Origin of the sequence: Streptomyces sp. NPDC058685 (genome assembly GCF_042714725.1) — a bacterium.
Lineage (GTDB): Bacteria > Actinomycetota > Actinomycetes > Streptomycetales > Streptomycetaceae > Streptomyces.
Map to the genome: position 1 here is coordinate 1 of NZ_JBHXSL010000006.1, position 103,694 is coordinate 103,694.

General features: G+C 72.0%; 85 protein-coding genes. 36 read left to right on the forward strand and 49 right to left on the reverse strand.

What is annotated here, in order from left to right; translation table 11 throughout:
• Positions 1 to 110: 110 nt before the first annotated feature.
• The 5 genes from ACFWU3_RS07150 to ACFWU3_RS07170 form a co-directional block, all read right to left on the reverse strand.
• Positions 111 to 1,235: an LLM class flavin-dependent oxidoreductase gene (locus tag ACFWU3_RS07150; protein ID WP_384432440.1), complete on the reverse strand. Its 1,125-nt coding sequence runs from the start codon at positions 1,233 to 1,235 to the stop codon at positions 111 to 113.
• A gap of 94 nt (positions 1,236 to 1,329) precedes the next feature.
• On the reverse strand, positions 1,330 to 2,091 hold the full coding sequence (locus ACFWU3_RS07155; protein ID WP_384432443.1) for an SDR family NAD(P)-dependent oxidoreductase: 762 nt from the start codon (positions 2,089 to 2,091) through the stop codon (positions 1,330 to 1,332).
• A 31-nt stretch (positions 2,092 to 2,122) separates the two neighbouring features.
• Positions 2,123 to 3,076, reverse strand: coding sequence for an LLM class F420-dependent oxidoreductase (locus ACFWU3_RS07160; protein WP_384432446.1), 954 nt, complete (start codon positions 3,074 to 3,076; stop codon positions 2,123 to 2,125).
• A gap of 115 nt (positions 3,077 to 3,191) precedes the next feature.
• Complete coding sequence (locus ACFWU3_RS07165; RefSeq protein ID WP_384432449.1) at positions 3,192 to 3,833, reverse strand: pentapeptide repeat-containing protein; 642 nt, start codon at positions 3,831 to 3,833, stop codon at positions 3,192 to 3,194.
• A gap of 218 nt (positions 3,834 to 4,051) precedes the next feature.
• Positions 4,052 to 5,272, reverse strand: a complete 1,221-nt coding sequence (locus ACFWU3_RS07170) for an amidohydrolase family protein (RefSeq protein ID WP_384432452.1) — start codon at positions 5,270 to 5,272, stop codon at positions 4,052 to 4,054.
• Between the two features lie 227 nt (positions 5,273 to 5,499).
• Between ACFWU3_RS07170 and ACFWU3_RS07175 the strand changes: the two genes are divergently transcribed.
• The 3 genes from ACFWU3_RS07175 (at position 5,500) to ACFWU3_RS07185 (ending at position 9,944) form a co-directional block, all read left to right on the forward strand.
• Positions 5,500 to 6,324 (forward strand): polysaccharide deacetylase family protein, encoded by an 825-nt coding sequence (locus ACFWU3_RS07175; protein WP_384432455.1) that lies wholly within the window; start codon positions 5,500 to 5,502, stop codon positions 6,322 to 6,324.
• 192 nt (positions 6,325 to 6,516) lie between these two features.
• A complete protein-coding gene (locus ACFWU3_RS07180; protein ID WP_384432458.1) occupies positions 6,517 to 9,459 on the forward strand; it encodes a BTAD domain-containing putative transcriptional regulator in 2,943 nt (980 codons plus the stop codon).
• A gap of 218 nt (positions 9,460 to 9,677) precedes the next feature.
• A complete protein-coding gene (locus ACFWU3_RS07185) occupies positions 9,678 to 9,944 on the forward strand; it encodes a hypothetical protein (RefSeq protein ID WP_384432461.1) in 267 nt (88 codons plus the stop codon).
• A 159-nt stretch (positions 9,945 to 10,103) separates the two neighbouring features.
• Here ACFWU3_RS07185 and ACFWU3_RS07190 read toward each other — a convergent pair whose 3' ends face one another.
• Positions 10,104 to 11,660, reverse strand: coding sequence for a FadD3 family acyl-CoA ligase (locus ACFWU3_RS07190; protein WP_384432464.1), 1,557 nt, complete (start codon positions 11,658 to 11,660; stop codon positions 10,104 to 10,106).
• Positions 11,661 to 11,751: 91 nt separating this feature from the next.
• Here ACFWU3_RS07190 and ACFWU3_RS07195 point away from each other — a divergent pair, with 91 nt between their 5' ends.
• The 3 genes from ACFWU3_RS07195 to ACFWU3_RS07205 are packed head-to-tail and all read left to right on the forward strand — an operon-like array spanning position 11,752 to position 14,127.
• Positions 11,752 to 12,915, forward strand: a complete 1,164-nt coding sequence (locus ACFWU3_RS07195) for a lipid-transfer protein (protein WP_384432467.1) — start codon at positions 11,752 to 11,754, stop codon at positions 12,913 to 12,915.
• 1 nt (position 12,916) lies between these two features.
• Positions 12,917 to 13,360 (forward strand): Zn-ribbon domain-containing OB-fold protein, encoded by a 444-nt coding sequence (locus ACFWU3_RS07200; RefSeq protein ID WP_384432471.1) that lies wholly within the window; start codon positions 12,917 to 12,919, stop codon positions 13,358 to 13,360.
• The gene (locus tag ACFWU3_RS07205; protein ID WP_384432474.1) at positions 13,357 to 14,127 is read left to right on the forward strand and encodes an enoyl-CoA hydratase/isomerase family protein; all 771 of its coding nucleotides are present in this window, start codon (positions 13,357 to 13,359) and stop codon (positions 14,125 to 14,127) included. The genes ACFWU3_RS07200 and ACFWU3_RS07205 overlap by 4 nt, the downstream gene beginning before the upstream one ends.
• 70 nt (positions 14,128 to 14,197) lie before the next feature.
• On the opposite strand, the gene ACFWU3_RS07210 is transcribed toward ACFWU3_RS07205, so the two are convergent.
• The 3 genes from ACFWU3_RS07210 to ACFWU3_RS07220 form a co-directional block, all read right to left on the reverse strand.
• Entirely contained in the window at positions 14,198 to 14,713 is a 516-nt protein-coding gene (locus tag ACFWU3_RS07210; protein WP_384432477.1) for a hypothetical protein, read from the reverse strand.
• 195 nt (positions 14,714 to 14,908) lie between these two features.
• Positions 14,909 to 17,293 (reverse strand): PQQ-binding-like beta-propeller repeat protein, encoded by a 2,385-nt coding sequence (locus ACFWU3_RS07215; protein ID WP_384432480.1) that lies wholly within the window; start codon positions 17,291 to 17,293, stop codon positions 14,909 to 14,911.
• A gap of 155 nt (positions 17,294 to 17,448) precedes the next feature.
• Positions 17,449 to 18,285, reverse strand: a complete 837-nt coding sequence (locus ACFWU3_RS07220) for a VOC family protein (protein ID WP_384432483.1) — start codon at positions 18,283 to 18,285, stop codon at positions 17,449 to 17,451.
• A 244-nt stretch (positions 18,286 to 18,529) separates the two neighbouring features.
• Here ACFWU3_RS07220 and ACFWU3_RS07225 point away from each other — a divergent pair, with 244 nt between their 5' ends.
• Complete coding sequence (locus ACFWU3_RS07225) at positions 18,530 to 19,177, forward strand: TetR family transcriptional regulator (RefSeq protein WP_313945733.1); 648 nt, start codon at positions 18,530 to 18,532, stop codon at positions 19,175 to 19,177.
• A 147-nt stretch (positions 19,178 to 19,324) separates the two neighbouring features.
• Here the strand turns inward: ACFWU3_RS07225 and ACFWU3_RS07230 are convergent, their stop codons facing one another.
• Together ACFWU3_RS07230 and ACFWU3_RS07235 are read right to left on the reverse strand one after the other, a co-directional pair.
• Positions 19,325 to 19,804 (reverse strand): nitroreductase family deazaflavin-dependent oxidoreductase, encoded by a 480-nt coding sequence (locus ACFWU3_RS07230; RefSeq protein WP_384432486.1) that lies wholly within the window; start codon positions 19,802 to 19,804, stop codon positions 19,325 to 19,327.
• Positions 19,804 to 20,997 (reverse strand): acyl-CoA dehydrogenase family protein, encoded by a 1,194-nt coding sequence (locus ACFWU3_RS07235; protein ID WP_384432489.1) that lies wholly within the window; start codon positions 20,995 to 20,997, stop codon positions 19,804 to 19,806. The genes ACFWU3_RS07230 and ACFWU3_RS07235 overlap by 1 nt, the downstream gene beginning before the upstream one ends.
• Before the next feature lie 115 nt (positions 20,998 to 21,112).
• On the opposite strand from ACFWU3_RS07235, the gene ACFWU3_RS07240 reads away from it, so the two are divergent.
• Complete coding sequence (locus ACFWU3_RS07240) at positions 21,113 to 22,291, forward strand: acetyl-CoA acetyltransferase (RefSeq protein ID WP_384432492.1); 1,179 nt, start codon at positions 21,113 to 21,115, stop codon at positions 22,289 to 22,291.
• 37 nt (positions 22,292 to 22,328) lie between these two features.
• On the opposite strand, the gene ACFWU3_RS07245 is transcribed toward ACFWU3_RS07240, so the two are convergent.
• Entirely contained in the window at positions 22,329 to 22,910 is a 582-nt protein-coding gene (locus ACFWU3_RS07245; protein ID WP_384432494.1) for a TetR/AcrR family transcriptional regulator, read from the reverse strand.
• Positions 22,911 to 22,973: 63 nt separating this feature from the next.
• Between ACFWU3_RS07245 and ACFWU3_RS07250 the strand changes: the two genes are divergently transcribed.
• Positions 22,974 to 23,642, forward strand: a complete 669-nt coding sequence (locus ACFWU3_RS07250) for a pyridoxal 5'-phosphate synthase (protein WP_384432497.1) — start codon at positions 22,974 to 22,976, stop codon at positions 23,640 to 23,642.
• Between the two features lie 39 nt (positions 23,643 to 23,681).
• On the opposite strand, the gene ACFWU3_RS07255 is transcribed toward ACFWU3_RS07250, so the two are convergent.
• Together ACFWU3_RS07255 and ACFWU3_RS07260 are read right to left on the reverse strand one after the other, a co-directional pair.
• On the reverse strand, positions 23,682 to 24,086 hold the full coding sequence (locus ACFWU3_RS07255) for a Zn-ribbon domain-containing OB-fold protein (RefSeq protein WP_384432500.1): 405 nt from the start codon (positions 24,084 to 24,086) through the stop codon (positions 23,682 to 23,684).
• The gene (locus ACFWU3_RS07260) at positions 24,086 to 24,535 is read right to left on the reverse strand and encodes a DoxX family protein (protein WP_384432503.1); all 450 of its coding nucleotides are present in this window, start codon (positions 24,533 to 24,535) and stop codon (positions 24,086 to 24,088) included. The genes ACFWU3_RS07255 and ACFWU3_RS07260 overlap by 1 nt, the downstream gene beginning before the upstream one ends.
• 177 nt (positions 24,536 to 24,712) lie before the next feature.
• Between ACFWU3_RS07260 and ACFWU3_RS07265 the strand changes: the two genes are divergently transcribed.
• The 3 genes from ACFWU3_RS07265 to ACFWU3_RS07275 all read left to right on the forward strand — a co-directional run bounded on the left by ACFWU3_RS07265 (position 24,713) and on the right by ACFWU3_RS07275 (position 29,257).
• Positions 24,713 to 25,864: a flavin-containing monooxygenase gene (locus tag ACFWU3_RS07265; protein ID WP_384432506.1), complete on the forward strand. Its 1,152-nt coding sequence runs from the start codon at positions 24,713 to 24,715 to the stop codon at positions 25,862 to 25,864.
• A 373-nt stretch (positions 25,865 to 26,237) separates the two neighbouring features.
• A complete protein-coding gene (locus ACFWU3_RS07270) occupies positions 26,238 to 28,469 on the forward strand; it encodes an acetate--CoA ligase family protein (protein ID WP_384432509.1) in 2,232 nt (743 codons plus the stop codon).
• A 65-nt stretch (positions 28,470 to 28,534) separates the two neighbouring features.
• Entirely contained in the window at positions 28,535 to 29,257 is a 723-nt protein-coding gene (locus ACFWU3_RS07275; protein WP_384433045.1) for an enoyl-CoA hydratase/isomerase family protein, read from the forward strand.
• 103 nt (positions 29,258 to 29,360) lie between these two features.
• Here the strand turns inward: ACFWU3_RS07275 and ACFWU3_RS07280 are convergent, their stop codons facing one another.
• Positions 29,361 to 31,082 (reverse strand): acyl-CoA dehydrogenase family protein, encoded by a 1,722-nt coding sequence (locus ACFWU3_RS07280; protein ID WP_384432511.1) that lies wholly within the window; start codon positions 31,080 to 31,082, stop codon positions 29,361 to 29,363.
• A 498-nt stretch (positions 31,083 to 31,580) separates the two neighbouring features.
• On the opposite strand from ACFWU3_RS07280, the gene ACFWU3_RS07285 reads away from it, so the two are divergent.
• Positions 31,581 to 32,171, forward strand: a complete 591-nt coding sequence (locus ACFWU3_RS07285; RefSeq protein WP_384433048.1) for a flavin reductase family protein — start codon at positions 31,581 to 31,583, stop codon at positions 32,169 to 32,171.
• On the opposite strand, the gene ACFWU3_RS07290 is transcribed toward ACFWU3_RS07285, so the two are convergent.
• Positions 32,161 to 33,507 (reverse strand): MFS transporter, encoded by a 1,347-nt coding sequence (locus ACFWU3_RS07290; protein WP_384432514.1) that lies wholly within the window; start codon positions 33,505 to 33,507, stop codon positions 32,161 to 32,163. The two genes, ACFWU3_RS07285 and ACFWU3_RS07290, sit on opposite strands and share 11 nt — an antisense overlap.
• A gap of 59 nt (positions 33,508 to 33,566) precedes the next feature.
• On the opposite strand from ACFWU3_RS07290, the gene ACFWU3_RS07295 reads away from it, so the two are divergent.
• Positions 33,567 to 34,562: a GlxA family transcriptional regulator gene (locus ACFWU3_RS07295; protein WP_384432517.1), complete on the forward strand. Its 996-nt coding sequence runs from the start codon at positions 33,567 to 33,569 to the stop codon at positions 34,560 to 34,562.
• A gap of 77 nt (positions 34,563 to 34,639) precedes the next feature.
• On the opposite strand, the gene ACFWU3_RS07300 is transcribed toward ACFWU3_RS07295, so the two are convergent.
• The 3 genes from ACFWU3_RS07300 to ACFWU3_RS07310 are packed head-to-tail and all read right to left on the reverse strand — an operon-like array spanning position 34,640 to position 37,808.
• A complete protein-coding gene (locus ACFWU3_RS07300) occupies positions 34,640 to 35,689 on the reverse strand; it encodes an alcohol dehydrogenase catalytic domain-containing protein (protein WP_384432520.1) in 1,050 nt (349 codons plus the stop codon).
• Positions 35,686 to 36,840, reverse strand: a complete 1,155-nt coding sequence (locus tag ACFWU3_RS07305) for an acyl-CoA dehydrogenase family protein (RefSeq protein WP_384432523.1) — start codon at positions 36,838 to 36,840, stop codon at positions 35,686 to 35,688. The genes ACFWU3_RS07300 and ACFWU3_RS07305 overlap by 4 nt, the downstream gene beginning before the upstream one ends.
• Before the next feature lie 56 nt (positions 36,841 to 36,896).
• Positions 36,897 to 37,808 (reverse strand): SDR family oxidoreductase, encoded by a 912-nt coding sequence (locus tag ACFWU3_RS07310; RefSeq protein WP_384432526.1) that lies wholly within the window; start codon positions 37,806 to 37,808, stop codon positions 36,897 to 36,899.
• A gap of 82 nt (positions 37,809 to 37,890) precedes the next feature.
• Here ACFWU3_RS07310 and ACFWU3_RS07315 point away from each other — a divergent pair, with 82 nt between their 5' ends.
• Positions 37,891 to 38,817: a cyclase family protein gene (locus ACFWU3_RS07315; RefSeq protein WP_384432529.1), complete on the forward strand. Its 927-nt coding sequence runs from the start codon at positions 37,891 to 37,893 to the stop codon at positions 38,815 to 38,817.
• Between the two features lie 186 nt (positions 38,818 to 39,003).
• On the opposite strand, the gene ACFWU3_RS07320 is transcribed toward ACFWU3_RS07315, so the two are convergent.
• The 4 genes from ACFWU3_RS07320 to ACFWU3_RS07335 all read right to left on the reverse strand — a co-directional run bounded on the left by ACFWU3_RS07320 (position 39,004) and on the right by ACFWU3_RS07335 (position 43,059).
• Positions 39,004 to 39,471 carry an ATP-binding protein gene (locus ACFWU3_RS07320; RefSeq protein WP_384432532.1) on the reverse strand — a complete coding sequence of 156 codons (468 nt, stop codon included), beginning with the start codon at positions 39,469 to 39,471 and terminating at the stop codon, positions 39,004 to 39,006.
• A 389-nt stretch (positions 39,472 to 39,860) separates the two neighbouring features.
• Entirely contained in the window at positions 39,861 to 40,733 is an 873-nt protein-coding gene (locus tag ACFWU3_RS07325; RefSeq protein WP_384432535.1) for an acyl-CoA dehydrogenase family protein, read from the reverse strand.
• A gap of 2 nt (positions 40,734 to 40,735) precedes the next feature.
• Positions 40,736 to 41,869 carry an acyl-CoA dehydrogenase family protein gene (locus tag ACFWU3_RS07330; protein ID WP_384432538.1) on the reverse strand — a complete coding sequence of 378 codons (1,134 nt, stop codon included), beginning with the start codon at positions 41,867 to 41,869 and terminating at the stop codon, positions 40,736 to 40,738.
• Positions 41,869 to 43,059, reverse strand: coding sequence for an amidohydrolase family protein (locus tag ACFWU3_RS07335; protein ID WP_313945713.1), 1,191 nt, complete (start codon positions 43,057 to 43,059; stop codon positions 41,869 to 41,871). The genes ACFWU3_RS07330 and ACFWU3_RS07335 overlap by 1 nt, the downstream gene beginning before the upstream one ends.
• Before the next feature lie 195 nt (positions 43,060 to 43,254).
• Here ACFWU3_RS07335 and ACFWU3_RS07340 point away from each other — a divergent pair, with 195 nt between their 5' ends.
• Positions 43,255 to 44,751 carry a class I adenylate-forming enzyme family protein gene (locus tag ACFWU3_RS07340; protein ID WP_384432542.1) on the forward strand — a complete coding sequence of 499 codons (1,497 nt, stop codon included), beginning with the start codon at positions 43,255 to 43,257 and terminating at the stop codon, positions 44,749 to 44,751.
• Positions 44,752 to 44,821: 70 nt separating this feature from the next.
• On the opposite strand, the gene ACFWU3_RS07345 is transcribed toward ACFWU3_RS07340, so the two are convergent.
• Positions 44,822 to 45,337, reverse strand: a complete 516-nt coding sequence (locus tag ACFWU3_RS07345) for an EF-hand domain-containing protein (RefSeq protein ID WP_313945711.1) — start codon at positions 45,335 to 45,337, stop codon at positions 44,822 to 44,824.
• A gap of 101 nt (positions 45,338 to 45,438) precedes the next feature.
• A complete protein-coding gene (locus tag ACFWU3_RS07350) occupies positions 45,439 to 45,813 on the reverse strand; it encodes an STAS domain-containing protein (protein ID WP_384433051.1) in 375 nt (124 codons plus the stop codon).
• Positions 45,814 to 46,068: 255 nt separating this feature from the next.
• Between ACFWU3_RS07350 and ACFWU3_RS07355 the strand changes: the two genes are divergently transcribed.
• Both ACFWU3_RS07355 and ACFWU3_RS07360 read left to right on the forward strand, forming a co-directional pair.
• Entirely contained in the window at positions 46,069 to 46,650 is a 582-nt protein-coding gene (locus ACFWU3_RS07355) for a sigma-70 family RNA polymerase sigma factor (RefSeq protein ID WP_384432546.1), read from the forward strand.
• Positions 46,647 to 47,957, forward strand: coding sequence for a zf-HC2 domain-containing protein (locus ACFWU3_RS07360; protein ID WP_384432549.1), 1,311 nt, complete (start codon positions 46,647 to 46,649; stop codon positions 47,955 to 47,957). Before ACFWU3_RS07355 ends, ACFWU3_RS07360 begins: the two co-directional genes overlap by 4 nt.
• A 32-nt stretch (positions 47,958 to 47,989) precedes the next feature.
• Here ACFWU3_RS07360 and ACFWU3_RS07365 read toward each other — a convergent pair whose 3' ends face one another.
• Positions 47,990 to 48,295 carry a trypco2 family protein gene (locus tag ACFWU3_RS07365; RefSeq protein WP_327683073.1) on the reverse strand — a complete coding sequence of 102 codons (306 nt, stop codon included), beginning with the start codon at positions 48,293 to 48,295 and terminating at the stop codon, positions 47,990 to 47,992.
• A gap of 36 nt (positions 48,296 to 48,331) precedes the next feature.
• Between ACFWU3_RS07365 and ACFWU3_RS07370 the strand changes: the two genes are divergently transcribed.
• The 3 genes from ACFWU3_RS07370 to ACFWU3_RS07380 are packed head-to-tail and all read left to right on the forward strand — an operon-like array spanning position 48,332 to position 54,521.
• Positions 48,332 to 52,042, forward strand: a complete 3,711-nt coding sequence (locus ACFWU3_RS07370) for a tetratricopeptide repeat protein (RefSeq protein WP_384432552.1) — start codon at positions 48,332 to 48,334, stop codon at positions 52,040 to 52,042.
• Complete coding sequence (locus ACFWU3_RS07375) at positions 52,039 to 53,238, forward strand: hypothetical protein (protein ID WP_384432555.1); 1,200 nt, start codon at positions 52,039 to 52,041, stop codon at positions 53,236 to 53,238. The genes ACFWU3_RS07370 and ACFWU3_RS07375 overlap by 4 nt, the downstream gene beginning before the upstream one ends.
• The gene (locus ACFWU3_RS07380; RefSeq protein ID WP_384432558.1) at positions 53,235 to 54,521 is read left to right on the forward strand and encodes an extracellular solute-binding protein; all 1,287 of its coding nucleotides are present in this window, start codon (positions 53,235 to 53,237) and stop codon (positions 54,519 to 54,521) included. Before ACFWU3_RS07375 ends, ACFWU3_RS07380 begins: the two co-directional genes overlap by 4 nt.
• 76 nt (positions 54,522 to 54,597) lie before the next feature.
• Here the strand turns inward: ACFWU3_RS07380 and purU are convergent, their stop codons facing one another.
• Both purU and ACFWU3_RS07390 read right to left on the reverse strand, forming a co-directional pair.
• On the reverse strand, positions 54,598 to 55,449 hold the full coding sequence (gene purU / locus ACFWU3_RS07385) for a formyltetrahydrofolate deformylase (RefSeq protein ID WP_384432561.1): 852 nt from the start codon (positions 55,447 to 55,449) through the stop codon (positions 54,598 to 54,600).
• A 77-nt stretch (positions 55,450 to 55,526) separates the two neighbouring features.
• Positions 55,527 to 55,973: a hypothetical protein gene (locus ACFWU3_RS07390; protein ID WP_327686835.1), complete on the reverse strand. Its 447-nt coding sequence runs from the start codon at positions 55,971 to 55,973 to the stop codon at positions 55,527 to 55,529.
• Positions 55,974 to 56,146: 173 nt separating this feature from the next.
• Here ACFWU3_RS07390 and ACFWU3_RS07395 point away from each other — a divergent pair, with 173 nt between their 5' ends.
• Complete coding sequence (locus tag ACFWU3_RS07395) at positions 56,147 to 57,469, forward strand: ABC transporter substrate-binding protein (RefSeq protein WP_384432564.1); 1,323 nt, start codon at positions 56,147 to 56,149, stop codon at positions 57,467 to 57,469.
• A 205-nt stretch (positions 57,470 to 57,674) separates the two neighbouring features.
• On the opposite strand, the gene ACFWU3_RS07400 is transcribed toward ACFWU3_RS07395, so the two are convergent.
• Positions 57,675 to 59,321, reverse strand: a complete 1,647-nt coding sequence (locus ACFWU3_RS07400; RefSeq protein WP_384432567.1) for a hypothetical protein — start codon at positions 59,319 to 59,321, stop codon at positions 57,675 to 57,677.
• Between the two features lie 131 nt (positions 59,322 to 59,452).
• Positions 59,453 to 60,835, reverse strand: coding sequence for a transcriptional regulator (locus ACFWU3_RS07405; protein ID WP_384432570.1), 1,383 nt, complete (start codon positions 60,833 to 60,835; stop codon positions 59,453 to 59,455).
• 312 nt (positions 60,836 to 61,147) lie between these two features.
• Between ACFWU3_RS07405 and ACFWU3_RS07410 the strand changes: the two genes are divergently transcribed.
• The 4 genes from ACFWU3_RS07410 (at position 61,148) to ACFWU3_RS07425 (ending at position 65,316) form a co-directional block, all read left to right on the forward strand.
• Positions 61,148 to 61,813, forward strand: coding sequence for a bifunctional DNA primase/polymerase (locus ACFWU3_RS07410; protein ID WP_384432573.1), 666 nt, complete (start codon positions 61,148 to 61,150; stop codon positions 61,811 to 61,813).
• Positions 61,814 to 61,990: 177 nt separating this feature from the next.
• Positions 61,991 to 62,797, forward strand: coding sequence for an ABC transporter ATP-binding protein (locus ACFWU3_RS07415; RefSeq protein WP_384432576.1), 807 nt, complete (start codon positions 61,991 to 61,993; stop codon positions 62,795 to 62,797).
• Positions 62,794 to 64,389, forward strand: coding sequence for a transporter (locus ACFWU3_RS07420; RefSeq protein ID WP_384432579.1), 1,596 nt, complete (start codon positions 62,794 to 62,796; stop codon positions 64,387 to 64,389). The genes ACFWU3_RS07415 and ACFWU3_RS07420 overlap by 4 nt, the downstream gene beginning before the upstream one ends.
• A gap of 48 nt (positions 64,390 to 64,437) precedes the next feature.
• Complete coding sequence (locus tag ACFWU3_RS07425) at positions 64,438 to 65,316, forward strand: hypothetical protein (protein WP_384432582.1); 879 nt, start codon at positions 64,438 to 64,440, stop codon at positions 65,314 to 65,316.
• Between the two features lie 25 nt (positions 65,317 to 65,341).
• Here the strand turns inward: ACFWU3_RS07425 and ACFWU3_RS07430 are convergent, their stop codons facing one another.
• Positions 65,342 to 67,351, reverse strand: a complete 2,010-nt coding sequence (locus ACFWU3_RS07430) for a hypothetical protein (protein WP_384432585.1) — start codon at positions 67,349 to 67,351, stop codon at positions 65,342 to 65,344.
• 533 nt (positions 67,352 to 67,884) lie between these two features.
• On the opposite strand from ACFWU3_RS07430, the gene ACFWU3_RS07435 reads away from it, so the two are divergent.
• The gene (locus ACFWU3_RS07435; RefSeq protein ID WP_384432588.1) at positions 67,885 to 68,340 is read left to right on the forward strand and encodes a subtilase-type protease inhibitor; all 456 of its coding nucleotides are present in this window, start codon (positions 67,885 to 67,887) and stop codon (positions 68,338 to 68,340) included.
• 185 nt (positions 68,341 to 68,525) lie between these two features.
• Here ACFWU3_RS07435 and ACFWU3_RS07440 read toward each other — a convergent pair whose 3' ends face one another.
• Together ACFWU3_RS07440 and ACFWU3_RS07445 are read right to left on the reverse strand one after the other, a co-directional pair.
• Positions 68,526 to 69,389 carry an alpha/beta hydrolase gene (locus tag ACFWU3_RS07440; RefSeq protein ID WP_313945693.1) on the reverse strand — a complete coding sequence of 288 codons (864 nt, stop codon included), beginning with the start codon at positions 69,387 to 69,389 and terminating at the stop codon, positions 68,526 to 68,528.
• 1,002 nt (positions 69,390 to 70,391) lie between these two features.
• Entirely contained in the window at positions 70,392 to 71,084 is a 693-nt protein-coding gene (locus ACFWU3_RS07445; protein ID WP_327683043.1) for a metal-dependent transcriptional regulator, read from the reverse strand.
• A 251-nt stretch (positions 71,085 to 71,335) separates the two neighbouring features.
• Here ACFWU3_RS07445 and ACFWU3_RS07450 point away from each other — a divergent pair, with 251 nt between their 5' ends.
• Complete coding sequence (locus ACFWU3_RS07450) at positions 71,336 to 72,091, forward strand: SIS domain-containing protein (RefSeq protein ID WP_383246239.1); 756 nt, start codon at positions 71,336 to 71,338, stop codon at positions 72,089 to 72,091.
• A gap of 58 nt (positions 72,092 to 72,149) precedes the next feature.
• Here ACFWU3_RS07450 and ACFWU3_RS07455 read toward each other — a convergent pair whose 3' ends face one another.
• Positions 72,150 to 73,541: a PAS domain-containing protein gene (locus tag ACFWU3_RS07455; RefSeq protein WP_384432593.1), complete on the reverse strand. Its 1,392-nt coding sequence runs from the start codon at positions 73,539 to 73,541 to the stop codon at positions 72,150 to 72,152.
• A gap of 233 nt (positions 73,542 to 73,774) precedes the next feature.
• Entirely contained in the window at positions 73,775 to 75,994 is a 2,220-nt protein-coding gene (locus tag ACFWU3_RS07460; protein WP_384432596.1) for an NADP-dependent isocitrate dehydrogenase, read from the reverse strand.
• 480 nt (positions 75,995 to 76,474) lie between these two features.
• Here ACFWU3_RS07460 and ACFWU3_RS07465 point away from each other — a divergent pair, with 480 nt between their 5' ends.
• On the forward strand, positions 76,475 to 77,353 hold the full coding sequence (locus tag ACFWU3_RS07465) for a winged helix-turn-helix transcriptional regulator (protein WP_384432599.1): 879 nt from the start codon (positions 76,475 to 76,477) through the stop codon (positions 77,351 to 77,353).
• Here the strand turns inward: ACFWU3_RS07465 and pdxH are convergent.
• On the reverse strand, positions 77,345 to 77,968 hold the full coding sequence (pdxH, locus tag ACFWU3_RS07470) for a pyridoxamine 5'-phosphate oxidase (RefSeq protein WP_384433054.1): 624 nt from the start codon (positions 77,966 to 77,968) through the stop codon (positions 77,345 to 77,347). The two genes, ACFWU3_RS07465 and pdxH, sit on opposite strands and share 9 nt — an antisense overlap.
• A 340-nt stretch (positions 77,969 to 78,308) precedes the next feature.
• On the opposite strand from pdxH, the gene ACFWU3_RS07475 reads away from it, so the two are divergent.
• Positions 78,309 to 79,409 (forward strand): citrate synthase 2, encoded by a 1,101-nt coding sequence (locus ACFWU3_RS07475; protein ID WP_384432602.1) that lies wholly within the window; start codon positions 78,309 to 78,311, stop codon positions 79,407 to 79,409.
• 39 nt (positions 79,410 to 79,448) lie between these two features.
• On the opposite strand, the gene ACFWU3_RS07480 is transcribed toward ACFWU3_RS07475, so the two are convergent.
• The 10 genes from ACFWU3_RS07480 to ACFWU3_RS07525 form a co-directional block, all read right to left on the reverse strand.
• On the reverse strand, positions 79,449 to 80,459 hold the full coding sequence (locus tag ACFWU3_RS07480; protein WP_384432604.1) for an isopenicillin N synthase family dioxygenase: 1,011 nt from the start codon (positions 80,457 to 80,459) through the stop codon (positions 79,449 to 79,451).
• Between the two features lie 262 nt (positions 80,460 to 80,721).
• Complete coding sequence (locus ACFWU3_RS07485) at positions 80,722 to 81,309, reverse strand: TetR/AcrR family transcriptional regulator (RefSeq protein WP_384432607.1); 588 nt, start codon at positions 81,307 to 81,309, stop codon at positions 80,722 to 80,724.
• On the reverse strand, positions 81,297 to 82,031 hold the full coding sequence (locus tag ACFWU3_RS07490; protein WP_384432610.1) for an enoyl-CoA hydratase family protein: 735 nt from the start codon (positions 82,029 to 82,031) through the stop codon (positions 81,297 to 81,299). Before ACFWU3_RS07490 ends, ACFWU3_RS07485 begins: the two co-directional genes overlap by 13 nt.
• On the reverse strand, positions 82,028 to 83,617 hold the full coding sequence (locus tag ACFWU3_RS07495; RefSeq protein WP_384432614.1) for a 4-coumarate--CoA ligase family protein: 1,590 nt from the start codon (positions 83,615 to 83,617) through the stop codon (positions 82,028 to 82,030). Before ACFWU3_RS07495 ends, ACFWU3_RS07490 begins: the two co-directional genes overlap by 4 nt.
• A 41-nt stretch (positions 83,618 to 83,658) precedes the next feature.
• Positions 83,659 to 84,786 carry an acyl-CoA dehydrogenase family protein gene (locus ACFWU3_RS07500; protein WP_384432617.1) on the reverse strand — a complete coding sequence of 376 codons (1,128 nt, stop codon included), beginning with the start codon at positions 84,784 to 84,786 and terminating at the stop codon, positions 83,659 to 83,661.
• Positions 84,783 to 86,696: an acetyl/propionyl/methylcrotonyl-CoA carboxylase subunit alpha gene (locus tag ACFWU3_RS07505; RefSeq protein WP_384432620.1), complete on the reverse strand. Its 1,914-nt coding sequence runs from the start codon at positions 86,694 to 86,696 to the stop codon at positions 84,783 to 84,785. The genes ACFWU3_RS07500 and ACFWU3_RS07505 overlap by 4 nt, the downstream gene beginning before the upstream one ends.
• A gap of 10 nt (positions 86,697 to 86,706) precedes the next feature.
• Positions 86,707 to 88,305 carry an acyl-CoA carboxylase subunit beta gene (locus ACFWU3_RS07510; RefSeq protein WP_384432623.1) on the reverse strand — a complete coding sequence of 533 codons (1,599 nt, stop codon included), beginning with the start codon at positions 88,303 to 88,305 and terminating at the stop codon, positions 86,707 to 86,709.
• On the reverse strand, positions 88,302 to 90,050 hold the full coding sequence (locus ACFWU3_RS07515; RefSeq protein ID WP_384432626.1) for an acyclic terpene utilization AtuA family protein: 1,749 nt from the start codon (positions 90,048 to 90,050) through the stop codon (positions 88,302 to 88,304). The genes ACFWU3_RS07510 and ACFWU3_RS07515 overlap by 4 nt, the downstream gene beginning before the upstream one ends.
• Entirely contained in the window at positions 90,047 to 90,838 is a 792-nt protein-coding gene (locus ACFWU3_RS07520; RefSeq protein WP_384432629.1) for a TIGR03084 family metal-binding protein, read from the reverse strand. Before ACFWU3_RS07520 ends, ACFWU3_RS07515 begins: the two co-directional genes overlap by 4 nt.
• Before the next feature lie 305 nt (positions 90,839 to 91,143).
• Positions 91,144 to 92,088, reverse strand: a complete 945-nt coding sequence (locus ACFWU3_RS07525; protein ID WP_384432632.1) for a DMT family transporter — start codon at positions 92,086 to 92,088, stop codon at positions 91,144 to 91,146.
• Positions 92,089 to 92,211: 123 nt separating this feature from the next.
• Here ACFWU3_RS07525 and ACFWU3_RS07530 point away from each other — a divergent pair, with 123 nt between their 5' ends.
• Positions 92,212 to 93,060, forward strand: a complete 849-nt coding sequence (locus ACFWU3_RS07530) for a LysR family transcriptional regulator (protein WP_384432635.1) — start codon at positions 92,212 to 92,214, stop codon at positions 93,058 to 93,060.
• A 590-nt stretch (positions 93,061 to 93,650) separates the two neighbouring features.
• Positions 93,651 to 94,070: a pyridoxamine 5'-phosphate oxidase family protein gene (locus ACFWU3_RS07535; RefSeq protein WP_313945674.1), complete on the forward strand. Its 420-nt coding sequence runs from the start codon at positions 93,651 to 93,653 to the stop codon at positions 94,068 to 94,070.
• Here ACFWU3_RS07535 and ACFWU3_RS07540 read toward each other — a convergent pair.
• The gene (locus ACFWU3_RS07540) at positions 94,057 to 96,987 is read right to left on the reverse strand and encodes an FAD-binding and (Fe-S)-binding domain-containing protein (RefSeq protein WP_384432638.1); all 2,931 of its coding nucleotides are present in this window, start codon (positions 96,985 to 96,987) and stop codon (positions 94,057 to 94,059) included. The genes ACFWU3_RS07535 and ACFWU3_RS07540 overlap by 14 nt on opposite strands.
• Before the next feature lie 220 nt (positions 96,988 to 97,207).
• Between ACFWU3_RS07540 and ACFWU3_RS07545 the strand changes: the two genes are divergently transcribed.
• The 3 genes from ACFWU3_RS07545 to ACFWU3_RS07555 all read left to right on the forward strand — a co-directional run bounded on the left by ACFWU3_RS07545 (position 97,208) and on the right by ACFWU3_RS07555 (position 100,410).
• On the forward strand, positions 97,208 to 97,819 hold the full coding sequence (locus ACFWU3_RS07545) for an ATP/GTP-binding protein (protein ID WP_384432642.1): 612 nt from the start codon (positions 97,208 to 97,210) through the stop codon (positions 97,817 to 97,819).
• Positions 97,820 to 97,922: 103 nt separating this feature from the next.
• Entirely contained in the window at positions 97,923 to 99,041 is a 1,119-nt protein-coding gene (gene serC / locus ACFWU3_RS07550) for a phosphoserine transaminase (RefSeq protein WP_384432645.1), read from the forward strand.
• Between the two features lie 196 nt (positions 99,042 to 99,237).
• Complete coding sequence (locus ACFWU3_RS07555; protein WP_384432648.1) at positions 99,238 to 100,410, forward strand: serine hydrolase domain-containing protein; 1,173 nt, start codon at positions 99,238 to 99,240, stop codon at positions 100,408 to 100,410.
• A gap of 83 nt (positions 100,411 to 100,493) precedes the next feature.
• On the opposite strand, the gene ACFWU3_RS07560 is transcribed toward ACFWU3_RS07555, so the two are convergent.
• Positions 100,494 to 101,363, reverse strand: a complete 870-nt coding sequence (locus tag ACFWU3_RS07560) for an ABC transporter permease (protein ID WP_384432651.1) — start codon at positions 101,361 to 101,363, stop codon at positions 100,494 to 100,496.
• On the reverse strand, positions 101,360 to 102,370 hold the full coding sequence (locus ACFWU3_RS07565) for an ATP-binding cassette domain-containing protein (protein ID WP_384432654.1): 1,011 nt from the start codon (positions 102,368 to 102,370) through the stop codon (positions 101,360 to 101,362). Before ACFWU3_RS07565 ends, ACFWU3_RS07560 begins: the two co-directional genes overlap by 4 nt.
• A gap of 99 nt (positions 102,371 to 102,469) precedes the next feature.
• Here ACFWU3_RS07565 and ACFWU3_RS07570 point away from each other — a divergent pair, with 99 nt between their 5' ends.
• Positions 102,470 to 103,231 (forward strand): TetR/AcrR family transcriptional regulator, encoded by a 762-nt coding sequence (locus ACFWU3_RS07570; protein WP_384432657.1) that lies wholly within the window; start codon positions 102,470 to 102,472, stop codon positions 103,229 to 103,231.
• The last annotated feature ends 463 nt before the right edge of the window (positions 103,232 to 103,694 follow it).

Sequence of the window (103,694 nt, forward strand, 5' to 3'; positions counted from 1 at the left end):
GTTTAAATGAGCCAGCGGCCGCACCCCCGGGGCGGGGCCCTGACCCGCGGCGGCGGGCGGGCACGCCGCCCCCCCCCCCGGCGGGGGCGACGGCCCCGCGCCGAAACCGGTCATGCTCCCGCGTTCCCGCGGAAGCGCGTGGTCCGGTGGACCGGATCCGTGTCGATCTGCGGGATCACGTGCTCACCGATCAGCTTGATCGTGTTCATCGTGTCCTCGTAGGAGATCCCGATGGGCAGTCCGAACGACAGCTGATCCGCCCCGGCCTGCTCCCAGCGCTTGCACTGCTGGAGCACCTCGCCCGGGTCGCCGCAGATCATCAGTTCCTCGGCGATGAGCAGCTCGATGATCTCCGCGCTGTACTCGGGCAGCAGCTCGGGCCATTCCGGGATGCCCTCGGGACGGGGGAAGGTGTCGTGGTAGCGGAACAGCAGCGACTGGAGGTAGTTGAGCCCGCCGCCGACAGCGATCTCGACCGCCTTCTCGTGCGTCTCGGCACAGATGGCGGTGGACGTCACCATGACGTTGTCGTTGACGAAGTCGCCGATCGCGACGGCCTCCTTGACGGCCGTCTTGTACGACTCGACGACCCACTCCATGTCGGAGACCTTCTGCACGCTGAAGCCGAGGACGCCGAGCCCCTTCTTGCCGGCCATCGCGTACGAGGACGGGGAGCCGGCGGCGTACCACATGGCCGGGTGGGACGCGCCGTACGGCTTCGGCAGTATCTTCCGCGGGGGCAGGGACCAGTGCTTGCCCTGGAAGCCGACGTACTCCTCCTGGAGCCACATCTTGGGGAACTCCGCGATGGTCTCTTCCCAGATCTCCTTGGTGTGGTTCATGTCGGTGATGCCCGGCATGAACCCGAGGATCTCGTGGCTGCCCGCGCCGCGGCCGGTGCCGAACTCGAAGCGGCCCTCGGAGAGATGGTCGAGCATGGCGACCTTCTCGGCGACCTTCACGGGGTGGTTGACGGGCGCCAGCGGGTTGAAGATGCCCGAGCCCAGATGGATGCGGTCCGTCGCGTGCGCGAGGTAGCCGAGGTAGACGTCGTTGGCCGAGAGGTGCGAGTACTCCTCCAGGAAGTGGTGCTCGGAGGCCCAGGCGTACTTGAACCCGCTCCGGTCCGCCTGGATGACGTACTCGGTCTCCTCCATCAGCGCCTTGTGCTCGGCGAGCGGGTCGGTCTCGGCGCGCTTGCCGACATATCCCTGTACAAAGAGCCCGAATTCCAAGGGGGTTCACCGTCCCTATGTTTCTGACGGACCGTCAGATCGAATGCGTCGACTGTTCCACCGCGTGCTCGAAGCGTCAATAGCTGACGGAGCCTCAGAGAACGCTGACTCCGGCCAGCCAGCCGCCGTCGATCACGAACGGCTGCCCGGTGATGTACGAGGAGTCCTCGCAGGACAGGAACAGGGCGAGCCGCGCCACCTCGTCCGCCCGCCCCACCCGCCCCAGCGGCACCAGCTTCCGGTAGAGCCGGTCCAGCGCCCCCGGGTCCGTGCCCTCCGGATTGCTCATCGGGGTGTCCACCGCACCCGGGCACACGGCATTGACCCGGATGCCCTTCGCCGCGAGTTCCAGGGCGGCGACCCGGGTGAGCCCGACGATCGCGTGCTTGCTCGCCGCGTACGCGCCGATGTACGTCATCCCGGTCAGGCCCGCGTACGAGGCGGTGTTGACGATCGTGCCGCCGCCCGCTGCCTCGATCTCGGGCGCGACCGTCTTGATCCCGAGGAACACACCCACCTGGTTGACCCGGAGGACCTGCTGGAACTCCTCCAGGGGAGTGCTCACCAGCTCGTTGAAGCGCAGGATCCCCGCGTTGTTGACCAGCCCGTCGATCCTGCCGAACGCGTCCTTGGCCGCGGCGACCGCCGTGGTCCAGCCGTCCTCCTGGCCGACATCGAGATGTACGTACGCGGCTGTGCCCTCGCCCAGTTCCTTGGCGAGCGCCTCACCCTGGTCGTCGAGCACATCGGCGAGGACCACCTTGGCGCCCTCGGCCGCGAACAGCCGCGCTTCCTGTTCACCCTGTCCGCGCGCCGCGCCCGTGATGAGGACGACGCGTCCGTCGAGCTTTCCCATGGATTACTCCCTCGAGCCGTCACAAGCGGTCTCAGCTGTTGAGGTGCGGGGCGACGTCGGCGGCGAACGCCGCCATCTGGTCCGTGAGTTCGGCGCGGCTGCGGCTGCGGAAGCGCACCTGGATCTGCCGCACCCCCATGGCCGCGTACGCACGCAGCGATTCGGCGATGGCGTCGGGCTTGCCGGTCAGGGTCCGCCGGCCGGTCTCCCAGTCCGGCTCCCCCACGTACAGGGGCTCGGTGATGGCGCCGATCTCGATGGGGTCGCCGATCCCGGCCTCCTCCCGCAGCTGCCGCAGCCGGGCTATCTGACCGGGGAGCTTTCCGCGCGGATCGCCCTGCGGCAACCAGCCGTCGCCGCGCAGGGCCGCCCGGCGCACGGCCGCCGGCGAGGAACCGCCCACCCAGACGGGGATCCGCGGCTGGACGGGCCGGGGCCGCTGGCCGAGCTCGGAGAAGGAGAACCGCTCCCCTGTGAACTCGGGGTACTCCTCCGGCCCGAGCGCGGCCCGCAGCGCGTCGATCGTCTCGTCGAGGACCGGGCCGCGCCCGGCGAAGTCGGCACCGAGTGCGTCGAACTCCTCCCGCACGTGCCCGGCCCCGACCCCGAGGACGAGCCGCCCGCCGGAGAGATGGTCCAGGGTCGCGTACTGCTTGGCGCTCACCAGCGGGTGCCGCAGACCGACCACGGCGACGTGACTGAGCAGCAGCACCCGTTCGGTGATGCCGGCGAGGAAGGCGAGCGTGGCCACCGGGTCGTACCAGACGGTGGACATGGCGTCGGCGAGCCGGCGCGGGATCGCGACATGGTCGCAGCTCGCGATGTACGCGAAGCCGGCCCTGTCCGCGGTCCTCGCTATCTCGGCGAGATCCTCCGCGCCCGCCACGGCCTCCCAGGACTCGGCGTAGATGGTGCTCTGCGACTGGACCGGGAGCTGCATCCCGTACGACAGCCGCCCTTCGGGCAGTACCTGCACATGCGCCATGCCGCTTCCTCCGCCTCGACGCCGACCCGACCCGGCAGAACTGACGATCCGTCACTTACGAGTGCCGGACCCATCGTGGTATCTGATGGCGCGTCAGACAAGGGGAGAGGGCGGGTCAGGTCACATCGAACCCCAGCGCGGCGGCGACGACCGCGGCCTGCTCCAGGTCGATCTTCGCCCCGGCGACCTCCACGGTGAGGGGGTCCAGCGCGGACAGGTCACTGCCGCGCAGATCGGCACCGGACAGCTTCGCGCCGTGCAGCAGGGAGCCGGAGAGATCGACACCGGTCACGGTCGCGCCCTCCAGCCGGGCCCCCGCGAGGTCGGCCTCCCGCATCCGGACGCCCTCGAAGAGGGCGCTGCGCAGATCGGCGCCGGGCAGCGCGACGAAGGACCAGTCCCCGCCGCGGACCTGAAGGATGTTGAACGTGCACTGCTGGAAAACACTGCCGACGGCCTTGCACTGCTCGAAGCGGGTGTCGAAGAAGGAGCACCGCTTGAAGGTGCAGTTGGTGAAGGCCGCGTTGGTGTGCCGCGAGGCGTTGAACTTCACGCCGGAGAAGGTGCACTCGTCGAAGATCCCGCCGTCGTTCTCCACCTCGGTCCAGTCGGTGTCGTAGAACGTGTGGCCGGTGCGGCGCTCGCCGGACAGATCTCTTCCGTACCAGTCCTCGTCCCGGACGACGGCACTCCCGTCCGGGACCGGAGGACGGCCGGACAGGGGATCGATCGGGTCACGCTCACGCCTGGGGGACATGCCTCCGATTGAACACCCCGCCACCGACAGCGGCCCGCTCGCGGCAGGGCGGACCGGCCGGCGCGGGCCCGGGCCGGCGGGCGCCGCGCCCGTGGGCCCCGGCGACGGGACCCCGCCACGGCATCACGGCTCCCGCGAGGCCACGGCCCCGCCCGTAGCAGCCACGCCCGTCCGCCCCGGCGACGGGACCCCGTCGCCGCGTCACGGCTCCCGCGGGGTCACGGCCCCGCCCACAGCCCGTCCGCCGTCAGGCCCAGCAGCTCGATCGCGTTGCCCCGCACGATGCGGTCCACGACGTCCGGCGCCAGGTGGCCCATCTGGGACTCGCCGACCTCCCGGGACTTCGGCCAGGTCGAGTCCGAGTGCGGGTAGTCCGTCTCGTAGAGGACGTTCCCGACACCGATCGCGTCCAGGTTCTTCAGGCCGAAGGCGTCGTCGAAGAAGCAGCCGTAGACATGCTCGGCGAACAGCTCCGACGGCGGGCGCAGCACCTTGTCGGCGACGCCGCCCCAGCCGCGGTTCTCCTCCCAGACCACGTCCGCACGCTCCAGGATGTACGGCATCCAGCCGATCTGGCCCTCCGCGTACATGATCCTGAGGTTCGGGAAGCGCTCGAACTTGCCGCTCATCAGCCAGTCGACCATCGAGAAGCAGCAGTTGGCGAAGGTGATCGTCGAGCCGACGGCCGGCGGGGCGTCCGCCGAGGTCGAGGGCATCTTCGAGGACGAGCCGATGTGCATGGCGATCACCGTCCCCGTCTCGTCGCACGCCCTCAGCAGCGGGTCCCAGTCGTCCGAGTGGACGGACGGCAGACCGAGGTAGGGGGGTATCTCGGAGAACGCGACCGCGCGCACCCCGCGGGCGGCGTTGCGGCGGACCTCCTCGGCGGCGAGCTCCGCGTCCCAGAGCGGGATGAGGGTGAGCGGGATGAGCCGGCCCTGCGCATCGGGGCCGCACCACTCCTCCACCATCCAGTCGTTGTAGGCCCGCACGCCGAGCAGGCCCAGCTCACGGTCCTTCGCCTCGGTGAAGGTCTGGCCGCAGAAGCGGGGGAAGGTCGGGAAGCAGAGCGCCGACTGGACGTGGTTGACGTCCATGTCCGCGAGCCGTTCCGGGACGCTGAAGGAGCCCGGGCGCATCTGCTCGAAGGTGATGACCTCCAGCTTGATCTCGTCGCGGTCGTAGCCGACGGCGGTGTCGAGGCGGGTCAGCGGGCGGTGCAGGTCCTCGTAGACCCACCAGTCGCCGATGGGGCCGTCGTCGCCCTTCTCACCCATGACCGGGGCGAACTTGCCCCCCATGAAGGTCATTTCCTTCAGGGGTGCCCGGACGACGCGGGGGCCGATGTCCTGGTACTTCGACGGGAGCCGGTCCCGCCAGACGTTGGGGGGCTCCACCGTGTGGTCGTCCACCGAGATGATCTTCGGGAAGGTCTCCATGCGTCTTACCGTAGCGCCGATCTGACGGTTCGTCAGCTATCCGTGCGGCGCGGAACCGCCCGGCGGTACGCCGTGCCCCGCGCCCTCCCCCGCCCCTGCGGGGACCTCGTGAGACCACTATACACACGACGTATACACGCTATGTATAGTGCGATGACGCTCGCCGCCGACCTGCGGCGCAGCGCTCGTCCCGTGTACCCGCCTCCCGTCGATGGGGTTGTTCCGCCATGCCCGAGAACATGAAGAAGTCCAAGCTCACCGCCGTCGCCGCGGCGGTCGTGGCAGCGCTCGCGCTGAGCCTCGGGGGGTGCACCGTGGATGCGCAGTCACCGGCCGACGCCCGCGCCCGTGCGGTCTCCGACACAGAGCCCGACGCCACCGGACAGACGGCCGGAGCGCCGGCCACAGGAGCGGGCAAGGGGCGCGGGGCACCCGCCCGTACGGACTGCGCCACCGCGAAGTGCATCGCCCTGACCTTCGACGCCGGACCCGGCAAGCACACGGCCCAACTGCTCGACATCCTGCGGAAGAAGAATGTTCACGCGACGTTCTTCCTGCTCGGCAAGAACCACGTCATCCCCCATCCCGACCTGGTGCGCCGACTGGCCCAAGAGGGTCACGAGGTGGCCAACCACACCTGGTCGCACCGGCGGCTCGACCAACTCGGCCGGGAGGAGATACGCGAGGAGCTCTCCCGTACGCAGGACGCCATAGCAAAGATCACCGGCCGCAAGCCCACCCTGATGCGCCCGCCCCAGGGACGGACGAACGACGACGTCACCGAGGTCAGCAAGGAGCTCGGGCTCGCCCAGATCCTGTGGAGCGCCACCGCCAAGGACTACTCGACGACGGACTCCGAGCTGATCAAGACCCGGATACTCGACCAGGCGGGACGCGACGGCATCATCCTGCTGCACGACATCTACGACGGGACGGTGCCCGCGGTCCCCGGGATCATCGACGAACTGAAGAAGCGCGGCTACACCTTCGTCACCGTGCCCGAACTCCTTGCACCGGCAAAGGCCGAGCCGGGAGCTGTGTACCGGCCGTGAAGAGGATCTGGAGAGACACGGGAGAGACCTCGGGGAGGCAGTGAGGAGGCCGTGAGGAAGATCGCCGGGAGAGGTTAGCGTGAAGCCGGGCATGGGGAGGGGCGAGGAGTAGACGCCCCGCTGCTGACGCGGCCGCCGTGCACAAGGCAGACTGTCGAGGGCGATCCGGCAGTTCGGGGGCAGGGGGCAGCTATGGACCGTGACCGCGGGGCACGCGTACCGGAGCAACGTCTACCGGCGCCCAGCGACGTCGTCGACCTGCGCTTCAGTGTGCTCGGACCGGTGCGGGCCTGGCGCGGCGGCGACGCTCTGCCCTCCGGCTCACCCCAGCAACGCGCCCTGCTGGCCGCCCTGTTGCTGCGAGACGGACGCACCGCGACCGCCGCCGAACTCATCGACGGCATGTGGGGCGAGGACCCGCCCTCGCAGGCGCTCGCCGCCGTCCGCACGTACGCCTCACGACTGCGCAAGATCCTCAGCGCCAACGCGCTCGTCAGCGAGTCAGGCGGCTATGCCATACGGATCAGGCCCGAGGCCCTCGATCTCTCCGTGGCCCAGGAACTGTCCGCCGAGGCGGAGAAGGCGCGTGCCGCCGGCGACCGCGGCCACGCCCGGGTGCTGATCAACAAGTCCCTCGGACTGTGGGACGGCGAGCCTCTGGCCAATGTGCCGGGTCCGTACGCCGAGAACCAGCGCGCCCGCCTGGAGGAATGGCGCCTCCAACTGCTGGAGACCCGGCTCGACCTGGACCTGGAGGTCGGCAGCCACGCCGAGGCGGTCTCGGAGCTGACGGCGCTCACCGCGGCCCACCCGCTCCGCGAGCGGCTGCGCGAGCTGCTGATGCTGGCGCTGTACCGCAGCGGACGGCAGGCCGAGGCGCTGGCCGTGTACGCGGACACCCGCCGGCTGCTCGCCGAGGAACTGGGCGTCGACCCGCGGCCCGAACTCTCCCAGCTCCAGCAGCGCATCCTCCAGGCCGATGCCGAACTGGCCCGGCCCAGCGAGGCGCAGGAAGCGGCCCCCCAGGTCACGCTTCCGGCCCAACTCCCCGCGACCGTGCCCGACTTCACCGGTCGGGCCGCCTTCGTCAGGGAACTCGGCGACCGGCTCGCCAGCGCCGAGGGCTCGGTCATGGCGGTCTCGGCGCTCGCGGGCATCGGCGGCGTCGGCAAGACGACGCTCGCGGTCCATGTCGCCCACGAGTCCCGCCCGCACTTCCCGGACGGCCAGCTCTACGTCGACCTCCAGGGCGCCGGCAATCGCGCGGCCGAACCGGACGCCGTGCTGGGCGCGTTCCTGCGGGCCCTCGGCACCCCGGACTCGGCGATCCCGGACTCGCTGGACGAGCGCGCGGCGCTGTACCGCTCCACCCTGGCCGGCCGCCGCATCCTCGTCCTCCTGGACAACGCCCGCGACGCCGCCCAGATCCGTCCGCTGCTGCCCGGCACCGCGGGCTGTGCGGCCCTGGTCACCAGCCGGGTCCGGATGGTCGACCTCGCGGGCGCACATCTCGTCGACCTCGATGTGATGTCGCCCGAGGAGGCGCTCCAGCTGTTCACCCGGATCGTCGGCGACGAACGGGTCACATCCGAGCGAGAAGCCGCGCTCGACGTGGTCGCGGCCTGCGGCTTCCTGCCGCTCGCGATCCGTATCGCGGCCTCACGGCTGGCGGCCCGGCGCACCTGGACGGTGTCCGTCCTCGCGGCGAAGCTGGCCGACGAGCGGCGCCGCCTCGACGAACTCCAGGCCGGTGACCTGGCGGTGAAGGCCACCTTCGAGCTGGGCTACGGCCAGCTGGAGCCGGCCCAGGCCCGCGCGTTCCGGCTGCTGGGGCTCGCCGACGGCCCGGACATCTCGCTCACCGCGGCGGCCGCGGTGCTCTCGCTGCCGCTCCACGAGACCGAGGACCTGCTGGAAGCGCTGGTGGACACCTCGCTGCTGGAGTCGGCGGCGCCGGGACGGTACCGCTACCACGACCTCGTCCGGCTCTACGCGCGTGCGTGCTCCGAGCGGGACGAGCAGCCGGCGGACGCCGAGGCGGCGCTGACGAAGCTGCTCGACTTCTATCTGGCCACGGCGGCCCGGGTGTTCGGGATCGAGCGTCCGGGCGACCGGCTGGTGCACCATGTCGGCCCCACCGCCCACGGCGGCCTCGACTTCGCCGACCGGCACGACGCCCAGGACTGGCTGTACGCGGAGGCCAACAGCCTGCTCGCGAGCGCGCGTCAGGCCTCCGGGGGCGTACGGCTGCGCCTGGCCGCCGATCTGCTGTGGGCGGCGCAGAACCTCGCGGAGTCCGGCGCCAACTCCAAGCTGTACGAGGCCGCGGCCGTGGCCGTGCGCGACGCGGCCCGCGCGGCGGGGGACGTACGGGCCGAGGCCCGTGCCCGGACGTCGATGACGAACGTGCATCTGGTGGCCGGGCGGTACGAGGCCGCGGACGAGGAGTCCGAACAGGCCGCCGCGCTGGCCCGGGCCGCCGACGACCCCGCGCCCGTGTACTGGTCCGACAACGACCGGGGCATCATCGCCTTCAACCAGGGCCGGTACGCCGAGGCCGAGGAGCATCTGCGCCGGGCGCGGGAGGGCTCCCGCGCCGACGGCAACCTCCCCGGCGAGGCAAGCGCCCTGTGCAACCTCTCCCGTATCCAGCTCTCCATGGGCCGGGTCTCGCAGGCCATCTCCCTGGCGGAGCAGGGCGTGGAGATCTACGACCACATAGGACATGCGCTGCGCCTGGCCAATGCCCGCTACGCGCTGGGGGTCGCGCTCACCGAGGCCGGCCGGCACGCGGACGCGCTGGAGCAGCTCCTGGAGGCGCTGGAGCGCTTCGAGGCGAACCGGCAGCGGCTGTGGGAGGGGACGACGTACTTCCGGATCGCCCAGGCCCATCTGTCGGCCCGGCGACCGGCGCGGGCCGCGCAGCACGCCGAGCAGGCGCTCGCGTTCGGCTGCATCGGCGGCGACCGCACCCGGGCGAACGTCCTCATCACGCTGGGGCGGGCGCTGTCCGCGCTCGGCCAGGCCGATCGTGCCCGGGCCTGCTGGCGCGAGGCACTGACGCTGCACGAGCAGACGGGTGCGGCGGAGGCCGAGGAGGTACGGGGGCTCCTGTCCCCGCTCAGTGCGGCGTGACAGCACGCTGCCAGGACGTTCATCGAATGTTTATGCTCGTCCGACATGCTTCAAGCAGTCGATCCGTCGCGTCGGGGGGCAGGCGGATCACCTGGGACCGTACCTCTCCGGGGGGCGAGTGCGAGTCCTTCGGCCTTCTGTCCGGCGACCCTCGGGGGAGTTGCCGGGCGGAAGGCCACCTGTAGTTCGTGCCGCGCAATCCCATGGGGGACAGAGACATGACTGAGAAGAACGCGGAAGAGATCGTCACGATGGGCGACCACCACACGCCCGCACCGCCCAAGGACGGCATCACGACGATGGGTGACCACCACACGCCGGCTCCGCCCAAGGACGGCGGCGCCACGCTCCAGGGCGACCACCACACGCCTGCCCCGCCCAAGGACGCCATCACGACGATGGGTGACCACCACACCCCGGCTCCGCCCAAGGACGGCATCACGACCATGGGCGACCACCACACGCCGGCTCCGCCGAAGATCTGAGGACCCGGGGCCCGGGGCCACGACCCGGAGCCCGGAACGCACGACAGGACCTGATCGACGGGGTGCGGCCGCGGCGGCGCGGAGGGGGAGCCGCCGCGGCCGCGGCATGCCCGGGGTCCTCCCGGGGCGCCACGCTGTGGCCCCCGCTGTCAGCGCCTTTCAGTGACGGGCCCGCAGCTCCCTCTTCAGGACTTTCCCGCTCGCGTTCCGCGGCAGCTCTCCCACGAACTCCACCTCCCGCGGCACCTTGTAGTTCGCCATCTCCCGGCGTGACCAGGCGATGAGATCGTCCGCCGTCAGCGTCGAGCCCGCCCGCCGCACCGCGTACGCCTTGCCCACTTCGCCGAGACGGGCGTCCGGGACCCCGATGACCGCGATGTCCGCGACATCGGGGTGCAGGCCGAGCAGTTGCTCGATCTCCGCGGGGTAGGCGTTGAAGCCTCCGACGATGAACATGTCCTTGATCCGGTCGGTGATACGGAGGTTGCCCTCCTCGTCCAGGACGCCGACGTCGCCCGTGTGCAGCCAGCCGTCCTCGTCGATGACCCTCGCCGTCTCCTCCGGGTCCTCGAAGTAGCCCTGCATCACATGGTGTCCGCGCACGAGCACCTCGCCCGGCCGGCCCCGTTCCGCCAGCACCTTCAGCTCCGTGCCGGGTATCGCGCGCCCCGAGGTGGAGGAGATCGTCTCGGGTGCGTCGCCGCGGCGGCACATGGTGACGATGCCGCTCGCCTCGGAGAGCCCGTACGCGGTGAGCACGGTGTCGATGTGCAGCTCGTTGCGCAGCCGTTCGACCAGTTGCAGCGGCACGACCGCCGCGCCGGTGACGACGAGCCGCAGCGGGGACAGATCGTGCTGGTCGCGGGTGGGGTGGTCCAGCAGCGACTGGTGGAGGGTGGGAGGTCCGGGCAGGACGGAGATGCGCTCGGAGGCGATGTTGGCGAGGACCGTGTTCACGTTGAAGACCGGCTGCGGCACCATCGTCGCGCCGCGGGTGAGGCAGGCGATGATGCCGGCCTTGTAGCCGAAGGTGTGGAAGAACGGGTTCACGATCAGATAGCGGTCGCCTTCGCGCAGTCCGGCGAGTTCGCTCCACACGTCGTAGCAGCGCAGGGTCTGGGCGTGGGTGATCACCGCGCCCTTCGGGCTGCCGGTGGTGCCCGAGGTGAAGATGATGTCCGAGGGGGCCGACGGTTCCACCGATTCGGCGCGGGTGCGGACCTGTTCGGCCGTGACGCTGTCGCCGCCCGCCAGGAAGTCCTTCCAGGTGCGGTAGTCCTGGGGTGCGCTGTCCGCGAGGACGACCACCTGCTCCAGCTGCGGGAGTTCGACCTCCGCGCGGCGCAGGGAGGCGACGTAGGAGGTGCCGAGGAAAGTGCCGGTCACGAAGAGCAGCCGGGCCCGGCTGCGGCGGAGCACCCAGGCCGCCTCGGTGCCCTTGAAGCGGGTGTTGAGCGGGACGAGGACCGCGCCGGCCGTGACCGCGCCCAGGGCGGAGACGATCCAGTCGAGGGTGTTGGGAGCCCAGACGGCGACGCGGTCGCCCTTCTCGACGCCGGCGGCGATGCACGCGGCGGCGGCCCGTTCGACGCGCACGCCCAGTTCGCGGTAGCTGACGCGGGTGCGGCCCTCGACGACCGCCTCGCGCTCCGCGTACCTCTCGGCCGCGTCCCGCACCAGCTTCGGGACGGTGCCCCATTCCAGGTCGCCGCGCATGGAAAGCCTCCCGTCGCAGTAGCTGACTAGCCGTCAGATTAGCTGTAGCCTGACGCGCTGTCAGCAGTGGGGACGAACGGTGGAGGTGCCCGTGGCCGGTCTCGGAACTGTCTCCCTCAAGGACGCGACGGCGATAGCCGGCATAGGCCAAACGGCCTTTGCCCGGCAACTGCCCGAGTCCGAGAAGACCTTGGCGTGCCGCGCGATCCTCGCGGCGCTCGACGACGCGGGCATCGACGCCTCGGAAGTCGATGCCTTCGCCTCGTACACGATGGAGGAGACGGACGAGGTCGAGGTCGCCAAGTCGATCGGCGCAGGCGACGTCACCTTCTTCTCCAAGGTCGGTTACGGCGGCGGCGGTTCCTGCGCCACGCTCGCCCATCTCGCCGCGGCCGTGGCGACCGGCCAGGCGAGTGTGGGCGTCGCCTGGCGCTCCCGCAAACGCGGATCGGGGCCGAGACCGTGGAAGAACACGGCCGTGCAGCTCCCCACGCCCGCCCAGTGGACCAGGCCCTTCGGACTGCTGCGGCCCGCCGACGAGATCGGCCTGCTGGCCCGCCGCTACATGCACGAGTACGGCGCCACCCGCGACCATCTCTTCAATGTGGCCCTGGCCTGCCGCAACCGCGCCAACCAGAACCCGGCCGCGATCATGTACGAACGGCCGCTGACCCGCGAGATGTACATGACCTCCCGCTGGATCAGCGAACCGCTCTGCCTGTTCGACAACTGCCTGGAGACCGACGGAGCACTGGCCTGCGTCATCGTCTCCGCCGAGCGGGCCCGCGACTGCCGCCACCGCCCGGTGTACATCCACTCCGCGGCCCAGGGCCTGCCCGCACAGCACCACGGCATGGTCAACTACTGGAACGACGACCCCCTCACCGGCCCCGCCTGGACGGCCGCCCGGCAGCTGTGGAAGACCGCGGACTTCGGACCGCAGGACGTCGACGTGGCCCAGATCTACGACGCGTTCACCCCGCTCGTCCCGCTCTCCCTGGAGGGCTACGGCTTCTGCGGACGCGGCGAGGGCGGGGCCTTCACCGAGGGCGGCGCCCTGGAGATCGGCGGGCGGCTGCCGCTGAACACCGGGGGCGGCGGACTCAGCGAGGCGTACGTCCACGGCTTCAACCTCATCAACGAAGGCGTGAAGCAACTGCGCGGCACCTCCACCGCCCAGGTCCCGGACGCCGCCACCTGCCTGGTCACCGCGGGCGAGGGAGTGCCCACATCCGCCGTACTGCTGAGGAGTTGAGATGCCCGACGCCCTGCTGCCGCCCGTCGTCGACGACGACGGCGCGCCGTTCTGGGAGTACGCCGCGAGGGGCGAACTCCGCGTGCAGGCCTGCGCCGACTGCGGCGAACCGCGCTTCCCGCCGCGGCCCTGCTGCCCGCACTGCCGGTCCTTCGACAGCGAGTGGCGGCTGATGAGCGGGCGCGGCCGGATCTGGTCGTATGTGATCCCGCATCCGCCACTGCTGCCCGCCTATGCCGAACAGGCCCCGTACAACGCGGTCGTCGTCGAGCTCCTGGACGCTCCCCGCATCCGGCTGGTCGGCAATGTGGTCTCGGCGCCGGACGCTCCGCTGAACTCGGTGGACCCCGGGCGGCTGCGGATCGGGGCGGGTGTGCGGGTCGCGTTCGCTCCCGCGGTGGGTGCGGGTGTACGGATGCCGCGCTGGCTGCTGGAGCGGTCGTGAGCGTCCGCGTCGAGCCGGACAAGAGCACCGGCGTCGCGCTCGTCACCCTGGACCGGCCGGGGAAACACAATGCGATCGACCTCGCGACGGCTGATCGACTGGCCGATGTCTGGCAGGAGTTCCGGTTCGACGACTCGGTACGGGCGGCGGTGGTGACGGGCGCGGGCACCAAGGCGTTCTGCACCGGCATCGACCGGTCGGTCGAGGTGCCGCAGCCGTCGTCGCCGTACTCGGTCGACGATCCGCTGATCAGGATCGGGCCCAAGGCGAACGACCTGTGGAAACCGGTCGTCGCCGCGGTGGAGGGCATGGCGTGCGGCGGCGCGTTCTATCTGCTGGGCGAGAGCGAGTTCGTGGTGGCATCGCGGGAGGCGACCTTCTTCGACCCGCACACCACCTACGGCATGGTCAGCGCCTACGAGACGATCCTGCTGGCGCAGCGGATGCCGGTCGGCGAAGTGGCCCGGATGGCGCTGATGGGTACGGCGGAGCGGGTCTCGGCCGTCCGGGCGTACGAAACCGGGCTGGTCTCCGAGCTCACCGCACCGGGCGAGGCGGTGGCAGCGGCGCTGCGGGCGGCGGAGGTGGTGGCCTCGTACCCGCCGGCCGCGGTCCAGGGCACGGTCCGCGCGGTGTGGGCCGCCCGCGAGGCGGCGCGGACCCAGGCGCTGGCGCTCGCCCCGCACCTGGTGTCCCTCGGGAATCTCGCGCCGGGAGAACAGGCGGAGCTGTTCCGGGCCCGGGGCGGACCGCATCGGCTGCGGTAGGCCCTGTCCGGGCCCAGGACGCGGAAAGCCCCCGGACCTCGCTCGGCGGTCCGGGGGCTTTTCGCGTGGGTCAGCTCGCCGTACGGCTCGCGCTCACCACTTCGCACTTCTTGTATTCGGAGCCGTTCCCGCTGCCGGGGTAGGCGGTCGTCGCCTCGCCCTTCGCCGAAGCGCCGGCCGCGACCTGGAGGTCGTCGATCCGCGCGGTGGCCTTGGTGACGGTGGTGTCCCCGAGGTCGCCCTTGAACTCCAGGCTCACGTCGTAGGCGTAGGCGAGCGAGTCACTGTTGTTGACGGTGATCTTCGCGGTGAGCTTCTTGCCGCTCGCGTCCAGGCCGCACGAGTCGATGGTCACGTCACGCAGGGCCTTGTTCGCGCTGGAGCCGCCCGTCACCGAACCGGTCGAACCGCCGGACGTCGTGGTGTCGCTGTCGTTGTCGTGGCTTCCGCCGGAGCTGCTGCTGCTTCCGCTGCTTCCGCTGCTGCTGCTGCCACCACAGCTGCCACCGCCGGAACCCCGGGCTCCGGTGAGCGCGACCAGGACGATGCCGAACACGGCGACGGCTCGGACATGACGAATCTTCACTTCTCAACCCCCGTTGAAAGCGTGGTACTTGCGGCTCGCTTTGACGAGCGCACGTCACCATAGCAGTCGGAATCGTCACGACATGCGTGACGGCCGTCGTACGCAACACGGAAGGGGCGTCATACGGCGGCCGTCCTGATCCGACGCTACGCCCGCGTTGTGCACTGCGCCATGCGGGGCCCGCGGGCCGGGGGGTCAGCGGCCCCCGCGGCCCGTCGCGGTGCCCTTGATCGCGTCCAGGGCGTAGACGCAGCGGTCCTTGCTACAGGCGTAGACGACTCCGCCGCGCGCCACCGGTGAACCCGTGATCTCGCCGCCCGTGGCCAGCTTCCAGCGCAACTGGCCGCCGCTCGCGTCCAGGGTGTAGAGCACATGGTCGGCCGAGCCGAAGTGGACACGGCCGTCGGCGACGACGGGGGCGCCGATGACCTCGCCGCCCGCCGCGAAGCGCCACATCGGTGTGCCGGTCACCGCGTCCAGGGTGTAGAGCGCGCTGCCGCTGCCGACGTGCACGTTGCCGCCCGCCACCAGCACCGGCTCGATGGACTGGCGCGACTCGGTGGCGATGCGCCAGCGGTCCTTGCCGGTGATCGCGTCCAGGGCGTACACCGTGCCGAGATAGTCGGCGAGATACACACCGCCGCCCGTCACCGCGGGCCCCGGCGCGAAGGCCGGCGCCGACAGGAAGACCGCCGGCGACTCGAAGTGCCAGCGCACCAGACCGCTCGCGATGTCGATGGCCAGGACGCGGGTGCCGGCGGCGACATAGACGTGCCCGTCCGGCGCGGGCTGCACCCGGACGGGCACATTGCCGCACGAGGCCGCGTCCCCGACGGGGTAGGACCAGCGCTCCACGCCGGTACGGGTCTCCAGCGCCCGCAGTCGGGCGTCCTTCCACACGTACACGGTGTCGTCGAAGATCGCGGGCCCGGCCTCGGGCGTCTCGAAGTCCGTCTGGGCGCCGGTCAGCTCCCACAGCTTCTCGCCGTTGGACGCCTCCCATGCCTGGACCCCGCCGCCGCGCGTCCCGGTGAGGACGGTGCCGCGGTCGACCTTGAGGGAGTACACCCAGGCATCGGTCTGAAGACGCCAGCGCTCCTGCCCGGTCGTCGAGTCGAGCGCGTACAGCGTGGGGCCGTCGGAGGCGTGGATACGGCCGCCCGCGACGGCCATCGCCCAGGCCACGTCACGGGTCTTGAACTGACGGCGGCCACTGGCCACGTCCAGCGCGTGCACCTCGAAGGAGGTCACGTAGAGCAGATCGCCGTCGACCACCGGGGTGCCCCAGACGTCGTTCGACATCCGAAAACGCCACGGGCGCCAGTGCGCGGGGCCGTCCGGGGGCGAGGAGGGCGGGGGCACGGGCGGCGCGGTCGGGACGGCACTGGTCGCGGCCTCCGAACCGTTCAGGCCCGCCGGCGGGCGCACCCAGCCGGTGGCGGGACCAGCGTCGGCGACGGGACCGCGGCCCGCCTCGGCGACCCGGGGCCCGGGGCCGATCGGCACCTTGGCGCCCGGCAGTCTGATCGCCCCGGCCGATGCGGCGGCGCCGACCGGGGCATGGTCGGTCCGCGGGTCCCCGCCGCCGTGGCGCGGCGGGTCCCAGTCGGCGTTCTGCCTCCTGGGCGGTGCCTGTGGCTGCGGCGGGGGCGGGGTGGGCTCCTGGCGCTGGGCGGGAGCGGTCCTGCCGCCGCCGCGGCGCAGCTCGATCATCGCGGTGGCGCGCGTCGGCAGCCAGGCCGACGCGGTGCCGCTGTCGTCGCTGCCGGAGGAGAACAGATGCGGGGCGAGCTGGGCCTGGAGATCCTCGGGCGTCGGCCGCCGCGTGGCCTCCATCTGCATGCAGGACTCGATGAGCGGCCGCAGCTCGTCCGGCAGCCCCTCCAGATCGGGGCCCTCGCGCAGCAGCATGAAGACGGTCTCGACCGGGTTGGCGCCGTGGAAGGGCGCATGACCGGTCGCCGCGAAGACGAGTGTGGAGCCGAGCGAGAAGACATCGCTGGCCCCGGTCACGCTGCGTGAGTCACGGGCCTGCTCGGGCGACATGTACGCGGGCGTGCCCACGGCGACGTTGGTCATCGTCAGCCGGGTGTTGGAGACGCCGGAGGCGATACCGAAGTCGATCACCCTCGGGCCGTCCTCGACGACGAGGACGTTCGAGGGCTTGAGGTCGCGGTGGACGAGCCCCGCGCCGTGGATCGACTGGAGCGCCTCGGCGATGCCCGCCGCGAGCCAGCGGACGGCCTGGGCCGGCATCGGCCCGCACTCATTCACTATTTCCTCGAGCGAGGGGGCCGGCACATAGGCGGTGGCCAGCCACGGCACAGCGGCGCGCGGGTCGGCGTCCACCACGGCGGCGGTGTAGAACCCGCTCACCGCACGGGCGGCCTCCACCTCGCGGGTGAAGCGGACACGGAACAGCTGGTCCTCGGCGAGCTCGGTGCGCACGGTCTTGATCGCCACCCGGCGGCCGGACGCCGACCGTGCGAGATAGACCAGTCCCATGCCGCCGGCTCCGAGCCGCCCCAGCACCTCGAACGGACCGATCCGTCTCGGGTCATGCTGCGTCAGCTGCTCCATACCTGCCTGCCACCTCCCCGTACGGGCCCCAGTCGAAATGGGCCCGTTCCATACAGCCCCGTGCAGCGTCTCACCACCGAGACCCTCAGCGGTGCGCACCCTGATTCTTCCTGTCGGAGGCGGCGGTTGCGAACCCGGGGGCGGATCGGGGTGTCTCACCCGGATTCGGGCACCGGAGCCGGGGTCGGATCGGTACCTTCTGCCCCCTCTTCGGGGGTGTTCTCGTCCGCGGGTTCGGCCAGTACGGCGAAAGTGGCGCCCTGATTGTCGGTGAGTACGGCGATTCGCCCATAGGGAATGTCGAACGGAGGCGCCTGGACGCGGCCGCCGAGAGCGGTGACCGTCGCGGCGGCGGCATCGCAGTCCTCGACGCAGAAATAGATGAGGAAATGGTCCGGCATCTCGGCGGGAAATGCGCCGGTGATCACACTGCGGCCGCCGATGGCGGTGTCCGGACCCGCTTCCGCGCCCCGCGGCGACCACAGACGGAAGTCGACGGAGCCGTCCTCGAGGTCCGTCCCGGAGAAGCCGAAGACGGTCTCGTAGAAGGCGTCGGCACGCTCCTTGTCCCGGGCGTAGACCTCGGTCCAGCAGTACGAGCCGGGCGTGCCCTGTTCTTCGAATCCCGCCCGTTCGGCCGCCTGCCAGAGGCCGAAGACGGCGCCGCCCGGGTCCGCGGCGACCGCCACGATGCCGGTGGTCCCCATCTGCTGCGGGGGCACGATGACGTGGCCGCCTGCGTCGGTGATGCGTCCGGCGAGCAGATAGGCGTCGGGGGTGGCGAAGTAGACGCCCCAGACGGTGGGCATCCGGCCGTCGCCCTTGGGCGTGAGGGCGGCGACGAGCTTGCCGTCGCGGAAAGCGTCGGTCTGTGTGCCCTCCCCGGGCGCGAAGGTCCAGCCGAACAGTTCGCCGTAGAAGCGCTTGCCTGCCTCGACGTCGGGAAGCGCTGCGTCCGCCCAGCACGGCGTGCCCTCGGGGAATGCGGCCATGGACGTCGTTCCTTCCGTGTGATGCCCGTCACCTTCAAGCTAACGTCGCGGCACAGCGGGCGACAGCGGGCAGACAGGGACTCAACCGAACATATGACCTAATACGGTCATCAGGCTTCGTAAAGGACCCGGAATTGTTGAGTTGTCCACGAAAGTTGTCCACAGGCTGTTGATAAGACTATTGCCGCACCCCATTTGCAGTCGGCCGAATCGCGCGCCGATCACCCCTCGGTAAGCTGACGGCATGACAGGACAAGTACGCACCGTCGACGGCCGAGTGGCCGGACGACGCGGACAGGCGACGCGGCAGAAGCTGCTCGACTGCCTCAGCGAGATGCTCAGCTCCTCGCCGTACCGGGACGTCAAAGTCATCGACGTGGCCCGGAAGGCGGGCACTTCTCCCGCGACCTTCTACCAGTACTTCCCCGACGTCGAGGGCGCCGTCCTCGAACTCGCCGAGGAAATGGCCAAGGAGGGCACCGGGTTGACCGAACTGGTCTCCGGCCGCACCTGGGTCGGAAAGGCCGCCTGGCAGGCGTCGGAGGAACTCGTCGAGGGATTCCTCGACTTCTGGCGACGCCATGACGCGATCCTCCGAGTGGTCGACCTCGGCGCCGCGGAGGGCGACAAGCGTTTCTACAAGATCCGCATGAAGATCCTCAACTCGGTCACCAACTCCCTTACGGACGCGGTGAAGGACCTGCAGTCCAAGGGCAAGGTCGACAAGGACGTGAGCCCCGCCGCCGTGGCGGGCTCCCTGGTGGCGATGCTGGCCGCGGTCGCCTCGCACCAGAAGGGGTTCACCACCTGGGGTGTGAAGCAGTCCGAACTGAAGCCGAATCTGTCGCTGTTGGTGCATCTGGGCATCACGGGCAAGAAGCCGACGCGGTAGGCGTTCACGTCCCGCCCCACACGTCCTGTCACGCCGACGGCGGTCCCTTCCGGGTGACCGCCGTCGGCGCTCTTGTCCCTCGAGGCAACAACTCCCGTGCTCTCAGGGCCATATGACCGCCGAGCCGGTGCCGCCCGACGAGCGTTCTCAGCGTCTCGTGAGGCGGAACAGCCGGATCTGACGCGTGATCCTCGACTGGTAGGTGGCATACGGCGGCCAGAACCGCAGCGCCTCCTTCCACACCCGCTCCCGCTCCTCACCCTCCAGCAGGCTCGCGCGCACCGCGATGTCCTCGCCCTTCCAGCTCACCTCGGCGTCGGGATGCTTCAGGAGGTTCGCCGTCCAGGCCGGGTGGCCCTCACGGCCGAAGTTGGAGCCGATCAGAATCCAGTCGCCCGACTCCTCCGGCATGCACGCCAGCGGTGTCACCCGCGGCCGGCCCGTCCGCGCGCCCCGGGCCGTGAGGATCACTCCGGGCAGCATCTGTGCGCTGAGCAGCACTTTTCCCCGCGTCAACCGGTGCACCGCACGGTCCATCGCCGGGATGACATGCGGCGCGACCCTGGCGAAGAGCCGGGTCGACGACACCTTTCGGACCAGCCGCACACCAACCGGGGTCTTCGCCATCAGACCGCCACCGCCGTCCGTGCCGTGCGGCCCGCGAACAGGCCCGCGGTCTCGGCGGCGTGGGCCCGCAGCCGGTGCACCGGGCCGAAAAGCAGTTCGTCGGACGCGGCCCGCTTGAAGTAGAGATGCGCCTCGTGTTCCCAGGTGAACCCGATGCCGCCGTGCAGCTGGACGGCCTCGGCGGTGACCTCGCGCAGGGTTTCCAGGCACTGGGCGAGCGCCAGCCCGCCCTCGGCCGGATGCCTGGCCGCGTAGTACGCCGCAGAGCGGGCCGCCTGCACCCGTACGTACTGATCGGCCAGCCGGTGCTTCACCGCCTGGAAGGAGCCGATCGGCCGGCCGAACTGCTCCCGTCCACGCACGTACTCCACGGTCCGGTCGAGTGCGCTCGCCGCCGCGCCCACCGCCTCCGCCGCGAGCAGGGCGGCCGCCCCCGCGCCGACGGCGGCGAGGGCTCCGGTCACGTCCGCCGTGTCGTCGTCCCCCAGCAGCTCGGCCGGGCAGTCCCGCAGCTCGACGCGGGCCTGCGGCCGGGTCTCGTCGAGCGCGGTCTGCCGTGCCCGCGTCAGCCCCTCGGCGTCCGCGCGGACCAGGAAGAGCAGAGTCCGGCTGCGTGGGAACCCTCCCGTGTGGGCGGCCACGAGCAGCAGGGGGGCGCTGTGTCCGTCGAGCACCTGGCGGGCCTCCCCGTAGAGCAGCGGGCCGCCGTCCGCCGTGGACCTCGCCTGCACCCCGCCGGCCCGGCCGCCGCCCGCCCACTCCCCCGTCGCGTTGTCCCCGACGAGTCCGAGCGCGACGGCGAGGCTCCCGCCGGCCACGGCGAGGGCGCAGGTCAGCGAACCGTCGGCGATCCGCGCAAGGAGCTCGTCGCGCTGCGCGGGCGTGCCGAGCGCGGCGATCAGAGGTGCGGCGAGACCCGAGGTGGCCAGCAGCGGCGAGGGCAGCAGGGCCCGTCCGGCCTCCTCGAAGGCGACGGCGAGTTCGGCGAGGCCGCAGCCCACACCTCCGTACGACGGCGGCAGCGCGAGACCCGGCAGTCCGAGCTGCTGGGAGAGCCGCGCCCACAGCGCCGGGTCGTGCCCGTCGGCGGTCCGGACCGCGGCCCTGACCTCGTCGGGGCCGGCGCGTTCGGCGAGCAGCTCGCGCAGGGTGCGGCGGATGTCGTCCTGCTCCGCGGTGGCGGCGGTGTCCATGGCAGCCCTCCCTGTCTGACGGGTCGTCATGTTAGGGGTGAGCCCCTCAGATGCACAGTCCCGTGCGCGACGAGCACATCCCTTCGCGAGAGAGACCTGATGTACCGTCAGATTCATGCCTTCCTCATCGCGCGCCGCACGCAAGGTCGCCATTGTCGGCATATCCCTCTCGGACTGCGGCCGTGTCGACGGCCCCACGCCCTACGCCCTCCACGCCCAGGCGGCCCGTCGGGCACTCGCCGACTCGGGCCTCGCACGCGAGAACATCGACGGCTTCGCCTCGGCCGGCCTCGGCACACTCGCCCCCATCGAGGTCGCCGAGTATCTGGGCCTGCGGCCGCGCTGGGTGGACTCGACCTCCGTGGGCGGCGCCACGTGGGAGGTCATGGCGGCCCATGCCACCGACGCGATCGCCGCCGGGCACGCCGACGCCGTTCTGCTGGTCTACGGTTCGACCGCCCGGGCCGACATCAGAGCGCGCCGGCGCACCGCCGGTCTGTCCTTCGGCGGCCGGGGTCCGCTTCAGTTCGAAGTCCCGTACGGACACACGCTCATCGCCAAGTACGCGATGGCCGCCCGCCGTCACATGCACGAGTACGGCACGACCCTGGAGCAGCTGGCCTCGGTGGCGGTCCAGGCGCGGGCGAACGCCGCCGCCAATCCGGAGGCCATGTTCCGCGACCCGATCACCGTGGACGACGTGCTCGACGGTCCGCTGATCGCCGACCCGTTCACCAAACTGCACTGCTGCATTCGCAGTGACGGCGGTTGCGCGGTGCTGCTGGCGGCCGAGGAGTACGTGGCGGACACCGCGACGACTCCGGTGTGGATCCTCGGCACCGGCGAACACGTCTCGCACGCCACGATGTCGGAGTGGGACGACTTCACCGTCTCCCCCGCCGCCGTCTCGGGCCGGCTCGCCTTCGAGCGGGCGGGACTCGCCCCGGCCGAGATGGACATCGCCGAGATCTACGACGCCTTCACGTACATGACCCTCGTGACCCTGGAGGACCTCGGCTTCTGCGCCAAGGGCGAGGGCGGCCCGTTCGTCGAGAAGGGCCGCATCAGCCGCACCGGCGAACTCCCGGTGAACACCGACGGCGGCGGCCTCTCGGCCTGCCATCCGGGGATGCGCGGGCTGTTCCTGCTGGTGGAGGCCGTACGGCAACTGCGCGGCGAGGCGGGCGGACACCAGGTGCACCTGCCGGACGGCGGGCCGCCGCGGCTGGCCGTGGCCTCCGGGACCGGCGGCTGGTTCTGCTCGTCGGGAACGGTGGTGCTCGGCCGGGACTGACCCGGCGCACGGCCGCGGAACGATCAGGCCGTGCGGGTCAGGCCGCGTCCGCCGGGAGCAGCCGCTCGACGAGCTGCGTGATCAGATCGCCCGCCTGCTTCTCGGGAAACACGTCGGGCAGCGTGAGGCGCTCCACCACCAGCCAGTTGGTGGCGAGGTAGATCATCCTGACGGCGTCGGCGTCGCCGGGCAGGCCCGAGGAGAGGTGGTGCCGGACATTGGCCTCGACGTCCTCGCTGACCCGTGCGGTGAGCACCGCGCGCAACTCCGGCCTGCGGGTGGCCTCCAGGCGCAGTTCCAGCAGGGCGAGGTAGCCGGTGCGGAAAGCGGCGACCCGCTCCACGACCTCGCGCACCAGCTCCGCCGTACGGGCACGGGTGGTCGGGCCGGTGAGCATGGCCTCCATCGTGGCGTCGTCGGGGCGCATGCGCTCGTAGATGCGGCCGCCGGCCTGGTTGAGGAGGTCGTCGCGATTGCCGAAGTAGTTGGACGCGGTGCCCTTGGGCACGTCCGCCTCGGCGTCCACGGCCCGGAAGGTCAGTCCCCGTGCGCCGTCCCGGGCCAGCACCTCGATGGCGGCGTCCACCAGCGCCGCGCGCCGGGCCAGGTTCTGCCTCATCCGCGATCCTTCCGCTCACCCCGTCCGCCAGCGATACCACTGCGAGTGTAGTACTTTGCCGCCATGGGCAACGACCAGCAGGCGACCTTCCGCGCTCTCCTCCACGCGCAGCGGGTCTGGGACATCACGCTTCCGGCCTTCGACGCCGCGGACGCGCCCCCGGCGCCCCTCCCGCTCTTCCACCGGTGGTTCGGCGAGGCGGTGGCGGCCGGCCAGACCGAGCCGCACACCATGTCGCTGGCCACGGTGGACGACGAGGGCCGCCCGGACGTACGCACGCTGATGCTGCACGACGCGGACGAACGGGGCTGGCACTTCGCCTCGCACGCCACCAGCGCGAAGGGGAGGCAGCTGGCCGCGCACCCCGACGCGGCGCTCGGCTTCTACTGGACCGCGCAGGGCCGGCAGGTCCGGGTCCGCGGCCGGGTCACCGCGGCCGGTTCGGCGGAGAGCCAGGCCTCTCTGCACGCACGCTCGACGGGTGCGCTGGCGGCGGCGCTCACCGGACGCCAGAGCGAAGTCCTCGGCTCGCGCGAGGAGTTGGCGGACGCCTCACGGGCCGCGTGGGAACGAGCGCAGGCGGAGCCGGAAACACCCGTGCCGACCTGGACGCGCTACGTACTCGCCCCCGAGGAGGTCGAGTTCTTCCAGGGTGATGGAGAGCGACAGCACGTACGGCTGCACTACCGCCGGACCCAGGAGGGCTGGCGGACCGAACTGCTCTGGCCCTGACCGGGACAGAACGTGCCGGCGTCGATCCGGGGGAATCGGTCAGGGGGAAGGCGGCTCCGGACGGAAGACGGGTACGGCGATCTCGCCGTCGGCCCGGAAGGCGGCCCGCAGCGGCATGCCGATGCGCAGCGACTCCTGCGGGCAGCCGACGACTTCGGTCATCATGCGCGGCCCCTCGGCCAGGTCGACGACGGCCGCGGTGTACGGCACCCGGTCGCCGAAGGGCGGCAGATCGTTGCGGTGCACGACCGACCAGGTGTAGAGCGTGGCGCGGCCGGACGCCTGCTCCCAGTCGACGTCCTCGCTCCAGCAGAACGGGCAGAACTCCCGCGGGTAGTGATGCGCCCGGCCGCAGGCACCGCACCGGCGGATCAGCAGCCGGCCCTCGGCGGCCGCCTCCCAGAACGGACGGGTGAAGTCGTCGGCCTCCGGGGTCGCCGTCATCAGAAGAGCCCGATCGCGCTGTCGAGGGACCAGGTCTGCCAGGACATGGCGAACAGGGCGACCAGGGAGATGAGCGCCATCATGGCGTTCTGCCCCTGCTCGGCCCAGTCGTGGATCATCAGCACCAGGTAGAGCAGGTTGAGCAGCAGTCCGCCGACGAGGGCGATGGGCGTCAGGAAGCCGACGACCAGTCCGAGGCCGAGGGCGAGTTCGGCGTAGACGACGAGGTAGGCCATCACCCGCGGGCGGGGCTCGACCACCGCGCGGAAGCCTGTTCTCACGAAGGGCCAGCGGTGCCGGCCGGCCACGTCCGCCGCCCACGCGATGCCGGTGCCGCGCTCGAACCAGCCCTTCTTGTCCTTGTGACGCCAGCTCTCCAGCCACCACAGGCCGAGGCCGATGCGCAGAACGGCGAGCCATTCGGCGCCGGTGAGCCAGACGGTCTCCATCCGGACCTCCTTCTCCCCGGGCGGTCCCCAGGCCTTCCGCACAGAACTTCTGACGGCCCGTCAGTTCAGCGGATGTCACTGCCCGTGCGCAAGAGGTCTGCGGGCGTGATCAATTCGCAACCGATTCCCGTCTTGACTGAGACCCATCAAGTGAACGCGCGATTACGCTCACGCGATATGGCCGACGATAAGGACATCGACCGCACGGACGACAGACCCGCCTACATCATCGGCGGCGGTCCGGGCGGCCTCGCCGCTGCCGCCGCGCTGCGCGAGCGGGGCGTACGGGCCGTGGTGCTGGAGAAGTCCGACGCGGTCGGCGCCTCGTGGCGCCGCCACTACGACCGGCTCCATCTGCACACCACTCGCAAGCTGTCGGGACTGCCCGGGCTCGCCATGCCGCGCTCGTTCGGCCGCTGGGTCTCCCGCGACAACGTGGTCCGCTACCTGGAGAAGTACGCCGAGATCCACGAGCTGGAGATCGTGACCGGGGTCGAGGTCTCCCGGATCGAGGCGTCGGGCTCCGACTGGCTGTTGCACGCCACGGGCGGCCGGCAGCTCACCGGACGCGCGGTGGTCGTGGCCACCGGCTTCAACCACACCCCGCGGCAGCCGGAATGGCCGGGCCACGAGGAGTACACCGGCGAGCTGCTGCACGCGAGCGAGTACCGCAACGCCGAGCCCTACCGCGGCAAGGACGTCCTCGTCGTCGGCGTGGGCAACACGGGTGCGGAGATCGCCGTGGACCTGGTGGAGGGCGGCGCGGCCCGGGTGCGCCTCGCCGTCCGTACGGTCCCGCACATCGTCCGCCGCTCCACCGCCGGCTGGCCGGCCCAGCGCACCGGCATCCTCGTGCGCAGGCTGCCCGTGGGCCTGGTGGACAGGGCGGGCAGGGTCATGTCCCGTATCGCCGTCCCCGACCTCGCGGCCCAGGGCCTGCCCCGCCCGGACACCGGCCTGTACTCACGGGTCAAGGAGGGCGCGATCCCGGTCCAGGACGTGGGCCTGATCGACGCGGTACGCAAGGGAACGGTCGAACCGGTCGCCGCCGTCGACTCGTTCGAGGCGGAGAAGGTGGTCCTCGCGGACGGCACTCGTATCTCCCCGGACACGGTGATCGCGGCCACCGGCTACCGCCGGGCGCTGGAGGACCTCGTCGGCCATCTCGGCGTCCTGGACGAGCGCGGCAGGCCGCTCACCCACGGCGGCCGGACGCTGCCGCAGGCGCCGGGGCTCTACTTCACCGGGTTCACGAACCCGATCAGCGGGATGTTCCGGGAGATGGCGATCGACGCGCAGAAGATCGCGCGGTCGCTGGCGAAGAGCTAGGCCCTGTCCGCCAGGTCGCCGCCCTTCGGGTCGGGCAGGGCGCGGGGCACGCCGGACCGGGTGACGGCGGCTGCGTCCCGCCCGGGCCGATCGCCCGGGAACATCGCCCTGAGCGCGATCACCTCCGCTGCTCCCACTCACCTGCCCGGTCCGACCCGGGCCGGGACGACGCGGCGGTCCTGCTCCGCAAGGGCGCGGCAGCCGCCGAGGAGGGACGCGCCTTGCGGCCGGCAGGGGGCAGCGGGGTGCGGCCGACCCGTTCCGTGGGGCGCGTCCTCACCCTTTGCCTGCACGACTGTTCCTGACAGGTAGTCAGTTCTGTAATCTGACTATGCGTCAGTTAACGTGGCAACGAGCAGAGCGGGGCTCAGCGATGCTTGGATCAACTCACGGCACCCTCACCTCCGACCTCCGCGCACGAGTGGTGGCCTGCGGCGAACAGCCCCGGCAGGCCGTCCATGACACCGCCTCGATCACCGCGACCGACGGCGCCATGGATGTGAGCGGACGGCCGTTGTACGCACCCGTGCCGGATCTCGACCGGTTCTTCCGGCCGTCGTCCGTCGCCGTCGTCGGCGCGTCCGACAGCGAGGGACGCCCCAACACCGGCATCACCCGACAGCTCGTCGACTGGGCCGAGCGGGTCGGCGCACGGCTCCATCCCGTGCATCCGACCCGGGAACACGTCTTCGGCCTGCGCTGCTTCCCCTCCGTCGCCGACCTGCCCGAGGAGGTCGACCTCGCGGTGCTGCTCGTCGGCGACCCGCTGCCGGTGATCGAGGAACTGGCCGAGGCCAAGGTCAAGTTCGCCGTCGCCTTCGCCTCCGGATACGCGGAGACCGGTGACGCCGGCGCGGTGGCGCAGACGAGGCTGGCGGCGGCCGTGGAACGGGCGGGGCTGCGCCTGCTCGGGCCCAACACCAACCTCAACGCCTTCGAACGGTTCCGCGACGACCTGACGGGCCCCGCGATCGCCCTGATCACCCAGTCGGGACATCAGGGACGGCCCGTGTTCACCCTCCAGGAGCTGGGCGTACGGCTCTCCCACTGGGCACCCACCGGCAACGAGGCGGACCTGGAGACCGCGGACTTCATCTCCTACTTCGCCGAGCGCCCCGAGGTCGGGGCCATCGCCTGTTACGTCGAGGGGCTGAAGGACGGACGGTCCTTTCTGCTCGCCGCCGACCGGGCGGCCCGGCGCGGCGTGCCCGTCGTCGCGGTCAAGGTCGGCCGCACCGAGACCGGCGCACGGACCGCCGCCTCGCACACCGGCAAACTGACCGGCGCGGACCAGGTGGTGGACGCGGCGATGCGGCAGTTCGGGGTGATCCGTGTCGACGGCCTCGATGAACTCCAGGACACCGCGGCCCTGTTGGCGCGCGCCCGCCGCCCGGCCGCCGACGGCGTGGTCGTCTACTCGATCTCCGGCGGCACGGGCGCGCACTTCTCCGACCTCGCCTGTGCGGCGGGGCTGACGCTGCCGCGGCTGTCCGAGACCAAGCAGGCCGAGCTGCACACCTGGATACCGGAGTACCTGAACGTCGCCAACCCGGTCGACAACGGCGGTCATCCGGTGGGCGACTGGCGCGGACGGAAGATCATCGACGCGATTCTGGCCGACCCCTCCGTGGGGGTGCTGATCTGTCCGATCACCGGCCCCTTCCCGCCGATGAGCGACCGGCTCGCCCAGGACCTGGTGGACGCGGCCGAGGCCACCGACAAGCTGGTGTGTGTGGTGTGGGGATCGCCCGTGGGCACGGAGGCGGCGTACCGCGAGACGCTGCTCGGGTCCTCGCGGGTGGCCACCTTCCGTACGTTCGGGAACTGCATCACCGCCGTCCGCGCCTTCCTGGACCACCACCACTTCACCACCGGGTACCGCTCCCCCTTCGACGAGGCACCGCGCACACCCTCCCCGTCGTTCCGCAAGGCCCAGGCGCTCATGCGGCCGGGCAAGCAGCTGAGCGAGCACGCGGCGAAGCAGCTGCTGCGGGCGTACGGCATCCGCGTGCCGCGCGAGCAGCTGGTGACGAGCGCGGCCGCGGCGGTCCGGGCGGCCGGGCTGGTGGGCTATCCCGTCGTCATGAAGGCCTCCGGCACCCAGCTGGCCCACAAGACCGAACTGGGCCTGGTCAAGGTCGGACTGACCTCCGCGAGCCAGGTCCGTGACGCGTATCGCGACCTGACCGACATCGCCCGCTACGAGGGCGTCGACCTCGACGGCATCCTGGTGTGCCAGATGGTCGAGCGTGGTGTGGAGATGGTCGTCGGCGTCACCCAGGACGCGCTGTTCGGGCCGACGGTGACGGTGGGGCTCGGCGGCGTCCTGGTGGAGGTCCTCCAGGACGTCGCGGTCCGCGTACCGCCGTTCGGCGAGGACCAGGCGCGCGCGATGCTCGGCGAACTGCGCGGCCGTGCCCTGCTGGAGGGCATCCGCGGCGGACCGCCGGTCGACGTGGACGCGCTCGTGGAGGTCGTCCTGCGGGTCCAGCGGATGGCGCTGGAACTCGGCGACGAACTCTCCGAGCTCGACATCAACCCCCTGATGGTGCTGCCCCGTGGCCAGGGCGCGGTGGCGCTGGACGCGCTGGCGGTGTGCCGGTGAGCGCTTCCGTGCTGCACTCCGTCGACAACGGCGTCTCGTGGGTCACGCTGAACCGTCCCGAGGCCATGAACGCCGTCACCTGGGACCAGCGGGAGCGGATCATCGAACTGCTCGGCGCCGCGTCCGAGGACCCCGCGATCCGCGCGGTCGTCCTCACCGGCACCGGCAAGGGCTTCTGCGCGGGCGCGGACCTGCGCGGCACCCCGTCGACGGGCCGGGACCGCATCCCCGGGGACGTGGCCCGGACCATACGGCTGGGGGCGCAGCGTCTGATCGCGGCCGTGCTGGACTGCGAGAAGCCGGTGATCGCCGCGGTCAACGGCACGGCTGCGGGCCTCGGCGCGCACCTCGCGCTCGCCTGCGATCTGGTGCTGATGGCCGAAGGAGCCACGTTCATCGAGGTGTTCGTCCGCAGGGGCCTGGTCCCGGACGGCGGCGGGGCCTATCTGCTGCCGAGGCTGGTCGGCCCGCAGCGGGCGAAGGAGCTGATGTTCTTCGGCGACGCGCTGCCGGCGCAGGAGGCCGAACGCCTGGGCCTGGTCAACCGGGTGGTCGCCGCCGACGACCTCACGAAGACGGCCCGCGCCTGGTCCGAGCGCCTGGCCCAGGGCCCGACGCGGGCCCTCGCGCTCACCAAGCAGCTGGTGAACACCTCGCTGGACGCGGACCGGGCGACGGCGTTCGCGGCGGAGGCGGCGGCGCAGGAGATCAACATGACGACGCGGGACGCGAACGAAGGGGTGGCGAGCTTTGTGGAACGGCGGGGGGCGGAGTACCGGGGGTACTAGACCGCCGGGCCGGGGGTGCGCTCCCGGCCCGGCGTCCCCGCCCCCGCGCCGCTGTGGCTCGTCGGCTCGGCTCGTCGTTACGGCTCGTCGTTAAGGCTCGTCGTTAAGGCGCCATCTCGTACGCCCCCGCCAGGCCCTCCACGCGCTCCCAGACACGCGCCGAGCGGGCCTCGTCCACCACCGGGCGGCGGACCGCGCCGATCGCCCACTGCTGCTGCTCCTGCGTCGCGGAGTCCTTGCCGTGCAGCTCGACGGCGTGCGCGGAGAAGTCCCGTACGAGCACGGAGAACAGCTCGTCCAGCACGTCCTCGTCCACGTCCGTCAGACGCGCCTGCTCCAGGATCAGTTGCCCGTGCACGACCAGCGCGAACAACTGGCCGACGGCGAGCAGGAAGTCGAGGTCGCGGCTCTGCTCCTCGCCGGGGCCGGCGGTCGCCACGAACTCGCACAGCGCGTCGGCCTGTTCGCGGAAGCGGGCGACGTTCGGCACCGCGGCGTAGGTGTCGTAGGCGGCGCGCCAGTCGTGGAAGCGGACGGAGCCCAGTCCCCGGGCCGGTCCCTGCCGGAAGAGGAAGGCGTCGTCGGCCGCGTCGAGGCGGGTCGGCACGGGCTCGTACGCGGCCGGGTCCAGCAGGTGATTGCGCATGAACTTGAGGATCAGCGCGAGGTTGACGTGGACCGTGCCCTCCAGCTTGGGCAGCCCGCGGATCTCGACGGCCGCCTGGGCGAAGTACGTGTCCTTCTCGAAGCCCTTGGCGGCGATGACGTCCCACATCAGGTCGATGACCTTCTCGCCCTCCGTGGTCACCTTCATCTTCGTCATCGGGTTGAACAGCAGATAGCGGCGGTCGTCGGGGCCCGCGGAGCGGAAGTAGTCGACGGCGCGGTCGCTGAACAGCTTCATGCCCACGAGCCGGACGTACGCGTCGGCCAGCTCGCGCCGCACGTGCGGGAAGGCGGTGACGGGACGGCCGTAGAGGATGCGGTTCTGCGCGTGGGTGACGGCCTCGTACATCGCGTGCTCGCAGATGCCGATGGAGGCGGTGCACAGGTTGAACTTGCCGACGTTGACGGTGTTGAGCGCGGCGTCGAACGCGGCGCGTCCGGTGTGCAGGACGTCGTCCGGGCCGACCGGGTAGTCCTCCAGGCGGAACTCGCTCACGTACTTGGAGGAGTCGACGACGTTCTGGACGAGCCGGTACGCCGGGTGGCGGCTGTCGGCGGCGAAGAAGACGTACCCGTCGGGGCCCTCGACGTCGGTGCGGCGGCCGAAGACGGAGACGAGTCCGGCGGCGTTGCCGTTGCCGATGTAGTACTTGGAGCCGCTGGCCCGGAAGCCGTCGCCGTCAGGCGTGAGCAGCATGTCGGTGGAGTAGATGTCGGCGCCGTGGGACCGCTCGGACAGCCCGAAGGCGAACACCTCGCCCTGGGAGAGCAGCTCGGCGGCGCGGGTGCGGGCGGCGTCGTTGTCGCTCTGCCAGACCGGGCCGAGACCGAGGATGGTCACCTGCCACGCGTACCAGTAGTCGAGCCCGTAGAACCCGAAGATCTCGTTGAGCGCGGCGATCCGGGCGGTGTCCCAGCGCTGGTCCTGCTGCCCGGGCCCGGCGGCGGAGGCGGGCGTGAGGAAGGTGGCGAACAGCCCTTCCTTGGCGGAGAACGCGAGGAAGTCGGCGAGCCAGGCGCGGGACCGGTAGTCCTCGATCAACCGCCGCTTCCCACGGTCCTCGAACCAGTCGACGGTGGCCCGCAGGAGCCTGCGGGTCTCGGGGTCGAAGTGCGCGGGGTCGTACGTGCGCGGGTTGAACAGCAGGGCGTCGGCCATGGGGTTCGCCTTCCGGGACCGGGACTGAGGGTGTCCCGATCCTTCTATGCAACTCGTTGCACAGACAAGCGGGGGCGCGGGGGTGAGAGGCGGCTCACCTTGGGGCGGGGCGGGGGGCCGGGTCCGGGGCGGGTGCTTGGGCCTCGGGTTCTTGTCGGGCGTCGGGTCCGGGGGCGGGGCCGGGGTGCTTGAGCCTCGGGTCCTTGTCCGGCGTCGGGTCCGGGGGCCCTCCGGGCTCGACTCCTCGGGGTCGGCGGCGTACAGCTGCATTGTCTTGAGCACCCGGGTGTTGCCGCCGATCCCCTGCGGGGACGACCCTGCACGCCCCCTGCCAGAGGTCGAGGACCCGGCCGGTGGCGGTGCGGGCACATGTGAGCCCGAGCCGGTTCGGGCAGTCAGGGGGTGTGGGGCGCAGCCCCACGGAACTTCCTCACCGGCGACAGGGTTCACATCTGACGAAGCGTCAGGTTCAATGAAGGCGTGATGGGACACGCAGCCATGGCCGCCACCGCCGTTCGCTATCTCCGGTCCGTCGGCGCGCCCACAGCCACCGAGCCGTACGAGGCCCTCCCGCGGCCCGATCTGCGCGCCGTGCGGGACGACGAGCGGCTCGCCGTCGAGCCCGGGGAGTTCCGGCGGGTGCTCGGGCACTTCGCGACCGGGGTCACCGTCGTCACCGCGCGGGACGAGGACGGGCCCGCCGGGTTCGCGTGTCAGTCGTTCGCCTCGCTGTCGCTCGATCCGCCGCTCGTCGTCTTCATGGTCGCGCGGACCTCGACCACCTGGCCGCGTATCGCCCGGGCCGGGGCCTTCTGCGTCAACATCCTCGGCGAGGAGCAGGGGCTTCTGTGCCGCGGGTTCGCCGTGAGCGGTGCGGACAAGTTCGCCGGGGTCGCGCACCGGCCCGCTCCGGTGACCGGGTCGCCGCTGCTGGACGGGGTGGCGGCCTGGGTCGACTGCACCGTGCAGAGCGTGCACACCGGCGGCGACCACCTGATCGTGGTGGGACGGATCGCCGCGCTCGGCGCGGCCGAGGACGCCGCGCCCCTGTTGTTCCACCGCGGCAGGTTCGGCCGGTTCAGCCCGTGACCTGGTCCGTCACCGGCTTCTCCACCGGTACGGACACCGCGGTGAGCACCGGCAGCGGCCTGCGCCGGATCACCAGCGCCATCAGCGCGGCCGCCGCGCACAGCGCTCCGGAGGCGTACCAGACCACGTCGTAGGAGCCGAAGACGTCCCGCGCCACGCCACCGGCGAAGGCGACGACCGCCGCGCCCACCTGGTGCGAGGCGAGCACCCAGCCGAACACGATGGCGCTGTCCTCGCCGTAGTGCTCCCGGCACAGCGCGATCGTCGGCGGGACCGTCGCCACCCAGTCCAGGCCGTAGAAGATGATGAAGAACAGCATCGGCGGCTGGACCGAGGGCGCGAGCAGCATCGGGAGGAAGAGCAGGCTCACGCCCCGCAGCGCGTAGTAGACCGCGAGCAGTCGGCGTGCCTCGAAGCGGTCGGTGAACCAGCCCGAGGCGATCGTGCCGACCACGTCGAAGACCCCGATCACCGCGAGCAGGGACGCGGCGGCCGTGATCGGCATGCCGTGGTCGTGTGCCGCGGGCACGAAGTGGGTTTTCACCAGGCCGTTCGTGGACGCGCCGCAGATCGCGAAGGTCCCCGCCAGCAGCCAGAACGGCCCCGTGCAGGCCGCCTTGAACAGCACCGTCACCGCCCGGCGGGCCGCCCCCGGCACCGGCTCCGGCTTGGGCGTGAAGCCCTCCGCGCCGTACGCCGACGTCCCCACGTCCGCCGGGTGGTCCCGCAGGAGCAGCCAGACGAACGGCACCACGGCGAGCGCCGAGAGCGCGACCGTGATCGACGCCGGGCGCCAGCCGTGGTGCTCCACCAGCCAGGACAGCAGCGGAAGGAAGACGAGCTGGCCGGAGGCGCCGGCCGCGGTGAGGATGCCCGTGACCAGGCCCCGGCGCTTCACGAACCAGCGGTTGGTGACCGTCGCGGCGAACGCCAGCGCCATCGAGCCGCTGCCGAGGCCGACGAGGACGCCCCAGAAGAGAACGAGCTGCCAGGACGTCGTCATGAAGACCGTGAGTCCGGATCCGACCGCGATCACCGTGAGGGCGACCGCGACCACCCGGCGGATGCCGAACCGGTCCATCAGCGCGGCGGCGAACGGCGCGGTCAGACCGTAGAGGGCGAGGTTGACGGAGACCGCGAAGCCGATCGTGCCGCGCGACCAGTCGAACTCCTCGTGCAGCGGGTCGATCAGCAGACCCGGCAGGGAGGCGAAGGCCGCGGCGCCGATGATCGTCACAAACGTGACGGCCGCCACGAACCATGCGCGGTGGATGCGGGGCCGGAGCAGCTGGGGGCCGGCGGGCGGAGCGGAGGTCTCGGTCACGCGGTCCAGCATCCGACGGCCACCTCCCGCCAACGAGTGGCCCGAAGGACAGGCTTCGATAGGATCGGGCCATGGACATGGCACCAGAGCAGCCCCGGCACCGTGTGGTCGTCCTGGCCCTCACCGGGCTGCTCCCCTTCGAGCTGGGCATTCCGCACCGGATCTTCGGCCGTGCCAAGGACCCGCAGGGCCGCCATCTCTACGAGATCGTCACCTGCTCGGTCCGGCCGGGCCCCGTCCGTACCGACGCCGACTTCGACATCCACGTCGAGAACGGCCCCGAGGCGCTGGCCACCGCCGACACCGTGGTGATCCCCGCCTCGTACGAGCTGGGCCCGGTGTACGAGGAGGGCCGGCTCACCGGGGAACTCGCCGCCGCCCTCGCGCACATCCGGCCCGGCACCCGCCTCGTGTCCATCTGCACCGGCGGCTACGTCCTCGCCGCCGCGGGCTTCCTCGACAACCGGCCGGCCACCACCCACTGGTCCTCCGCCCGGCACTTCCAGCGGCTCTTCCCGTCCGTCCGCGTCGACGCGGACGTCCTGTTCATCGACGACGGCGACGTCCTCACCTCGGCAGGTGTGGCCGCCGGCATCGACCTGTGTCTGCACATCGTGCGGCGGGACCACGGCACCGCCGTCGCCAATGACGTCGCCCGCCGGACCGTCGTGCCCCCGCACCGGGACGGCGGACAGGCCCAGTACATCGAACGCCCCCTCCCCGAGGCCCGGTCGGCGACGACGACGACCGCTCGCGGCTGGGCGCTCGGCCGGCTGCACGAGCCCATCCAGCTGCGGGACATGGCCGAGCGGGAGTCGATGAGCGTGCGGACCTTCACGCGCCGGTTCCGCGAGGAGGTCGGTGTCAGCCCGGGCCAGTGGCTCACGCAGCAACGCGTGGAGCGGGCCCGGCATCTGCTGGAGTCCACCGATCTCTCGGTCGACCAGGTGGCCCGGGACGCCGGGTTCCGTACGGCACAGTCGATGCGCCAGCATCTGCAGGCGGTGCTCGGCGTCGCGCCGACCGTCTACCGGCGGACGTTCCGTGCCGGGGCCGCCGCGGGCTGAGGGACGGCGGACGTATCCCGGCGGCGGGCGTGGGCCGAGGGACGGCGGACGGCCGGGAGGAGACCGCCCGCCGCGGCTCAGAAGGTGAGCACCCCGCGTGCCACCCGACCGTGGTGCGCGTCGTCCGCGGCCTTCGCGAAGTCCTCCACCGGATAGGTCTCGGTGACCAGTTCGTCCAGCAGCAGCCGGCCCCGCCGGTACAGATCGGCGTACAGGGCGATGTCGTGCTGTGGGCGGGACGAGCCGTAGCGGCAGCCCAGGATGGACTTGTCCAGGAACATCGCCGCCGGGACGAACGACGCCTCCGCCGTCGCCGCCGGCATACCGAGCAGGATCGCCTGCCCGTGCCGGTCCAGCAGGTCGATCGCCTGCCGGATCAGCGCGGTGCTGCCGACGCACTCGAAGACATGGTCGGCGCCGGCCGGCAGGATCTCGCGTACGCCCTCGGCCGAGGCGAGGAAGTGCGTCGCCCCGAACTGCCGCGCCACCTCCTCCTTCGCCGGGTTGGAGTCCACCGCGACGACCGTGGACGCTCCCGCGATCCGCGCGCCCTGGAGGACGTTGAGCCCGATGCCGCCGGTGCCGATGACGACGACGCTCTCGCCGCGGTCGACCCTCGCCCGGTTCAGTACGGCTCCTACGCCCGTCAGGACGCCGCAGCCGATCAGCGCGGCGGAGGTCAGGGGGATGTCGGACGGGATCTTCACCGCCTGGACGGCCTTGACGACGGTGCGTTCCGCGAAGGCGGAGTTGGAGGCGAACTGGAACAGCGGGGCGCCGCCGCGGCTGAAGGGCCGGCCGGGCCGGCCGATCGCCGTGCGGCACATCGTGGGGCGGCCGCGGTCGCAGTCCGTGCAGGCACCGCAGTTGGCGAGCGTGGACAGCGCGACAGGGTCCCCCGGCCCGACGTGGACGACACCCGCGCCGACCGCCTCGACGACGCCCGCGCCCTCGTGGCCGAGCACCACCGGCGTGGGGAAGGGGATGGTGCCGTCGATCACCGACAGATCGCTGTGGCACAGCCCGGCGGCGGCGATCGCCACCAGAACCTCTCCGGGACCCGGGTCCCGTACCTCCAGATCGTCGACCACCTGGGGCTGTGTGCCGTCGAAGACGACGCCTCTCATCTCGGCTCCCTGGGTTCCCTCGGCAGGCCGAGCACACGCTCGGCGATGATGTTGCGCTGGATCTCGTCCGAGCCGCCGTAGATGGTGTCGGCCCGGCTGAAGAGGAACATCCGTTGGTATGCGTCGAGTTCGTAGGGGTTCTCGGCACTCCAGTCCCCCGGGCCGACGGCAGCGCCCGCACCCCGTACCGCCATCGCCAGCTCTCCGAGGCGCTGGTGCCAGCCGCCCCACAGCAGCTTGGCGACGCTCGGGGCGCCGACGGCCGCGGCGGCTCCGGGGCGGTCCCGCGGTGCTCCGAGCGTGCGCAGGGCGTTCCACCGCATGGTGCGCAGCTCGGCCCACTGGCGTACGAGACGGTCCCTGACGACGGGGTCGTCGACGGCGCCGTTCGCCACAGCGGCCCGGATCACCTGCCCCAACTCCTCCTCGAACCCGATCTGCTGGACCAGCGTCGACACCCCGCGCTCCACGGCGAGCAGCCCCATGGCGACGCGCCAGCCGTTGCCCTCGCCGCCGACGAGATGCTCGGCGCGGGCGCTCGCGCCGTCGAAGAAGACCTCGTTGAACTCGCTCGTGCCGGTCATCTGGCGGATGGGCCGTACCTCGATGCGGCCGGGCTGGTCCATCGGGACGAGGAGGAAGGACAGGCCGTGGTGCCGGGCGGAGCCGGGTTCGGTCCGCGCGAGGACGAAGCACCAGTCGGCGTCCCGGGCGAGGGAGGTCCAGATCTTCTGGCCGCTGATCCGGTACGTGCCGCCTTCACGGACCGCGCGTGTCCGGACCCCGGCGAGGTCGGACCCGGCGCCGGGCTCGCTGTATCCCTGGCACCACAGCTCCTCGCCCCGGGCGACCGCGGGCAGGAAGCGGTCCTTCTGCTCCTGGGTGCCGAAGGCGATGAGGGTGGGGCCGAGAAGGTTCTCGCCGATGTGGCCGACGCGCGAGGGGGCGCGGGAACGGGCGTACTCCTCGGCCCAGACGACCTGTTGGGTGAGATCCGCGCGGTGGTTGCCGTATCCGTCCTCGGTCCAGCCGAGACCGACCCAGCCGTCCCGTCCGAGCTCTCGCTCCCACGCCCGCCCTTCGGGGTGGCCCGCGCCGAGGTGCTTCTCCAGCCAGGTGCGGGCCTTCTCCCGGAACGCCTGGTCGTCCATGCGGACCTCCCGTTGTGGCGACGACGTGCCGGGCGCCGGCGGTGCGCCCGGCTCTCTCACGCGTTGGGCCGCTTCCCCTCGGCCGCGGCCCGCGCCTGCTCCTCCAGCAGCGCCAGCATCGGCATCGGGTCCACGCCCACCGTCCCCGGCAGGAAGTCCGCGATCCGCTCCGGCGTCCACGGCCCGTCCGCGTAGGCGGCGCGCAGCTCCCTCGGCTGCGCCCACACCGCGATCTTGGGGCCGGCGACCGTGTAGACCTGGCCGGTGATCCGCTCCTCGCGGGCACGCTCCGAGAGCAGATAGACCACGAGCGCCGCGACGTCCTCGGGCTCGCCGATCTCCTTGAGTTCCATGGGCACGTTCGCGGACATCCGGGTGCGGGCGACCGGTGCCACCGCGTTGGCCGTGACCCCGTACTTGTGCATCCCGAGGGCCGCGCTGCGGACGAGCGAGATGATCCCGCCCTTGGCCGCCGAGTAGTTCGCCTGCGCCACCGATCCCTGGTGGTTCCCGCTGGTGAAGCCGATCAGCGTGCCCGATCCCTGCTTGCGCATCACGGCCGATGCCGCGCGGAAGACGGTGAACGTGCCTTTCAGATGCGTCGCGACGACCGGGTCCCACTCCTCCTCGGACATGTTGAAGAGCATCCGCTCGCGCAGAATGCCCGCCACGCACACGACCCCGTCGATCCGTCCGTACTCGGCGAGCGCGACGTCCACGAGCCGCTGTCCGCCGGCCATCGTGGCGATGTCGTCGGCCACGGCGACGGCCGAACCGCCCGCCGCCTCGATCTCCTTGACCACCGACGCGGCGACCTCGGACTCAGGCTCGCCGCCCCCGACCGGGACTCCGTGGTCGTTGACGACGACCCGCGCGCCCTCCGCGGCCGCGGCCAGCGCGACGGCGCGCCCGATGCCCCGCCCGGCGCCTGTCACGGCGACGACCATGCCTGCCAAGAAGTTCCCCACGCCGGCCCCTTCCCGCGGTTTCTGACGGACCGTTAGATTCTACGGTCAGCCGGACGGTCGAGCACAAGCCCCAGGAGGCGCGATGTCCCTGCCAGCGGAATTCCACGAGATCGCCAAACGCGTCAACAACTGGGGCCGTTGGGGTGAGGACGACGAGATCGGCACACTGAACCTGATCACCGACGAGACCGTCAGGGCCGCGGCCGCGACCGTCCGCACCGGCCGACGCGTCCCGCTGGCCCTGCCCCTCCACCAGGACGGCATCCAGACCGGCCTCATCCCGGGCCGGGTGAACCCGCTGCACGCGATGGTCCAGATCAACCAGGAGCTGTTCGGCCCGGGCACGGTCGCGACCAGCGACGACGTCGTGACGATGGGCCTCCAGGCGGCGACCCACTGGGACGCTCTGACCCACGCCTCCCACTCGGGGCGGATCTACAACGGCCGGCCCGCCGACACCGTGACGGCGCACACCCGCGCCCGGTTCAGCGGCATCGACAAGGTCCCGTACGTCGTCTCCCGGGGCGTGCTGCTCGACGTCGCCCGCGCCAAGGGGCTGGACCGGCTGCCCGGCGACCACGCCGTGACACCGGAGGACCTGGAGGAGGCCGCGGACTTCGGCGGCGTCGCCGTCGGGGCGGGCGACATCGTGCTCGTACGGACGGGGCAGATCCAGCTGGCCCTCGGCGGCGACAAGCACGGCTACGGGTATCCGTCACCGGGGCTGTCCGTGCGGACGCCCGAGTGGTTCCACGCCCACGATGTCGCGGCCGTCGCCAACGACACCCTCACCTTCGAGATCTTCCCGCCGGAGATCGAGGATCTGTGGCTGGCGGTGCACGCCCTCGATCTGGTCGAGATGGGCATGCTGCAGGGCCAGAACTGGAATCTGGAAAGTTTGTCCACAGCCTGTGCACAAGAAAGGCGCTACGCGTTCCTGCTCTCCGCGATGCCCGAGCCGTTCGTCGGTGGTACGGGAACGCCCGTCGCACCGGTCGCCGTCCTGTGACCGGGCCCGTGGTCGTGGTCGCGTCCGTGGCTGCGCGGAGAGCCACGGGCCCTACGGACAGCGCCCGTGCCGGAACCACACGCGTGCCGGTGTCGTGGTCGTGCCGCAGCGGGCATCGGAGAAGGGAGCTCTGTGAACCGGGCCCCGTGAGCGGAGCCCGTGAATCGATCCGCGGCCGAGGGGCCGCTACTGCTGCGCGGTCGCGAAGCCTCGCGTCTCCCGCTCGAACCGGACGGCCGGCGGCGCCGGTGCCGCGCACCGGTCGACCTCGCACCAGATGGACTTGCCGGTGCCCTCGCGCTGCCAGCCCCACCGGTCGGCGAGACCGTCGACGAGTTCGAGCCCGCGGCCGCCCGTGTCCTCGCCCTCGGCGTGCCGCGGCTGCGGCGGGCGGGCGCTGATGTCGGCGACCTCCACCCGCACCGTGCCGGCCTCGGCGGCACCCGAGCCGAAGAGCATGCGCAGGACGGCCGGACAGCCGGTGTGCACGACGGCGTTGGTGACCAGCTCGGAGATCAGCAGGATCAAGGTGTCGGCGAGCGGTTCGTCGTCCCCTATGCCCGATCCGACGAGTCGTGAGCGAGCCCATCTACGGGCCCGGCTCACCTCCGCGGGATCGGGCCCGACCTCCAACTGAACCTGAAGCACCTGCACCGCTCACACCATCCGAACCGGCGGACACATCGCCTCGCGCCTCGACAGGGTCCTCGTCCAGGTCACCGAAAGTGACTCTCTTACGAGACAGCATGGTTGACGTACAGTCACCGCAACAAGCGCTTCGGGCATATTCCAGCGCGAAGGAGTACCCGTGGTGCATACTGTGCGACGCACGCTGCGGGGAGTCGAACAGAGGCTCGCGACCCGTCCCCCAGGGGGACGAGCGGCACACATTCCCGGGCTCGGAGCCACCGCACCGGCAACACCGTGACCGCCCCGCCTCGGAACCACTCGCATCTGACGGAGCGTACCGGAGGCCGGGCCTCGCAACCGCCCGTGACGAGACCCCCGAAGGACACAACCCGGTATCGACGCTGGGTGACGCCTCACGACGGCGCGGCGAGCGCCTCCGCCTGGATGTCCGCCGCCTCCTCGGCGGTCGGCCACAACTGCGCCCGGACCCACGCCCGCTTGAGATGCAGATGGACGCCGGCCTCCCAGGTGAACCCCATGCCGCCGTGCACCTGGACGCAGTCACGGGCATTGCGCACGGCGGCGTCGTCCGCGAGGAGTTTGGCCCCGGCGATCTCCGTCCGGTCCCCGGTGACGGCGGCCGCGTAGACGGCGCTGCGCGCGAGTTCCGTGCGTACGAGCATCTGGGCACACAGATGCTTGACTGCCTGGAAGCCGCCGACCGGACGGCCGAACTGCTCGCGCTGCATGGCGTGTCGCACGGCACGATCGGTGGTGCACGCGGCGCTGCCGAGTTGTTCGGCGGCGGTCAGAAGGGCGGCCACGCCGTCGTCCGCGCCCTCGGCGGCGAATGCCGGCCGGGGCACGCGGTGCAGCGGCGTGAGCGGATCGACCGAGCGCAGCGGTACGGCTCCGGTGGCGTCCCCGAGCACCTGGTCGGCCGCGTCCAGCCACGGGACCAGAACCCCGTCGACCCGGGTCACGACCGTCTCGCCGGCCGCGGCGCCCTCCACGGTTCCGGCGGCGAGATGGGTGGCGACGAGCGGGCCGGGCAGCAGCGCCCGGCCGGCCTCCTCGAAGGCGAGGACCGCCTCGGGCAGTCCGCCGCCGGCGCCGCCCTCCTTCTCGGCCAGGCGCAGCGAGAAGAACCCGGCCCGCCCGAGCTCCCGCCACAGCGCACGGTCCAGCCCGGGTGCGGGCACCGGGTCCTCGGGCAGCAGGCGGGACAGCACCTCCCGTACGCCCGATCGCAGTGCCCGCTGCTCGGAGGTGAGTCGGAAGTCCACCGTCACAGGCCCTTCGGCAGGCCGAGGATGCGCTCGGCGATGATGTTCTGCTGGATCTGGGAGGTGCCGGCGGCGATCGTGTACGACAGCGACGAGAGCCGCTCCGGCGTCCACGTCCGGGACAGGTCCAGGCTGTCCGGGCCGAGCACGTCGGCGGCCGCCTCGTAGAGCTCCTGACGCGCGTGGGAGTAGCACAGCTTGAAGACGGACCCGCCGACGCCCGGCACTCCGCCCGTCGCCTGGGACTCACTCACGTTCCACTGGATCAGCCGCCACAGCGCTCCGAACTCGGCGTGCAGGCGGCCCAGTCGGCGGCGCAGGGCCGGGTCGCCCCAGCGGCCGTTCCCGCGGGCGGCCGCGGCCAGTTCGCCGAGTGTGCGCCGGCAGGCCACGACCTCGCCGACGAAGGCGGTGCCGCGTTCGAAGGACAGCGTGACCATGGTGACGCGCCAGCCGTCGTTCTCCTCGCCGATCCGGTTCGCGACGGGCACCCTGACCTCGTCGAGGAACACCTCGGCGAACTCGGCCGACCCGGCGAGGGTGCGCAGCGGCCGTACGGTGATCCCGGGCGCGTCCATGGGCATGGCGAGCCAGGAGATCCCCCGGTGCTTGGGGGTGCCGGGGCCGGTGCGGACGAGCAGTTCGCACCAGTCGGCGACCTCGGCGTGCGAGGTCCAGATCTTGGAGCCGGTGACGACGTAACTGTCGCCGTCGCGGACGGCCTTCGTGCGCAGGGACGCGAGGTCGGACCCGGCGTCCGGCTCGCTGAAGCCCTGGCACCAGATCTCGTCGCCGCGCAGGATCGGCGGCAGCCAGCGCTGCCGCTGCTCGGCCGTGCCCTCCGCCGCGATCGTCGGTCCGGCGTGCAGGAGACCCACGAAGTTCGCGCCGACGTAGGGCGCACCGGCGCGTTCCGTCTCCTCCAGGAAGATCAGCCGTCGCGTCGGGGCCGCGTCCCAGTGCACCTCGCCGTAGCCCGCGTCGTACAGCATCCGCTGCCAGGCGGTGTCGTACGCCCGCCGTCCCGGCCAGTCGTCCGGGGACGGTGCGGGCGGCAGGGTGGGCAGCGAGGTGGCGAGCCAGTCGCGCAGCCGGGTCCGGAACGCCTCCTCCTCCGCCGTGTACGTGAGGTCCATCAGTCGAGGTCCAGGCCCAGCATCCGGATCGCGTTGCCCCGCATCAGCTTGTGGATCGTCTCGTCGTCGAGGCCCTTGACGTGGTCGAGCGCGACCTCCTTGGTGTGCGGGAAGGTCGAGTCGACGTGCGGATAGTCGGTCTCGAAGGTGGCGTTGTCCCGGCCGACGACGTCGAGCGAGGCGATGCCGTGCTTGTCGCGGAAGAAGCAGCAGAACATCTGCCGGTAGTAGTACGTCGAAGGCGGCTCGGGGATCAGATCGCGCACCCCGCCCCACGCCCGGTGCTCCTCCCACACGTCGTCCGCGCGCTCCAGCGCGTAGGGGATCCAGCCCATCTGTCCCTCGCTGTACGCCAGTTTCAGCCGGGGGAACTTCACCAGCACGCCGCTGAAGAGGAAGTCCATCATCGAGGCCATGGCGTTGTTGAAGCTGAGCGATGCCTGCACGGCGGGCGGTGCGTCGGGGGACGCGGCCGGCATCTGCGAGGACGAGCCGATGTGCATGTTCACGACCGTCCCGGTCTCCTGGCAGACCGCGAAGAACGGGTCCCAGTACCCGGAGTGGATCGAGGGCAGCCCGAGGTAGGTCGGGATCTCGGAGAACGTCACGGCCCGTACGCCTCGCGCGGCGTTGCGCCTGATCTCGGCGACGGCGAGCTCGATATCCCACAGCGGGATGATGCACAGCGGGATCAGCCGGCCGCCGCTGTCGCCGCACCACTCCTCCACCATCCAGTCGTTGTAGGCGCGCACGCAGGCGAGGGCCACCTCCTTGTCGTGCGCCTCGGCGAACGTCTGCCCGCAGAACCGGGGGAAGGTGGGGAAGCAGAGCGAGGCCTCGACATGGTTGAGGTCCATGTCCTTCAGGCGTTCCTTGGGGTCCCAGCAGCCGGGGCGCATCTCGGCGCGGGTGATGCCTTCGAGGGTCATCTCGTCGCGGTCGAAGCCGACCGCCGCGATGTTGCGCTTGTACGGGAACTTCAGGTCCTCGTAGATCCACCAGTCGGTCGGCGGGCCGTCCGGGTCCATGGTGATCCGGTACTTGCCGGCGACGTAGGCCAGTTCGCCGATGCCCGCGGTGAGCGGCTTGGGACCTCTGTCGCGGTACTTCGCGGGGAGCCAGGTCTCGAAGAGGTGTGCCGGTTCGATCACATGGTCGTCGACGCTGACGATCCGAGGAAGTTCAGCCATGGTGTCCCCTCCGCCGTGCCCGGGAGAAAGCCGTATCCGATGCCGTGTCCGATGCCGGGTCCGATTCCGTGTCCCAGCCGTATCTGATGACCCGTCAGAAAGCAGGCTAGCCCCGCACCCCTGGACCGACAAGGCGGAGAGCTCTACGCTCTCGCCACTGTCTGACTACCCGTCAGGTCTGGAGGCTGTACGGCCATGAACGAGACCGCGCACGCTCTCGCCGCATCCCGCACGCTGTGGGAGCTCCTGCGGCGAAGGGCCGCACTCACCCCCGACCGGCCGGTGCTGATCCAGGGCGACCGCACCCTGACCTTCGGCGAACTGCGCGACCGGGCCGAGCGGGTCGCGGCCGGACTCCTCGGGCGCGGGGTGCGGCCCGGCACCGTGGTCGCCTGGCAGCTCCCCACCCGGATCGAGACGGTGCTGCTCTCCATGGCGCTGGCCCGGCTCGGCGCCGTGCAGTCGCCGGTGATCCCGTTCTACCGGGACCGCGAGGTCGCCTTCGCGCTGCACGCTGCCGAGGCGGAGCACTTCGCCGTACCGGGCTCGTGGCGGGGATTCGACCACACCGCGATGGCGGAACGGATCGGCGCCCGGGGGGTCTTCGAGGCGTACGGCACCCTGCCGGACGGCGACCCCTCCGTGCTGCCGCCGCCCCCGGCCGATGGCGGTGACGTGCGCTGGATCTACTGGACCTCAGGGACCACATCCGACCCCAAGGGCGTACTGCACACGGACCGTTCACTGATCGCCGGCGGCTCCTGCCTCGCCCACGCACTGCGTCTGAGCGAGGACGACGTCGGCTCGATCGCCTTCCCCTTCGCGCACATCGGCGGCGCGGACTACCTGGTGATGCTGCTGCTGTACGGCTTCCCCGCCGTGCTCTTCGAGACGTTCGCCCTGCCCGGCGCCCTGGACGACTACCGCAGGCACGGCGTGACGACGGCGGGCGGCTCGACGGCGTTCTACTCGATGTTCCTCGCCGAGCAGCGCAAACAGCCCGGCGAGAAGCTGATCCCCACCCTGCGGCTGCTGGCCGGCGGCGGTGCGCCCAAGCCGCCGGAGCTGTACCACGCGGTCGTCCGCGAGATGGGCTGCCGGCTCACCCACGGCTACGGCATGACAGAGGTGCCCATGATCACCATGGGCTCACCCGACGACACCGACGAGAATCTCGCGACCACCGAGGGCCGGCCGCCGGAGGGCATGGAGATCCGCATCGTCGACGGCGAGGTGAGGCTGCGCGGGGAGGCGGTCTGCCAGGGGTATCTGGACCCGGCGCAGACCGCGCAGGTCTTCGACGACGACGGCTTCCTGATCACCGGGGACCTCGGCCGGCTCACCGGAAGTGGCCATCTGGTGCTCACCGGACGGCTGAAGGACGTCATCATCCGCAAGGGCGAGAACATCTCGGCCCAGGAGATCGAGGACCTCCTGCACGGGCATCCGGGGGTGGCCGACGCGGCGGTGATCGGGCTGCCGGACGCGGACCGCGGCGAGCGGGTCTGCGCGGTCGTCGAACAGACGGAAGGCGCACCCGGGCTGACGCTGGAAGCGGTGACGTCGTATCTGCGGGGGGAGGGCCTGTCCACGTACAAACTGCCGGAGCAGTTGGAGGTGGTGAGCGCCCTCCCCCGGAACGAGACCCTGCGCAAGGTGCTCAAGTACAAGCTCAGGGAACGGTACGCGTGAGGGGAACGGTACGCGTGAGGGGAACGGTGCGGGTGAGGAAACCTTGGGTGCGAAGGCTTCCGGACACGATCTAGGGGTGCTCCGGCGTGACGTAGTACGCCGCGAACGCCGTGAGGATCTCCTCCTCGCTGATCCGTCCGTCCGTGTCCGCGTCCAGCGCGGCCGCCGCCTGCGAGGCGCGCGACTCGTCCACACCGAGCACCCGCATCACCCGCTCCGCCGCGGACGGGGTGACGCCCTGGCCGTCCTCGTCGGCGATGGCGATCACGGCGTGCAGGAACGGGCGGGCGATCTCCGCGAACCGCTGTGGATTGTCACGCAGTCTCTTCACCGCTCCGGTGATGAACTCCTGGCGGGTGACCCGCTGGTCCCCGTCCACATCGGCAATTCCCGCCATTCCCTGCCAGAACGCCTCGGCGCCACTGTACAAGGCCTGACCCTTGTCCGAGCGTGCCTTGGTGGAGAACTCGGCGAGCAGCCGTGCGGCCGCCCCGCTGAAGTCCTCACGGTCGATATAGCCGTTGCCGTCCTGGTCGAAGGCGGCGAAGCGAGACGCGATCTTGCGCTCGTACTCTGCGCTGTCCATGCGGGGAGAGTACGGCCCCGACGGCGGGCGCGTGCACGTACTGAGCCAATTACGTGGAAGCGACCTGCGGGAGGACCCCGGGTGAAGCCGTCGGCGGAGGGTCAGGCGGACAGGGGTGCGGCCTTGTCGTCGGTGGCCGCTTCGGTGTCCTCGTACACGTCGAAGAGCCGGCGCACGCCGAGAGCGGCCAGCACGCGGTTGACGTGCGAACCCTCCTCGGCGCCGCGGGCGGGCAGTATCAGCCGAAGCCTGCCGCGGCAGGAGTGCAGCAGCCGGCGGGAGGCGATCAGCACACCCACGCCGCTGGAGTCGCAGAACTGCACGCCCGAGAGATCCAGCACCACGTCCCGGTGGCCCTCGGCCACCGCCTCGTGCACATGCTGACGGACCACCGGTGAGGACACGAGATCGAGCTCCCCGCTGACGTGCAGCACGGTCCACGCGCCCTGCCGGTCCTCGTCCACCTTCAGCATCACCATCGGAGCCTCTCCTGGTGTCCTAGCGTCTGTACCGCGGGTACCGGAATCTGAGCTTCCTGGCCGCCTTCCCAACGGTCATGGCCCGAAACACCGAGGTTGCGGCAGTTCCACGATGGTGTCAGTCCCTACCATCCGAGGACCCCCTCGGGGGCGCACTTGACGCAAAGGGGCGTGCGGCCTCGTGCAGGCGCATTACATTCGAAGAGGCAACGGGCACAGGGGCAGTGCGCAGGGGCGAGGCTTGGGGGCCGCATGGCAAAGGACACACCGCCGCGCTGGGACCGCAGGATGCAGCAGCGGCTGGCGCGGGGCGAGGCCGCCGCGCTCGGTGAGCTCTACGACAGGTTCGCCTCGCTCGTGCACATGCTCGCCCACCGGGTGCTGGACGACGACACCGCCGCCGACCAGGTGACCCGCGAGGTCTTCGGCTACATCTGGGAGAACCCGGAGGCCTACGACCCCAAGCAGGGCTCCCTGCGGTCGTGGGTGGCGAAGCTCACCAACAGCCAGGCCGTCCACCGGCTGCGCCAGACCGAGGCGGCCGCGCTGGCGAACGCCGGCGAGGGCTCCACGGAGGAACTGGAGCAGAAGGTGCGCCGCGCGGCCGTGGCGGCCCGCGCGGACTACATCGTCACCTCCATGCCCGCCCCGCTGCGCGCGGCGCTGGAACTGGCGTACTTCCAGCGCAGGGACTACCGGCAGACGGCCGCCGACCTCGGGGTCACCGAGGACGAGGCCCGGCGCCGGCTGCGGCTCGGCCTGCAACTGCTCTCCACCGCCCACACCCGCCCTCTGGAGGGCTCTTCCCCGCCCGGATACGGACGCTCCCTGTGAACGGGCCCCTGGACGGCGGCCGCGGCGATGACGACGACGCACGCGACGAGGTGCGGGGCGCTCCCCGTATACCCGGGCCCCGGGCGGCCGCGGACGACCTCGCCGCGCGGGATCTGACCGTGCCGCCACCCCAGGAGGACGCGCGGTCCGCGCCGCCCGCGGAGACCGGGCAGAGAGGGGAGAGCGGGCCGAGCGGGGAGAGGACGGAGGAGCGGCTGTCCCACAGCGTGCTCAAGTCCCTGCTCGGCGCCTGGGCGCTGTCCGCCTGCTCCCCGGAGGAGACCGCGGCCCTCGAGGAGCACCTCGGCGAATGCGCCCCCTGCGCGGATGAGGCACTGCGGCTGCGGGACGCCGTCGGGCTGCTGCACACCGACCGCGACCTCGATCTCGACCCGCTGCTGCGGTTCCGGGTGCTGGAGAACTGCCTGGGCCGCAGGCCCGCCCGTATTCCGGTGCCGGCGTGGGCCAATCCGTACGACGCCGAGACCGCCCGGCTGGACGCGCTGCTGCGGGACATCGGCGAGACCGAATGGCATGCGCCGGTCCGGCTCAAGTGGTTCGACGGCGAGAGCGCGGCGAGCCGGCGGACGACCGTCGCCGGGGTCATCGGGCATCTGATGACGGTCGACGGCCTGGTCGCGGGCGCCCTCGGTCTGGACGACCCGCTCGGGCGCACACCGGCCGGCGGGCCGACCGAGCGCACGGAGGCGTTCTGGGGCGCGGACGAACCGGCCACCCGCGCCGTCCACGAGCCGTGGCGCGACCAGAGCCACACCCTGATCCGCACGGTGTCCTTCGCGGGCCGCGGCGTCGCCGAACTGTCCGTGTCCTACGGGGACTTCGCCCTGCCACTGCGGGACTCCCTCCTCGACCGCGCCTTCGAGTGCTGGATACACGCGGACGACATCGCGGATGCGGTGGACTATCCGTACGACCCACCGAGCGGCTCCCATCTGAACCGGATGATCGACCTCGCGGCCCGGATGCTGCCCGCGGCACTCGCCGGCCGCAGACGCGCCGGTCTCGCCGGACCGGCCAGGCATCTGGTCGCGGCCGGAGCCCCGGGCCGCTCGCTGCATCTGGAGGTCGAGGGCGCCGGCGGCGGCAACTGGTACATCGCCCTGGACTCCCCCGCCGCCGTCGGCTCACCCGACCACGCGGTGGCGCAAGTGGCGCTCGACGGCGTGGAGTTCTGCCGGCTGGTGGCCGGTCATGTGCCACCGGAGGAGGCCGCCGCGGGCCAGGACGGCGACCGCGAGGCGATCAGGGACGTCCTGTTCGCCGCCGCCTCGCTGAGCAGACTCTGAGCCCCGGGGGACCCGAAGCGCGGGCGGGGGTCCTACTCCCCGCCCACCATCAGGTTCGGGTCCCCGCCCCGGCCCTGCGGCTTGAGCTCGATCTGGATCGTGTGCGTGGTGTCGCGGGCCGCCGATCCGCCGCCGCCCGCGGTGAGCACCCCGATCCGCAGCTCCGCGCGGCCGCTGCCCTCGCGCCGCACCTGCACCGCGAACTCCAGGTTCACCTTCTCCACGCTGAACTTGAGATCGCGGCCCTCGCCCGCGAGCTGCGCCTGCTCCAGCTCGTCCCGGACCTGGCCGATGACCTCGGCGAGCCCCACCACCGCGCCTTCGTCACGCTCAGCCATCGCGCCCCCCGTTTCCTGTAGTTATCGTTGAGCAGTATGAGGGAGCCGTTGCGTACGTCCAACTCATTGCCGCAAGAGGAAAGTTGGCGGGTCTGCCTGTTCCGTACGCAGAACCGTTCCGGACGTCCGCTGGGTGCGGGGGTGCTGCTCCCCGGGGGACTGGTGCTCACCTGCGCCCACACCGTGCTGTCCCGGCCCGGCCTCGACGGCGGGCGCGTGCCCTTCGACACGGTGTACGTCGACGTGCCGGGCGCCCCGGGGCCGGAGCCCGAGCCGCTGCGGGCCCGGGTGCTCCAGGAGTATCTGGTCGAGCCCACCACCGAGTTCGCCGGGGATCTCGCGCTGCTCAAGCTCGACCACGAGCCGGCCGTGCCGCATGCCGTGCTCCACCGCCAGGTGCCGGGGCCCGGCAACCCCGTCCATCTGACCGGCTATCCGGAGGACCTGCCGGGCGGCGAGCATCTGACCGCGCGGCTGATGGGGCGCGGCGGCCCCGGCCACCGGGCGGAGTGGGTGCAGCTCGACCCCGAAGGCGCGCCCTACACCGTCCGCCACGGCTACAGCGGCAGCGGTGTCGTCCACAGCGGCTCGCGGCGGCTCCTCGGCATCCTGGCCCATCAGTTCGGCACACCGAAGGCCCCGGTCCGCCGCGAGCACGCGTACATGATCCCGACGGAGACGGTGCTCAAGCATCTGCCGCTGGAGCGGCTCGGAATCACCGTCACCGGGCCCAAGGCCGTCTCGGCCGGTGTCGCCGTGGCACCCGAACGGACCGCGTCCGGCCGGGTGCCGGGGCTCCACCGCCGTATGACGCACTGGCTGGACGGCGCTCCGGACACGGACCCGGTCGAGGTGCTGTTCGCGGGCGAGGGCGAACAGGCGCTGCTGTTCACGATCCGCAGCGCCCTCACCCTCGCCGACCGGGAGCAGAGCCCGCCGTCCGCCTCCGGGAGCACGGCGGGAGAACCGCAGATCGGTGGCATCGACATCGCGGTGGACGCCACCAACCGCACGGCCGACGAGCTCGCCGGGCTGACGGCCGAACGCATCGGCCTCGACAGGGCGCCGTCCTCGGGCGGCCCCCGTACCGCGCTGCTGGACCGCATCGCCGCGGAGAGTCCGCCGCTGAGCACCGCCTTCCTGGCCGTCGACCGCTCGGCGTCGCCCGACGAGGAGATCGTGGCGCTGCTGCGCGCCGTGCTCGCCCGGGACGACAGCCGGCTGCTCCTCGTCTTCAGCGATCCGCAGTCCCCGCTGCTGGAGCGGGTGCGCGACGAGCTGCTGGAGGCGGGCTGGCCCGGCACCCGCGTCGAGCGGCTGGCGGTCCGCCTGACCGGACTGGCCGAGACCGAGAGGCGCTTACGGCACCTGCCGCCGTCCGCCCAACTCCCCCGCCCGCGGCCTCCCGAGGAACAGTCAGGCCGACTGCGCGACGAACTGCGGCGGCTGCGCGAAGGCGGCCCGCTGCACGGCACGAAAGCCCTCCCGCAGGCGCTGTTCCAGCTCACCGTCGCCGTCGAGACCGCGCTGCTGGAGGCGGAGAACGCCGAGGCGGCACTGGCCGGGCCGCAGGGGCCGCGGGACTTCGCCGTGGAGCTCCCCGGCGACGGGCTGACCGATCTGCCGTCCGTGGCCGTGCGCGACCCGGACGCGCTCGTCATCGCGTCCACCGGACACCATCTGACGGGCGGCGACCGGCTGCATCAGCAGTACGAGGTGGTGGGCCCGCTCGGGCAGGGCAGCCACGGCCAGGTCTATCTGGCCCGCGATCTGCTGCTGGACAACCGCCCGGTGGCGCTGAAGGGCATCCTCGACCCGGGCAACCCCGTCGCGGTGCTCCAGGCGCACCGCGAGCGGCTGCGCCTGGTCAGCCTCAACCATCCGTCGGTGATCCGGGTGGTCAACTACGCCCGGCATCCGACGACCTCGGCGGAGTTCATCGTGATGGAGTTCGCCGACGGCGCGCCGCTGGAGTGGGTCGCGGCGCGGATCGCCCAGCACGATCCGCCGTTCTCCGGGCCGCGGCTGCGGGAGTTCATCGTCGTCTACGGGCTCCAGATCCTCGACGCGCTCAGCTATCTCCACGATCAGGAGGGCCTCGTCTACGGGGACCTCTCGCTCACGAACGTGCTCCATTGCGGCAACGGCATCAAGCTCATCGACGTCGCGGGCGTCCGCAAGCCCGGCGATCCGGGTCCCGTCAGCCACCGGCCGCCGGAGACCGGCCCCGGCGGGGAGATGACCACCGCGGGCGATCTGTACGGCGTCGGCGCCGTGCTCGGCGACCTGCTCGCCAAGGCCCCGGCGCCCCCGGCCGACCTCGGCACGGAGTCCCTGGAGCGGGCCCTGCGCCGCGCGGTGGCGCCCGACCCCAAGCGCCGCTACGCGTCCGCCGACGAGATGTCCCTCCAATTGCGCGGAGTGCTGCGCGAGTTGCGCTCGCTGCGGCTCGGCGAGGAGACGTTCGAGCCGTCGCCGCTGTTCGACCCGGCGGCCTCGGCGCTGGACGGCCAGCTCGGCAAGGCCCCGCCGCTGGTGCGCTGGCGGTCCGGCAGCGGCCTCGCCCTTCCGCTCGGCGCCGGGGTACCGGGCCCGGCCGAGGTCGCGGTCGCGCTCCCGGTGCCGAAGGCGGACCGCGAGGACCCCAACTGGAAGGAGCTCCAGCGCACCTCCTACGCCGACCCGGCCGGACTGCTCCAGCTCAGCGACGAATGGCTGGGCTCGCCCGAACTGCATCTGCTGCGCTGCCGGCTGCATCTGGAGCTCGCCCGCGACCAGGTGCGGCAGCCCGACAAGCATCTGGTCGCCGCCGGGATGGAACTGGAACGGGCGCGGCGGCTGCTCGGCGACCGCGCCCGGTTCGACTGGCGCCTGGACTGGCACCAGGGCCTGAACGAACTCGCGCACGGCAGGCTGCGCCAGGCCCTCAACTGCTTCGACGAGGTCTACAGCGCGATCCCCGGCGAGTACGCGCCCAAACTCGCGCTCGGCTACTGCCACGAGAAGCTCGCCGACCTGTGGCGGTCCGGCGAACCGCGCACCTCCGAGCAGGAGGAACAGCGCGACCATCACGAGGAGCAGGCCATGCGGTTCTACGACGCGGTCTGGCGGCGCAACCACGCGCTCGGCAGCGCCGCGTTCGGTCTCGCCCGTATCCATCTGGCGCGCCGCAGCCCCGACCGCGCCCTGGCCTCGCTGGACGGCGTGCCCCCGGACTCCCGGCACCGCACCGCGGCCCGCACCGCGATGGTCCGCATCCACGCGAGCCTGCCCGCGGACGGCTCCGCGCCGAGCACGGCGTCCGCGGTGCGGGCGTACGCCGCCCTGCGCCGGCTGGTCAGTCACGAGGGACTCACCGACAGGCAGTCCTACGAACGGCTCACCGCGGAACTGCTGGAGCTGCTGCTCGAACTCGTCCGTGGCGCACGGGAGAAGGGCATGGCCGCGGACCCGCTGGCGGAGCTGCGGTCCGCGCTGCCCGCCGCGGCGTCGGTCCCGGCGGGCGAACGGGAACTGCGCGAGCAGCTGTCCGCCTGCTACCGCCGGCTCGCCAAACAGGTGCCCCGCACCGACGACCCGGAGGACGCGGCGCTCGCCGAGGCGCTGCTGGACAACGCGTACCGCACCCGGCCGCTGGGCGTGCGCCACCAGCGGGACCGGCGCACCCGTGAACGCGCCCGCCGGTCCGCCGGTGACTGGCTCCCCCAGGTCGTGCGGCGGCCCCGGACGTCCGGGGAGGAGGCATGACCGCGCTGCGCCCGCCCGAAGCCGCCGAGGAGGCCCCCGCCCGGTCGCGGCCGGGCAGTTGGGCGGTGGTGCGGCTGAGCGCGGCACGGACCCGGCTGCGGCCGGCCGCCGTGCGTGGTCTGCACGCGCTGCGGCAGCTGTTCCCCGAGTTGTGGCTGCGGGCGTCGGGACAGGCCGGTGGCGGCACCCCCACCGCCGGGTTCCTGCGCCGGCGGATGGTGGTGCTGCCCGCGCTCGCCGTGATCGCCCTCGCGCTCTCGGGAGCCGCGTACACCGACATCCACGACCGCACGGAACGGCTGCGTGACCGGTGCGCACCGGCGCTGGTGGACCTGGCCCGCGCCCGTACCTCGCTCGAACTGGCCCAGGCGCAGGCCGGTACCCGGCTGAACACCGGTGACCGGCCCGGCATGGTCGCACTCGGCGAGACCTATCGCTCCCGGCTCACGGAAGCCACCCAGAGCCTCGGCCGGGTCGCGCAGTCCGGCGCCCTGCGCAAGGCGCAGGAGCAGGAGCTGCGCGTGGTGTCGGGTCTGGTCGTCGGGTACGGCGACAAGATCGCCTGGGCCGAGCGGCACCGCGCGACGCCCGTGCTGCGCAAGGCCGGTGTCGCCTACGCCGACGACATGCTCCGCGGACGCGTGGGCACGGTGTCCGACAGTGACGAGATGCCGCCGACCTCCATCCTCGACCGCATCGCCGGACTGGAGAGGGAACTGCACCGCGAGAACGACGACCTCGCGGCCTGGAGCCCGCTGACCCTCACGGCCGCGGCCGCGGCGGCCCTGGCCACGGCCCTCTTCGCCTTCGTCCTGGTCGGCACCTCGGCCTTCCTGCGCGACCGGTTGCGGCTGGTGAGTGTGCAGCTCGCGGCGGCCGCGGTGCCCGTGCTGGTCACACCCGTCCTGCTCGCCGTGGCCGGGGCGGAGGAGCACGGCGCGCAGGACCAGGTGCGCAGGGACCTCGGCGTACTGGAGCGGGTCACGGCCGGCCGTGAGGCGCCGCGCCTGATCGAGGCCACCGCACGCCGGACGGACACGGTGATGCGCGGTGCCACCCCCGACACCTGGTCGCTGACGGCGGGCATCGCGTCCGCCGCCGCCGCGACCGGAGCGCTGGCCTGCGGTGTGACGCTCTACCTCTACGTCCGCCCCTATCCGCCCGCCCGCCCCCGACGGAAGTACCCGGACGCATGAAGCGCTTGAGGGCCCTGTTCGCCTGCATCCTTCTGACCGCGGCGGCACTGACCGCGGGCGGCTGCTCCGACCCGGCCGAGAAACGCACCCTCGTCATCCTCGGCTCGTGGACCGACGGCGAGGAGAAGCCGTTCGTGGACGTCCTGCGCAGCATCGGGAAGCGGACGGGCCTCACCTACGTCTACAAGGGCACCCGGTCGCTGCGCGAGACGCTCGTCGCCCAGCTCCAGGCGGGCGCGCCACCGGACATGGCGATCCTCAACAGCCCGGGGGACGCGGCCGAGTTCGCCCTCGCCGGGGACGCGTACCCGCTGCCGGAGAAGGTGTCGGGCGCCGCGGTCCCGCCGTGGGCTCCGACGGTCACCGTCGAGAACGAGCAGGGCGAGGCCCGTACGCGCGCCTACTGGGCGCCCGTGAGGGTCGATCTCAAGTCCCTGGTGTGGAGCCGCGGGAAGCCGGCCGGCCAGGCGACCAGGGAGCGCCCCTGGTGCCTGGGCCTCGGCTCCGGGGCGACGTCGGGCTGGCCGGGCACCGACTGGATCGAGGACCTGCTGCTCCAGCAGATGGGCGACACGGAGTACGAGCGGTGGGCGACCGGCGGGATGCCGTGGAAGGAGACCGCGCCGTCCTGGCGGAAGTGGGCCGAGCTGATCGCGGACGGCAAGGGGGACCTCGGCGCGGAGGGGCTCAACTCCTCCTTCGAGCGGCTTCCGGACGGCCGCCGCGGGCTGCTGAAGAGCGGTCGCTGCGACTACGAGCACCAGGGGTCGTTCATCCGCCGCCACTACGACGACGAGGTGCCGCCGGTGCTGCCCACGCCGACCGCCCGCTTCCTCGGCCTGAAGTCGGCCGACGCGGACGGCGCGTACGAGGTCTCGGGCGACATGGCGGCCGTCTTCAGGCCCAGCGCGGCCGCCTGGGACCTGCTCGGCCGGCTCACCTCCCGCCAGGCCCGCGAGGACTGGGTGAAGGCGGCGCCGGCGGGCGAGCGTCCGTTCTTTCCCGGGACCCCGGTCGGCGGCACCCCGCAGTCCGGAAGCACCCTGGCGGTCCAGAAGCTGATCGACGGCTCGCGCCAGATCTGCATGGACGCCTCGGACGCCATGCCCCCGACGCTGCGGGACGCGTTCTACCGGGCCGTCCTGGAGTTCCTGGGTGCCGGGGACAAGGAGAAGGTCCTGCCGGGGCTGCTGGACCAGCTGGAGGCGGAGCGGAAGCTCCAGGAGGCGGAGAACGCCTTCGTCCTGGACGACCTCTGCGACAGCCCGGCGGCGGCACCGTAGCGCCCCCGTGTCAGGCATACCCGCGTGAGGCGCACAGGCGCACAGGCGTCAGGCGTCAGGCGTCAGGCGTCAGGCGTCAGGCGAAGACGACGGTACGGCGGCCGTTGAGCAGGATGCGGTGTTCGGCGTGCCACTTCACCGCGCGGGCCAGCGCCTGGCATTCCACATCGCGCCCGACCGCCACCAGCTGCTCGGGGGTGACCTCGTGGCCGACCCGCTCGACCTCCTGCTCGATGATCGGGCCCTCGTCGAGGTCGGCCGTCACATAGTGCGCGGTCGCACCGATCAGCTTCACACCGCGCGCATGCGCCTGGTGGTAGGGCTTGGCTCCCTTGAAGCTCGGCAGGAAGGAGTGGTGGATGTTGATGATCCGGCCGCTGAGCTGCTTGCACAGATCGTCCGAGAGCACCTGCATGTAGCGGGCGAGCACGACCAGCTCGACGTTCTCGGCGTGCACCAGGCTGAGCAGCTGCGCCTCGGCGGCAGCCTTGTTGTCCTTGGTGACCGGAATGTGATGGAACGGCACGTCGTAGGAGGCGACGAGTTCGGCGAAGTCCGTGTGGTTGGAGACGACGGCCGCGATCTCCACCGGCAGCGCGCCGATCCGGGAGCGGAAGAGAAGATCGTTGAGGCAGTGGCCGAACTTGCTGACCATCAGGACGATCCGCATGCGCTCCTCGGCGAGATGGATCTCCCAGTCCATCTGGAAGGCGTCACCGACGGCGGCGAAACTGGCGCGCAGCTTCTCCACGGTCACCGGCGACTCGGCCGAGAAGTGGACCCTCATGAAGAACAGACCCGTGTCCCGGTCCCCGAACTGCTGACTGTCCTCGATGTTGCAGCCCGTGATGAAGAGATAGCTCGACACGGCGTGCACGATGCCCTGTTTGTCGGGGCAGGAGAGCGTCAGGACGTACTGGTCGGTCATCCTCGTAGGGTGCCATATCCGCCTCGGCGCACCGGACGCCGTCCGTCAGACGGACCGGCCGGAGCGAGCGGGGCCGCTCAGGCCGAGCGGGTCATGATGCGCAGCACGTCCAGCGAGCGCGGCGGTGCGTCCGGGTCCTCGCCGTCGTTGGCGGCCAGCCGTACGTGCGCGTCACGGGCGGCGCGGACCGCCTCCGGCCAGCCGTGGTGCTGCATGTAGGCGGAGACGGCGGCGTCCGCACCCACCTGGTGCATGATGCGCAGCACCCGCAGGACGGCGACGTCGACGAGGGCCGCCTCGTTGGAGTCGCGGAAGATCGTGCCGACGTATTTCTCGGCGGACCAGTTGTCCAGCCAGGTGTCCTCGACCAGCCGGTAGACGGCGTCGGTGACATCGCCGTACCCCTCCCGGCCGGCCAGCCAGGTCTCCTGATGGAAGACGGGGTCGGAGAGCATGTGCAGCGCCGAGCGCACATTGCTGCGCCAACGCCACCAGGGCATGTCAGTAGGGGGCATGTCGCCCATGGTGGAGGAGCGACGCCCGCGACGGGAAGAGGGGACAGGACCTTGCTGCACGCCTTCGATCGTACGTTCCTTTCTCCGTCCGGCCGACAGGCCCCCGCAATTCACTTCCCGGTCACCCGCCGTTGAGCAATGCACACTGCTCCGTTACCCGGGAGACGGAAATGTGACGCAGCATGACCGGTTGGCGACGTTCCTCCTCCCCCCGCCCCTCATGGACCTCACGGGTTCGCGCCGTACGCATGCCTGCGGTGGCAGTGGTGGCCGGAACGTTGCTGGTCACCGGGTGTGGCGTGCTCCCTGGAAGCACGGGGGGCTCCAGGGAGCCCGTCACGGTGATGACCTTCGCGCCGCAGGACACCAAGACCACGAACATGCCCGGCATGCCCGCGATGGCGAAGGCGTACGCCCGCTGGGTCAACTCCCACGGCGGCATCGACGGCCACGAGCTGCGCATCATCTCCTGCAACGAGCAGAACACCTCCACCGGCGCGGCCACCTGCGCCCGGCGCGCGGCCAAGGAGGGCGTGGACGCCGTCGTCGGCTCCTACAGCCAGCACGGCGACGCCTTCATGGCTCCGCTGGAGGCCGCCCGCATCCCGTTCATCGGCGGCTACGGGATATCGGAGGAGGAGTTCACCAGCTACCTCTCCTACCCCGTCAACGGCGGTCAGGCCGCTCTGCTGGCCGGCCAGGGTCTTCAGCTCGCGGACGTCTGCCGCCGGGTCGCCCTGGTACGGCCCAACTCACTGGCCGGTGACGAACTGCCCGAGCTCCTGAACGCCGGCCTCGCCGGGTCCAGCCGCCGCGCCTCGACCGACATCCTGGCGGCGGAGGACGCGACCGACTACACCGCGCAGGCCGAACAGGCCCGTACCAAGGCGGGGGCCGGAGCGGCGACGGACGACGACGACCGCCCCGGCTGCGTCACGGCGGCACTCGGCGATCGCACCGAGACCTTCATCGACTCCTTCCGCCGGCTGCCCGACGACGACCGCAAGATCAGGGTCTCCTCGGTGCTGAGCAGCGTCAGCCAGTCGCTCATCGACCGCACCGGCGGACGCAAAGGCCCGCTGGAGGGGGCATTCCTCACCGGCTGGTACCCGGACGCGGCCGACGCGCGCTGGGAGGAGATGAAGAAGGTGATCAGCACGCACGCCTTCGGCGACAACCGCATCGACCCCGCCGACGCCGGTGTGCAGACCACCTGGATCGCCTACACGGTGCTGAGGACGGTCATCCAGTCGCTCGACTCGGACGAGATCTCGCCGGGGAAGATCTCCCGCGCGCTCGACACCGGTGTACGGGTGTCCACGGACGGGCTCACTCCGCCGCTGCGCTGGGAGTACGAGGACATGTTGGGCGTCTCCGGCTTCCCGCGGCTCGTGAACCGGGGCGTGACCTTCCAGGTCGTCCGCGACGGGCGGCTGGTGGCGCAGCGGGACAACTTCGTAGACGTCTCGAAGACGCTGACGGCGTCGGTGACGGGATCGGGCTGACGCGACGCCGCTGCCCGAACCGTCCGGATCCGGCCGACGTTCCTGACCCTGATCCGGCCGACGGCTCCCGTCCCGAATCCGGCCGACGTTCCCGTGCCCTGATCATCGAGGCCGTCCGCGCGGTGCTGATCCTCAGGTCGTCCGGATCCGGCCGACGCCGGCTCTCGCCGCCGCCCGCCGGACCGTCCGTGCGGCCGCCGTTCGCCTACAGCTGGTCGCTGCGGCGCTCGGTGAGCTCGTACTTGGTCGCGATGGAGTTCCAGAGGCCGGACGCCTCCCGCTTGGCCTTGGTGGCCTCACCACTGGCCCGGTTGCCCTGGGCCGACTGCCCCGTGTTGCGGGCCTGCCCGTCCTTGCAGCCCTTCTTGCTCTTCACCTGTGTCGCCCAGACCGCGTAGTGGTCGTCCGCCGAGGCCGACGACTTCCATGCCTCGTTGAGCGCGGCCGTCAGCTCGGAGTGGCGCGGCAGCTTGTCGACGCTCAGCCCCTCCAGCCGGGTCACCAGGCTGCGGCGCTGGTCCGCGGCGCCGCGCAGATCGGATGACGCCTGGTCGAGGTCCTTGCACTGCTTGATGTTCTCCACCGAACGGATCACCGCCGCCCGGCTGTTGTTGCTGTCGGCGAGGAGCTTGTCGAGCGCCTCGGCCTGCGGCTTCGCCGGATCGTCCGCGGCCTTCGGGGAGTCGTCCTCGGGGACGGAGGAGGACGCGGCCACGTTCTCTCCGGGGCCCGGGTCCTCCTTCTTGTCGTCACCGCCGAACACGACCGCGCTGACGCCGAGTCCGAGCACCGCGCAGCCGACGACCACAGCCGCGACGACGGGCACCCGCGAGGACTTGCGCCGCCGCGACTCCGGCTCCTGCGGCTCGTAGGACGCCGCCCGGCGCTGCCGCGGGGCCTGCTGCTGGTACGCGGGCTGCTGCGGGCCGCTCTCGATGCGGGGCAGGTGCTGTGTCGCGTCCGCCATAGGGGCACCCGGAGCGTCCGACCGGAACAGGCTGTCGAACTCCGCCGGGGGCTGCCGCTCGCCGGGCGTCCCGGGCCGGATCCCCAGCGGCGCCCCGCTGGGCTCGGCCGGCACCGGCGGCAGGAACTGGGTGGCCGCCTCGCCCGCGCTGCCCGCCCCGGGCTGCGCTCCCGCGCCGGGCAGCGACCGGGTGCCGAGGAAGGTGGTGGACTCCGCCGACGTCTCGGGCGGCAGAGCGCCCGCCGTCACGGGCGGGATGAACTGCGTCGCGTCCGTGTCGCTCCCGCCCGGGGTCGACGCCGGCAGGGCCTGCGGGGGCACCGCGTCCGGCAGGGGCTGCGCCGGGGGCAGCGGCTGCGCCTGGACGCCGTAGACGGCCTCCGGGGCCTCGCCCCAGCCGCCCTGGGTCCCCTGGGACGGCTGCGGGTCGTAGGACTGCGGAGCGGGCTGCGCGTACGGGTCGGGCCGGTACGGGCCCTGCGCGTGCTGCTGACCGCTGTTCCGGTCCTGTCCGTACTGCCCCTGGCCGTACTGGCGGTCCTGGCCGTACTGCTGGTCCTGGCGGGCTCCGTAGGGGTCCTGGCCCTGCGGCTCCTGTGCGTACCGCTGCGCTCCGTACGGGTCCTCGCCCTGCTGCCCGAAGGCCGGCTCGGGTCTGTGGCCCTGTCTGTGGTCCTGCTGTCCGTACGCGTCGCTCTGCGCCTGCTGCTGCCCCTGCGACGGGCCCCAGGGCTCGCCCCACGGCTGCCCGCCGGCCGGAGCCGCCTGGGCGCCGGAGGCACCTGGTATGAAAGGCTCTGACCCGTCGGCGGGCAGCACGACGCCTTCGTGCGCGGGCCGGGCAGCGGTGTGCCGCTGCTCGTCACCCTGTCCGCTGTGCGTCACCGGGACTCCTACGTGTGGACCTACGGAATCGTCGGTTTACGCTACCGGGTCCGTCAGGCACCCCGCACACACGTGTGGAAGCAGTAACAAGAAGCGAACGCCCGGCGCTGTTAACGGGCTGATTCCGGTTCTCAGGCGGCCTGGAGCTCCAGCCGCGCACCGAATTCACGGACCGCCGGCTCGTCCGCGTACGGCTCCAGGCGCTGCTGGAGATCGTCCAGATACTCCGCGCCCCTGCTGGAGCGCAGCCCGCCCAGCAGTTCCAGCGCGCGCGTCCCCGTGTGGCAGGCCTGCTCGACCTCGCGCTGCTGGACCTGCGCCGTCGCGAGCAGCACCAGCCCGATGGCCCGCCGCCTCGCCCGGGACTCGGGGTGGCCGTCCAGCGCGTCGGTGGCATGGTGCGCGGCCGCCTCGGCCTGGCCCAGATCGCGGTAGCAGTGGGCCAGTTCGTCCGCGAGATAGGCCCGGTCGAAGTGCGCGATCCACGCCGGGTCGTCGCCCGACCGCGGTTCGGCGCGCTCCAGCGCCGCCTGCGCCCTGCCGGCCACCGCGTGACAGGTGTGGGCGTCCCCGAGGAGGGCGTGCCCGCGCGCCTCGGCCGCGAGGAACATCGCCTCGGCCCGCGGGGTGACATGGCCGCGGGCGCCTTCCTGGGCGGCCCTGGCGAGCTGGGCGATCTCCCGCGGATTGCCCAGCTGGGCGGCGAGATGACTCATGGAGGCGGCCAGTACATAGCCGCCGTAGGCGCGGTCGCCGGCCGCCTGGGCGAGCCGCAGCGCCTGGATGTAGTACCGCTGGGCGAGCCCGGGCTGCCCGGTGTCGACGGCCATGTACCCGGCGAGCTCGGTCAACCGCGCGACGGCAGCGAAGAGTTCACGGCCGACCGATTCGCGGTACGACCCCGACAGCAGCCCGGACACCACGGAGTTGAGGTAGTGCACGACGACCGGACGGACATGGCCACTGCCGAACCGGTGGTCCAGGTCGGTGAGGGCCGCCGTCATCGCCCGTACCGCCTCGACGTCCGAGACGCCGACGCGGGAGCCGGCGGTACGCGCCACCTGGGTGTCCGCGCCGGTGATCAGCCAGTCGCGGCTCGGTTCGACGAGCGCGGAGGCCGCGACGGCGGAGCCGGACAGGAAGTCGCGCCGCCCGACGTCGCTGCGCCACAGCTCGCAGACCTGCTCGATGGCGCCCAGCACGGTCGGCGAGAACTGGAGTCCGACGCCCGAGGCCAGGTTCTTGCCGTTGGCCATACCGATCTCGTCGATCGTGACCGTCCGTCCCAGTTTCCGCCCCAGCGCCTCGGCGATGATCCCGGGCGCCCGGCCGCGCGGCTGCTGGCCCCGCAGCCAGCGCGCCACCGACGTCTTGTCGTAGCGCAGGTCCAACCCGCGCTCCGTGCCGACCATGTTGACGCGTCGTGCCAGCCCCGCATTCGAGCACCCGGCTTCCTGGATGAGTGCCTGCAAGCGTTCGTTCGGCTGTCGTGCGACGAGAGGCCTGGCTGCCATGACTACCCCCTGAGGCCCGCGGTGATCCACGCAGTGATCACTGCCCGGCTGATATACGGAGAATGCAGACTTGAGCGACTTGGTCTCTTTTTTCCGGAAGCCACGCGAGGCGCGCGCTCCCCCCGGCCGACGGCGCGTCCCCCTGCCGACGGCCCCCTGCGAGTGGCTACCCGCTCCCCGTGGCCCGGCCGCGTGCGCGCCCCCGTCCGTGCACCGATGCGCCCCGCATGCAGGATCGATGCTCCGCGACCCGGCTCGGGGCGCCCGTAACCCAAGGTGACAGCGGGAGTTGAGTGTGACGTGGAAGAGACCATGGGAGTCACCGAAGCCGCCCGGATCCCGCAACAGCGCGGTGAGCAGCTGCTGGACCATGCCGTGCGGTACGCGGAAGAGCGGCACTGGGACGTGTTCCCCGGCACCTGGCTGGAGGCGGTGGAGGGCCGCGAGCAGTGCTCGTGCGGCGACACCGACTGCCCGTCCCCCGGCGCGCACCCCGCGCGGCCGGACTGGGCGAACCAGGCCACCGGCAGCGCGGTCGCCGCCCGCCGGCTGTGGTCGAAGACGCCGAGGGCGTCGATCCTGCTGCCGACGGGCCGCACCTTCGACGCCCTGGACGTCTCGGAGTCGGCCGGCTTCCTCGCCCTCGCCCGGCTGGAGCGGATGGATCTGCCTCTCGGCCCGGTGACCTGCACCCCCGACCGCCGCATGCTCTTCTTCGTCCTGCCGGGCGCGGCTTCCAAGATCCCCGAGCTGGTCCGCACGCTGGGCTGGGTGCCGTCCTCCATCGATCTGGTCGCCCGCGGCGAGGGCCACTACGTCGCGGCCCCGCCCACTCGCGTCGGCGGCCGCGGCGCGGTGCAGTGGGCCCGCCGCCCCACCCCGGCGAACCGGTGGCTGCCGGACGTCGACGAGCTGCTGAGCCCGCTGGCATACGCCTGCGGCCGCGAGGCGGCGGCGGAGCGCGCCCGCCGCGGCTAGGTCCTGTCCGGGCCCAGTGCCCCTCCCGGGGGCTCCGCCCTGTCGCGGCACCAGCGACCGGCCGGGTCCCCGCCGCCGGGCTGCCGGCGGGTGCGCCCGCTGCGCGGCTGCCGCTCCCCCGCCCGCCGTACATATGGTGGACCTCGTACGTACGGGGAACACCGAAAGGCGGGGATCATGCCGGACGAACAGGTGGCGCCAGGTGCCGGCGGGGCGGCGCCCGCCGTCCGGGTCGAGGGCCTGTGGAAGCGGTTCGGTGAGCAGATCGCCGTCGCCGGCATCGACCTCACCCTCCCCGCCGGCAAATTCATCGGCCTGGTCGGGCCGAACGGCGCCGGCAAGACGACCACCCTGTCGATGGTGACCGGGCTGCTCCGCCCCGATCAGGGCCGGATCGAGGTGGCCGGCAGCGACGTCTGGCGCGATCCCGTCGATGTCAAGGCCCGGATCGGGGTACTGCCCGAGGGCCTGCGGCTGTTCGAGCGCCTCTCCGGGCGTGAACTGCTCGCCTACAGCGGGCGGTTGCGGGGCCTGCCGGGCGAAGAGGTCGACAAGCGCGCCGCCCAGCTGCTCGACGTCCTGGATCTCGCCGGCTCGCAGCACAAACTGGTCGTCGACTACTCGACCGGTATGCGCAAGAAGATCGGGCTGGCCTCCGCGCTGCTGCACAACCCCGAAGTCCTCTTCCTGGACGAGCCGTTCGAAGGCGTCGACCCGGTCTCGGCCCAGACGATCCGCGGGGTGCTCGAGCGGTACACCGCCTCGGGCGCGACGGTCGTCTTCTCCAGCCATGTGATGGAGCTCGTGGAGTCGCTGTGCGACTGGGTGGCGGTCATGGCCGCCGGTCGCATCGTCGCCCAGGGACCGCTCGCGCAGGTACGCGGTGACGCACCCTCGCTCCAGAGCGCGTTCCTGGAGCTGGTCGGGGCGAACGGCCGCGACACCGCGCAGTCGCTGGACTGGCTCGGCGGCGGTGCCCGGTGAGCACCGCCCATCTCTCCCGGATCTTCGTCCGGCTGAAGCTGGCGCTCCTGCGCAACGGCCTGCGCCAGTCCTCCACCCGGACCGCCGCCTTCGTCGCCTCCCTCGTGGTGACGCTGCTGCTCGCCGCGGGTCAACTGCTCGGACTGATCCTGCTGCGCGGCACCGACCACGCGGTGTCGCTGGTCGTCCTGCTGACGGCCGTCCTGGCGCTCGGCTGGGCTGTGATGCCGCTGTTCTTCCCGAGCGGCGACGAGACGCTCGACCCCACTCGGCTGGTGATGCTGCCACTGCGGCCGCAGCCGCTGGTCTTCGCGCTGCTGGCGGCGTCGCTGGTCGGCATCGGCCCGCTGTTCACCCTCTGCCTGGTGGTGGGGTCGGCGATCGCGCTCGCCCACGGCGCCTTCGCCGTGCTGGTCGCCGTCGTCGCCGTCCCGCTCACGCTGCTGGTGTGCGTGGCCCTGGCCCGTACGGTCGCGGCGGGCAACATCCGGCTGCTCACCTCGCGCAAGGGCCGCGACCTGGCCCTGCTGAGCGGACTGGTGATCGCCGTCGGCATCCAGATCGTCAACTTCGGCGCCCAGCGGCTGGGCGAGTCCGGCGGCCTGTCCGCGCTCGACCCCGCGGCGGGGATCGTGCGGTGGATCCCGCCCGCCTCGGCCATCGCCGCGATCGGCTCCGCGAGCGACGGCTCGTACGCGGTGGCGCTGGAACAGCTCGCCCTGTCCGCGGTGGCCCTGTTCGTCCTGCTGTGGTCCTGGCAGCGCAGTCTGACCAAGCTGATGACGGCACCGGACGGTTCGACCCTCGCGGCGGCCTCGGAGTCCACGCGCAAGGAGTCGTCGAGCGGTCTGCACCGGCTGCTGCCCGAGGGCCGTACGAGCACGGTGATGCAGCGCAGCCTGCGTTATGTGTGGCGGGACCCGAAGACCAAGGCGGCCTGGGTGACGGCGCTGGCGATCGGCCTGATCGTGCCGGTGTTCAACGCTCTCCAGGGCACCGGCTCGCTGTACTTCGCCTGTTTCGCGGCGGGGATGCTCGGCATTCAGATGTACAACCAGTTCGGGCAGGACACCTCGGCGTTCTGGATGGTGGCGCAGACGATCTCGTCCACGAAGGACGCGTACGCCGAACTCCGTGCCCGGGCCCTGGCGTTGCTGCTGGTCACCCTCCCGTACACGGTCCTGGTCACCGTCCTCACCGCCGCTCTGCTCGGCAACTGGCGGGCGCTGCCCGAGGTCATGGGCCTGTCCTTCGCGCTGCTGGGCGCCATGCTGGCGACCGGCGCCGTGTCGTCGGCCCGCTTCCCGTACTCGATCCCGCAGGACAGTGCGTACAAGAACGTGGCGCCCGGACAGGCCGGGCTGGCCTGGATCTCGATCTTCGGAGGCATGATCTCGGCGGCCGTGCTGTGTGCACCTGTGATCGCTCTGACGGTCTGGATGCACGCGGCGAACGAGGAGTCGGGTCTGTGGGTGCTGCTCCCCGCCGGGGCGGCGTACGGACTGCTGATCGGCTGGGCAGGCGTGCGCGTCGCGGCCCCGCAGACGGCGAACCGGCTGCCGGAGATCCTGGCCGCTGTCAGCAAGGGATGACCGGGGTTGACGACGGCGGCTTCGCACCCGTGACGTAGGTTGACGGCCATGTCGACGCCGCCGAATCAGCCGCCGCAGCAGGGGGGTTACGGAACCCCGAACCCCTACGGGGCGCAAAGCCCGTACGGACAGCCGCAGTTCCCGCAGCAGGCTCCGTACCCGCAGCACCCTCAGCAGGGGCACCTCCAGCCGGGCTACGGAGGGCAGCCGCCGCATCCTCAGCCGCCGTACGCCCAGCAGCCGTACCCGGGGCCGGGCGGACCCGGCGGCTGGGGCGCGCCGCCCCCGTCGAAGAAGAAGAACAACGCGGGCCTGATCGTCGGCATCACCCTCGCCGTCATCGCGGCGGTGCTGGGCCTCTCGTGGTTCGGGAACAACGTCGTCGGCGGTGGCAAGAGCTTCCCGGCCGCGGAGTACCGCCTCACCGTGCCGCCGACGCTGCTCGACGGGAAGTACAAGCTGGCCGACGACCGCTCCGCCTCGACGCAGGACCAGCTGGCCGGCACGAGTGAGAAGACCATCAAGGACGCCAAGTCGGCGGTGGCGCAGTACACCTCGGCCTCGGGCACCGGGGTGCTGGTGATCTCCGGTCTGCACGGCCGCATCGCCGACCCGGACGCGGCACGCGACAAGCTGCTCGCGGGTGCCGAGGACGCCGACGGCACCACCGTCGCCGTCCCGGCGAAGGACGTCACTCCGGCGGGGTCGGAGGTGCCGGTGAGCTGCCAGGTCCTGGTGACCGAGCAGGCGGGCGCCGGCGGCAAGGCCACGTTTCCCATGTGCGCGTGGGCGGACGACAACACCAGTGCGTCCGTCGCGCTGGTCACCCCGGAGACGGCCACCAAGTCCCCCGAGGAGATCGACCTGAAGGCCGTCGCCGAGGCGACGGTGAAGGTCCGCGAGGAGACCCGCCGGCCGATCGGCTGACGGGTCTCCGCACGGACATGGCCGGTCAGTTGGCCAGCAGGCCCTCCAGGACGTGTGTGTCCGGAAGGGGCCTGCGGGCCTGGCCCGGCGCCGGGCAGCGCGGGTCGAGCCGCAGCCTCGCGAGGTCGCGCCCCGCCACGCCCCAGGCGTGCGGTGAGTACCGCTCCCAGGCCAGCTGCGGCGGGTTGTACCAGCCGTCGCCGAGCCCGCCGAGCATGAACTGCGCCTCGGCCAGGTCGGGTCCGAGCCGGTAGACGAGACCGCCGAAGATCGACGCGAACACATGGCCGTCGTGCACGCTGAGTTCGCCGTAGCTCGGCAGCCGTCCCGTCCGGATCACGGTGCGGGTGGCCAGGTCCATGGCGAACCAGGCGCCCGCGAGCCGCTTGTAGACCCCGTAGAGCACACCGTCGGACACCGCGACGTGCTGGAGGCTCGCGTAGCCCTCGATGGGCGTGACCTCCCACAGCACTTCACGCCGCGTCAGGTCGAAGGCGGCGATCGTGGCGCTCGGCCGGGTCGGCGGGACGCTGCCACCGCCCCAGGTGTCGCCCGCGAGATAGGCGATCCTGCGGCCCCTCCTGTCGTCCAGCGCGAGGGACATCACGCTCTGGTCGGTGATCACGTCCTTGTAGACCGTGATCTTGCGCCGCCGCCGGTCGAGCGAGGTCAGCGCACCCTTGAGCAGACCGACACCCGGCGCGGACGCCACCAGCAGCAGATCCTGGTCGCGCACATGCGCCATGTCCGTCGGACGCTGCTGGTCGTGGTCGATGAAGCCGAGCGACCTGACCCGTCCGCGGTCCGGGTCGAGCTCCAGCAGCTCGGTGCTCGGGTACATCGCCGCGTACAGCCTGCTGCCCACGACCTGGAGCTGTTTGGGCTCCCCCGCGACGCTGGTGCGCCGGGAGGTGCGGGTGCCCCGCGTGGTGGTGCGGTGGGTGGTGATGGAGAAGTGCCCGCCGACATGCACGACGCCACGCGATTCGTACGCCATCGACTGCACGGGGTCGGGCCCGGACAGACCGGCGTCGATCAGTTCCACTATCTCCGACTGCTTGCTGTCCAGGTTCAGCCACCAGAGCCGGCCGCTGCCCGCCGCGCCGAGCAGTGTCGTGGCGTCGAGCGGGACCAGGGCGCGGTGTTCGTCGCCGGGCGTCGGGGCGGCGACGGGAACGAGGGTGTCGCCGTCCCGCCGGTAGACGGTGCCGGTCGGGCGGCCGACGCAGTACAGCGTGCCGTCCGCCGTCATGGTCATCGCGTCGAGCAGCCGCTCGGCGGCGGGTGTGGCGATCACCTTCGCGTCGCTGCCGTCGGGGGCCATGTCGACGAGGTACTTGGTGAGCGCCGCGATCACCCGTCCGTCGCGGGCGATGATGGCGGCCGCGCCGCCGTAGGGGGTGGGGGTGATGTTCGTCTTGGCGCCCGTGGTGCGGTCGTAGGCGACGACGTAACCGGACGGCAGCGTTCCCGCGTATACGAAACGGTCGTCGGCCGCGATCGCGCGGACGTACTGCTGGCCGGCGAAGGCCACGCCGAGGTTACGCAGCGTGCCGGTGGCGGGCTTGTACTCCCACACCTCGCCGCGGGGCGAAGTCCCCGCGTAGACCGTGCCGTCGGGCGCGGTCGTCAGACACCAGACGAATCCGCCGGACGGGCCGATCGTGCCGATGAGCGCGACCTGGCCGGTCGCGGGGTCGAAGCGGTAGATGTCCGGGAACGGATACGTCCCCGCGTAGACGTGCCCGCCCGAGACCGTCGTCGCCCAGCCGCCCTCACCGCGGTTGAGCCGCACGGCCCTGGTGAGCGTCTTGGACGGAAGGTCGATCTCGCCGAGCACCGGAGGGTTCTGACCGCGGGCGACGACATACGCCTTGTCGCCGAGAACGGTCATGCCGACGATCGCCGCGGTCAGCGACGCGACGCCGTACATCGCGATCGTGGGGCCCGAGCAGGGATCGCTCGTGCCGGATGCGCCTGCTCTGTCTGCCGCCTCGGCACTCGCCTCGGCGGGGAAAGGGAACTGTCCCGCCACGGATGCCAGGGTGAACCCGGCTCCGGCCTGCAGTAACCGCCTGCGTTCCATGCGTCCTCCCCAGAGAATCGGACCACCGGGACACCATGCCTGGCGGGGCTCCACAGCGGAAGCTGCCGAACGAGCCTCGCGTTTGCGGGCGTCGGATGATCAACGCGGCACGGTGGCACAGGTTACGAATGATCCCGTTTTCTGATGTATTCGAGGGAAAGACCCGCCTATGAACACATTTTCGGGAAGGTCAACGGTCTTTAGAAGGCAACACTTTCCAGTCAAAGCCTGCTGTCCGAAGAAACGTACCGCCAGGCCATAACCGCAGGTCAGACGGTAGTTTTCCGTTGGACCATCACAGATCATCCACATGATGGACGGTGTTATGCGAGGACGCGGACCCGGTGCGAGCTGCCCGAACGGTCATTCGGTCACGTCGGTTCGCACGTATGCGGCCGGAAAGAACCGCCGCATGTGCGTTCACTGTGCGCATGCGCAAGACTCCCGACCGCAATCAACCCCCGAATGCAGGAGATTCACCGATGCGTTACATCCGCAACACGATCGCCACAACTGCCGCCCTGCTGCTGAGCGGTGCCGCCCTCTCCACCGCGCACGCCGCGCCCGCCGGGCCGGACGCGCAGCCGGCCGGCTCCAACAGCCTCTACGCCCCCTCTGCGCTGGTGCTGAGCATCGGCAAGGGCGAGCAGGCGGCGACCGCGACCGTCGAGCGTGCGGTCACCCTCACGTGCACCCCGCGTGCCGACGGCACCCACCCGGCGCCGACCGCCGCGTGCCGTGAACTGCGTGCCGTGGACGGCGAGTTCTCGGCGCTGAAGTCTTCGCCTTCGCACACGATGTGTACGCGCCAGTGGGACCCGGTCGTGGTCACGGCTACCGGCGTGTGGCAGGGACAGCACGTGTCGTGGTCGGAGACGTACGGCAACCGCTGCGAGATGGAGGGCAGCCTCGCCGAGGGTGCGGTCTTCTCCTTCTGACGCACCGCTTCTGACGCACCGCCTGATCCCGCCGAGCGGTGGGACGTTCGCACAGGCGCGCCGGCCAGGAGCCGCGGCCGGCGCCACGTCAGGATCACCCCGCACGGATCACGACATACGGATCACACCGAACGGATCACGACGCGCAGGTCATTGATCAGGGCGTACGGATCAGGGCGTACGGATCAGGGCGTACGGACGCCGTCCAGGAACGGCTCGATCGCCGAGCGCCAGCCCTCCGGCTGGTCGTAGTGCACCAGATGGCCCGCGTCGACCACCTCCGCGTACTCCCCGCGCGGCAGCACCCTGACCATCTCCTGGGACTCGGCGCGGCCCAGTTCACCGTCGAGTCCGCGCACCACCAGGGTGGGGCACTGGACCTGGGCCAGTTCCTCCCAGTGCGCGTCGTGGACCCAGGTCTCCCGGGCCTTGAGCATCTGCCGGCGGGAGAACACCGGCCGCCAGCCGTCCGCCCGTTCCGCCATGACCTCGGCGAAGAACTCCCCGCGCGACGGGGTCGGACGCTCGACCCACGGATCGTCCTCGCCGAACCATCTGCGGACGTCCGCGAGCGTCGCGAACGGCACGGGCCAGGCCCGGAACCAGTCGTCCCACTCCCGCTGCGAGGCCGCCCCGAGCGCTGACGCCCGCATGTCGCAGATGATCAGCGCCTGGACCAGGTCGGGGCGCTTGGCGGCGAGCTGCCAGGCGGTGAGTGCACCCATCGAGTGACCGATCAGGGTCACGGGGGCAAGGTTCAGCTGTTCGACCGCGGCCTCCGCGTCGGCGACGTACGCCTCGCGGGTGAACGGGCCCTCGGGCGGCTTGTCGCTGCGTCCGTGGCCCCGTTGGTCGAGAGCGACCGCGCGGTGCCGGTCGGAGAGCCAACGGGCCGTGGACGCCCAGTGGGACGCGCGGCCCATCAGGCCGTGCAGCAGTAAGACCCCCGGCGCGGGCTCCGGTTCACCGCTCCCCTTGGGCGGGTCCGCGAACTCCCAGGCAGCCAGGCGTACGCCATCGGCTCCGGTCACATCGATGCGCCGCACCATGTGCCTGGCACCCCCTTCTCTCCCCCGGTCGTCCAGATCGGTCGAAGTTCCGCCAGCCTATCGAACTCCTATTCGAAAACATGGTTCCTGCGCGCAACACCCCTCGTTCGAGTGACCACGCTCAAGGATTGACTTCCGTCGCCGAGGGGAGATCTTCAGCGGGAGGCGGGCCGCTCGGGGAAGACGGTCCGAGGGGACTGACCCTGGGAGCTCGGGGCTCCGGGTCGGGACAGGGGAGGACAGGCCCCGGCGCTCACGGGCGCCGGGGCCCCTCTGTGGCTCCGGAGCGCATGGACTGCGCCGTTGTGCGCGCGGGACGTACGAGGGGCGCATCACCCTGACCTCCCCCTGCCTCCGCCGGCGGGATCCCCACCCCGACCGTGGGTCATATGCGTCTGCCCCAGCGTGGCACGCGATTCGCCCGGGCGCTGCCATTCCGGGCGGAAAACGTCTCCACGAGGCGGTGAACGGGCCGCGATCGCGCCGCCGGACGCGCCCCTGCCCGCCCCCGTGTGAGGGCTGACGACGGCCACCGGCGCTTCGGCGCCTGCGGGTTGGGCCTGCGGCCGTGCCGCAGGGTGCGGGCATGCGATGCGCCGCGCCGGGCCGGCGGCAGGCATGCTGCCGTGCCGCCGTTGCCGGTTGCCCTGCGGAGGTTGTGACCCACCACGCCTGACGGGCGGTCACACCGCTGGCGCCGGGCCCACGCCTGCGGCCGGCGGATGGCCTACCGAGCCGCCCCGCGCGGCCTGTTGTGCCCGCCGCACCGGCCACTCGGCGCGACGGCGCGATGTCCCGGGCAGCCTTCCGCAACCAGCCGCCTCCGACGGAGGCTGACGCAGACCGTCCGCGTCCGCCCATGCCGGTGTCGGCCGGGTGGCCCTGCTGGGCCTTCCCGTGCCGCCCGGTGTGACCGGCCCTGCCGGGCCACGTGCCCCGGTCGGGCCGTGGTGGCGGCCGTACCGGCTACCCGCCCCGGTCGGCCTGTTCTCCGCGCCCTGCCTACTGCTTGGCCACGAACACGTGCGATGCCACGTCCGCCTGGAGTTCCGCCGCCTCGCCGCTGCTGCCGACCAGGACTCCGCCCGCCGACTCCGTCACACTCACCACCGAGCCGGGCTGCACGCCCGCCCGTCGCAGCGTGTACATCAGCTGGGCGTCCGTCTGGATCGGCTCGCCGATCCGGCGTACGACCACGGTCTTGCCGTCCGTGCCCGGGTCGAGGTCCGCGAGCGAGACCATGCCCTCGTCGAGGAACGGGTCCGCCTCGGCCTTCTCGCCCAGCTCCTCCAGGCCCGGGATCGGGTTGCCGTACGGCGACTCCGTCGGGTGGCGCAGCAGTTCGAGCACGCGTCGCTCGACCGCCTCGCTCATCACGTGCTCCCAGCGACAGGCCTCGGCGTGGACCTGCTCCCACTCCAGCCCGATGACGTCGACGAGCAGACACTCCGCGAGCCGGTGCTTGCGCATCACGCGCGTCGCCAGCCGCCTGCCCTCCTCGGTCAGCTCCAGGTGACGGTCGCCGGCGACCGTCACCAGTCCGTCCCGCTCCATGCGGGCCACGGTCTGACTGACCGTGGGTCCGCTCTGGTCGAGCCGTTCGGCGATACGGGCGCGCATGGGCACCACACCTTCCTCTTCCAGCTCGAGGATGGTGCGGAGATACATCTCCGTCGTGTCGATCAGTCCGGACATACGTGCCCCTCGATAAATCGTGATGCGCTGCGGCCCCGGGTCAATTCTTACGCATCCCACCGACAACCGTGCCGTGCCGGGAGAAGCCGCGGGCGGAGCCTGTGGAAAAACTCCGTGAAACCTGTCGGCAGGCCGGTACGGGAGGCCGTATTGACACAGCAATGGTCCAGACCGCAACGTGATCCGCGACGCGGGTATTCCCGCGCCTGTTCCCCACTCCCGGAACCTCCACCCCCGGAAAGGGCTCGGCGATGAGCGAGAGCAAGCTGGCCGGTCAGTTCTTCGACGCCGCGATCGGTCTGCTGCAGCGTGTACGGGACGAGGAGGCGGAGAACATCGCGGCCTCGGGCGAGGCGATCGCCGACGCCATCGCCGCCGGGGGCCGGCTGTTCGCCTTCGGGGCCGGGCACTCGTCGCTGGCCGCGCAGGACGTCGTCTACCGCGCCGGCGGATTCGCCCTGATGAACCTGCTGGCCGTCCCCGGTGTCGTCGGTGTCGACGTGATGCCGGCGACGCTCGGCTCCGCCCTGGAGCGCGTGGACGGTCTCGCGGGCGCCGTGCTCGACTCCAGCCCCGCCAGGTCGGGCGACGTCCTCGTGATCATCTCCCTGTCCGGCCGCAACGCGCTGCCCGTCGAGATGGCGATGAACGCGCGCGCCCTCGGGCTCACCGTCATCGGCGTGACCTCGGTCGCCTACGCGGAGGAGACCCGGTCGCGGCACTCCTCGGACACCTTCCTCAAGGACCACTGCGACATCGTGCTCGACTCCAAGATCGCGGTCGGCGACGCCGAGCTCACCCACGAGGGCATCGAGGCGCCCTTCGCCCCGGCGTCGACCGTGGTCACCAGCGCACTGATGCAGGCGACGATGGCGGCTGCCGCGGAGCGGCTGGTGGAGAAGGGGATCGAACCGCCGCTGCTGCGCTCGGGGAACGTGGACGGCGGCCATGAATGGAACGGCCGGGTGATGACGGAGTACGGCGACCGGATCTTCTTCCGGCACTAGGACGAGTCCGCTCGGCCTTCGTCCGGATCGGGCCCGACCGGTGAGGCGGGCCCCTGCCTCAGTGCTCCGGCCTGTCTCCGTCCGTCGTCGAGGCCAGGTCGAGTGCGGCTGCCGTCAGGACCGACATGCTCTCCGCATAGACCGCGTCCGGGCGTTCGAAGGCCGGGCGGCTGGGGCCGCGCAGGAACGTCACCACGCCCAGCGTGCGGCCCCGGCTGCGCAGGACCGAGCACAGGGCGTGGACCATGTCGCGCGGCCACTGGCGGTCAGTCGACCAGTTCGCCGACGCGGAGGCCGGGGCACTCGCGCGGACCGAGCCGTTGCGGTCGGCCGCCTGGAGCGCCGGGTGGCCGTGCGGATAGCGGACCGGGATGCCGCCGCCCGCCACCGGGACGCAGGGCCCGGGCGCGCCCGACGGTGTGGAGGCCGTACGGACCAGACGGCGGCCGTCCGGCTCCATCAGGTCGATCAGCGCGTGGTCGGCGAACCCGGCGAGCGCGAAGTCCAGATACGCCGTCGCCGCCTCCATCGGGTCCTCGCACTCCGCGGCGGCCCGGCCCGCGCGATGCAGCTGGCTGGAGCGGAAGCGGAGGCGGTCCGCGTCCTGTTCCGCCAGCTTCGCCTCCGTCACGTCCTGGAACAGCCAGCCCACGCCCAGCGGCACCGGCTCCTCGGCGAGCGGGGAGGCCAGCCGCAGGAAGCCGCTGCGCCAGCACCGGCGGCGTTCGGTCTCGCCGGCGGGCAGGGTCACCCACACCTCGCTGAGTCCGCGGGCCGCGCCCTCCGCCAGCACATGGTGGAGCGCGCCCTCCAGCTGCTCCACGCCCTGGACGACCAGTTCGCCCAGCGGCCGGCCGAGCGGTGATGTCCGCCCCGCGCCGAGGGCACGTGCCGCATAGCCGTTGACGACGGTCGGCCGCAGATCCACGTCCACCAGGACGACACCCCAGGACGCGTCCTCGAACAGCGCCTCGCTCAGCGCGATCGAACGCTCCAGGTCGATCTGCGCGTGGACCTCGCTGAACGCGCAGTACACCCCGGCCGGCGCGCCGTCGGCGCCGAGCACCCGCGCCGACTGGGTCCGTACGAGCACCCGGCCGCCGTCCTTGCGCAGCAGGGCGAACTCGTGGACCTGCCGGCCCGGCGCGTCCATCGCGGCCATGAGCCGGCCCTGGACCTCTCCGGCGTCGGCCGTCCGCACCGCCCAGCCGGCGAAGCCGCGCCTGCCGACGGCCTCCTCCGCCGACCAGCCGAGGATCCGTTCCGCCTCGCGGTTCCAGTGCGTGATGGTGGCGTCCGCGTCGAAGGCGCAGAGCGCGGCGTCCATCCCGTCCAGGAGTGCGGCGAGCAGTTCCGAACCGGGCACCGCGGCAGGCTCGGGCCCCGTACCGGCACGCTCCGGCTCGTCGGGCCCGAGCGCGTTGGCGGCCTCACTCTTCGAAGCACTCATCCTGTACCCCCTGCAGGACGCGTCCGCGCGAGCTGATGCACGTCGGATCATTCAACTCGAACGTGACTCACGACACACGCTGTTCCGGCAAATCGTTGCCTGCCGGAAATGCGGACGTCGGGAGCCGGCCGGACGGCCGACACCGGGGCGGAGAAGCGGACGGCAGGCGGCGGACGACGAAACCGCCCCGGCCGGGCGGATGCCGGCCGGGGCGGAACGGTGTCGCGGAGGTGTCAGCCCAGGGTCGCGAGCGCCTGGTTCAGCGTCGCGGACGCCCGCATGACGGCCGCGGCCTTCGCCGGGTCGGGCTGGTAGTAGCCGCCGATGTCGGCCGGCTTGCCCTGCACCGCGATGAGCTCGTCGACGATGGTCTGCTCCTGCGCGGCCAGCGTCTCGGCGAGCGAGGTGAAGGCCTCGGCGAGCTTGACGTCGTCGCTCTGGCCGGCCAGCTCCTGCGCCCAGTACAGCGCCAGGTAGAAGTGGCTGCCGCGGTTGTCGATCCCACCGAGCTTGCGGCTCGGCGACTTGTCCTGCTCCAGGAACGTCGCCGTGGCGCGGTCCAGGGTGTCCGCCAGGATCTGGGCGCGCGCGTTGTCGGTGGTCTGCGCAAGGTGCTCGAAGCTGACCGCGAGCGCGAGGAACTCGCCCAGGCTGTCCCAGCGCAGGTAGTTCTCCTTGACCAGCTGCTGGACGTGCTTGGGCGCGGAGCCGCCCGCGCCGGTCTCGAAGAGGCCGCCGCCGTTCATCAGTGGGACGACGGAGAGCATCTTCGCGCTGGTGCCGAGCTCCAGGATCGGGAAGAGGTCCGTCAGGTAGTCGCGCAGGACGTTGCCGGTGACGGAGATGGTGTTCTCGCCGCGGCGGATCCGGTCGAGGGAGAAGGCGATCGCGTCGACGGGCGACTTGATCTCGATCTGCAGGCCCTCGGTGTCGTGCTCGGGGAGGTACTGCTCGACCTTGGCGATGAGGTTGGCGTCGTGCGCGCGGCCCGCGTCCAGCCAGAACACGGCCGGGTCGCCGGTCGCCCGGGCGCGGGTGACGGCGAGCTTGACCCAGTCCCGGATCGGCGCGTCCTTGGTCTGGCACATCCGGAAGATGTCGCCGGCGCTCACCGCCTGCTCCAGCACGGCGTTGCCGCTGCCGTCGACGACCCGCACGGTGCCCGTGGTGGCGATCTCGAAGGTCTTGTCGTGGCTGCCGTACTCCTCGGCCTTCTGAGCCATGAGGCCGACGTTCGGCACCGAGCCCATCGTGGACGGGTCGTACGCGCCGTTCGCGCGGCAGTCGTCGATGACGACCTGGTAGATGCCGGCGTAGCTGCTGTCGGGGATGACCGCGAGGGTGTCGGCCTCCTGGCCGTCCGGACCCCACATGTGGCCCGAGGTGCGGATCATCGCCGGCATGGAGGCGTCGACGATGACGTCGCTCGGGACGTGCAGGTTGGTGATGCCGCGGTCGGAGTCGACCATCGCGAGCTCGGGGCCCTCGGCGATCTCCGCCTCGAAGGACTCCTTGATCTTCGCGCCGTCGGGCAGCGACTCCAGGCCCTTGAGGATGCCGCCGAGCCCGTCGTTGGGGCTCAGGCCGGCCGCGGCGAGCGCGGCGCCGTGCTCGGCGAACGTCTTCGGGAAGAAGGCGCGCACGACGTGGCCGAAGACGATCGGGTCGGAGACCTTCATCATCGTGGCCTTGAGGTGCACGGAGAACAGCACACCCTCGGCCTTGGCACGGGCGATCTGCGCGGTGAGGAACTCACGCAGCGCACCGACGCGCAGCACGGAGGCGTCCACGACCTCGCCGGCGAGCACGGGTACCGACTCGCGCAGCACGGTGGTGCTGCCGTCGTCGCCCGACAGCTCGATGCGCAGCGACCCGTCCGCGGGAACGACGGCGGACTTCTCGGTCGAGCGGAAGTCGTCGGCCGTCATGTGCGCGACGTTCGTCTTCGACTCGGGGGTCCACGCGCCCATGCGGTGCGGGTGCGCCTTGGCGTAGTTCTTGACCGACGCGGGGGCGCGGCGGTCGGAGTTGCCCTCGCGCAGGACCGGGTTCACGGCGCTGCCCTTGACCTTGTCGTACCGGGCGCGGATGTCCTTCTCCGCGTCGGTCTTCGGGTCGTCCGGGTAGTCCGGAAGCGCGTAGCCCTGCTCCTGGAGCTCGGCGACGGCCGCCTTCAGCTGCGGGATCGAGGCCGAGATGTTCGGCAGCTTGATGATGTTGGCCCCGGGGGTCTTCGCCAGTTCGCCGAGCTCGGCGAGCGCGTCGTCGATGCGCTGGCCCTCCTCGAGGAACTCCGGGAAACCGGCGATGATGCGCCCGGCCAGGGAGATGTCACGGCTCTCCACAGTGACCCCGGCCGTCGAGGCATAGGCCTCGATCACCGGCAGGAACGAGTACGTCGCCAGCGCCGGCGCCTCGTCGGTGTGCGTATAGATGATGGTCGAGTCAGTCACCGGGTGCTCCGCTCCACGTCTGCAACATTGCTCGACATCAAGATATCCCGGGTTCGGGCCGTTCCCGGAAGGGCCCTCATTAAATGGCTTGAGCCGCCGCCTGCCGGTTCCTAAGGTGTGGGGCACACGATGAAAGGAGGTGATCCGGAAGTGGTTTCGTTTCGGATGCGTGAGGTGACTGCGGGCTAGAGGCCCGTTGTCGCACGATGTGCACAGACGGCAGGCCTCCTGCCGCAATCCCAAGCAGTCACCGACCCGCGGGCTCGCCGGTACATCCGGCCGGCTCCTCCGTGAGGAGGAACCAGAGCCCGCGGGTTTCTGCATGTCGGGACCCCGTGCGGCTGATTCCCGGCGGCCCGGACGCGCCGGCGGGCCCCGTACCCGGCAGGAGCCGACGTGGGCCAGGACCCGCTGAGTTCCTGTACGGAACCCGCTCCCCCGCGTGAAGATGGCCGCCTGCCCCGTGAAGGAGTCGGTGCCATGCCCAGAGCCGTGCCCGAGCGCGACGCCGCGTGTGCCGTCGCGCAGTCCGCCGCCGTGGTCGGCGACTGGTGGAGTCTGCTGATCGTCCGGGAGACCGCCCGCGGCAGACACCGGTTCGACGCGCTCCAGCGCGAGCTGGACATCTCCCGGAAGGTGCTCACCGAGCGCCTGAGCCACCTCGTCGACAGCAGGGTCCTGGAGAAGGTCCCGTACCAGCGCGGGCCCGTCCGGTACGAGTACCGGCTCACCGAGACCGGCCGCGCGCTGCTGCCGGTGCTCGTGGCCATGCAGGACTGGGCCGACCGCTGGTTGCTCGGGGACGGCACCCTGACCGGCACCGCGGACGAGAACAGCGCCGAGGCGCACCGGGTGCACGAACTGGTGGGCGAGCGGCTGGCGCGCTTCACCCTGCCCGTGCACAGCGGCGGGGACCTGGACCCGGTGGACGGGCGCTCGGCGGCCACCGTGCTGTTCTGCTACCCCGCGACCGGCCGTCCGGGTCCGCTGCCCGAGGACTGGGACACCATCCCGGGCGCGGTCGGCTGCACGCTGGAGAACCGGCTGTTCCGTGACGCGTACGGGGACTTCACGGCGGCGGGGGTCGCGGTGCGCGGGGTCAGTACGCAGCGGCCCGACGAGCAGCGCGTCTTCGCCGCCGCCGAGGAGCTGCCGTTCCCGCTGCTCTCCGACATGGACAGCCGGCTGTCGGCCGCGCTGCGGCTGCCGACGTTCCGCGCCGGGCAGGGCCTGCGGCTGAAGCGGGCGGTGCTGGTGCTGGACCGGGAGCGCATCGTGCGGCATGTGCAGTACCCGGTGACCGACATCCCGGTTGCGGTGACGACCGCCCTGCGGGAGGCGTCCGCCCTGTCAGGGTGACAGCCGCTCGATGTCCCACGCGCCGTCGCGGGAGGTGAACCGCAGTCGGTCGTGCAGCCGGTTCGCGTGCCCCTGCCAGAACTCCACCGTCTCCGGCTCGACCCGGAGGCCGCCCCACTCCGGAGGCGCGGGCACCTGCTCGCCCTCCGGGTGGCGGGCGGCCAGTTCCTCGTACGTACGGATCAGCTCCTCGCGCGAGCCGATCACCGAGGACTGGGCACTGGCCCAGGCGCCGAGCTGCGAGCCGTGCGGGCGGGTGCGGAAGTAGGCCACCGTCTCCTCCCGGCCGATCCGGGCGGCGGTGCCCGTGACGACGACCTGGCGGGCGATGGGGTGCCAGGGGAAGAGCAGCGAGACATACGCGTTGGCGGCGATCTCGCGGCCCTTGCGGGAGCCGTAGTTGGTGTAGAAGACGAAGCCCCGGGAGTCGTACTGCTTCAGCAGCACCGTGCGCGACGACGGACGGCCGTCGGGGGTGGCGGTGGACACGACCATGGCGTTCGGCTCGTGCAGTCCGGCGGACGCGGCCTGCGCGAACCAGCGCGCGAACTGCTCCATGGGCGTGGGCGCGAGGTCCGTCTCCAGCAGCGGCGTGGAGCGGTAGTGCTCGCGCATCAGGGCGGGGTTCGGGGCGGCGTCGTCGGTCACGGGCTCATCCTGCCGCAGCGCCCTCTTCTCCCCGGCACCCAGTGCCCGGGATGCCGACAGCGGATGCGACGCGTCGACCGGGCGCGGGGATCGCGCGAGTGTGCCGGATGTCACGCTTCCCCGCATCGTCCGGACCCGCCAAAATCTTGGGTCGGGCCACTGTGGCGCCCCGACAGCAGGGGATATCGTGCCTGCCTCCCCGGCGATGGGGTGACCGCCCCTCGCCCGGGGCATCACCGGGGTGACCGGTCCACGATCACGCACCGGCCGACCCGCACCCGCCGTACGCATCCCGAGGAGCCGCCTGATGTCCGACTTCGTACCAGGACTCGAAGGAGTCGTCGCGTTCGAGACGGAGATCGCCGAACCCGACAAGGAGGGCGGCTCGCTCCGCTACCGCGGCGTCGACATCGAGGACCTGGTCGGCCAGGTCTCGTTCGGCAACGTATGGGGCCTGCTGGTCGACGGGGCGTTCAACCCGGGGCTGCCCGCCGCCGAACCGTTCCCCATCCCGGTCCACTCCGGCGACATCCGCGTGGACGTCCAGTCGGCGCTGGCGATGCTGGCGCCCGTGTGGGGGCTGCGGCCACTGCTCGACATCGGCGCGGAACAGGCCCGCGAGGATCTCGCCCGGGCCGCCGTCATGGCGCTGTCCTACGTGGCACAGAGTGCCCGTGGCCAGGGCCTGCCGATGGTGCCGCAGCGGGAGATCGACAAGGCGCAGACCGTCGTCGAGCGCTTCATGATCCGCTGGCGCGGTGAGCCGGACCCGCGGCATGTGAAGGCCGTCGACGCCTACTGGACCTCGGCCGCCGAGCACGGCATGAACGCCTCCACCTTCACCGCCCGCGTCATCGCCTCCACCGGCGCCGACGTCGCGGCGGCGCTGTCGGGCGCGGTCGGCGCGATGTCCGGGCCGCTGCACGGCGGTGCGCCCTCCCGTGTGCTCGGCATGATCGAGGAGATCGAGCGGACGGGCGACGCGACGGCGTACGTCAAGCGGACCCTCGACAACGGCGAGCGGCTGATGGGCTTCGGCCACCGGGTCTACCGTGCCGAGGACCCGCGCGCCCGCGTCCTGCGGCGTACGGCCAAGGAGCTGGACGCGCCGCGCTTCGAGGTCGCGGAGGCCCTGGAGAAGGCCGCGCTGGAGGAGCTGCACAACCGTCGCCCGGACCGGGTCCTGGCGACGAACGTGGAGTTCTGGGCGGCGATCATGCTGGACTTCGCCGAGGTCCCGGCGCACATGTTCACCTCGATGTTCACCTGCGCGCGCACCGCGGGCTGGTCGGCGCACATCCTGGAGCAGAAGCGCACGGGCCGGCTGGTCCGTCCCTCGGCCCGGTACGTGGGCCCGGGCACGCGCGGCCCGCAGGAGATCACGGGCTACGACGACATCGCCCGCTGATCCCCCTGCGCGTCCGCCCGCCGGTCCCTCGCCCCTCGGTCAGGCCGCCGGCTCCAGCAGTTCCGCGTGGTGCCGTGCGGCGACCAGCGGGTGGGCGCGCAGCTTGCCCTTGAGTTCGTTGCGGCCGTACTCCGCGAACAGCGGGTTCGCGGGGTCCGCCGTGACGCCGGGGGCGTGCGCCGCGTACGGGAAGGCGAGCGGCTCGATGCGGGCGTCCAGGCGCGGGTTGTAGAAGAACGGCACGGAGTACCGCTCGGTGGCGCCGGGCGGGCTCACCACCCGGTGGTGGGTGGCCTTCAGATAGCCGTCGGTGGCGACTTCGAGGAGCTCGCCGAGGTTGACCACGAAGGCGCCCGGCAGGGGCGGCACGTCGTGGAACACGCCGTCCTCGCGCTCGACCTGGAGGCCGCCGACGCTGTCCTGGTGGAGCAGGGTCAGAAAGCCGTAGTCCTTGTGCGCGCCGACGCCCTGGCCGCCCCCGTCCGCCGGACTGCCGGGGTAGCGCACCAGCTTGAGGTGGATGTGGGCGCGGTCGCCGAAGAGGTGGTCGTAGAAGTCCGCCGGGGCGCCGATGGAGACGAGCAGCTCGTGCAGCAGCCGCTCGGCCACCGCGCTCAGCCGGTCGATCCAGCCGAGCGCCGCGCTGCGCAGCTGCGGCAGGGCGGCGGGCCACTGGTTGGGGCCCTCCAGCCACCAGTACCCGGGCTCGCCGGGCGCGGGGACGCGGGCGGGCCGCTCGGCGCCGATGTCGAGCTGGTCGCGCCAGTCCTGGCTGCCGCCGGTGCGTTCGTCGCCGATGCGCGTGTAGCCGCGGAAGTGCGGCGAGTTGACGTTGTCGATGGCGAGCCGGTCGGCCTCGGGCAGCGCGAAGAAGGCGCGCATGGTGCTGTTGAGCGCGGCCGTCTCGGCCTCGGTGACGCCGTGACCGGTGAGCTGGAAGAAGCCGACGTCATGGGCGGCACTGTGCAGCTGGGCGTGCAGCAGCGCGCGGGCCTGGGGGCCGCGGTCGGCGGCGGAGAGGTCGATGACGGGGAGCTGAAGAGAGGACATGAGTGCTTCCGCGGGGTGTACGGGAGCCCACGGGGCCGCCGGGGGTGGTGGCGGGGCCGCGGGTGCGCCGGGGCGAACGGGGTGGGCGGCCTGTCGCAGCGACAGGCCCGAGGTCAGGCGGAGCGCCGACAGCCCATGCTCGTGACGCGGACGTAGTCCACGTGACGGCGTCGTACCAGCAGAAGCATGGGCCCAGGATACTGCGCGGGCCCCGAACGTCCTGTGGCGCGGGTCACACCGGCGCGGGCCGGCGCGCGGCCCGTCAGCCCAGCGTCTCGTCCAGCAGGGCGGCCCACTGCGCGACGACCCGCTTCCTGCGGGCGGTGTCGTCGGTGAGCAGGTTCGCCAGCCCCAGGCCGCGGGCCATGTCGAGCAGGCCCTGGACGGTCTCGCGCACGCCGGGCCGCGACTCGTCCACACCGAGGAGCTGGACCGCGATGCGGTGGGTCTCGCGCCCGACCCTGGCCTCCAGTTCGGTGACCCGGGGGCGTAGCTGTTCCTCGTTGGACGCGGCGACCCACAGATGCAGCGCGGCCCGGAACAGCGGCCCCGTGTAAAGGCCGACGAGGGCCTCGACGACCGCCGCGCGGTCCTGGCCCGGCAGCGCGCGCAGGGCCGAGGACCGCTCCTCGGCGACGTACTCCACGGCGGCCGTGAACAGGTCCTCGCGGGTCGGGAAGTGGTGCTGCGCCGCACCCCGGGAGACGCCCGCGCGCTCGGCGACCACGGAGACCGTGGAGCCTGCCCAGCCGTGTTCGGCCAGGCAGGCGACGGCGGCCTCCAGCAGGCGCTGCCGGGTGGCCCGGCTGCGGTCCTGCTTGGGGGCCTTCGGCGTGACTACAGCTCCCATACGGGATCCCGGCGTTCGATGAAGGCGGTCATGCCCTCCCGGGCCTCGGCCGACGCGAACAGGGACGCCGAGCGCTGCACCAGGTCCTCCGCGTCCCGCTCGAACGCGTCCACCACCCGCGCGGTGACCAGCCTCTTCGACGCGGTCAGCCCCTGCGGGGAGGCCTTGCGCAGCCCGCCGAGCAGCGGTGCGAGTGCCTCGTCCACATCGTCGGCGGCGAGCGTCAGCAGTCCGATACGGGCCGCCTCCGCCGCGTCGAAGCGCTCCCCGGTCAGGTAGTAGCGCTCGGCGGCCCGCGGGTCCAGACGCGGCAGCAGCGGCAGCGAGATCACGGCCGGCGCGACCCCGATGCGGACCTCGGTGAACGCGAAGTCCGAGTCGCTGGAGGCCACCGCCATGTCGCAGGCGCCGAGCACCCCGAGCCCGCCGGCGCGGGTCTTCCCGCTGACGCGGGCCACGACCGGTTTGGGCAGGGTGACGATCTGCCGCAGCAGGTCGACGAAGGTGTACGGATTGGGCGGGGCCTTCAGATCGGCGCCCGCGCTGAAGGTGCCCCCGGTGTGGGTGAGCACCACCGCGCGTACCGCGTCGTCCTTGGCACAGTCGGCGAGCGCCTGCGCCAGCTCGCCGACGAGCCGCGCCGACAGGGCGTTGCGGTTCGCGGGCGAGTCCAGCGTCAGGGTGGTGATGCCGCGCTCGTGCGCGATGGCGACCAGCGTCACGTGTTCTCCCTTTCCCGGTCCCTCAGTTCACGCCGGAGAATCTTCCCCGAGGCGGCGCGCGGGACCCCGCCGATGAACGAGACACGGCGGATCTTCTTGTAGGGGGCGACGCGCTCGGCGACGAAGGCGATGATGTCGTCCTCCGTCAGCTCCTCGGCGCCCGGCTGCCGTACGACGTACGCCTTCGGGATCTCGTTCCCGTCAGTGTCGTACACGCCGATGACCGCCGCGTCGGCGATCCCCTCGTGACCGAGCAGCAGCGCCTCCAGCTCCGCGGGCGGGACCTGGAAGCCCTTGTACTTGATCAGCTCCTTCACGCGGTCGACGACGAACAGCCAGCCGTCCTCGTCGACGCGTCCGATGTCGCCGGTGCGCAGCCAGCCCTCCTCGTCGATCATCGCCGCGGTGGCCTCGGGGCGGCCGAGGTAGCCCTTCATCACCTGCGGTCCGCGGATCGCGACCTCGCCCTCCTCGCCCGGTCCGACGTCCTTGCCCGGGTCGTCGAGGGAGACGAGCCGCAGTTCGGTGGAGGGGATGAGCTTGCCGACGGTGCCGGGCGGCGGGTTCGCGGCGCCGAGCGGGACGACATGGGTTCCGGGCGACAGCTCGGTCATGCCGTACGCCTGGCCGATGGGCGGCAGGCCGAGCCGCTTGGAGCAGGCGGCGGCCAGCTCGGCGTCGAGGGGCGCGGCGGAGCAGATGATGTACTCCAGCGACGACAGGTCGTACTGGGCGACCGCCGGGTGCTTGGCGAGCGCGAGGACGACCGGCGGGGCGACGTACAGCGCGGTGATGCGGTGCTTCTCGATCGCCGCGAGGAAGGTGTCCAGCTCGAAGCGGGGCAGGACGACGACGGTGGAGCCCTGCCGCAGCGGGGCGTTCATCAGCGCGGTGAGGCCGTAGATGTGGAAGAACGGCAGCACGGCGAGGATGCGTTCGCCCGGGTTCATCGGGATGAGCGGGGAGAGCTGCGCCAGGTTGGTCGCGATGGAACGGTGGGTGAGCATCACCCCCTTGGGGATGCCGGTGGTGCCGGAGGAGTACGGCAGGGCCGCCACGTCCTCGGCGGGGTCGATGACGACCTCGGTGTCGGGCGCCTCCGAGACGATCATGTCGAGCATGCTGGTGTGCCCGTCGGCCCGGTCGCAGACGAAGATCTCCTCGATGCCGGCGGCCAGTTCGGCGGCCCTGCGCGCGACTTCGAGCAGCGGTGAGACGGTGAAGATCCAGCGGGCGGAGGAGTCCCGCAGCTGCTTGGCGAACTCCTCCGCGGTGGCGAGCGGATGGACGGTCGTGACGGACGCGCCGGCGCGGGTGGCCCCGTAGAAGACCGCGGGGTACGCGACCGTGTTGGGGCTGTGCAGGGCGAGGACGTCGCCCTTGCGCAGCCCCGCCTCGGCGAGTGCGGCGGCGATCCGGCGGTGGAAGAGGTCGAGCTGGGTGTAGGTGACGGTGGTGCCGTTGACCCCGTCGATCAGCGCGACGGTGTCCCCGAACTCGGCGGCCCGGTGGAGCACCGCGTCGTGGATCGGCTCGCTGACGGCAGGGACGTCTGCGTACTCACTGCTGAACACGGTTACCGGCATGGTCGGCCCCCTCGCTGTGTGGACGGCCAGAATCGCGTCTGTCAGTACGACTTGGGGAGACCCAGGGACTGGTGGGATACGTAATTGAGGATCATCTCGCGGCTGACCGGGGCGATCCTGGCCACGCGGGAGGCCGTGACCAGCGAGGCGAGGCCGTACTCCCGGGTCAGGCCGTTGCCGCCGAGCGTGTGGACGGACTGGTCGACCGCCTTCACGCAGGCCTCCCCCGCCGCGTACTTGGCCATGTTGGCGGCCTCGCCCGCGCCGATGTCGTCCCCGGCGTCGTAGAGGGCGGCGGCCTTCTGCATCATCAGCCGGGCCAGTTCCAGTTCGATGTGGGAGGCGGCCAGAGGGTGGGCGATGGCCTGGTGGGCGCCGATGGGGGCCTTCCAGACCTGACGGTCCTTGGCGTAGGAGAGGGCCGTGGCGAGCGCGTACCGGCCCATGCCGATGGCGAACGCGGCGGTCATGATGCGCTCGGGGTTGAGGCCGGCGAACAGCTGGAGCAGTCCTGCGTCCTCCTCGCCCACGAGCGCGTCGTGCGGCAGCGTCACGTCGTCGAGGACCAGCTCGAACTGCTTCTCGTGCGCCTGAAGTTCCATGTCGATCTGCGAGCGCCGGAAGCCGTCGGCGTCCCGGGGGACGATGAACAGGCACGGCTTGAGACTGCCGGTCCGCGCGTCCTCGGTCCGCCCCACGATCAGCGTCGCGTCGGCGATGTCGACACCCGAGATGAAGACCTTGCGCCCGGTGAGGGACCAGCCGTCCTCGGTCCGGTGCGCGGTGGTCGTGATCCGGTGCGAGTTGGACCCGGCGTCCGGTTCGGTGATGCCGAAGGCCATCGTGAGGCTGCCGTCCGCGAGACCGGGCAGCCAGGTGCGCTTCTGCTCCTCGGTGCCGAAGCGGGCGATCACGGTGCCGCAGATCGCGGGCGAGACGACCATCATCAGCAGCGGACAGCCCGCAGCTCCCAACTCCTCCAGCACGATGGAGAGTTCGGCCATGCCACCGCCCCCGCCGCCGTACTCCTCGGGCAGGTTCACCCCGAGGTAGCCGAGCTTGGCGGCCTCCGCCCACAGCTGCTCGCGGTCGTGTCCGCGGCCGTGCCGCTTCCCGAGCGCGGCGACGGCGGCACGCAGGTCCTTGTGCTCCTGGCTTTCTACGTTCATGACGCGGTGACCTCCTGGGTGGCTTCCGCCGGCGCTTCGTCGACGACGGCGAGCAGGGCGCCGACCTCGACCTGGCGGCCGGTGACGGCGTGGAGCGCGGTGAGCGTGCCGGAGGCGGGCGAGACGATGCGGTGCTCCATCTTCATGGCCTCCAGCCAGATGAGCGGCTGCCCCTTGTCGACCCACGAGCCCTCACCGACGCCCTCGGCGAGACGGACGACGGTCCCCGGCATCGGGGCGAGCAGCGAGCCGGGTTCGGTGCGGTCCTCGGGGTCGGGGAAACGGGGCCGCGCGGTCAGCGTGTGGGACCCGGCGGCGCCCTCGACGTGCACGGTGGCTCCGTACGCGGTGACGTCCCAGGCGCGGACGACACCGTCCGTCTCCAGGACGACGCGTCCGGGAGCGGTGTCGAGGACGCGCAGTCCCGGCATGTCCTCGACGGTGTAACCGCCCCCGCGGGCGGGCCGGTAGCGGACCTCGTGCTCGCCGCCGGACCGGTCCGTCCACGTCTTGGTCTGTGCCTGCGCCGGGAGGTTGCGCCAGGCGCCGCCGAAACGGCCCCCTCGTGCGGCGGCGTCCGCGAGCGCCGCGGCGACGGCGGCGAGTCCGGCGTCGGGCGCGGGCCGGGTGAGGGCGTCGAGATGCCGGTCGTAGAACCCGGTGTCGAGCTGTCCGGACGCGAAGTCCGGGTGTTCCAGGGAGCGTACGAGCAGCTCCCGGTTGGTGACCGGACCGTGCACGCGCGCCCGGCGCAGGGCGTGCGCGAGCCGGCGGACGGCCTGCTGCCGGGTGGGCGCCCAGGCGATGACCTTGGCGATCATGGGGTCGTAGTGGACGCCGACGGTGTCGCCGTCCGCGTACCCGGTGTCCAGACGGACCCCGGGGTCCACGGCTAGCCGCCGCAGGGTGCCGGTCTGCGGGGCCCAGCCGCGGGCCGGGTCCTCCGCGTACAGCCGGGCCTCCGCGGCGTGGCCGTTCGCGGCGGGCGGGTCCGCGGGCAGTGCCTCGCCCTCCGCCACCCGGATCTGGAGGCCGACGAGGTCGATGCCGAACACCGCCTCCGTGACCGGGTGTTCGACCTGGAGGCGGGTGTTCATCTCCAGGAAGTGGGCGGTGCCCGCCGGGGAGACGAGGAACTCCACCGTGCCGGCGCCGACGTATCCCACGGCGCGCGCCGCGGTCACCGACGCCTCGTGGAGCGAGGCCACCAGAGCGGGCGCGAGTCCCGGCGCCGGGGACTCCTCGATCACCTTCTGATGGCGGCGCTGGAGTGAGCAGTCCCGGGTGCCGAGGGCCCAGACGGTGCCGTGCGTGTCGGCGAGGATCTGGACCTCCACATGGCGGCCCGCCTCGACGTACGGCTCGACGAAGACCTCACCGTCGCCGAACGCGCTCAGCGCCTCGGCGCGTGCCGCCTCCAGTTCCCCGGCGAGGGCGTCCAGCGAGCGCACGATCCGCATTCCGCGGCCGCCACCGCCCGCCGCCGCCTTCACCAGGACCGGCAGATCGGCCTCGGTGACCTCGGCCAGGGGCGCGAGCCCCATCAGCTCCTTGGCCCGGGTCTTCGACGCCATCGCCTCGATCGCGGCCGGCGGCGGCCCGATCCACACGAGTCCCGCGTCCGCCACCTCCTGCGCGAACGCGGCGTTCTCGGACAGGAATCCGTACCCCGGGTGCACCGCGTCGGCGCCCGCGGCGAGCGCCGCCTTCACGATCAGGTCGCCGCGCAGATAGGTGTCGCCGGGGGCGGCCCCGGGGAGCCGCACGGCGGCGTCCGCCTCCCGTACGTGCAGGGCGGAGGCGTCCGCGTCGGAGTACACGGCGACCGTGGCGATGCCGAGTTCACGGCAGGTCCGGAAGACCCGGCAGGCGATCTCGCCGCGATTGGCGACCAGGACAGTGGAGATCATCGTCAAGCCCTCACATCCGGAAGACGCCGAAGCCGCCGCGCGCGCCTTCGACGGGGGCCGTGTGGATCGCGGACAGGCACAGACCCAGCACCGTGCGGGTGTCGCGGGGGTCGATCACCCCGTCGTCGTACAGCCGTCCCGACAGGAACATCGGCAGCGACTCCGCCTCGATCTGCTGCTCGACCATCGCGCGCAGTCCGGCGTCGGCCTCGTCGTCGTACGGCTGTCCCTTCGCCGCCGCGGAGGCGCGCGCCACGATGGAGAGCACACCGGCGAGCTGCTGGGGGCCCATGACGGCGGACTTGGCGCTCGGCCAGGCGAAGAGGAAGCGCGGGTCGTAGGCCCGGCCGCACATGCCGTAGTGCCCGGCGCCGTAGGAGGCGCCCATCAGCACGGACAGATGCGGGACCTTCGAGTTCGACACCGCGTTGATCATCATGGCGCCGTGCTTGATGATGCCGCCCTGCTCGTACTCCTTGCCGACCATGTAGCCGGTGGTGTTGTGCAGGAACACCAGCGGTACGTCGCGCTGGTTGGCGAGCTGGATGAACTGCGCCGCCTTCTGCGACTCGGCGCTGAACAGCACGCCCTGCGCGTTGGCGAGAATGCCCACGGGATAGCCGTGCAGGGAGGCCCAGCCGGTCACCAGGCTCGGCCCGTACAGCGGCTTGAACTCGTCGAAGTCGGAGCCGTCCACGATCCGCGCGACGGCCTCGCGGGGGTCGAAGGGCGTCTTGAGATCCTCGGGCACGATCCCGAGCAACTCCTCCTCGGCGTACTTCGGAGGCTCGGCCGGCCCCGGATCGGGCTGCGCCTTGCGCCAGTTGAGCCGTGCCACGATCCTGCGGGCCTGACGCAGCGCGTCCGGTTCGTCGACCGCGAAGTAGTCCGCGAGGCCCGAGGTGCGGGCGTGCATCTCCGCGCCGCCGAGCGACTCGTCGTCACTCTCCTCGCCCGTGGCCATCTTCACCAGCGGCGGACCGCCGAGGAACACCTTGGAGCGTTCCTTGATCATCACGGTGTGGTCGGACATGCCCGGGACGTACGCGCCGCCCGCCGTCGAGTTGCCGAACACGACCGCGATCGTCGGAATGCCCGCCGCCGACAGCCGGGTCAGATCGCGGAAGATCGCCCCGCCCGGGATGAAGATCTCCTTCTGCGAGGGCAGGTCCGCGCCGCCGGACTCGACCAGCGAGATGCACGGCAGCCGGTTGGCGTACGCGATCTCGTTCGCCCGCAGGATCTTCTTCAGCGTCCACGGGTTGGAGGCCCCGCCGCGCACGGTCGGGTCGTTCGCGGTGATCAGGCACTCGACGCCTTCCACCACCCCGATGCCGGTCACCGTGGACGCGCCCACCGGGTAGTCGCTCCCCCACGCGGCGAGCGGGGACAGCTCCAGGAACGGTGTGTCGGGGTCCAGCAGCAGCTCGATCCGCTCACGCGCCAGCAGCTTGCCGCGGGAGCGGTGCCGGGCGACGTACTTCTCGCCGCCGCCCGCCAGTGCCTTCGCATGCTCGGCGTCCAGGTCGGCGAGCCGGCCGAGCATGGCCTCGCGGCGGGCCGCGAACTCGGGGGACGCCGGGTCGACGGCCGAGGAGAGCACGGTCACAGCAGTACCTCCGGGATGTCCATGTACCGGGAGCGCAGCCACTCGCCGAGCGCCTTGCCCTGGGGGTCGAAGCGGGCCTGCGCCGCCACGCCCTCGCCGAGGATGCCCTCGACCGTGAAGTTGAGGGCGCGCAGCCGCGGCAGGACGTGGCGTACGACGGTGAGGTCGGCGGTCTCGGGGAGCAGGGCCCGGAAGCGGTCCACGGTCAGTTCGTGGGCGAGCCAGCGCCAGGCGTCGTCGGTGCGGGCCCACACTCCGACGTTGGCGTCGCCGCCCTTGTCGCCGCTGCGCGCCCCGGCGACGAGGCCGAGGGGCGCTGCACGGCGGGGGCCGTCGGGCAGCGGTTCGGGCAGCTCGGCGGCGGGTTCGGTGGCGGGTCCGGCTGCGGGGTCCGCTGCCGCGTCGAACGGCTCGGTGTCGGCGGTGCGGGCGGCCGGCGGGATCTCGCGGCGCCGTCCGTCGGGCAGTACGGCGGTGTGCGGGACGGAGGCCGCGTCCACGAGCTCCGCCTCGAACACCCCGTATGGAGCGCCCTTTCCGGGCGGGGCCGTCACATGGAAACCCGGGTAGCTGCCCAGCGCGAGTTCGATCGCGGCGCCGCTGACGGCGCGGCCGACCTTCTCGGGGTCGCTGTCCCGCACGACGAGTCGCAGATAGGCGCTCGCACGCTCCTCGGTGTCGCCGTCGGGCCGCTCGGTGCGGGCGAGTTCCCAGCGCACGTCGGCCGGCCGGTGCTTGCCGAACGCGTCCTCCAACTGGTCCCGCACCAACTGGGCCTTGGCCTCGATGTCCAGACCCGTCAGCACGAACACGACCTCGTTGCGCCAGCCGCCGATGCGGTTGAGCCCGACCTTGAGGGTGGGCGGCGGAGCCTCGCCGCGTACGCCCGAGATCCGCACCCGGTCCGGGCCCCGCTGTTCCAGCCGTACGGTGTCGAGACGGGCGGTGACATCGGGGCCCGCGTAGCGCGCGCCCCCTGTCTCGTAGAGCAGTTGGGCCGTGACGGTGCCGACGTCGACGAGGCCGCCGGTGCCCTCGTGCTTGGTGATGACGGACGTGCCGTCGGCGTGGATCTCGGCGAGGGGGAAGCCGGGACGGCGCAGCACGCGCGAATCGTGACCGGCGAAGAAGGCGTAGTTGCCACCGGTGGCCTGGGTGCCGCACTCCAGCACATGGCCGGCGACGACGGCGCCCGCGAGCGCGTCGAGATCGTCCGGGCCCCAGCCGAAGTGGGCGGCCGCCGGGCCGGTGACAAGCGCCGCGTCGGTGACCCGGCCGGTGACGACGACGTCCGCACCGGCGCGCAGACAGGCGGCGATCCCCGCGCCGCCGAGGTAGGCGTTGGCGGTGAGCACCTGCGGGCCCCAGCCGCGACCGAGCAGATCGTCGCCCTCGACATGGGCGACCTTCACGGGCACGCCGACGCGCTCGGCGAGCGCGCGGATGGCGTCCGCGAGCCCGGCCGGGTTGAGCCCGCCCGCGTTGGCGACGATTCTGACGCCGCGTTCATGGGCGAGGCCGAGACTCTCCTCCAGTTGCTTCAGGAAGGTCTTGGCGTAGCCGAGAGAGGGGTCCTTCAGCCGGTCACGGCCGAGGATGAGCATGGTCAGCTCGGCGAGATAGTCGCCGGTCAGGACGTCGAGGGGTCCGTCGGTGAGCATCTCGCGCACGGCGTCGAAGCGGTCGCCGTAGAAGCCGGAGGCGTTCCCGACACGCAGGACGTCACCGGAGCCCGCGGCGGTCACCGGGCCTCCTTGGGAGCGCGGCCCGGCCCGGCCGGTCCCGCGAAGGCCTGGGCGATGTCGAGCCAGCGGTCGGCGTCCTCGCCCTCGGCCCGCACGGCGAGGTCGGCGCGGTGGGCCCGCTGGGTGACCAGCAGGCAGAAGTCGAGCGCCGGCCCGCTGACCTTCTGCTCCGCGTCCGCGGGGCCGTACGTCCACAACTGGCCGCCCGGAGACGTCAGTTCCACCAGGATGGGCGCCGTGGGCGGGGTCAGCGAGCGGACGCCGAAGGCGTAGTCGCGGGCACGGACGCCGATGTACGCGACGTGGCGCAGTCGGTCGGTCGGCTCGCGTACGGCGCCGAGCGCGTCGGCGATGTCCTGGCCGTGCGCCCAGGTCTCCATCAGCCGCCCGGTCGCCGTGGAGGCGACGCTCATGGGCGGCCCGTACCAGGGGAAGCGGCTGCCCGCCGGCGCCGCGCGCAGAGCCTTCTGGAGCTGATCGCGGCCCTCGCGCCAGCGGGCGAGCAGTTCGGCGGGCGGCTGCGCGGCGCCCTTCTCGGCGCCCTCGTCGACGAAGGAGTACGGCGCGGCGAACGCCTTCTCCGTCTCCACGGCGAAGGCCTCGGCGTCGGTGACGGCCAGCAGGGCCGCGGCATCGGTCCAGGCGAGGTGCGCGATCTGGTGGGCGATGCTCCAGCGCGGCGCGGGCGTCGGCCGCGCCCAGTCGTCGGCGCTCAACTCCCCGACTAGCCGGTCGAGTTCATCGCTCTCGGTGCGCAGATCGTCCAGGACGACGGTCGGGTCGGACACGGTGGCGCTCCCTCGGGACACGACGGTGTGTGCCCGGAGCATGGCAGCGCGACGAGAAACAATCAAGCGTGCTTGCTTTGATTTCTGCGGGGATCTGTCGCCGTGTCACGGCCGGGGCGGGCCCGACCTGAGGGGCCGGACGGAACCCGCCTGCTGCGGGGCGGTGGCGGGCCGGGGCTGCCCGCCGGCCCGGGGGCGGGTCCGGGCTGCCCGCCGGCCCGGGGCACGGCTGGGCTGCCCGCCGGCCCGGGGCACGGCTGGGCTGCCCGCCGGCCCGGGCGGCACGGCACTCCCGTCGGCCCGGCCTACTGGGACTGTTTCGCCACCTGGGTCCGCACCGCACCCATGCTCGCGCCGATGACCAGCGCGATCGCCACCGCGTCGATCAGGGACAGACCCTGGTGCAGAACGAGGAAACCGGCCGCCGCGGCGATCGCCGGCTCCAGGCTCATCAGCACCGCGAACGTCGGCGCGGGCAGCCGTCGCAGCGCCAGCAGCTCCAGCGTGTACGGGAGGACGGACGACATGAGCGCGACGGCGAGCCCGAACGCGAGGGTCGACGGCACGATCAGCTTCGACCCTGCCTCCGCGATGCCCAGCGGCAGACTCAGGAGAGCGCCGACCGCCATCGCCAGCGCCAGTCCGTCCGCCTGCGGAAAACGGCGTCCGGTACGGGCGCTGAAGACGATGTACGCGGCCCACATCGCGCCCGCGCCCAGGGCGAACAGCGCGCCGACGGGATCGAGCCGGTCGAAGCCGCCGCCGCTGAGCAGCACCACACCGCCCAGGGCGAGACCCGCCCAGACCAGATTGATCATCCGCCGCGACACGATCACCGACAACGCCAGCGGACCGAGGACCTCGAAGGTCACGGCCGCGCCCAGCGGGATCCGGTCGGCAGCCTGGTAGAAGAGGATGTTCATGGCGCCCATGGCGGCGCCGAACGCCACCACCGTGCCCCAGTCGGCACGCGAATGGCCGCGCAGCTTCGGGCGGCACACCACGAGCAGGACGACAGCGGCGAGGACGAGCCGCAGGGTGACCACGCCGAGTGCCCCGGCGCGCGGCATCAGCATCACCGCGACGGCCGCACCGAACTGGACGGACAGCGCACCGGCGACGACGAGAGCGACCGGGCCGAGGGTGCGGCCGCCGCGGCCGGCGTCCCTTCCCGAGTCGGCCGCGCTGCCGTCGAGGGCGGCCGCGGCCTCCGGCTCGGTGACGACGACAGTGGTGCGCGCTTCGTCCACCGGAACCTCCCTGATCGGCCGGGCCGTGGCGCGTCACCCCCGGCCTGCTGCGGCCCTCCCCACGCTACGACTCCTCGGCCGCCGCGTGAAATGCCGACTGTGCTGCCGTTATGCTCCACGCGCATGAGCATCGAGATGCGCCATCTCCGCTGCTTCCTCGCCATCGCCGAGGAGTCGAGCGTGACCAGGGCCGCCGTCCGGCTGCACCTCACCCAGCCCGCGGTCTCGCGGGCGCTGGCCGCGCTCGAGAAGCAGCTCGGCACGCGGCTCGTGGACCGCTCCACGCACCATCTCGCGCTCACCCCCGAGGGGCTGGCCTTCCGCGACAAGGCGGCCACGGCGGTCGCCGCCTTCGACGAGGCGCTGGACACCACAGGGCTGCGGCTCCGGCCACTGCGGCTGGGGCACGCCTGGTCCGCGCTCGGGCCGTACACCACCCCGCTGCTGCGCCGCTGGGAACGGGAGCACCCCGAGACCCCGCTGGAACTCCTGCGGATCGACGACCGCACCGCCGGGCTGGTCCGCGGCGAGGTGGACGCGGCGGTCCTGCGCGGCCCGGTGGACACACCGGGCCTGGCCACCGAGCTGCTGTTCACCGAGTCCCGGGTGGCCGCGGTCACCTCGGACGGTCCCCTGGCCGCGCGGCCCTCCCTGGCCCTGGCGGAGCTGACGGACACCCCGATGATCCTCAACACGGTCTCGGGTCTGACGACCCTGGATCTGTGGCCGCCGGAGTCCCGGCCGGGGACGACGGTGACGGTCGCGAACACGGACGACTGGCTGACGGCGATCGCGGCGGGGCGGGGGGCGGGGGTGTCGGTGGCGTCCACCGCGGCGATGCATCCGCACCCGGGGGTGACGTACCGCCCCCTGACGGACGCGCCCCCGGCCCGCGTCATGCTGGCCTGGCGCGCGTCGTCCCCGCACCCGGCGCTGCGGGAACTGCTGGCGCTGGCACGCGAGCTGACATGACCGCGGGTGCGGGTCCCTTGTCGGGGCTCGGCCCCGAACCCCGCCGAGCCGGACAACGTGCCGGGCACGCCCAGCCCGTCCGGGCCGAGCCGGACAACGTGTCCCGCACGTCCAGCCCGTCCGGCGATCGACGACGCGGCCCGCACATCCAGCCCGTCCGGCGATCGAGGACACAACCGCAGGGCGTGCCGCCGCAACGCAACCCGCAAGCCACCGGTCAGGGCTCCGCCCCGAACCCCGCGCCTCAAACGCCGGCGAGGCTAAATCTGCAACCACCAGCCCACGCCCCAGCACATCCAGCCCGTCCGGCGATCGACGACACGACCACAGGGCGTGCCCCCGCGACGCAACCCGCAAGCCACCGGTCAGGGCTCCGCCCCGAACCCCGCGCCTCAAACGCCGGCGAGGCTGAATGTGCGACCACCAGCCCACGCCCCAGCACATCCAGCCCGTCCGGCGCTTGAGGACACGACCGCAGGGCGTGCCCCCGCAGCGCACACGCGGCCACCCCCGCCCGTCCGGCGGTGAGGGCACAAGACACACCCCCGCGCGCACCCCCCTCCCCCCACCCCCCGTGGTACAGACAGCACATGACCCGCGACGAACTCCTCTGGTTCCTCCGCCGACACAAGCTCGCCGTCGAGGCCTCCGTCGGACCCGGCGGCAGGCCCCAGGCCGCCGTCGTCGGTTTCGGTGTCAGCGATCAGTTGGAGATCGTCTTCGACACCGTCAACACCACCCGCAAGTACCGCAACCTCCTCGCCGACCCCCGTATCGCCCTCGTCATCGGGTGGGACGAGGCCGTGACCGTGCAGATCGAAGGGCTCGCCGACTTTCCCGAGGGGCCCGAGCTGGAGCGGCTGAAGGCCGCCTACTTCACGGCCTATCCGGAGGGACGGGAGCGGCTCGGGTGGCCCGGGATCACGTATGTGCGGGTGCGGGCGCACTGGGCGCGGCACAGTGACTTCACCGTGGAGCCCGCGCGGATCGAGGAGCTCACTCTCGACTGAGGTCGTCCGGCAGGGCCTCCGCGAGCACCTCCGCGAGGTGCCGTGCGCGGTGGCCCTCCAGCTGGGCCAGCTGCGTACGGCAGGAGAAGCCGTCCGCGAGGAGTTCCGCTTCCGGGCCCGCCGTGCGGACCGCCGGGAGGAGCTGGTCCTCCGCGCAGGCCACCGACACCTCGTAGTGGCCGCGCTCGAAGCCGAAGTTGCCGGCCAGTCCGCAGCAACCGCCGCTGAGCTCCCCCGCGAGACCCGCCCGTTCACGCAGCCGGCGTTCCGCGTCCTCGCCGAGGACCGCGTGCTGGTGGCAGTGCGTCTGGCCGGCCACCGGGCGATCCAGGCGCGGCGGTGTCCAGTCCGGTGCGCACTCCTCCAGCGCCTGGGCGAAGGTGCGGACCGATGCCGCGAGGCGCGCCGCGCGGGGGTCGTCCGGCAGGAGTTCGGGGAGGTCCGTCCGCAGCGCCGCACCGCAGCTCGGCTCCAGGACGACCACGGGGGCGCCCAGGTCGAGCAGCGGCTCCACGGTGTCCAGGGTGCGGCGCATCACCGCGCGGGCGCGGTCGAGCTGGCCCGTGGAGACATAGGTGAGGCCGCAGCAGACCCGGCCGGGCGGCACGACGAGGCCCAGGCCCGCGGACTCCATGACCCGTACCGCGGCCCGGCCGACCTCCGGGGAGAGGTGGTCGGTGAACGTGTCCGGCCACAGCACGGCCGTACGGCTTGTCGCCAGGACCTCCGTACGCCCTCGCAGATGCCCGGCCAGCCAGGTGCGGAACGTCTCCGGGGCCAGCCGCGGGATGTCCCGTTCGGGGGCGATACCGCCCAGCCGCTTGGCGACGGCCGCCAGCGGCCGGACCCGGGCCGCGGCGTTGACGAGCCGGGCGAAGGGGGCCGCCGCCCGCAGCCACTCGGGCAGCCGGCCCATGGCGTAGTGGGACGCGGGCCGTCGCCGCCCCGCGTAGTGGTGGTGCAGGAACTCCGCCTTGTAGGTGGCCATGTCGACGCCCACCGGGCAGTCGCTGCGGCACCCCTTGCACGACAGGCACAGGTCGAGCGCGTCCCGCACCTCGGGCGAACGCCAGCCGTCCCGCACGATCTCGCCCGCCAGCATCTCGTGCAGCAGCCGGGCCCGGCCGCGGGTGGAGTGCGCCTCCTCACCGGTGGCACGGAAGGACGGGCACATCACGCCGCCGCCCGAACCGGCCGACGTCGTCCGGCACTTGGCGACGCCCACGCACCGCCGGACCGCGCCGGCGAAGTCGCCGCCGTCGTGCGGGTAGCCGAAGGCCACGTCGACCCTCTCCCGCGGGAGCACGGCGAAGCGGAGGTTGGCGTCGAGGCGGTCGGGGCGGACCAGCATGCCCGGGTTCATGCCACCGGCCGGGTCCCACAGGTCCTTGAACCGGCCGAAGAGGCCGACCAGTTCGTCCCCGTACATCTTCGGCAGCAGCTCGGCGCGCGCCTGCCCGTCGCCGTGTTCGCCCGACAGCGAGCCGCCGTGGGCGACGACGAGTTCGGCGACCTCCCCGGAGAAGCGGCGGAAGGCCCGCACGCCCGGCTCCCTCAGCAGGTCGAAGTCGATACGGACGTGGATGCAGCCGTCGCCGAAGTGCCCGTACGGCGTGCCGCGCAGGCCGTGGGCCGCCAGCAGTGCCCGGAAGTCGCGCAGATAGGCGCCGAGCCGGGCGGGCGGCACCGCGCAGTCCTCCCAGCCGGGCCACGCTTCCGTGCCGTCGGGAGTGCGGGTCGCCGTGCCGGCCGCGTCCTCGCGCACCCGCCACAGGGCGCGCATGCCGGCCGGGTCGTCGACCACCGTGCCGTCCAGCGCGTCGGCCGCGCGGAGCACGGCCCCGGCACCGGCCCGTGCCTCGGCCGCGGTGTCCCCGCCGGTCTCCACGAACAGCCACGCGCCGCCGCGCGGCAGCCCGTGGTCGGGGGGCACCAGGTCCTCGGCCATGCCCTCGACGGTCAGCGGGCGGAGCGGAAGGAGCCCGGAGGCCGCCTCGGCCGCCGCGCTCTCGTCGGGGTAGCCGAGCACCGCGAGGGCCCGGGCCCGGGGCGCGTCGACGAGCCGTACGGTCGCCTCCGTCAGCACCCCGAGCGTGCCCTCGCTGCCGCAGAACGCGCGGGTGAGGTCGACGCCCTTCTCGGGCAGCAGCGCGTCCAGCGCGTATCCGGAGATCCGGCGGGGCAGCCCGTCCGTGAACCCGGTGCGCAGCAGGGCGAGATGCCCGTCGACGAGTTCGCGCAGGCCGGCGGGGGCGCCGGAGTCCCAGCCACGGCCGAGGCGCAGGGCGGCGCCGCCGTAGGTGGTCACGGAGAGGCCGTGCACGTTGTCGGCGGTCGTGCCCCAGGCCACCGAGTGCGCGCCGCAGGAGTTGTTGCCGATCATCCCGCCGATCGTGCAGCGGGCGTGGGTGGAGGGGTCGGGGCCGAAGGTGAGGCCGAGGGGGCGTACGGCGTCGCGGAGGGTGTCCAGGACGACGCCGGGCTGGACGACCGCCGTGCGGGCCTCGGCGTCCACGTCGAGCACGGCTCGCATGTGGCGGGTGAAGTCGAGCACGACGCCGATGCCGGTGGCCTGACCGGCAATCGACGTACCCGCGCCGCGCGGCACGACGGGCACCTCGTACTGCCGGCAGACCGCGAGCGCGGCGGCCACATCGTCGGCGTCCCGGGGTGCGACGACGCCGACCGGCACCCGCCGGTAATTGGAGGCGTCCATGGTCATCAGGGCTCTGCCGGCGGCGGAGAAGTCCACCTCGCCGCGCACGTCCCGCCCGAGGGCCCGCGCCAGCTCGCCCGTCGCGTCGGCCGTCGCACCGGCCGTCGTGCGGGTGTCCGCGGACCCGGAGTGCGCCTCCCGCACCCGGGCAGAGCCGCTGTCCGGCTGCCGGTCCGGCCCCGTCTGTCGCTGTTCCGCCATGTCTCTCAGCATGCCCCCGTCACTCCCGTCACACCGCCGCGAAACGGGCCGGTCCGGCGGCCGCTCTCTGCCAGGCCTTGGCAAAGCCGGGGGGGAAGAGCCCAAAGTGATCGCCAACTCTCCTATAGTGACGAGCACTTGATCGGGAACACGCGGCTCCAGTTCTGCCCCCGCCACCCCTCGGAAGGCAACACTCGATGACCGGCACCGCTCAGAAGCGATGACCCGCGGTACGCGGGCGGTCCCCCCGGCCGGGCCACACCCCACGCCTGTCGGGACGACCGAGAACACCCTGAAGATCGTCGTCGTCGGCGGCTTCGGCGTCGGCAAGACCACGATGGTCCGCTCCGTCAGCGAGATACGCCCGCTGCACACGGAGGAAGTGATGAGCCGCGCCGGCCGCAGCCTGGAGGACACCAGCAGGGTCAGCGGCAAGAACGCCACCACCGTGGCGTTCGACTTCGGACGCATCTCGATCGACGACCGGAGCGTCCTCTATCTCTTCGGCGCCCCCGGCCAGAAGCGCTTCTGGTTCCTGTGGGAACGTCTGCTGGCGGGCACGATGGGCGCCGTCGTCCTCGTCGACACCCGCTGCCTCGACGACGCCTGGTACGCCCTGGACCGCCTCGAACACCACGGCATGCCGTACATCGTCGCGGTGAACGACTTCGGCGGACCGCTGCACAGCGACGAGCACATCCGCGAGGCGCTCGCGCTCGGCCCCGACGTGCCGATGGTGGAGTTCGACGCCCGCGACCACTCGTCCAGCAAATTCGTCCTGATAGCGCTGGTCGAGCATCTGCACGCCCTGGCGGTCCGCCGCAAGGGCTGAGCCGCCGGTGACGCCGGACACCGGTACGACCGTCATATGGGCAGCTGTCTCATCCGCCGGACCACGTCCGCGCGACGCCCCGTGACCGACTACGCTCCGGAACGTGGCTGAGATCCGGATTCCCGCTGACATCAAGCCCGCCGACGGCCGTTTCGGCGCGGGCCCCTCCAAGGTGCGGACGGAGGCGCTCGACGCCCTGTCCGCCACCGGCACGTCCCTGATGGGCACGTCCCACCGCCAGGCCCCGGTGAAGAACCTGGTCGGCGCGGTGCGCGACGGCGTACGCGACCTGTTCCAGCTCCCCGAGGGCTACGAGGTGATCCTCGGCAACGGCGGCTCCACCGCCTTCTGGGACGTCGCGACGCACGGCCTGATCGACAACAAGTCCCAGCACCTGTCGTTCGGCGAGTTCTCCTCCAAGTTCGCCAAGGCCGCCAAGCTCGCACCCTGGCTGGCCGAGCCCACCGTCATCACCTCCGAGCCGGGCACGCACCCCGAGCCCGAGGCCGAGGCGGGCGTCGACGTGTACGGCTTCACGCACAACGAGACCTCGACCGGTGTCGCCGCCCCCATCAAGCGCGTGAACGGGGCCGACGAGGGCGCGCTGGTCCTGGTGGACGCCACCTCGGGCGCCGGCGGCCTGCCCGTCGACATCGCCGAGACCGATGTCTACTACTTCGCCCCGCAGAAGTCCTTCGCCTCCGACGGCGGCCTGTGGATCGGTGTCTTCTCCCCCGCGGCCCTGGAGCGCGCCGCGCGCATCCACGGCTCGGGCCGGCACGTCCCGGAGTTCTTCAGCCTCCCGACGGCGATCGACAACTCCCTGAAGAACCAGACGTACAACACCCCCGCGCTGGCGACCCTCTTCCTGCTGAACGAGCAGCTGAAGTGGATCAACGGCCAGGGCGGTCTCGACTGGTCGGTGCGCCGGACGGCGACCTCCTCGCGGACCCTGTACGGCTGGGCGGAGGCGTCGAAGTACGCCACCCCGTTCGTCGTCGACCCGGCCAAGCGCTCGCAGGTCATCGGCACCATCGACTTCTCCGACGACATCGACGCGTCCGCGGTGGCCAAGGTGCTGCGCGCCAACGGCATCGTCGACACCGAGCCGTACCGCAAGCTGGGCCGCAACCAGCTGCGCGTGGCGATGTTCCCGGCGATCGACCCGGCGGACGTCGAGGCGCTCACCGCGTGCGTCGACTACGTGATCGAGAACCTCTGACACCCACGTCGTACGAGTGAGGGGCCCGGCGGCCGAGGCTGCCGGGCCCCTCGTCGTACCGGTGGGCGCGGCTGCCGGGCCTCCCGTCGTCCCGGTGGGCGCGGGCTCGGCCGGATGGAGCAGCGGCGCGGGCAGGGGCGGGGCGGCCGCCCGATGCTGAGCGTGCCCATCGTGCTCGCCCACCGGGAGAACCACCGTGCCGCTGCCCCGACGCTCGCCGCTTCGTCTGTCCGCCGCCGCCCTGCTGACTGCCGCCGGTCTCGCCGGGCTGGTGTCCGCGCCCGCCCGCGCCGCCGACCCCGCCGGCTCCGACCACGACCGCGCGCTGCAACGGCAGTTGCAGCAACTGATCGCCGCCCCGGGCGGGCCGCCCGGCATCATCGCCGTCCTCCGGCGCGACGGCCGCTCGGAGGTCCACCGCGCCGGTGTCGCCGAGATCGGCACGGACCGGCCGGTCCGGGTGAGCGACCACATGCGGATCGCCAGTACGGCCAAGGCGTTCAGCGGAGCGGTCTCCCTCAGCCTCGTCGACCGCGGGAAGCTGCGCCTGGACTCCACCATCGGCAGGGTGCTGCCCGGGCTGCCGCGCGCCTGGCACCGGGTCACGCTGCGGCAGTTGCTCAACCACACGAGCGGCCTCCCGGACTACTCCGAGGACCGGGAGTTCCTGGAGCTCCTGGCCGCGGACCCGCAGCGGCGCTTCGACTCCCGCCGGCTGCTCGACTTCGTCGCCGGCGAGCCGCTCCGGTTCCGGCCGGGCTCGCGGTACCGGTACTCCAACTCCGACAACATCGCCGTGGCCCTGATGGCGGAGGCGGTCACGGGCCGGCGCTACGAGGACCTGCTCGCCCGTCTTGTGTACCGCCCGCTCGGTCTGCGCGACACCAGCCTCCCGCAGGGCTACGAGCTGCCCGAGCCGTACCTGCACGGCTACGACGTCACCCCACCTGACCCGCCGGAGGACGTCTCCGAGGTGCTCAGCGCGTCCGGCGTCTGGGCGTCCGGCGGCATCGTCTCGACACCGCGGGACATGACGGCGTTCGTCCGCGGCTACGCGGGCGGCAGGCTGATCTCGGCGCGGACGCTGCGCGAGCAGCGACGCTGGGTCGCGGGCGCGTCGGAGCCGGCGGGGCCGGGCGCGAACAAGGCCGGTCTCGCGATCTTCCGCTACGCGACACGGTGCGGGGTGGTGTACGGCCACACCGGCAACTTCCCCGGCTACACGCAGCTCATCGCGGCGACGGCCGACGGCAGGAGGTCGCTGACGTTCTCGATCACGACCCAGGTGAATCGGCTGAACAAGCCGGAGCTGCTGGAGCAACTGCGGGACGTCCAGGAGGACTTCGTCTGCGAGCTGCTGCGCCGGTAGACGCGTGCGCCACGCGGGTGGGGCCATCCCCCGGTTCCGGCCCCACCCGCGAGCGACCCGCGCTCAGGCCCCGGCGCGCATCGTCAGCGGCTCAGGCGCTGGAAGCGGCGGACCGCCAGCGGCAGGAACACCGCCGTCACGGCCAGCGGCCACACCACCGCCATCAGCACCCCGTGCTCCTGAATCCAGCTCCCGTCCCCCGCGACCGGATTGCCGAACAGCTCCCGGGTCGCCGCGGCCGTTGACGAGATCGGGTTCCACGCCGCGACCGTGCCGAGCCAGTCGGGCATCGACGACGGCGGGACGAAGACGCTGGAGATCATCGTGAGCGGGAACACCACCGCGTAGAGACCGCCCGCCGCCTCCGGGCTCGGCACCAGCAGGCCCAGCCAGATCCCGACCCAGATCAGACTGAACCGCAGCAGGACGAGCAGCGCGAACGCGGCCGCCGTGCCCAGGATTCCGCCGTCCGAGCGCCAGCCCATCACCAGCGCCGTGGCCGCGAGGATCGTCAGCTCGGCGCAGGCCACGAGCAGATCGTTGACCCCGCGGCCGGCGACGACGGCGGACGGTGCCATCGGCATCGAACGGAAACGGTCGATGACCCCCTTCGAGGAGTCGGTGACGACCGAGATGGCCGTGTTCATGAAGCCGAAGGCCATGGTCATCACGAACATGCCCGGCATCAGGAAGTCGCGGTAGTCGCCCCCGCCCGGCGGCTTCATCGCGCCGCCGAAGACATAGCCGTACAGCAGCACGGAGACGATGGGGAAGCCCAACTGCCAGGCGATGTACGAGGGTTGTCGCCAGTAGTGGGTCAGCCCGCGGCGTACGACGTTCCAGCAGTCCAGCACCGCCCAGTACAGCCGGCGCTCCCCCTCGGTCTCGACCCGCAGATCGACGGCGGCGACAGCCGTGGTCGCCGGTCCGCTGCGGTCCATGACGTCGCTCATGCCGCGCTCACCTCGGTCTTCTCGGTAGTCCCGGTCGTGCCGGTCTTCTCGGTCGCGTCGGGCGTCTCGGTACGGTGGCCGGTCAGGCGCAGGAACACGTCGTCCAGGCTGGGCCTGCGCAGGCCGATGTCCTCCACCGCGACGCCCGCGTCCTGGAGGGTGCGCGCCACCTCGGTCAGCGCCGCCACCCGGTCGGTCACCGTCGCGTGCACCCGGCGCTCCTGCTCGCTGGTCTCCGGCCGGCCCTGCGCGACGCGCGCGACCACCGCAGCGGCCGCCGGCAGGTCCGCGGGATCGCCGACGACGAGCTCGATACGGTCGCCGCCCACGCGGTTCTTCAGCCCGTCGGGGGTGTCGTCGGCGATGGCCCTGCCCTGGTCGATGACGGTGATGTGCGAGGCCAGCTTGTCCGCCTCGTCGAGGTACTGCGTGGTCAGCAGCACGGTCGTCCCGCCCGCCACCAACTCCCGTACGGCCTTCCACACTTCGCCGCGCCCGCGCGGGTCGAGGCCCGTCGTCGGCTCGTCCAGGAACAGCACCTCGGGCGCGAGGATCATCGAGGCGGCGAGGTCGAGGCGTCTGCGCATACCGCCGCTGTACTGTCCGACGCCCTTGTCCGCCGCCTCCACCAGGTCGAACTGCTCCAGCAGTTCACCGGCGCGCAGCGCGGCCCGCCTGCCGCCCAGATGGAAGAGCCGCCCGAACATCTCCAGGTTCTGGCGGCCGGTGAGGATCTCGTCGACGGCGGCGTACTGACCGGCGAGCCCGATCCTGCCGCGGACGCGGCGGGGGTCGCGCGCGACATCCGCGCCGGCGACCCGCGCCCGTCCGCCGTCGAACCGCAGCAGCGTGCTGAGGATGCGCACGGCGGTGGTCTTGCCGGCGCCGTTCGGCCCGAGCAGGCCGTGCACGGTGCCCCGGCGCACGGCCAGGTCGAAGCCGTCGAGTGCGCGCTTGTCCCCGTATCTCTTCTCGATCGCTTCGGCGAGTACGGCGTGTTCGTTCACGGGCCCTCCCGGCAGGACGGATGACAGACAACTGGGTACGGTGTACTCACAAGAGAGTACAGCGTACCCAGTTCTTGTCCAGCGCATTAGGCTGAAGCCATGACGACCGAAACGAGCGGCAGCGGAGACATCTCCCGCACCCTGGAGCTCCTGTGGGGCACGGGCGAGCGTCCGAGCCGGGGCCCGAAGCCCGGCCTGACCCTCGACCGCATCGTGACGGCGGCCGTCGAGATCGCCGACGCGGAGGGGCTGGCGGCCGTCTCGATGCGCCGCCTGTCCACGGAACTGGGCGCCGGCACGATGACGCTCTACCGGTACGTCCCCGGCAAGGCCGAGCTGCTCGACCTGATGCTGGACCGGGTCGGCGGCCAGCCCCCGGCCACGAAGGAGCCCGAGGCGGACTGGCGCGCCGCGATCGACGCCCTGGCGCGCGGCTACCTCACGCTCTACCGCGAGCACCCCTGGCTCCTCAAGGTCAACCAGGCCAGAACGGTCCTCGGCCCGAGCGCGCTACGGGGACTGGAGCACGCGTTGACGGGCCTTCAGGGCATGGGCCTCACGGACCCCGAACTGATCTCGGTGATCATCGCGACGCAGAGCTTCGTGATGGGCATCGCCCGGATGGAGATCGAGACGATCGAGGCGGCGAAGGCGACGGGCCGGAGCGACGAGGACTTCTGGGAGGGGCAACGGCCGTTCCTGGAACGGGCGATGCTGAGCGGGGAGTACCCGCGGATGGCGGCGCTGGCGGAGGACACGTTCAGCAGGGACTTCGACCATTTCGAGTTCGGGCTGGGAAGGCTGGTGGCCGGCCTGGAGACCCTGGTCCGCGACCGCGCATCGAGCCCGGCCGGCGATTGAAGCGGGGCGGGGCCCGGGGCAGCGCCCCGCGAACCGGCCGCACCATCACTGCCGCCCCCGCCCCCGGCTACCCCCCCCCCCCAAAACCCCCCCGGCGGTTGTTCCCCCCCGGGGCCCGGGGCAGCGCCCCGCGAACCGGCCGCACCATCACTGCCGGGCACGCCCTACGGCCGTGTCCTCAAGCGCCGGACGGGCTGAACTTGCCCCGCACACCGAGGCGAACCATCCAGCCCCCGCCGGGACAACAGGCCCCACATCCAGCCCCGCCAGGGCAACGGGCCGCACATCAAGCCCCACCGGGACAACGGGCCGCACATCAAGCCCCGCCGGCGATTGAGGCGCGGGGCCCGGGGCAGCGCCCGCGAACCGCCCGCACCATCACTGCCGGGCACGCCCTACGGCCGTGGGCGGAAGCGGCGCACCGGGGGAACTTGCGCCGCACCACGAGCCCAACCCACAAAAC

Coding starts and splice junctions, on each gene's coding strand:
- ACFWU3_RS07155 (WP_384432443.1), bottom strand. CDS start 2,091: ATGGGAAAGCTCGACGGACGCGTCGTCCTCATCACGGGCGCGGCGCGC.
- ACFWU3_RS07160 (WP_384432446.1), bottom strand. CDS start 3,076: ATGGCGCATGTGCAGGTACTGCCCGAAGGGCGGCTGTCGTACGGGATG.
- ACFWU3_RS07165 (WP_384432449.1), bottom strand. CDS start 3,833: ATGTCCCCCAGGCGTGAGCGTGACCCGATCGATCCCCTGTCCGGCCGT.
- ACFWU3_RS07170 (WP_384432452.1), bottom strand. CDS start 5,272: ATGGAGACCTTCCCGAAGATCATCTCGGTGGACGACCACACGGTGGAG.
- ACFWU3_RS07175 (WP_384432455.1), top strand. CDS start 5,500: ATGCCCGAGAACATGAAGAAGTCCAAGCTCACCGCCGTCGCCGCGGCG.
- ACFWU3_RS07180 (WP_384432458.1), top strand. CDS start 6,517: ATGGACCGTGACCGCGGGGCACGCGTACCGGAGCAACGTCTACCGGCG.
- ACFWU3_RS07185 (WP_384432461.1), top strand. CDS start 9,678: ATGACTGAGAAGAACGCGGAAGAGATCGTCACGATGGGCGACCACCAC.
- ACFWU3_RS07190 (WP_384432464.1), bottom strand. CDS start 11,660: ATGCGCGGCGACCTGGAATGGGGCACCGTCCCGAAGCTGGTGCGGGAC.
- ACFWU3_RS07200 (WP_384432471.1), top strand. CDS start 12,917: ATGCCCGACGCCCTGCTGCCGCCCGTCGTCGACGACGACGGCGCGCCG.
- ACFWU3_RS07215 (WP_384432480.1), bottom strand. CDS start 17,293: ATGGAGCAGCTGACGCAGCATGACCCGAGACGGATCGGTCCGTTCGAG.
- ACFWU3_RS07220 (WP_384432483.1), bottom strand. CDS start 18,285: ATGGCCGCATTCCCCGAGGGCACGCCGTGCTGGGCGGACGCAGCGCTT.
- ACFWU3_RS07225 (WP_313945733.1), top strand. CDS start 18,530: ATGACAGGACAAGTACGCACCGTCGACGGCCGAGTGGCCGGACGACGC.
- ACFWU3_RS07230 (WP_384432486.1), bottom strand. CDS start 19,804: ATGGCGAAGACCCCGGTTGGTGTGCGGCTGGTCCGAAAGGTGTCGTCG.
- ACFWU3_RS07235 (WP_384432489.1), bottom strand. CDS start 20,997: ATGGACACCGCCGCCACCGCGGAGCAGGACGACATCCGCCGCACCCTG.
- ACFWU3_RS07240 (WP_384432492.1), top strand. CDS start 21,113: ATGCCTTCCTCATCGCGCGCCGCACGCAAGGTCGCCATTGTCGGCATA.
- ACFWU3_RS07245 (WP_384432494.1), bottom strand. CDS start 22,910: ATGAGGCAGAACCTGGCCCGGCGCGCGGCGCTGGTGGACGCCGCCATC.
- ACFWU3_RS07250 (WP_384432497.1), top strand. CDS start 22,974: ATGGGCAACGACCAGCAGGCGACCTTCCGCGCTCTCCTCCACGCGCAG.
- ACFWU3_RS07255 (WP_384432500.1), bottom strand. CDS start 24,086: ATGACGGCGACCCCGGAGGCCGACGACTTCACCCGTCCGTTCTGGGAG.
- ACFWU3_RS07260 (WP_384432503.1), bottom strand. CDS start 24,535: ATGGAGACCGTCTGGCTCACCGGCGCCGAATGGCTCGCCGTTCTGCGC.
- ACFWU3_RS07265 (WP_384432506.1), top strand. CDS start 24,713: ATGGCCGACGATAAGGACATCGACCGCACGGACGACAGACCCGCCTAC.
- ACFWU3_RS07270 (WP_384432509.1), top strand. CDS start 26,238: ATGCTTGGATCAACTCACGGCACCCTCACCTCCGACCTCCGCGCACGA.
- ACFWU3_RS07275 (WP_384433045.1), top strand. CDS start 28,535: ATGAACGCCGTCACCTGGGACCAGCGGGAGCGGATCATCGAACTGCTC.
- ACFWU3_RS07280 (WP_384432511.1), bottom strand. CDS start 31,082: ATGGCCGACGCCCTGCTGTTCAACCCGCGCACGTACGACCCCGCGCAC.
- ACFWU3_RS07285 (WP_384433048.1), top strand. CDS start 31,581: ATGGCCGCCACCGCCGTTCGCTATCTCCGGTCCGTCGGCGCGCCCACA.
- ACFWU3_RS07290 (WP_384432514.1), bottom strand. CDS start 33,507: ATGCTGGACCGCGTGACCGAGACCTCCGCTCCGCCCGCCGGCCCCCAG.
- ACFWU3_RS07295 (WP_384432517.1), top strand. CDS start 33,567: ATGGACATGGCACCAGAGCAGCCCCGGCACCGTGTGGTCGTCCTGGCC.
- ACFWU3_RS07300 (WP_384432520.1), bottom strand. CDS start 35,689: ATGAGAGGCGTCGTCTTCGACGGCACACAGCCCCAGGTGGTCGACGAT.
- ACFWU3_RS07305 (WP_384432523.1), bottom strand. CDS start 36,840: ATGGACGACCAGGCGTTCCGGGAGAAGGCCCGCACCTGGCTGGAGAAG.
- ACFWU3_RS07315 (WP_384432529.1), top strand. CDS start 37,891: ATGTCCCTGCCAGCGGAATTCCACGAGATCGCCAAACGCGTCAACAAC.
- ACFWU3_RS07330 (WP_384432538.1), bottom strand. CDS start 41,869: ATGGACCTCACGTACACGGCGGAGGAGGAGGCGTTCCGGACCCGGCTG.
- ACFWU3_RS07335 (WP_313945713.1), bottom strand. CDS start 43,059: ATGGCTGAACTTCCTCGGATCGTCAGCGTCGACGACCATGTGATCGAA.
- ACFWU3_RS07340 (WP_384432542.1), top strand. CDS start 43,255: ATGAACGAGACCGCGCACGCTCTCGCCGCATCCCGCACGCTGTGGGAG.
- ACFWU3_RS07345 (WP_313945711.1), bottom strand. CDS start 45,337: ATGGACAGCGCAGAGTACGAGCGCAAGATCGCGTCTCGCTTCGCCGCC.
- ACFWU3_RS07355 (WP_384432546.1), top strand. CDS start 46,069: ATGGCAAAGGACACACCGCCGCGCTGGGACCGCAGGATGCAGCAGCGG.
- ACFWU3_RS07365 (WP_327683073.1), bottom strand. CDS start 48,295: ATGGCTGAGCGTGACGAAGGCGCGGTGGTGGGGCTCGCCGAGGTCATC.
- ACFWU3_RS07370 (WP_384432552.1), top strand. CDS start 48,332: ATGAGGGAGCCGTTGCGTACGTCCAACTCATTGCCGCAAGAGGAAAGT.
- ACFWU3_RS07375 (WP_384432555.1), top strand. CDS start 52,039: ATGACCGCGCTGCGCCCGCCCGAAGCCGCCGAGGAGGCCCCCGCCCGG.
- ACFWU3_RS07380 (WP_384432558.1), top strand. CDS start 53,235: ATGAAGCGCTTGAGGGCCCTGTTCGCCTGCATCCTTCTGACCGCGGCG.
- purU (WP_384432561.1), bottom strand. CDS start 55,449: ATGACCGACCAGTACGTCCTGACGCTCTCCTGCCCCGACAAACAGGGC.
- ACFWU3_RS07390 (WP_327686835.1), bottom strand. CDS start 55,973: ATGGGCGACATGCCCCCTACTGACATGCCCTGGTGGCGTTGGCGCAGC.
- ACFWU3_RS07395 (WP_384432564.1), top strand. CDS start 56,147: ATGACCGGTTGGCGACGTTCCTCCTCCCCCCGCCCCTCATGGACCTCA.
- ACFWU3_RS07405 (WP_384432570.1), bottom strand. CDS start 60,835: ATGGCAGCCAGGCCTCTCGTCGCACGACAGCCGAACGAACGCTTGCAG.
- ACFWU3_RS07410 (WP_384432573.1), top strand. CDS start 61,148: ATGGGAGTCACCGAAGCCGCCCGGATCCCGCAACAGCGCGGTGAGCAG.
- ACFWU3_RS07415 (WP_384432576.1), top strand. CDS start 61,991: ATGCCGGACGAACAGGTGGCGCCAGGTGCCGGCGGGGCGGCGCCCGCC.
- ACFWU3_RS07425 (WP_384432582.1), top strand. CDS start 64,438: ATGTCGACGCCGCCGAATCAGCCGCCGCAGCAGGGGGGTTACGGAACC.
- ACFWU3_RS07435 (WP_384432588.1), top strand. CDS start 67,885: ATGCGTTACATCCGCAACACGATCGCCACAACTGCCGCCCTGCTGCTG.
- ACFWU3_RS07440 (WP_313945693.1), bottom strand. CDS start 69,389: ATGGTGCGGCGCATCGATGTGACCGGAGCCGATGGCGTACGCCTGGCT.
- ACFWU3_RS07445 (WP_327683043.1), bottom strand. CDS start 71,084: ATGTCCGGACTGATCGACACGACGGAGATGTATCTCCGCACCATCCTC.
- ACFWU3_RS07450 (WP_383246239.1), top strand. CDS start 71,336: ATGAGCGAGAGCAAGCTGGCCGGTCAGTTCTTCGACGCCGCGATCGGT.
- ACFWU3_RS07455 (WP_384432593.1), bottom strand. CDS start 73,541: ATGAGTGCTTCGAAGAGTGAGGCCGCCAACGCGCTCGGGCCCGACGAG.
- ACFWU3_RS07465 (WP_384432599.1), top strand. CDS start 76,475: ATGCCCAGAGCCGTGCCCGAGCGCGACGCCGCGTGTGCCGTCGCGCAG.
- pdxH (WP_384433054.1), bottom strand. CDS start 77,968: ATGCGCGAGCACTACCGCTCCACGCCGCTGCTGGAGACGGACCTCGCG.
- ACFWU3_RS07475 (WP_384432602.1), top strand. CDS start 78,309: ATGTCCGACTTCGTACCAGGACTCGAAGGAGTCGTCGCGTTCGAGACG.
- ACFWU3_RS07480 (WP_384432604.1), bottom strand. CDS start 80,459: ATGTCCTCTCTTCAGCTCCCCGTCATCGACCTCTCCGCCGCCGACCGC.
- ACFWU3_RS07485 (WP_384432607.1), bottom strand. CDS start 81,309: ATGGGAGCTGTAGTCACGCCGAAGGCCCCCAAGCAGGACCGCAGCCGG.
- ACFWU3_RS07495 (WP_384432614.1), bottom strand. CDS start 83,617: ATGCCGGTAACCGTGTTCAGCAGTGAGTACGCAGACGTCCCTGCCGTC.
- ACFWU3_RS07500 (WP_384432617.1), bottom strand. CDS start 84,786: ATGAACGTAGAAAGCCAGGAGCACAAGGACCTGCGTGCCGCCGTCGCC.
- ACFWU3_RS07505 (WP_384432620.1), bottom strand. CDS start 86,696: ATGATCTCCACTGTCCTGGTCGCCAATCGCGGCGAGATCGCCTGCCGG.
- ACFWU3_RS07530 (WP_384432635.1), top strand. CDS start 92,212: ATGAGCATCGAGATGCGCCATCTCCGCTGCTTCCTCGCCATCGCCGAG.
- ACFWU3_RS07535 (WP_313945674.1), top strand. CDS start 93,651: ATGACCCGCGACGAACTCCTCTGGTTCCTCCGCCGACACAAGCTCGCC.
- ACFWU3_RS07540 (WP_384432638.1), bottom strand. CDS start 96,987: ATGGCGGAACAGCGACAGACGGGGCCGGACCGGCAGCCGGACAGCGGC.
- ACFWU3_RS07545 (WP_384432642.1), top strand. CDS start 97,208: ATGACCCGCGGTACGCGGGCGGTCCCCCCGGCCGGGCCACACCCCACG.
- ACFWU3_RS07560 (WP_384432651.1), bottom strand. CDS start 101,363: ATGAGCGACGTCATGGACCGCAGCGGACCGGCGACCACGGCTGTCGCC.
- ACFWU3_RS07570 (WP_384432657.1), top strand. CDS start 102,470: ATGACGACCGAAACGAGCGGCAGCGGAGACATCTCCCGCACCCTGGAG.